This is a genomic window from Pseudomonas sp. FEN, from assembly GCF_904067045.1.
Classification (GTDB): Bacteria; Pseudomonadota; Gammaproteobacteria; order Pseudomonadales; family Pseudomonadaceae; genus Aquipseudomonas.
Map to the genome: position 1 here is coordinate 57,434 of NZ_CAJFDC010000013.1, position 115,343 is coordinate 172,776.

Annotated in this window: 98 protein-coding genes and 1 pseudogene (2 of these 99 running past the window's edge); 59 read left to right on the forward strand and 40 right to left on the reverse strand. The window is 62.3% G+C overall.

What is annotated here, in order from left to right:
• From modB to PFEN_RS14705, 9 genes and pseudogenes are all read left to right on the forward strand, one after another.
• A protein-coding gene (gene modB / locus PFEN_RS14665) for a molybdate ABC transporter permease subunit (RefSeq protein ID WP_191487545.1) crosses the window boundary here: on the forward strand, positions 1–65 show its end. It extends 616 nt beyond the left edge of the window; 65 of the gene's 681 nt are visible here — the last part of the coding sequence; its start codon lies off the left edge, out of view; the stop codon is at positions 63–65.
• A gap of 3 nt (positions 66–68) precedes the next feature.
• The gene (gene modC / locus PFEN_RS14670; protein WP_191487546.1) at positions 69–1,157 is read left to right on the forward strand and encodes a molybdenum ABC transporter ATP-binding protein; all 1,089 of its coding nucleotides are present in this window, start codon (positions 69–71) and stop codon (positions 1,155–1,157) included.
• Positions 1,158–1,282: 125 nt separating this feature from the next.
• Positions 1,283–3,923, forward strand: a pseudogene (locus PFEN_RS14675) (MGH1-like glycoside hydrolase domain-containing protein).
• A 416-nt stretch (positions 3,924–4,339) separates the two neighbouring features.
• Entirely contained in the window at positions 4,340–4,633 is a 294-nt protein-coding gene (locus tag PFEN_RS14680; RefSeq protein ID WP_191487547.1) for a hypothetical protein, read from the forward strand.
• Positions 4,634–4,919: 286 nt separating this feature from the next.
• Entirely contained in the window at positions 4,920–7,631 is a 2,712-nt protein-coding gene (gene mgtA, locus PFEN_RS14685) for a magnesium-translocating P-type ATPase (protein WP_191487548.1), read from the forward strand.
• Between the two features lie 185 nt (positions 7,632–7,816).
• A complete protein-coding gene (locus PFEN_RS14690; RefSeq protein WP_191487549.1) occupies positions 7,817–8,032 on the forward strand; it encodes a hypothetical protein in 216 nt (71 codons plus the stop codon).
• Between the two features lie 23 nt (positions 8,033–8,055).
• Positions 8,056–9,786 carry a Na/Pi cotransporter family protein gene (locus tag PFEN_RS14695; RefSeq protein WP_191487550.1) on the forward strand — a complete coding sequence of 577 codons (1,731 nt, stop codon included), beginning with the start codon at positions 8,056–8,058 and terminating at the stop codon, positions 9,784–9,786.
• Positions 9,774–10,124 (forward strand): DUF2493 domain-containing protein, encoded by a 351-nt coding sequence (locus PFEN_RS14700; protein ID WP_191487551.1) that lies wholly within the window; start codon positions 9,774–9,776, stop codon positions 10,122–10,124. The genes PFEN_RS14695 and PFEN_RS14700 overlap by 13 nt, the downstream gene beginning before the upstream one ends.
• Positions 10,117–10,890, forward strand: coding sequence for a hypothetical protein (locus PFEN_RS14705; RefSeq protein WP_191487552.1), 774 nt, complete (start codon positions 10,117–10,119; stop codon positions 10,888–10,890). Before PFEN_RS14700 ends, PFEN_RS14705 begins: the two co-directional genes overlap by 8 nt.
• Before the next feature lie 45 nt (positions 10,891–10,935).
• Here the strand turns inward: PFEN_RS14705 and PFEN_RS14710 are convergent, their stop codons facing one another.
• A complete protein-coding gene (locus PFEN_RS14710) occupies positions 10,936–11,235 on the reverse strand; it encodes a putative quinol monooxygenase (RefSeq protein ID WP_191487553.1) in 300 nt (99 codons plus the stop codon).
• 164 nt (positions 11,236–11,399) lie between these two features.
• Positions 11,400–11,618, reverse strand: a complete 219-nt coding sequence (locus tag PFEN_RS14715; protein ID WP_191487888.1) for a hypothetical protein — start codon at positions 11,616–11,618, stop codon at positions 11,400–11,402.
• 432 nt (positions 11,619–12,050) lie between these two features.
• On the opposite strand from PFEN_RS14715, the gene PFEN_RS14720 reads away from it, so the two are divergent.
• Together PFEN_RS14720 and PFEN_RS14725 are read left to right on the forward strand one after the other, a co-directional pair.
• The gene (locus PFEN_RS14720; protein ID WP_224770964.1) at positions 12,051–12,836 is read left to right on the forward strand and encodes an EAL domain-containing protein; all 786 of its coding nucleotides are present in this window, start codon (positions 12,051–12,053) and stop codon (positions 12,834–12,836) included.
• Between the two features lie 102 nt (positions 12,837–12,938).
• Complete coding sequence (locus PFEN_RS14725) at positions 12,939–13,589, forward strand: HAD family hydrolase (protein WP_191487554.1); 651 nt, start codon at positions 12,939–12,941, stop codon at positions 13,587–13,589.
• A 9-nt stretch (positions 13,590–13,598) separates the two neighbouring features.
• On the opposite strand, the gene aroA is transcribed toward PFEN_RS14725, so the two are convergent.
• Both aroA and PFEN_RS14735 read right to left on the reverse strand, forming a co-directional pair.
• The gene (aroA, locus tag PFEN_RS14730; protein ID WP_191487555.1) at positions 13,599–14,852 is read right to left on the reverse strand and encodes a 3-phosphoshikimate 1-carboxyvinyltransferase; all 1,254 of its coding nucleotides are present in this window, start codon (positions 14,850–14,852) and stop codon (positions 13,599–13,601) included.
• 86 nt (positions 14,853–14,938) lie between these two features.
• Positions 14,939–15,214: a hypothetical protein gene (locus PFEN_RS14735; protein WP_224770965.1), complete on the reverse strand. Its 276-nt coding sequence runs from the start codon at positions 15,212–15,214 to the stop codon at positions 14,939–14,941.
• Between the two features lie 164 nt (positions 15,215–15,378).
• On the opposite strand from PFEN_RS14735, the gene PFEN_RS14740 reads away from it, so the two are divergent.
• The 12 genes from PFEN_RS14740 (at position 15,379) to PFEN_RS14795 (ending at position 25,634) form a co-directional block, all read left to right on the forward strand.
• Positions 15,379–15,525 (forward strand): hypothetical protein, encoded by a 147-nt coding sequence (locus PFEN_RS14740; protein ID WP_164886179.1) that lies wholly within the window; start codon positions 15,379–15,381, stop codon positions 15,523–15,525.
• A gap of 84 nt (positions 15,526–15,609) precedes the next feature.
• Positions 15,610–15,702 carry a K(+)-transporting ATPase subunit F gene (kdpF, locus tag PFEN_RS14745; protein ID WP_191487556.1) on the forward strand — a complete coding sequence of 31 codons (93 nt, stop codon included), beginning with the start codon at positions 15,610–15,612 and terminating at the stop codon, positions 15,700–15,702.
• A 60-nt stretch (positions 15,703–15,762) separates the two neighbouring features.
• Positions 15,763–17,490 (forward strand): potassium-transporting ATPase subunit KdpA, encoded by a 1,728-nt coding sequence (gene kdpA, locus PFEN_RS14750; RefSeq protein ID WP_191487557.1) that lies wholly within the window; start codon positions 15,763–15,765, stop codon positions 17,488–17,490.
• Positions 17,491–17,506: 16 nt separating this feature from the next.
• The gene (gene kdpB / locus PFEN_RS14755) at positions 17,507–19,597 is read left to right on the forward strand and encodes a potassium-transporting ATPase subunit KdpB (protein WP_191487558.1); all 2,091 of its coding nucleotides are present in this window, start codon (positions 17,507–17,509) and stop codon (positions 19,595–19,597) included.
• A 12-nt stretch (positions 19,598–19,609) separates the two neighbouring features.
• The gene (gene kdpC / locus PFEN_RS14760) at positions 19,610–20,233 is read left to right on the forward strand and encodes a potassium-transporting ATPase subunit KdpC (RefSeq protein ID WP_191487559.1); all 624 of its coding nucleotides are present in this window, start codon (positions 19,610–19,612) and stop codon (positions 20,231–20,233) included.
• 45 nt (positions 20,234–20,278) lie between these two features.
• The gene (locus tag PFEN_RS14765) at positions 20,279–20,563 is read left to right on the forward strand and encodes a hypothetical protein (RefSeq protein WP_191487870.1); all 285 of its coding nucleotides are present in this window, start codon (positions 20,279–20,281) and stop codon (positions 20,561–20,563) included.
• Positions 20,564–20,788: 225 nt separating this feature from the next.
• Positions 20,789–21,379 (forward strand): amino acid synthesis family protein, encoded by a 591-nt coding sequence (locus PFEN_RS14770; RefSeq protein ID WP_191487560.1) that lies wholly within the window; start codon positions 20,789–20,791, stop codon positions 21,377–21,379.
• Positions 21,380–21,404: 25 nt separating this feature from the next.
• Positions 21,405–22,238, forward strand: a complete 834-nt coding sequence (locus PFEN_RS14775) for an alpha/beta fold hydrolase (RefSeq protein ID WP_191487561.1) — start codon at positions 21,405–21,407, stop codon at positions 22,236–22,238.
• Complete coding sequence (locus PFEN_RS14780; protein ID WP_191487562.1) at positions 22,235–23,716, forward strand: aldehyde dehydrogenase; 1,482 nt, start codon at positions 22,235–22,237, stop codon at positions 23,714–23,716. Before PFEN_RS14775 ends, PFEN_RS14780 begins: the two co-directional genes overlap by 4 nt.
• Before the next feature lie 12 nt (positions 23,717–23,728).
• Positions 23,729–24,214 (forward strand): flavin reductase family protein, encoded by a 486-nt coding sequence (locus PFEN_RS14785; protein ID WP_191487563.1) that lies wholly within the window; start codon positions 23,729–23,731, stop codon positions 24,212–24,214.
• 102 nt (positions 24,215–24,316) lie between these two features.
• Entirely contained in the window at positions 24,317–25,069 is a 753-nt protein-coding gene (locus PFEN_RS14790) for a GntR family transcriptional regulator (RefSeq protein ID WP_191487564.1), read from the forward strand.
• 1 nt (position 25,070) lies between these two features.
• Positions 25,071–25,634: an NUDIX hydrolase gene (locus tag PFEN_RS14795; protein WP_191487565.1), complete on the forward strand. Its 564-nt coding sequence runs from the start codon at positions 25,071–25,073 to the stop codon at positions 25,632–25,634.
• Between the two features lie 6 nt (positions 25,635–25,640).
• Here PFEN_RS14795 and PFEN_RS14800 read toward each other — a convergent pair whose 3' ends face one another.
• On the reverse strand, positions 25,641–25,934 hold the full coding sequence (locus tag PFEN_RS14800) for a DUF1330 domain-containing protein (protein ID WP_191487566.1): 294 nt from the start codon (positions 25,932–25,934) through the stop codon (positions 25,641–25,643).
• A 75-nt stretch (positions 25,935–26,009) separates the two neighbouring features.
• Here PFEN_RS14800 and ribBA point away from each other — a divergent pair, with 75 nt between their 5' ends.
• The 6 genes from ribBA (at position 26,010) to PFEN_RS14830 (ending at position 32,006) form a co-directional block, all read left to right on the forward strand.
• Positions 26,010–27,122, forward strand: coding sequence for a bifunctional 3,4-dihydroxy-2-butanone-4-phosphate synthase/GTP cyclohydrolase II (ribBA, locus tag PFEN_RS14805; RefSeq protein WP_191487567.1), 1,113 nt, complete (start codon positions 26,010–26,012; stop codon positions 27,120–27,122).
• 229 nt (positions 27,123–27,351) lie between these two features.
• Entirely contained in the window at positions 27,352–28,377 is a 1,026-nt protein-coding gene (locus PFEN_RS14810; protein ID WP_191487568.1) for a polyamine ABC transporter substrate-binding protein, read from the forward strand.
• On the forward strand, positions 28,374–29,315 hold the full coding sequence (locus PFEN_RS14815; protein WP_191487871.1) for an ABC transporter permease: 942 nt from the start codon (positions 28,374–28,376) through the stop codon (positions 29,313–29,315). Before PFEN_RS14810 ends, PFEN_RS14815 begins: the two co-directional genes overlap by 4 nt.
• Before the next feature lie 6 nt (positions 29,316–29,321).
• Positions 29,322–30,131 carry an ABC transporter permease gene (locus tag PFEN_RS14820; protein ID WP_191487569.1) on the forward strand — a complete coding sequence of 270 codons (810 nt, stop codon included), beginning with the start codon at positions 29,322–29,324 and terminating at the stop codon, positions 30,129–30,131.
• Between the two features lie 17 nt (positions 30,132–30,148).
• Complete coding sequence (locus PFEN_RS14825) at positions 30,149–31,300, forward strand: ABC transporter ATP-binding protein (protein ID WP_191487570.1); 1,152 nt, start codon at positions 30,149–30,151, stop codon at positions 31,298–31,300.
• Between the two features lie 70 nt (positions 31,301–31,370).
• Positions 31,371–32,006, forward strand: a complete 636-nt coding sequence (locus PFEN_RS14830) for an START domain-containing protein (RefSeq protein ID WP_191487571.1) — start codon at positions 31,371–31,373, stop codon at positions 32,004–32,006.
• Here PFEN_RS14830 and PFEN_RS14835 read toward each other — a convergent pair whose 3' ends face one another.
• Complete coding sequence (locus tag PFEN_RS14835) at positions 32,007–33,014, reverse strand: endonuclease (RefSeq protein ID WP_191487572.1); 1,008 nt, start codon at positions 33,012–33,014, stop codon at positions 32,007–32,009.
• A gap of 3 nt (positions 33,015–33,017) precedes the next feature.
• Positions 33,018–35,321 carry an AAA family ATPase gene (locus PFEN_RS30630; RefSeq protein ID WP_224770966.1) on the reverse strand — a complete coding sequence of 768 codons (2,304 nt, stop codon included), beginning with the start codon at positions 35,319–35,321 and terminating at the stop codon, positions 33,018–33,020.
• Positions 35,322–35,539: 218 nt separating this feature from the next.
• On the opposite strand from PFEN_RS30630, the gene PFEN_RS14845 reads away from it, so the two are divergent.
• Together PFEN_RS14845 and PFEN_RS14850 are read left to right on the forward strand one after the other, a co-directional pair.
• The gene (locus PFEN_RS14845) at positions 35,540–36,025 is read left to right on the forward strand and encodes a flavin reductase family protein (protein ID WP_191487573.1); all 486 of its coding nucleotides are present in this window, start codon (positions 35,540–35,542) and stop codon (positions 36,023–36,025) included.
• A gap of 117 nt (positions 36,026–36,142) precedes the next feature.
• On the forward strand, positions 36,143–37,186 hold the full coding sequence (locus PFEN_RS14850; protein ID WP_191487574.1) for an LLM class flavin-dependent oxidoreductase: 1,044 nt from the start codon (positions 36,143–36,145) through the stop codon (positions 37,184–37,186).
• Positions 37,187–37,334: 148 nt separating this feature from the next.
• On the opposite strand, the gene PFEN_RS14855 is transcribed toward PFEN_RS14850, so the two are convergent.
• Genes PFEN_RS14855 through PFEN_RS14865 form a run of 3 tightly spaced genes read right to left on the reverse strand, consistent with a single transcriptional unit; the run spans position 37,335 to position 39,824 of the window.
• On the reverse strand, positions 37,335–38,090 hold the full coding sequence (locus tag PFEN_RS14855) for a PAS domain-containing protein (RefSeq protein ID WP_191487575.1): 756 nt from the start codon (positions 38,088–38,090) through the stop codon (positions 37,335–37,337).
• Between the two features lie 2 nt (positions 38,091–38,092).
• The gene (locus PFEN_RS14860) at positions 38,093–38,752 is read right to left on the reverse strand and encodes a response regulator (RefSeq protein WP_191487576.1); all 660 of its coding nucleotides are present in this window, start codon (positions 38,750–38,752) and stop codon (positions 38,093–38,095) included.
• Positions 38,721–39,824, reverse strand: a complete 1,104-nt coding sequence (locus tag PFEN_RS14865) for an ATP-binding protein (RefSeq protein ID WP_224770967.1) — start codon at positions 39,822–39,824, stop codon at positions 38,721–38,723. The genes PFEN_RS14860 and PFEN_RS14865 overlap by 32 nt, the downstream gene beginning before the upstream one ends.
• Before the next feature lie 220 nt (positions 39,825–40,044).
• Between PFEN_RS14865 and PFEN_RS14870 the strand changes: the two genes are divergently transcribed.
• The 9 genes from PFEN_RS14870 to folD (PFEN_RS14910) all read left to right on the forward strand — a co-directional run bounded on the left by PFEN_RS14870 (position 40,045) and on the right by folD (PFEN_RS14910) (position 51,186).
• Positions 40,045–40,557, forward strand: coding sequence for a dimethylamine monooxygenase subunit DmmA family protein (locus tag PFEN_RS14870; RefSeq protein WP_191487577.1), 513 nt, complete (start codon positions 40,045–40,047; stop codon positions 40,555–40,557).
• Positions 40,554–41,489 carry a PDR/VanB family oxidoreductase gene (locus PFEN_RS14875; protein ID WP_191487578.1) on the forward strand — a complete coding sequence of 312 codons (936 nt, stop codon included), beginning with the start codon at positions 40,554–40,556 and terminating at the stop codon, positions 41,487–41,489. Before PFEN_RS14870 ends, PFEN_RS14875 begins: the two co-directional genes overlap by 4 nt.
• Before the next feature lie 9 nt (positions 41,490–41,498).
• Positions 41,499–42,515 carry a heme-dependent oxidative N-demethylase family protein gene (locus PFEN_RS14880; protein ID WP_191487579.1) on the forward strand — a complete coding sequence of 339 codons (1,017 nt, stop codon included), beginning with the start codon at positions 41,499–41,501 and terminating at the stop codon, positions 42,513–42,515.
• Between the two features lie 37 nt (positions 42,516–42,552).
• Positions 42,553–43,683, forward strand: a complete 1,131-nt coding sequence (locus tag PFEN_RS14885; protein WP_191487580.1) for an aminomethyltransferase family protein — start codon at positions 42,553–42,555, stop codon at positions 43,681–43,683.
• Positions 43,684–43,701: 18 nt separating this feature from the next.
• Complete coding sequence (purU, locus tag PFEN_RS14890; RefSeq protein ID WP_191487581.1) at positions 43,702–44,568, forward strand: formyltetrahydrofolate deformylase; 867 nt, start codon at positions 43,702–43,704, stop codon at positions 44,566–44,568.
• 31 nt (positions 44,569–44,599) lie between these two features.
• Complete coding sequence (locus PFEN_RS14895; protein WP_191487582.1) at positions 44,600–45,967, forward strand: NAD(P)-binding domain-containing protein; 1,368 nt, start codon at positions 44,600–44,602, stop codon at positions 45,965–45,967.
• A 15-nt stretch (positions 45,968–45,982) separates the two neighbouring features.
• On the forward strand, positions 45,983–48,325 hold the full coding sequence (locus tag PFEN_RS14900) for a DUF1989 domain-containing protein (protein ID WP_191487583.1): 2,343 nt from the start codon (positions 45,983–45,985) through the stop codon (positions 48,323–48,325).
• 74 nt (positions 48,326–48,399) lie between these two features.
• The gene (locus PFEN_RS14905) at positions 48,400–50,079 is read left to right on the forward strand and encodes an APC family permease (protein ID WP_191487584.1); all 1,680 of its coding nucleotides are present in this window, start codon (positions 48,400–48,402) and stop codon (positions 50,077–50,079) included.
• Positions 50,080–50,307: 228 nt separating this feature from the next.
• Positions 50,308–51,186: a bifunctional methylenetetrahydrofolate dehydrogenase/methenyltetrahydrofolate cyclohydrolase FolD gene (gene folD / locus PFEN_RS14910; RefSeq protein ID WP_191487585.1), complete on the forward strand. Its 879-nt coding sequence runs from the start codon at positions 50,308–50,310 to the stop codon at positions 51,184–51,186.
• A gap of 201 nt (positions 51,187–51,387) precedes the next feature.
• On the opposite strand, the gene PFEN_RS14915 is transcribed toward folD (PFEN_RS14910), so the two are convergent.
• The 5 genes from PFEN_RS14915 to glnT form a co-directional block, all read right to left on the reverse strand.
• Positions 51,388–52,713 carry an ammonium transporter gene (locus tag PFEN_RS14915; RefSeq protein WP_191487586.1) on the reverse strand — a complete coding sequence of 442 codons (1,326 nt, stop codon included), beginning with the start codon at positions 52,711–52,713 and terminating at the stop codon, positions 51,388–51,390.
• 181 nt (positions 52,714–52,894) lie between these two features.
• Entirely contained in the window at positions 52,895–54,232 is a 1,338-nt protein-coding gene (locus tag PFEN_RS14920; RefSeq protein WP_191487587.1) for an FMN-binding glutamate synthase family protein, read from the reverse strand.
• 20 nt (positions 54,233–54,252) lie between these two features.
• Positions 54,253–54,936, reverse strand: coding sequence for a protein glxC (locus PFEN_RS14925; protein ID WP_191487588.1), 684 nt, complete (start codon positions 54,934–54,936; stop codon positions 54,253–54,255).
• Positions 54,933–55,853: a class II glutamine amidotransferase gene (locus PFEN_RS14930; protein ID WP_191487589.1), complete on the reverse strand. Its 921-nt coding sequence runs from the start codon at positions 55,851–55,853 to the stop codon at positions 54,933–54,935. The genes PFEN_RS14925 and PFEN_RS14930 overlap by 4 nt, the downstream gene beginning before the upstream one ends.
• A 72-nt stretch (positions 55,854–55,925) precedes the next feature.
• The gene (gene glnT, locus PFEN_RS14935) at positions 55,926–57,260 is read right to left on the reverse strand and encodes a type III glutamate--ammonia ligase (RefSeq protein ID WP_191487590.1); all 1,335 of its coding nucleotides are present in this window, start codon (positions 57,258–57,260) and stop codon (positions 55,926–55,928) included.
• Positions 57,261–57,544: 284 nt separating this feature from the next.
• Here glnT and PFEN_RS14940 point away from each other — a divergent pair, with 284 nt between their 5' ends.
• The 7 genes from PFEN_RS14940 to PFEN_RS14970 all read left to right on the forward strand — a co-directional run bounded on the left by PFEN_RS14940 (position 57,545) and on the right by PFEN_RS14970 (position 65,169).
• Positions 57,545–58,150 (forward strand): helix-turn-helix domain-containing protein, encoded by a 606-nt coding sequence (locus PFEN_RS14940; protein WP_191487591.1) that lies wholly within the window; start codon positions 57,545–57,547, stop codon positions 58,148–58,150.
• A gap of 238 nt (positions 58,151–58,388) precedes the next feature.
• Positions 58,389–59,255, forward strand: coding sequence for a formyltetrahydrofolate deformylase (purU, locus tag PFEN_RS14945; RefSeq protein WP_191487592.1), 867 nt, complete (start codon positions 58,389–58,391; stop codon positions 59,253–59,255).
• Positions 59,252–60,157 (forward strand): bifunctional methylenetetrahydrofolate dehydrogenase/methenyltetrahydrofolate cyclohydrolase FolD, encoded by a 906-nt coding sequence (gene folD, locus PFEN_RS14950; protein ID WP_191487593.1) that lies wholly within the window; start codon positions 59,252–59,254, stop codon positions 60,155–60,157. The genes purU (PFEN_RS14945) and folD (PFEN_RS14950) overlap by 4 nt, the downstream gene beginning before the upstream one ends.
• On the forward strand, positions 60,139–61,380 hold the full coding sequence (locus PFEN_RS14955) for an FAD-dependent oxidoreductase (RefSeq protein WP_191487594.1): 1,242 nt from the start codon (positions 60,139–60,141) through the stop codon (positions 61,378–61,380). The genes folD (PFEN_RS14950) and PFEN_RS14955 overlap by 19 nt, the downstream gene beginning before the upstream one ends.
• Before the next feature lie 13 nt (positions 61,381–61,393).
• Positions 61,394–61,699, forward strand: coding sequence for a sarcosine oxidase subunit delta (locus PFEN_RS14960; protein WP_191487595.1), 306 nt, complete (start codon positions 61,394–61,396; stop codon positions 61,697–61,699).
• Positions 61,696–64,599 carry a 2Fe-2S iron-sulfur cluster-binding protein gene (locus PFEN_RS14965; protein ID WP_191487596.1) on the forward strand — a complete coding sequence of 968 codons (2,904 nt, stop codon included), beginning with the start codon at positions 61,696–61,698 and terminating at the stop codon, positions 64,597–64,599. Before PFEN_RS14960 ends, PFEN_RS14965 begins: the two co-directional genes overlap by 4 nt.
• A 3-nt stretch (positions 64,600–64,602) precedes the next feature.
• The gene (locus tag PFEN_RS14970; protein WP_191487597.1) at positions 64,603–65,169 is read left to right on the forward strand and encodes a sarcosine oxidase subunit gamma; all 567 of its coding nucleotides are present in this window, start codon (positions 64,603–64,605) and stop codon (positions 65,167–65,169) included.
• 52 nt (positions 65,170–65,221) lie between these two features.
• Here the strand turns inward: PFEN_RS14970 and PFEN_RS14975 are convergent, their stop codons facing one another.
• Positions 65,222–67,135 carry a PAS domain S-box protein gene (locus PFEN_RS14975; protein WP_224770968.1) on the reverse strand — a complete coding sequence of 638 codons (1,914 nt, stop codon included), beginning with the start codon at positions 67,133–67,135 and terminating at the stop codon, positions 65,222–65,224.
• Positions 67,136–67,370: 235 nt separating this feature from the next.
• Between PFEN_RS14975 and PFEN_RS14980 the strand changes: the two genes are divergently transcribed.
• Complete coding sequence (locus tag PFEN_RS14980; RefSeq protein WP_191487598.1) at positions 67,371–67,913, forward strand: DinB family protein; 543 nt, start codon at positions 67,371–67,373, stop codon at positions 67,911–67,913.
• Here the strand turns inward: PFEN_RS14980 and PFEN_RS14985 are convergent, their stop codons facing one another.
• From PFEN_RS14985 to tssA, 19 genes are all read right to left on the reverse strand, one after another.
• Complete coding sequence (locus PFEN_RS14985) at positions 67,914–68,561, reverse strand: response regulator (RefSeq protein ID WP_191487599.1); 648 nt, start codon at positions 68,559–68,561, stop codon at positions 67,914–67,916. It lies immediately after the preceding gene.
• 16 nt (positions 68,562–68,577) lie between these two features.
• Complete coding sequence (locus PFEN_RS14990) at positions 68,578–71,733, reverse strand: response regulator (RefSeq protein ID WP_191487600.1); 3,156 nt, start codon at positions 71,731–71,733, stop codon at positions 68,578–68,580.
• Complete coding sequence (locus tag PFEN_RS14995) at positions 71,733–75,671, reverse strand: type VI secretion protein IcmF/TssM N-terminal domain-containing protein (RefSeq protein WP_191487601.1); 3,939 nt, start codon at positions 75,669–75,671, stop codon at positions 71,733–71,735. The genes PFEN_RS14990 and PFEN_RS14995 overlap by 1 nt, the downstream gene beginning before the upstream one ends.
• Positions 75,671–76,339, reverse strand: a complete 669-nt coding sequence (locus PFEN_RS15000; RefSeq protein WP_191487602.1) for a DotU family type IV/VI secretion system protein — start codon at positions 76,337–76,339, stop codon at positions 75,671–75,673. The genes PFEN_RS14995 and PFEN_RS15000 overlap by 1 nt, the downstream gene beginning before the upstream one ends.
• On the reverse strand, positions 76,336–77,718 hold the full coding sequence (gene tssK, locus PFEN_RS15005; protein WP_191487603.1) for a type VI secretion system baseplate subunit TssK: 1,383 nt from the start codon (positions 77,716–77,718) through the stop codon (positions 76,336–76,338). Before tssK ends, PFEN_RS15000 begins: the two co-directional genes overlap by 4 nt.
• A 62-nt stretch (positions 77,719–77,780) precedes the next feature.
• A complete protein-coding gene (gene tssJ / locus PFEN_RS15010; protein ID WP_191487604.1) occupies positions 77,781–78,383 on the reverse strand; it encodes a type VI secretion system lipoprotein TssJ in 603 nt (200 codons plus the stop codon).
• 35 nt (positions 78,384–78,418) lie between these two features.
• Entirely contained in the window at positions 78,419–78,823 is a 405-nt protein-coding gene (locus tag PFEN_RS15015; RefSeq protein ID WP_191487605.1) for a DUF4150 domain-containing protein, read from the reverse strand.
• A gap of 8 nt (positions 78,824–78,831) precedes the next feature.
• Complete coding sequence (locus tag PFEN_RS15020) at positions 78,832–79,479, reverse strand: DUF3540 domain-containing protein (protein WP_191487606.1); 648 nt, start codon at positions 79,477–79,479, stop codon at positions 78,832–78,834.
• A complete protein-coding gene (locus PFEN_RS15025) occupies positions 79,476–80,438 on the reverse strand; it encodes a pentapeptide repeat-containing protein (RefSeq protein WP_191487607.1) in 963 nt (320 codons plus the stop codon). The genes PFEN_RS15020 and PFEN_RS15025 overlap by 4 nt, the downstream gene beginning before the upstream one ends.
• Positions 80,431–83,025 carry a DUF2169 domain-containing protein gene (locus tag PFEN_RS15030; RefSeq protein ID WP_191487608.1) on the reverse strand — a complete coding sequence of 865 codons (2,595 nt, stop codon included), beginning with the start codon at positions 83,023–83,025 and terminating at the stop codon, positions 80,431–80,433. The genes PFEN_RS15025 and PFEN_RS15030 overlap by 8 nt, the downstream gene beginning before the upstream one ends.
• 50 nt (positions 83,026–83,075) lie before the next feature.
• The gene (locus PFEN_RS15035) at positions 83,076–85,691 is read right to left on the reverse strand and encodes a type VI secretion system Vgr family protein (protein WP_191487609.1); all 2,616 of its coding nucleotides are present in this window, start codon (positions 85,689–85,691) and stop codon (positions 83,076–83,078) included.
• Positions 85,692–85,727: 36 nt separating this feature from the next.
• The gene (gene tssH, locus PFEN_RS15040) at positions 85,728–88,460 is read right to left on the reverse strand and encodes a type VI secretion system ATPase TssH (RefSeq protein ID WP_191487610.1); all 2,733 of its coding nucleotides are present in this window, start codon (positions 88,458–88,460) and stop codon (positions 85,728–85,730) included.
• Entirely contained in the window at positions 88,461–89,468 is a 1,008-nt protein-coding gene (gene tssG, locus PFEN_RS15045; RefSeq protein WP_191487611.1) for a type VI secretion system baseplate subunit TssG, read from the reverse strand.
• Complete coding sequence (gene tssF, locus PFEN_RS15050; RefSeq protein ID WP_191487612.1) at positions 89,432–91,147, reverse strand: type VI secretion system baseplate subunit TssF; 1,716 nt, start codon at positions 91,145–91,147, stop codon at positions 89,432–89,434. The genes tssG and tssF overlap by 37 nt, the downstream gene beginning before the upstream one ends.
• 3 nt (positions 91,148–91,150) lie before the next feature.
• Complete coding sequence (gene tssE, locus PFEN_RS15055) at positions 91,151–91,570, reverse strand: type VI secretion system baseplate subunit TssE (protein WP_224770969.1); 420 nt, start codon at positions 91,568–91,570, stop codon at positions 91,151–91,153.
• A 68-nt stretch (positions 91,571–91,638) separates the two neighbouring features.
• Positions 91,639–92,127, reverse strand: coding sequence for an Hcp family type VI secretion system effector (locus PFEN_RS15060; protein ID WP_020291465.1), 489 nt, complete (start codon positions 92,125–92,127; stop codon positions 91,639–91,641).
• Positions 92,128–92,286: 159 nt separating this feature from the next.
• Positions 92,287–93,771, reverse strand: a complete 1,485-nt coding sequence (gene tssC, locus PFEN_RS15065; protein ID WP_191487613.1) for a type VI secretion system contractile sheath large subunit — start codon at positions 93,769–93,771, stop codon at positions 92,287–92,289.
• 3 nt (positions 93,772–93,774) lie between these two features.
• Entirely contained in the window at positions 93,775–94,272 is a 498-nt protein-coding gene (gene tssB, locus PFEN_RS15070) for a type VI secretion system contractile sheath small subunit (RefSeq protein ID WP_191487614.1), read from the reverse strand.
• Positions 94,273–94,370: 98 nt separating this feature from the next.
• Positions 94,371–95,927, reverse strand: coding sequence for a type VI secretion system protein TssA (gene tssA, locus PFEN_RS15075; RefSeq protein ID WP_191487615.1), 1,557 nt, complete (start codon positions 95,925–95,927; stop codon positions 94,371–94,373).
• Between the two features lie 613 nt (positions 95,928–96,540).
• Here tssA and PFEN_RS15080 point away from each other — a divergent pair.
• Positions 96,541–97,596, forward strand: coding sequence for a helix-turn-helix domain-containing protein (locus PFEN_RS15080; protein ID WP_191487616.1), 1,056 nt, complete (start codon positions 96,541–96,543; stop codon positions 97,594–97,596).
• On the opposite strand, the gene PFEN_RS15085 is transcribed toward PFEN_RS15080, so the two are convergent.
• The 5 genes from PFEN_RS15085 to PFEN_RS15105 form a co-directional block, all read right to left on the reverse strand.
• Positions 97,590–98,867: an MFS transporter gene (locus PFEN_RS15085; RefSeq protein ID WP_191487617.1), complete on the reverse strand. Its 1,278-nt coding sequence runs from the start codon at positions 98,865–98,867 to the stop codon at positions 97,590–97,592. The genes PFEN_RS15080 and PFEN_RS15085 overlap by 7 nt on opposite strands.
• A gap of 266 nt (positions 98,868–99,133) precedes the next feature.
• Positions 99,134–99,670 (reverse strand): hypothetical protein, encoded by a 537-nt coding sequence (locus tag PFEN_RS15090; RefSeq protein WP_191487618.1) that lies wholly within the window; start codon positions 99,668–99,670, stop codon positions 99,134–99,136.
• Positions 99,671–99,859: 189 nt separating this feature from the next.
• On the reverse strand, positions 99,860–100,339 hold the full coding sequence (locus PFEN_RS15095) for an anti-virulence regulator CigR family protein (protein WP_191487619.1): 480 nt from the start codon (positions 100,337–100,339) through the stop codon (positions 99,860–99,862).
• Between the two features lie 126 nt (positions 100,340–100,465).
• The gene (locus PFEN_RS15100) at positions 100,466–100,903 is read right to left on the reverse strand and encodes a ParB N-terminal domain-containing protein (RefSeq protein ID WP_191487620.1); all 438 of its coding nucleotides are present in this window, start codon (positions 100,901–100,903) and stop codon (positions 100,466–100,468) included.
• 27 nt (positions 100,904–100,930) lie between these two features.
• Positions 100,931–101,821, reverse strand: coding sequence for an HpcH/HpaI aldolase/citrate lyase family protein (locus tag PFEN_RS15105; protein WP_191487621.1), 891 nt, complete (start codon positions 101,819–101,821; stop codon positions 100,931–100,933).
• A gap of 570 nt (positions 101,822–102,391) precedes the next feature.
• Here PFEN_RS15105 and PFEN_RS15110 point away from each other — a divergent pair.
• The 10 genes from PFEN_RS15110 to PFEN_RS15155 form a co-directional block, all read left to right on the forward strand.
• Positions 102,392–103,831: a Y4yA family PLP-dependent enzyme gene (locus PFEN_RS15110; protein ID WP_224770970.1), complete on the forward strand. Its 1,440-nt coding sequence runs from the start codon at positions 102,392–102,394 to the stop codon at positions 103,829–103,831.
• Positions 103,832–103,845: 14 nt separating this feature from the next.
• The gene (locus PFEN_RS15115) at positions 103,846–104,889 is read left to right on the forward strand and encodes a PLP-dependent cysteine synthase family protein (RefSeq protein WP_191487622.1); all 1,044 of its coding nucleotides are present in this window, start codon (positions 103,846–103,848) and stop codon (positions 104,887–104,889) included.
• Between the two features lie 28 nt (positions 104,890–104,917).
• A complete protein-coding gene (locus PFEN_RS15120) occupies positions 104,918–106,066 on the forward strand; it encodes an NAD/NADP-dependent octopine/nopaline dehydrogenase family protein (RefSeq protein WP_191487623.1) in 1,149 nt (382 codons plus the stop codon).
• Between the two features lie 47 nt (positions 106,067–106,113).
• Entirely contained in the window at positions 106,114–107,964 is a 1,851-nt protein-coding gene (locus PFEN_RS15125; RefSeq protein WP_191487624.1) for an IucA/IucC family protein, read from the forward strand.
• A 16-nt stretch (positions 107,965–107,980) separates the two neighbouring features.
• Entirely contained in the window at positions 107,981–109,225 is a 1,245-nt protein-coding gene (locus PFEN_RS15130) for an MFS transporter (RefSeq protein ID WP_191487625.1), read from the forward strand.
• Positions 109,226–109,239: 14 nt separating this feature from the next.
• Positions 109,240–110,424, forward strand: a complete 1,185-nt coding sequence (locus PFEN_RS15135) for an aminotransferase class V-fold PLP-dependent enzyme (RefSeq protein WP_191487626.1) — start codon at positions 109,240–109,242, stop codon at positions 110,422–110,424.
• An 83-nt stretch (positions 110,425–110,507) separates the two neighbouring features.
• Complete coding sequence (locus PFEN_RS15140) at positions 110,508–111,023, forward strand: sigma-70 family RNA polymerase sigma factor (protein ID WP_191487627.1); 516 nt, start codon at positions 110,508–110,510, stop codon at positions 111,021–111,023.
• Positions 111,023–112,000 carry a FecR domain-containing protein gene (locus PFEN_RS15145; RefSeq protein ID WP_191487628.1) on the forward strand — a complete coding sequence of 326 codons (978 nt, stop codon included), beginning with the start codon at positions 111,023–111,025 and terminating at the stop codon, positions 111,998–112,000. The genes PFEN_RS15140 and PFEN_RS15145 overlap by 1 nt, the downstream gene beginning before the upstream one ends.
• A gap of 109 nt (positions 112,001–112,109) precedes the next feature.
• On the forward strand, positions 112,110–114,542 hold the full coding sequence (locus PFEN_RS15150; RefSeq protein ID WP_191487629.1) for a TonB-dependent receptor: 2,433 nt from the start codon (positions 112,110–112,112) through the stop codon (positions 114,540–114,542).
• Between the two features lie 65 nt (positions 114,543–114,607).
• On the forward strand, positions 114,608–115,343 hold the 5' portion of the coding sequence (locus PFEN_RS15155) for an ABC transporter substrate-binding protein (protein ID WP_191487630.1). The gene runs 455 nt beyond the window's last position; the window shows 736 of its 1,191 coding nt (coding positions 1–736); it begins with the start codon at positions 114,608–114,610; the stop codon falls past the right edge of the window.

The following is a 115,343-nucleotide window of genomic DNA, read 5'->3' on the forward strand; positions in this document are numbered from 1 at the left end:
TGTTTTCCTTTCTCGTGTTGCTGGCCCTGTACTCGAGCCGCAAGACCAAAATGGGCTGGAGTTGAGCCATGGCTTCTTCGATACAGGTCCGCCTGCAGTTAAGCTATCCGGACTTTGCCCTGGACCTCGACCTGCAACTGCCCGGCCGTGGCATCAGCGCCCTGTACGGGCACTCGGGCTCGGGCAAGACCACCTGCCTGCGCTGCATCGCCGGCCTGGAAAAAGCCCCCGAGGCGCTGATCCGGATCAACGACCAGGTCTGGCAGGACAGCAGCCGCAAACTGTTCGTCGCCCCGCACAAGCGCGCCCTGGGTTATGTGTTCCAGGAAGCCAGCCTGTTCGCGCACCTGTCGGTACGCGCCAACCTGGAATTCGGCCTGCGTCGCATCCCTCGAGATCAGCGCCGGGTGGACATGGCCCACGCCACCGACCTGCTGGGTATCGGTCATTTGCTCGAACGCCGCCCCGAGCACCTGTCCGGTGGCGAGCGCCAGCGCATCGGCATTGCCCGGGCGCTGCTCACCAGCCCGCGGCTGCTGTTGATGGACGAACCGCTGGCGGCGCTCGACAGCCAGCGCAAGAACGAGATCCTGCCGTATCTGGAACGCCTGCATGACGAACTGGAGATCCCGTTGCTCTATGTCAGTCACGCCCAGGACGAAGTGGCGCGCCTGGCCGACCATATCGTCCTGCTCAGCGCCGGCAAGGCCCTGGCCAGCGGCCCCATTGGCGAAACCCTGGCGCGCCTGGACCTGCCCATGGCCCTGGGCGACGATGCCGGCGTGGTGATAGAGGGCACGGTCAGTTCCTACGATTCCCAGTATCAGTTACTGACCCTGCAATTGCCCAACAGTCTACTGAGCATGCGCGTGGCTCACTCCGCGCTGGCACCGGGCAAGCGCCTGCGTATCAAGATCCAGGCCCGGGATGTCAGCCTCAGCCGGCAACCGGGTGAGCAAAGCAGCATCCTCAATTTGTTGCCCGTGACCATCAGTGGGGAAACCCCCGCCGACAACAGCGCCCATGTGCTGGTCCGACTGGAGGCCGCGGGCACGCCCTTGCTGGCACGGATCACCCGCTACTCCCGCGACCAGCTCAAGCTGGCACCGGGGCAGACGCTCTGGGCGCAGATCAAGGCGGTGGCGGTGCTGGCCTGAAGGCAAGCGCCCGGCCCTCGCCAGCGCTCTCGGGCGAATCCACGCTGAATAAGCGCCACTCCATGCCCGCAACGCGGCCGATGCGTTCTACACTGCGGTTCACTCTCCGAACAACGGAAGACCCGATGACGGCCAAACCCGCAGCGATGCTTCTCGACACCCTTGAAGGTCAGCGCCTGGCAGGTGAGGACGCCGCCGGATGGCGCGAATGGGGACCGTACCTGAGCGAGCGGCAATGGGGCACGGTACGCGAGGACTACAGCGCCGACGGCGATGCCTGGGCTTACTTCCCCCACGATCACGCCCGCAGTCGCGCCTATCGCTGGGGCGAGGATGGCCTCGCGGGGTTTTCCGACAAGTCCCAGCACTGGTGCCTCGGGCTGGCCCTCTGGAACGAGCGTGATCCGATTCTCAAGGAACGCCTGTTTGGCCTGAACAACGCCGAAGGCAATCATGGCGAAGACGTCAAGGAGCTGTACTTCTACCTCGACGGCGTGCCCAGCCACGCGTATATGCGCATGCTCTACAAATACCCGCAGGCGGCCTTTCCCTACAACGACCTGGTCAGCGAAAACGCCCGCCGCAGCCTGGACGATGCCGAGTACGAGATCCTCGATACCGGGGTGTTCGAGGACAACCGCTATTTTGATGTCACCGTCGAGTACGCCAAGCAGGCCCCGAACGACATTGTCATGCGGGTCAGCGTGCAGAACCGTTTTCACCAGGCGGCGCGCCTGCGCGTACTGCCCCATCTCTGGGCTCGCAACGATTGGAGCTGGAGTCCCCACGCACGACGACCGAGCCTGACCTTGCTAGGAGACAAGGTTGCCGCCGAGCATGCCGGCTGCGACCCCATGCACGCCAGCGCCTGGGGCGATGGCGGTTTCGAATGGCTGTTCTGCGAAAACGAAACCAACACCCGGCGCCTGAACGACTCACAGGCCGATGGCCCGTTCAAGGATGGCATCAACGACTACCTGGTCAGCGGCGCCCAGAGCATTCGCCGGGATGCCGGGACGCGGGTGGCGGGTGGCGGCGCATTTTTCCCTGGAACTGCAAGGGGGTGAAACTCGCACGGTCTACCTGCGCTTCGCGCCACCGGAGGCCGAAAAAATCAACGCCCGCCGGCTGTTCGCAAAGCGACGCCAGGAAGCCGATGAGTTCTACGCCACCCTGCAACGCGGCCTCGACGACGCCGACGCCCGCAATGTCCAACGCCAGGCCCTGGCCGGCCTACTGTGGTCCAAGCAACTCTATTACTTCGACGTCAACCAGTGGCTCGACGGTGACCCGGGCCAACCGCAGCCACCGACCGAACGCCAGCATATTCGCAACAGCCACTGGCGGCACCTGTCGAACTTCGACATCGTCGCCATGCCGGACACCTGGGAGTACCCCTGGTACGCCTCCTGGGACCTGGGCTTCCAGGCGGTGGCGTTCGCCCTGATCGATCCAGGCTTTGCCAAGCACCAGTTGCTGCTCCTGGTCAAGGACCGCTTCATGCATCCCAACGGCCAGTTACCCGCCTACGAGTGGCGCTTCGACGACGCCAACCCACCGGTACATGCCTGGGCGTCGTGGCGGGTCTACCAACAGGAAAAAGCACTGGTCGGCACAGGCGACCTGGATTTCCTTGAACGGATTTTCCACAAGCTGCTGCTGAATTTCTCCTGGTGGGTCAATCGCAAGGACGCCGAGGGCCGCAATCTGTTCCAGGGCGGCTTCCTCGGGCTGGACAATATTACCCTGTTCAACCGTTCCGAGGACCTGCCTCCCGGCTATACCCTCGACCAGGCCGACGGCACCGCCTGGGTAGCCGCCTATGCCCTGGACATGATGCGCATCGCCCTGGAACTGGCCAAGCGTAATTCGGTGTATGTCGATATCGCGGTGAAATTCTTCGAGCACTTTCTCTACATCGCCGGAGCAATCAATCGGGTCGACGACAGCGCCGAAGGCCTGTGGGACAAACAGGACGAATTTTTCTATGACGTCCTACAACACCCGGACGGCCGCAGCGAACCGGTGCGCCTGCGCTCCATCGTCGGGCTGTTGCCGCTGTTCGCCGTGCTGGTGCTGGAACAGCGTGAGCACGAGGGCTTGCCCGGCCTGCGCGAGCGCCTGCTGGGGTTCATGCACCACCGCCCGGACCTGGCGGCACTGGTCTCGCGCTGGAATGAACCCGGCGACGGCAACCGCCTGCTGTTGGCGCTGTTGCGCGGTGAACGGACCAAAAATCTGCTCAAGCGCATGCTCGACGAAGCCGAGTTTCTCTCGGACTTCGGTATCCGTTCGCTGTCCCGGGCCTTTGCCGAACAACCGTTGGCAATGCAGCTCGACGGCAAGACCCTGAGCGCCCGCTATCAACCGGCGGAGTCCGACTCACGCCTGTACGGTGGTAACTCCAACTGGCGCGGGCCGTTGTGGATGCCGATCAACTACCTGCTGATCGAATCACTGCGCGAGTTCCACCGTTACTATGACGATCACTTTTCCGTGGAATACCCCAGCGGCTCCGGTTATCTGTCATCGCTGGATCAGGTGGCCGACGGCCTGAGCCAGCGCCTGACGTCCCTATTCTTGCTGGACGAGGACGGACGACGACCGACCATGGCGGCCTACACGCAATTGCAGGCCGATCCGGCAAGTCGCGACCTGATCCTGTTTCATGAGTATTTCCACGGCGACACCGGACGCGGCCTGGGCGCCTCCCACCAGACCGGCTGGAGCGCGCTGGTGGCCTTGTTGCTGCAACCGCGAAAATGATCTGTTGCCCGGCGGAAAACATAAGCCTGGTTGAACGGCCCCATCAATATGTTAGTCGCCCCTGATACATAGGTCCCTTATTGAAAAAACAACTTCAGAACTCAATACTCGAGACTGATTCCCTTCTCGTCAGCTTATATTCAGGTGAATACAACAAAACGCCACATTGGTTGTTGACTTCGAGGACCTCGTTGAGTAAATTCCCCGTGCCTGCTGCTCAGGCCTTTTTTCAACTCACAAAAGAACCCAATGGACACAGTATCTAGACGCTGTCCGGTTCCCGCGAATGCGGCTCACCGGGCGCTTAACCCAGAAAATGACGGGACTCGACGCACAGGTCGGGTGAGCTGCGCCAGGGCTTGATGCTCTCTCCGTAACTCGCCTCTACCGGCGCCAGTCCGGTCGCGAGGTGTGTTATGACTTTCAAATCCTCTGTAATACCCGGCGTTCGCGCCTTTGCTTCGAACATGCGCGTCAAGCTGTCGCGCGAGCCGCTGAAATCGGCCCGCGACGCTGCCCTGTTCGCCGCCCCATCCTACAAGACCTCGCTGCGCGCCTCCGTCAGCTGGCGCATCTGCCCGGCCACCGGCCAGTTGCAACAGCGCTGGAATTTCGATGACAGCCAGGACCCACAGAGTCCCGGGCTTGCGCAGTTGCTGCAGCGCGCCGGCCTGACCCTGAACCTGTCTGTCGAGGCCCGCGCCGCTTAATCGCCTGGCGCCGACAACGACAACTACCGCCACAACATTTCGAACTTCGAAGTGTAGGGTTTAGTTATGTTTTTAATTATTGGAATTCGAGCACTTCATTATGGACGAAGCCAGTAGGCGGTTCGCTGTCCGTTACACTTTCGTGGACGGGCAGCGAACGTTAAAACTTTATACACCCTCTTATCCGAATTCATCGCCCGCGCGTGACTCGGCCTGTATTCGTTCGCCTGTCGAATAGGTGAAACGTCTATATGCCCGGTCACGAAGAAGTGACAGAGGCATAACCATGAATGCAGTCAAAGACCCGATCCGGCCCACCGCAAACCGCGCCAAGGAAGACACCAAGCTGTCGATGCGCGCCGCCCGCGAAGCCCAGCACACCCTCGCCACCACTTTCAGCAACGTCAACGCCAGCCGCGACGGCCTGACCGAACTGGACGCCGCCGGCCGCCTGCAACGCGATGGCTTCAACGAAGTCGCCCACGACAAGCCGCCACACGCGCTGATCCAGTTCCTCCAGGCGCTGAACAACCCGTTTATCTATGTGCTGCTGATCCTCGCCGGCATCAGCTTCTTCACCGACTTCTGGCTGGCCGAACGCGCTGGCGAAGAAGGCGACCTGACCAAGGTCATCATCATCATGACCATGGTGACCCTGAGCAGCACCCTGCGCTTCTGGCAGGAACACCGTTCGGCCAAGTCCGCCGAAGCACTCAAGGCCATGGTCCGCACCACCGCCAGCGTGCTGCGGCGTGAGCAGCCGGGCAACAAACCGGTGCTGCGCGAAGTGCCGATGCGCGATCTGGTGGCCGGCGATATCGTGCAACTGTCGGCCGGCGACATGATCCCGGCGGATATCCGCCTGATCGAGTCCCGTGACCTGTTTATCAGCCAGGCCGTGCTCACCGGCGAAGCCTTGCCGGTGGAAAAGTACGACACCCTCGGCGATGTCGCGGCAAAGTCCGCCGCCACTGGCACCGATCAGAGCAACCTGCTGGACCTGCAGAACATCTGCTTCATGGGCACCAACGTGGTCAGCGGCACCGCCAAGGCGGTGGTGGTCGCCACCGGTGCGCGCACCTACTTCGGCTCGCTGGCCAAGGCGATTGTCGGCTCGCGGGTACAGACGGCCTTCGACCGCGGGGTGAACAGTGTCAGCTGGCTGCTGATCCGCTTCATGCTGGTGATGGTGCCGATCGTGTTCCTGCTCAATGGTTTCTCCAAAGGCGACTGGAGCGATGCCCTGCTCTTCGCCCTGGCGGTGGCGGTGGGCCTGACCCCGGAAATGCTGCCGATGATCGTCAGCGCCAACCTCGCCAAGGGCGCCATGGCCATGGCCCGGCGCAAGGTGGTGGTCAAGCGCCTGAACGCGATCCAGAACTTCGGCTCCATGGATGTGCTGTGCACCGACAAGACCGGCACCCTGACCCAGGACAAGATCATTCTCGAGCACCACGTCGACGCCGCCGGCCAGCGCGATGACGCAGTGCTCGGCCTGGCCTGGCTCAACAGCTATCACCAGAGCGGCATGAAGAACCTGATGGACCAGGCGGTCCTGCGGTTCTCCCGGGAGAATCCCAAGTTCCAGGAGCCGTTCGCCTACAGCAAGGTCGATGAGCTGCCCTTCGATTTCGTCCGTCGGCGCCTGTCGATCATCGTCAAGGACAGCCGCAACGATCACCTGCTGGTGTGCAAGGGCGCGGTCGAGGAAATGCTCGCCATCTCCAGCCACGTCATGGACGGCAACAACGTCGTGGCCCTGGACGAGCAGCGCCGCAAGAGCCTGCTGGCCCTGGCCAACGATTACAACCAAGACGGTTTCCGCGTCCTGCTGCTAGCGACCCGGGACATTCTCCAGCCGCAGACCAAGGCGCAATACAAGACCGCCGATGAGCGTGACCTGGTCATCCGCGGCTTCCTGACCTTCCTCGATCCGCCGAAGGAAACCGCCGGGCCGGCGATTGCCGCCCTGCGCGATATCGGCGTCACGGTCAAGGTGCTGACCGGTGACAACGCCGTGGTCACCTGCAAGATCTGCCGCGAAGTCGGACTGGAACCGGGCCTGCCGCTGCTGGGCCAGGATATCGAGCACATGGACGAGGCGACCCTCCAACTGCGGGTCGAGGAACGCACGGTCTTCGCCAAGTTGACCCCACTGCAGAAATCCCGGGTGCTCAAGGCCCTGCAAGCCAACGGTCACACCGTCGGCTTCCTCGGCGACGGCATCAACGATGCGCCGGCCCTGCGCGATGCCGATGTCGGCATCTCGGTGGACAGCGGCACCGACATCGCCAAGGAATCGGCTGATATCATCCTGCTGGAAAAGAGCCTGATGGTGCTGGAAGAAGGCGTGCTCAAGGGCCGCGAAACCTTCGGCAATATCATGAAGTACCTGAACATGACCGCCAGCTCCAACTTCGGCAATGTGTTCTCGGTGCTGGTGGCCAGTGCGTTCATTCCGTTCCTGCCGATGCTGTCGATCCACCTGCTGCTGCAGAACCTGATCTACGACATCTCGCAACTGGCGCTACCGTGGGACAGGATGGACAAGGAGTTCCTGCGCAAACCGCGCAAGTGGGACGCGAAGAACATCGGCCGCTTCATGCTGTGGATCGGGCCGACCTCGTCGATCTTCGACATGACCACCTTTGCCCTGATGTGGTACGTGTTCGCCGCCAACAGCGTGGAAGCCCAGGCGCTGTTCCAGTCCGGCTGGTTTATCGAAGGCCTGCTGTCGCAGACCCTGGTGGTGCATATGCTGCGGACCCAGAAGATCCCGTTCTTCCAGAGCACCGCGTCGTTGCCGATCATCGTCATGACCTGCCTGGCGGTGTCCATCGGTATCTACCTGCCGTTCTCGCCACTGGGCACGCTGGTCGGCCTGGTGCCGTTGCCGATGGCCTACTTCCCGTGGTTGATCGGCACCCTGTTGGCCTACTGCGTGGTCGCCCAGGGCATGAAGACCTTCTATATCCGCCGCTTCAAGCAGTGGTTCTGACACAGCGGCAAGGATGACACCGAACCTGTAGGAGCAGAGCTTGCTCGCGAAGGGGCCCTTGAGGCCACCAAAAGCTTCGCGGCGGTGCGGCGATCCGACAAGCCCCGCTCCTACAGGGGTCGTGGTGTCCCCCCCTTGTATTCACACACTGGCACCCACCACCCGGCCACGCCCCGGAGCCCAGCATGGAACCACTCAACCAGTTCCTCGCCGTTCTCGACTACAGCTATCGGGCGCTGTCGGTCCTGTTCCTGACCCAAGCGGCAAAAGTGGTCAGGCGGGTCACCGTGAAGCTCTATGTTCGCGGGACGCTGACCGCTATCGAAATGCGCTACCTGCTGGCGTTCTCCAGCACCATCAGTCGTGCTTCGGTGAGGCTGCTGCGCCCACCCAGAAAGTAACAACCAGTACGTGGAGAATCCTCATGTCTGGAACCGCTCTGTTGATCCACCTCGCCGGCGCCATAGCCCTGTTGCTATGGGGCACCCACATGATTTCAAGCGCCCTGCTGCGCGGCTTTGGCACCCAGCTGCGCAATGGCCTGGGCCGCAATCTCGATAAACGCTGGAAGGCCCTGCTCTGCGGCATCGGCATCACCAGCGTGCTGCAAAGCAGCACCGCGGTGAGCCTGATGGCCACCTCGTTCACCGCCGCCGGCACCCTCAGCCTCGCCCCGGCGCTGGCGGTGATGCTCGGGGCCAATATCGGCTCGACCCTGGTCGTGCAACTGCTCAGCTTCGACACCTCGATCGCCGTTCCCCTGGTGCTGCTGGCGGGCTTCGTGGTGTTCCGCCTGCGCGACGACTCGCGCTATGAAAGCGTCGGCTGCGCCCTGATCGGCCTGGGCCTGATGCTGCTCGCCCTGAGCCTGCTCGGTGGCGCCCTCGGGCAGATGGAAAGCACACCGCTGTTCCATGTGATCATGCAAAGCCTCGACGGCGACCTGTTGATCGCCCTGCTGGTGGCGCTGCTGCTGACCTGGATATGCCATTCCAGCGTCGCGGTGATCCTGTTGATCGCCTCCCTGGCCGGTACCGGGTTGATATCACCGGTCACCACCCTGGCCCTGGTGCTCGGGGTCAATCTCGGCGGTGCCCTGCCCTCGCTGATGAATGCCACGACCCCGGTTGCCCGACGCCTGCCCCTGGGCAACCTGCTGGTGCGGCTGTGCGGCGCGCTGCTGGTGTTGCCGTTTGCCACGGTGCTCGGCAAGAGCCTGGCCGACACCGCCATCGCGCCCGCCCATCTGGTGGTCTACCTGCATATCGCCTTCAACCTGCTCCTGGGCCTGGGCTTTATCGGCTTGCTGGATTGGCTCGCCAACGGACTGACACGCCTGCTGCCGACACCGGAGCAGGCTGCCGACCCAGGCATGCCGCAATACCTCGACGAGGCCGGCCTGGAGGTGGCCAATATCGGCCTGTCGAACGCCGTGCGCGAAGCCCTGCGCATCGCCGACATGCTCGCGGTGATGCTCGACCAGGTATTGCTACTGTTCCAGGAACCCGCTGAAGTCTCGGCCGAGGACATCCGCCGCCTCGACCAGTCCCTGGACCTGCTCAGCGCGGCGATCCGTGCCTACCTCGCGGATATCGGCCAGGACGGCCTGAGCGACGAGGATGCCGGCCGCGCCCAGGAAATCCTCTTGTTCGTGATCAACCTGGAGCATGCCGGCGATATCCTCTCCAGCAACCTCGCCCAGTTGGCGGCACGGCGTCGACGCCGTGGCGAAAGCTTCTCCGAGTTCGAACAAGGGCACATCCACCCATTGCACGAGGAACTACGCGAAAGTCTGAGCCTGGCGGTCACGGTGTTCCTGCGCGAAGACATCGTCACGGCGCACCGCCTGGTGGAGCGCAAGGAAGTCATTCGTCGCCTGGAAGCCGGCGCCAGCCGCGAACACTTTCGCAAACTCAGCGCCGACAAGAGCACCTGGGCCGAATCGGGGGATATTTTCCAGCGGGTGCTGCGCGATTACCGGCGCGTGCACCACCACATCGCGGCGCTGGCCTATCCGGTGCTTGAACGCGCGGGAGAACGTGTCCTCGAAGCTCGGCCCGCGGGCGCGAACGAGTCGACGCCAAGGCCGCTGCACAGCCTTGACCGCAACGACGCAACACTGACCGACAAGGATAACTACCCATGCGCGTCCTGATCTGCGCCGGGCGCTATTACCTGGACACCGCCATGTGCCGAAAGGTGCTGGAGGCCTATCACCGGTACCGCGCGATCAGCGTGCTGATCCACGGCGGCAACCAGTTCCTCGGCAGCGAAATCGAGGATTGGGCCCGGGAAAACGGCGCGCACCTGGTGCGCTATCCCTCCAATTGGCAGCTCTTCGGCAAGCAGGCTGAACGCCGGCGCAACCAGTTCATGCTGATGGACAGCGATCCGGAGCTGGTCATTGCCTTTCCCGGCGGCAGCGACACCGAAGAACTGGTGGCCCAGGCCAAAGCCATGAATATCGAAATAAGGAGCATCAACCATGACTGAAAAACCAACGGCTTCCACTTCCCTGCTTAAGCACCTACCCGCCGCCCAGCGTCGCGCCCTGCAGCGCTCGGTGGTCTTTGTCGGTGCCACCTTCGGCAGCTTCCTGCCGCTTTCGCTCTACTCCAAGGCCCATGCGGCCGGCGGCTCGTATGTTGTCGATGACGGCGGGGTCAACGCCCCCGGGCAGTGCAATGTCGACACCTGGTACAAAAGTGGCCGGCACCACGCCGCGAGCGGCGAAACCGTGCTGTCGGCGGACTGCGCGCCGAGCGGCCTGCCCTCCGTGCAACTGGGGGCCGACATCAACCGCAGCCGCGACGACGGCGAGCACAGGACGATGCTCAGCCCGCACCTCAAGGCCTCGATTTTCACTCGCGAAGACCTGGGCCTCGAAGCCGCTGTCCTGGTCCAGGCCCATGTCGCCACGGCTCGCCGGCATGCCTTCGACGGCGCCGACCTCGCGCTGCCACTGACCTACACACCGTTCGAAGCCTTGCGCCTGACCGTCAGCGGCGGCTGGTACCATGCCCACAACGACGGCGCGCCCGGCGAGGGCCTGACCTGGGGCAGCGGTGTGGAATACGACATACTGCCATCGCTGACCCTGGTGGCCGAGCGTTTCGGCCAACAAGATGGCGATCAGGGCTGGCAGGCCGGACCGCGCCTGCATATTGGCAAACACCTCGACATTGACCTGGTAGCCGGTCAACACCTGTCGGGCGACCGTGACCGCTGGCTCACCACCGGGGCGACTGTGCGCTTCTAAACGACCGCTGACGAACCTGGTGCGTGCACGCCTGGTTCATCCGCCTTACTGCCCGGGCACCTCATCCAGCAGCAGGACCTGGCGCTCGCTCAACAAATCGCCGATCGCAGCGGCCATCACCCGATAGTGCGCGGTGTTGCGGTGGTGTTCGATGGCGTCATGGTCGATCCAACGCTCGACGAAGACAAAACGCTCTGGATCGGCCTGATCGACATGCAGGACATACTCACGGCAGCCAGCTTCGGCACGGGACGGGATCACGCAAGCCCTAAGATGGGGCTCCAGCTCCGCGGCCTTGCCCGGCTTGGCATGAAGAATGGCAACGACACGAATTTCATGGTTCATGGGATTTCCTGGAAAAGGGAGATGGAGTCGTCGGCGATCATGAGCCCTTGCACCGGCGCCTTCAAGTCAAGGACGTGCATTCGCCACAGGCGCGGCGTTGATTGGGGAGGGGTTTGCAGCGACGGACGAACAGCACAGCCCGGCTTTGCGCCGGGCCGTGTGTCTCAGGGTTTGAGCGGCAGTTCTTCGTCCAGCTCCGACAGGCTCTTGCCATCGTCGGGGTGTTTCCAGGTTTGCGGCGGCACCGGGTGATCGGTTTCGGTGTTCGGGCTCTCACTGAGCGGCTCTTGATCCTCATCCGGGATCGGCACCTTGCGCCAGGGCATGGCGTGGACGCGTTGATACGCAAACGCCGTGAACGGGGAAGCAGGTTGAGTATCCATACGCACCTCGCATCAGCAGCCCGGACCATCCGGGCTTTCTATTCCAGTGTAGGCAATGCCTGCCGCTCCCTCCACTCTGCGTGAGCGGGCTGCGATTACCTGGCGTCCAGCGCGTGTTTTGCCGCCTGTTCGATCAGCGCGGCCACTTCCTTGGGGTGGGACTCGTAGAGCGTATGGCTGACATCAAAGTAATATCATTGATATCGCCCCGTACGGGTCGGAAAAGTCGAATTTCCCGGACTATGCTCTGCGCAGCAGCAAATAGTGTGCACATTGAGCACACTGAGTGTTGGGGTGCGGTCTCAAGCCGAAGATTCCCGCCCAGCGTTGCTCAACAGCGGCGCTAGCCCCTTGTTACCCGCCCTTCAAGCGGCTGGGCATAGGCGGACACGGACGCGACCCTACTTTTTTCATTAGCACGAGCGAATCGCCATGGATACTCCCCCAGCTTCATCCGGAGGCTGTCTTGCCTGTAAAGAAGGCACCGCTCTCGAATTCGACTTCAGCATGGCATTCCAGCCAATCGTCGATGCCCGCACACGGCAGGTATTTGCATACGAAGCACTGGTCCGCGGACTCGACGGCAGTGGCGCCCAAAGTATTTTGAGCCGGGTTTCTGCAAGCAATCGTTATGCCTTCGATCAGGCATGCCGGGTAAAAGCTGTCGAATTGGCCGCTCGACTCGCCATACCTTGCTATCTCAGTATCAACTTCCTGCCCAATGCGGTGTACCAGCCGGCGGCCTGCATCCGTGCCACGCTGGAGGCGGCAAAACGCTTCAACTTCCCGACCAGCCGAATCATCTTCGAAGTCACCGAAAACGAGTACCTGGTCGATAAGCAGCATATCAAGCAAATTATGCTGGAATACAGGAAACAAGGCTTCAAGACCGCCATTGACGACTTTGGTGCAGGTTATTCCGGGCTCTGTTTTCTCGCCGAGTTTCAACCCGACATCATCAAGCTGGACATGGAGCTTATCCGGAATATCCAGGATAACCGGGTAAGACTGGTCATCGTCGAAAATATCCTGAATATGTGTCGATCTCTCGACATGCGGGTGATTGCCGAGGGCGTCGAAAGCGAAGGGGAGTATCTCCAGCTCCGCCGCCTGGGCGTCGAACTCTTCCAGGGCTACCTGTTCGCCCGCCCGCAGTTCGAAGCCCTGCCCTGCATTACATGGCCAACCGAACCGGCAGGCAACCGCCAGGACGCTTGAACAAGCCGCCGACCTGCTCCGCGCACGGCTAAAAACAATCTAAAAGCCCGTGCTAACATGCTGCTTTTGCCCCGCGACGAGGGCTGACAGCGGAGAACAGAGATGGTTGAAGGTCAGCGATTCGCGGCGTTTCTATTCGATATGGACGGCACCCTGCTCAACTCCATCGCCAGCGCCGAGCGCGTCTGGGCCCACTGGGCAGAGCGCCATGGCCTCGATGTGCAAGCCTTCCTGCAGACCATTCACGGCGTGCGCAGTATCGAGACCGTGCGCCGCCAGAACCTGCCGGGCGTCGATCCCGAGCATGAAGCGGCGGCAATCACCCAGGCCGAAATCGACGACGTCGAAGGGGTGATCGCCATCGAAGGGGCAAAAGCCTTTCTCGCCAGCCTGCCGCCGGAGCGCTGGGCGATTGTCACCTCGGCGCCACGGGCCCTGGCCGAACGCCGGATGGCCGCAGCCGGCCTGGATTTTCCGCCACTGGTGATCACCGCCGAAGACATCGCCCATGGCAAGCCGGCGCCCGACTGCTACCTACTGGCGGCACAGCGCCTGGGCGTGCGGCCACAAGACTGCCTGGTGTTTGAAGATGCCCCGGCGGGCATTAGCGCTGGCGAAGCGGCGCAGGCCCGCGTGGTGGTGATCAGCGCCACCCACGCCTACCCGATGGAAACCCCGCACCGGGTACTGGCCGATTATCGGCAGGTGCTCATCGATATCAACGATCAGGGCCTGGCGCTGGTCCAGGCCTGACCGCAGCCGTCAGACGTAGCGGACGCCCAGCGAAGCCAGGGCCTTCCAGTAATCCGGGTAGGTCTTGGCCACGCAATCGGGGTCCTGGATGCGGATACCCGCAACTTTCAAGCCGGCCAGGGCGAAGCACATGGCAATGCGATGGTCGGAGTGGGTATCGATCAGGGCATCGCAGCGGGTACCGGCCAGGGTCGGATCGGCGGCGACCAGCAGGTCGTCGCCTTCCACGCTCGCCAGCCCCGGACGAATGCCGTTGAGACCATCGAACAGCGCCTGGACCCGATCGCACTCCTTGACCCGCAGGTTCGCCAGCTCGACGAAGCGCACCGGGGTGGTATTGAACGCCGCCAGCACCGCCAGGGTCGGGATGGCGTCCTGCATCTGCGAGCCGTTGATCACCGCCGGCATGCGCGGGAACTGCTGGATCACTTCCAGCGCCTTGGCGTCCGGCTGGGTGAAGTCTTCACCGGCCACGCCCAGGTCGATATGGCCGTCGGTCAGGGCTTGCGCCGCCCACAGGTAGGTGGCGGCCGAGGCGTCCGGCTCGATCCGATAATCACAGGCACGGTAGCCGGTGGCGGCGACCCGCCAGAGGGTCTCGTCCAGCACCTCGACCTGGGCCCCAAAGGCCTGCATGCAGGCAATGGTCAGGTCGACGTAGCCACGGGCACCGATGTCCTTGCCGGTCAACGCCACTTCGATCGGCGCCTCGCCGCAGGCCGCCAGCATCAGCAGGGCCGACACGTACTGGCTGGACAGGCCGCCGTCGATCTCGAAACGCTTGGCCTGCACGCCGCCGCGACCGTTCACGATCACCGGCGGGCAACCGGTCTCGCTGGCGACGTCCAGGCCACCGCGCTGCAGGGCTTCGAGCAACGGACCGATCGGACGCTTGCGCATATAGTGGTCGCCATCCAGCACCACCCGGCCATTCACCGTGGTCACCGCCGCGGTCAGGAAGCGCACCGCGGTCCCGGCATTGCCGAGGAGCAGCGCTTGTTCCGGCACTTGCAGCTTGCCATTGCCGGTGACCACGAAGGTGGTCTCGTCCGGTTCGTCGATCTGCACGCCCATCTGCCGCAGGGCGGTGGACATATGGCGGGTGTCATCGCTTTTCAGTGCACCGGACAGGCGGCTGGTACCCTTGGCCAGGGCGGCGAGCAACAAGGCCCGGTTAGTGATCGACTTCGAACCGGGCGGCGTCACCTTTCCGTTCAGGGACGCGTTCGGCGGGATCACGGTGAGGGTTTGCTGCACAGCCATTCATCAACTCTCCAGGCTCGAAAGATAAGCGCACAAGCTTGTGCACCTCGACAGTCCACCATGATGCCATTAATGCGCCCACTCGATCATCCGTTTCCGTCGTCGGCGGCAATGGCTTTCAGGTAGTTGTAAAGCGTCGCCCGGGAAATCTCGAAGTACTCCGCGAAATAATCGACGAAATTGCGGACATCCAGCAGCCCGCCGGCCTTGGCCCCGATCAGCGCCAGGCGGATTTCCCCACGGCCGAAATCGCTTCGGCGCACGCATTGGCGGACCGAGATCGCCTCGACGATATCGTTGAGTTTCTCCCGCCAGAATGCGTTGTTTACAGCCTTGATGTCCGTCAGGACCTCAAGTATCAATTCGCCAAGTTTTTTTACGGAAAATTGATAGCACCATTCACTAAAAAGACGCAGGCCTTATCGGGGCCTGATAACCCTCTACTTATACTGGAAGCGTACCCACCAAGATCGGTCACGCCGATTGAAAGTGCCCACTAACGCCACAGGTATCGAGGACTAACGTCATGTTACTCAGCGCACTCCTGTTTGCAGCGATCATCGGTTTCTATCTGTTGTGCGGGCTGGTCGTCTACTTTGCCGACAACGTCATCACGCCCTCGAAAGCCCCGGATATCAAGCCCGTCCTGCCGAACCGACACAGCCGCAACTGATTCTGGAAACGGCTCGCCGATAGAGTTCAAACAATCCAGCGGGAGTTCTTCGCCCGCCATCCCGCTCAAGTACCCCGAGAAGGAATGCCCGACATGGCCATTGATCTGTTACTGGCGCTGGTGGTCGGCGTAGTGATCTATCTGTTCTACGCCGTTATCAACCCGGAAAAGTTCTGACTGCCTGTTTCTACTCAATCGCGCACGCCAGAAAAGTCCGCTGATTCAGGAGTTAATGCAATGTCACACCTCTGGCTACAAATCATCATTACCTTGATCGCCACACTAGCCCTGAGCCTGGTGGCGGGACGTTATCTGGCTAGGGTGGTGACTGATCAGAAAACCCTGCTCGACCGGCTGATCGATCCGCTGGACAGCCTGCTCTACCGGCTGATCGGCAAACAGGCCTGCAGCCAGGCGATGAACTGGAAAAGTTACACCCTGCACATGCTGGCGACCAACCTGGTGATGGCCCTGCTCATCTACCTGGTGCTGATCTTCCAGAATGTCCTGCCGCTCAACCCGCAGCATTTCGCCGGCATGGAACCGATGCAGGCGTTCAACACCGCCATCAGCTTCATAACCAACACCAACTGGCAGAGTTATGGCGGCGAAAGCACCCTGTCCAACTTCAGCCAGATGGCGGCCATCACCTTTCCGATGTTCACCTCGGCGGCGACCGGTTTCGTGGTGGCGATTGCCTTTATCCGTGCCTTGCTGGTCACCGACGGCGGCGCCAATCTCGGCAACTTCTATCGCGACCTGATCCGCTTCACCACCCGGGTGCTGCTGCCGGTGGTGCTGGTGCTGAGCCTGTTCCTGATCTGGCAAGGCGTACCGCAGACCCTGGATGCCAGCGTGGTGACCGACACCCTCCAGGGTGGCCACCAGACCCTGACCCTGGGCCCGGTCGCGGCCCAGGAAGCGATTGAAAACCTCGGCACCAACGGCGGCGGTTTCTTCAACGTCAATGCCGCGCATCCGTTCCAGAACCCCAGCGCCCTGAGCAACTTCGTACTGATCCTGTTGATGGCCAGCCTGCCCGCCGCGCTGGTGGTGATGTTCGGTCATATGATCAAGAACCACCGCCAGAGCGCGGTGATCTACAGCGTCATGGCCTTGATGCTGGTGGGTTTCCTGTTGCTCTGCGTGATTCCCGAGCAGGCCGGTACACCATTGCTCAGCCAGTTGGGTATCGATGCCCATGCCAGCGCCCTGCAGGCCGGCGGCAATATGGAAGGCAAGGAAGTACGCTTCGGCATCGCCCAGAGCGGACTGTACGCCGCCTACACCACGGCGTTCACCACCGGCTCGATCAACTCGATGCACGACAGCTTCACCCCGCTGGGCGGTCTCTCGACCCTGGTACAGATGATGCTGCAATGCGTCTTCGGCGGTAAGGGCGTGGGCTTCCTGAACTTCCTGATCTACGGCCTGATCGGGATCTTCGTCGCCGGCCTGATGGTCGGGCGCACCCCGGAATTCCTCGGCAAGAAGATCGAGAAACGCGAAATCATCCTGATCTCGCTGGCCATGCTGATTCACCCGCTGGTGATCCTTGCGCCGTCGGCCTGGTCCATGGTCATGCCCTATGGCGTAGCCTCGCTGGGCAACGCCGGGGCGCATGGCTATTCGGAAGTGCTCTACGCCTTCAGCTCCGCCGCGGCCAACAACGGCTCGGCCTTTGGCGGTCTGAACGCCAATACACCCTGGTACAACATCGCCATTGCCTGCGTGATCATGATCGGTCGTTATCCCTCGATCATCTTCCTGATGGCGGTCGCCGGCTCGCTGGCCGCCAAACCGACTCAACAACCCAACATAGGCACCCTGCGCACCGATACCCCGATGTTCGGCATCTGGTGGCTGGCGACGATCGTCATCGTCGGCGCACTGACCTTCCTGCCGGCGCTGGTCCTGGGACCGATCGCCGAGTTTTTCGCCATGAACAAGCACTTGCTGTTCTAAGGGTGAGGAGACTGAGATGAAAGTTGAAAAAGCATTGCCACTGGCCCCGCTGCCGACCCCGGTCGCGACCCGCAAGACGCCGCGCACGGACAACCGGCAGGAGCGCCTGCGGCTGATCCTGGTCGAACCGCTGAAAAAGCTCGACCCACGGGTGCAGATCAAGAACCCGGTCATGTTCGTGGTCTGGATCGGCACCCTGGTGACCGCCGCGCTGACCCTCAACCCACAGCTGTTCGGGCCGTCGAATGCCACCTCGCTGTACAACGGCGTGGTGACCTTCATCCTGTTCATCACGGTGTGGTTCGCCAACCTCGCCGAAGCCATGGCCGAGGGCCGAGGCAAGGCCAAGGCCGCGTCGTTGCGCCAGACCACCACGCAGCTCAATGCCACGCGGCTGCTCGCCGACGGCCACCTGGAAGTGGTGTCCGCCGCTTCGCTGCGCAAGGATGACCTGGTCAAGGTCGACCGTGGCGAACTGATTCCCATGGACGGCGAAGTGGTGGAGGGCGCGGCCTATGTCGACGAGTCGATGATCACCGGCGAATCCGCGCCAGTGATCAAGGAGTCCGGCTCGGACGTCAACTCCACCGTCACCGGTGGTACCAAGGTGATCTCCGACTCACTGGTGATCCTGGTCACCGCCTCGCCCGGCAACACCTTTCTCGACCGCATGATCAGCCTGGTGGAAGGCGCCAAACGGCAGAAGACCCCGAACGAGATCGCCCTCACGGTGCTGCTCTCGGTGCTGACCCTGATCTTCGTCATCGTGGTCAGCGCCATCGCCCCGGTGGCGAGCTACCTCAATGCGCAGATCAACGTCGCCGACCTGGTGGCCCTGATCGTCGCACTGATCCCCACCACCATCGGCGCCCTGCTCTCGGCCATCGGCATTGCCGGCATCGACCGCACGCTGCGCTTCAATATGCTGGCGATGTCCGGCAAGGCGGTGGAAGCCGCCGGTGACGTCAACACCCTGCTGCTGGACAAGACCGGGACCATCACCATCGGCAACCGCCAGGCCACCGAACTGCTGCCGGTCAAGGGGGTCACCCGCCAGGAACTGCAACAGGCGGCCTACCTCGCCTCGCTGTTCGACAGCACCCCGGAAGGCAAGTCCACCACCGCCTATGCCAAGAGCCTGGGCATCCAGGACGAAAGCCGGCTGGAAGACGCTGTGGGCATGGACTTCTCGGCGCAAACCCGCATGAGCGGTTCCGATCTGGCCGACGGCCGCATGGTGCGCAAGGGCGCGGTGGACTCGCTGGTGAGCTACGTCAGGGAGAGCTACGCCAGCGAGATTCCCGCCGACCTCGAACGCCTTGCTCTCGGCGTCAGCCAGCAAGGCGCGACGCCCCTGGCGGTGGCCATCGACGGGCGGATCCTGGGCATCATCAATCTATCCGACGTGCTCAAGCCGGGGATCCGCGAGCGGGCCGCGCAACTGCGCGCCATGGGCATCCGCACGGTGATGGTCACCGGCGACAACCCGACCACCGCCAGCGTGATCGCCGCCCAGGCCGGGCTCGACGATTTCGTCGCCCAGGCCACCCCCGAGGACAAGCTCAAGCTGATCCGTAGCGAGCAGGCGGCCGGGCACCTGGTGGCGATGACCGGCGACGGCACCAACGACGCCCCGGCCCTGGCCCAGGCGGATGTCGGCTTGGCCATGTACACCGGGACCATGCCGGCCAAGGAGGCAGCGAATATCATCGACCTGGACTCCGACCCGACCAAGTTGCTGGACCTGGTCACCATCGGCAAGCGCATGCTGATCACCCGCGGGGCGCTGACGACCTTTTCCATCGCCAACGACGTGGCCAAGTACTTCGCCATCCTGCCGGCGCTGTTCATGGTTGCCCTGCCGGGCTTGGCGGCGTTGAACCTGATGCACCTGGCCACACCGCAAAGCGCGATCCTCTCGGCGCTGATCTTCAACGCGCTGATCATTCCGGCGCTGATTCCCCTGGCCCTGCGCGGCGTCAACTTCATGCCCAAAAGCGCGGAAACCATGTTCTACCGCAACTTGCTGGTCTACGGCGTCGGCGGGCTGATCGCGCCCTTTATCGGCATCAAACTGATCGACCTGTGCCTGGCCCCGTTCCTGTAGGAGGATCTGCTCATGATCAAGTTCTTGTCACCGGCCCTGCGTGTCACCGCCGTCACCTTCGTGCTCTGCGGCCTGGCCTACCCCTTTGCCGTCACCGGGATCGGACAACTGCTGTTTCCCGCCCAGGCCAACGGCAGCCTGGTGAAAAACCCCGGGGGCCAGGTCATAGGTTCAGCGCTGATCGGCCAGCAATGGGATGCGCCGCAGTGGTTCCACGGGCGGCCATCGGCCACCACCGACACCGATCCCAAGGATCCGCTGAAAACCGTGCCGTCGCCCTATAACGCCGCCAGTTCCTCGGGTTCCAACCTCGGGCCGACCAGCCAGGCCCTGGGCGATCGGCTCAGCGCCGACCGGCATGCCCTGGAACAGGCCCAGCCGGAACTGGCCGGCCAGACCCTGCCCGCCGATATGCTGACCACCTCGGCCTCCGGCCTGGACCCGGACATCAGCCCGGCGAATGCCGCCTTGCAGGCCACCCGCGTGGCGCAACAACGCGGCGCACCACTGGATAATGTGCTGGCGCTGGTCCAGGCCAATACCCAGGCCCCGGCGCTTGGGCTGTTCGGCGAATCGCGGGTCAACGTGCTGGCCCTGAACCAGGCTCTGCAACGGGACTATCCGGCGCATCAATAAGGCGGGACAATAGGCATGATCTGGCCTGCAACTGTGACAATTGATATGAACGCACAAATTCCACGAAACATCCCAATCCTGTCCTGCCTGCTGATGCTGGCGCTCGGTTTTTCGCTGATCGCCGGCTGTTCGGGAAGGCGCTCGCAAACCCCAGTGGAAGGTTATGCCTGTTACGCCAAGGCGCTGCCGACGCAGGGGGATGGCGGATTGGCCTGGGGACCGAGCGTAAAAACCGCCAGCGTCAAAGCGATGGGTAACTGCCAGCGCTACGCCGCTGAATCGGGTGGAACACCCTCGACCTGCCAGGTCACCCTGACCGGCTGCCGATAAGCATCACTACCCCACCCCGTAGGAGCCAGCTTGCTGGCGATGGCGTCCCTGAAGTCAATACAAGACTGACAGGCCTCATCGCCGGCAAGCTGGCTCCTGGTTTTTCGGCACTTTCAAGATCCGATGCAGAGACAGGACTTACAAACTTGCACAAGGGGCTTGCACGCCGAATATTATGGTATACCATCATACCATATGTTCATCGTGCACCTCAGGAGCCCCTTTATGAGTTTCGAAATCCGCAAGATCGTCAGCTACTCCGAACAGACCCTGATCGAAGGTGGCAAGGCCTCGGACAAACCGGTGACCATGATCGGCCTCGCCGTGGTGATGAAAAACCCCTGGCTCGGTCGGGGTTTCGTCGAAGACCTGAAACCGGAAATCCGCGCCAACTGCTCCGACCTCGGCGCCATGATGGTCGAGCGCCTGGTGGCCGCCATCGGCGGCGCCGAACGCATCGAAGCCTACGGCAAGGCCGCGGTGGTCGGCGCCGACGGTGAAATCGAACACGCCTCGGCGGTGATCCACACCCTGCGCTTTGGCAACCACTACCGCGAAGCGGTCCAGGCCAAGAGCTACCTGAGCTTCACCAACAAGCGCGGCGGTCCCGGCACCTCGATCCAGATCCCGATGATGCACAAGGACGACGAAGGCCTGCGCTCACACTACATCACCCTGGAAATGCGCATCGAAGACGCCCCGCGCGCCGACGAAATCGTTGTCGTCCTGGGCTGCGCCGACGGTGGCCGCCTGCACCCGCGCATCGGCAACCGTTATATCGACCTGGAAGAACTGGCCGCCGAGAAAGCCCGATAATCAATAAGAAAGGCAGGAGCGCTCCATGATTCGGCTCACCGCTGAACGCACCCCGGCTGGCACCAGTTACCTGGCGACCGGCCAAGGCCAGCCTGTGGTCTTGATCCACGGCGTGGGCCTGAATAAAGAAATGTGGGGCGGCCAGATCGTTGGCCTGGCCACGCAGTACCGAGTGATCACCTACGACATGCTCGGCCATGGCGCCAGTCCGCGCCCGGCCAGCGGCACCGCCCTGCTCGGCTATGCCGACCAGTTGCTGGAGCTGCTCGACCACCTGCAATTGCCCCAGGCAAGCGTGATCGGCTTTTCCATGGGCGGGCTGGTCGCGCGGGCGTTTGCCTTGCATTACCCGCAACGTCTGCAAGCCCTGGTGGTACTCAACAGCGTGTTCAATCGCAGCGCCGAACAGCGTGCCGGCGTCATCGCCCGTACCGCCCAGGCCGCCGAGCACGGACCGGACGCCAACGCCGAAGCCGCGCTGTCGCGCTGGTTCAGCCGCGAATACCAGGCGGCCAATCCGGCGCAGATCGCGGCCTTGCGCCAGACTTTGGCGGACAATGACCCACAAGGTTACCTGACCACCTACGAGCTGTTCGCCACCCAGGACATGTACCGCGCCGAGGATCTGGGCGGCATAACGGTGCCGACCTTGATCGCCACGGGTGAGCTGGACCCGGGGTCGACCCCGGAAATGGCCCGTCAATTGGCCGAGCGAATTCCCGGCGCCAGCGTTGCCGTGCTCGCCGAGCAGCGGCATATGATGTCCATGGAGTCGCCGCGCCTGGTCAACCAGATGCTGCTGGATTTCCTCGCCAAGGCCCACGCCCGGCAAAACCAGATAAAGGGGATCGTTGCATGACACTCGCCCGCTTCCAGATGTGCATCGACGGTGAATGGGTCGATGCCCTGTCCGGCAAGACCTTCGACAGCCTCGACCCGGCCCTCGCCGAGCCTTGGGCCCGCTTGCCCGACGCCGACGCAGCCGATGTCGAGCGTGCGGTCCAGGCCGCGCAACGGGCTTTCGACAACCCGGCCTGGCGAGGCCTCAGCGCCACCGCCCGGGGCAAGTTGTTGCGCCGCCTCGGCGACCTGATCGCGGAAAACAAGGAACGCCTGGCCCAGTTGGAAAGCCGCGACAACGGCAAGCTGATCCGCGAAACCCGTGGCCAGGTCGGCTACCTGCCGGAATTCTTCCACTACACCGCGGGCCTGGCCGACAAGCTCGAAGGCGGTACCCTGCCGCTGGACAAGCCGGACCTGTTCGCCTACACCGTGCATGAGCCGATGGGCGTGGTCGCCGGGATCATTCCCTGGAACAGTCCGCTCTACCTGACCGCCATCAAGCTGGCACCGGCCCTCGCGGCGGGCAACACCATCGTGCTCAAGCCTTCCGAACACGCCTCGGCCACCGTCCTGGAACTCGCGCGCCTGGCCCTGGAAGCCGGCATTCCAGCCGGCGTGGTCAATGTCATCACCGGTTACGGCGCCAGCACCGGCGCGGCCCTGACCCGCCATCCGCTGGTGCGCAAGATCGCCTTCACCGGCGGCGCCGCCACCGCCCGCCACGTGGTACGCAGCAGCGCCGAGAACTTCGCCAAGCTGTCCCTGGAACTGGGCGGCAAGTCGCCGAACATCATCTTTGCCGATGCCGACCTGGACAGCGCGATCAACGGCGCCATCGCCGGGATCTACGCGGCCTCCGGGCAAAGCTGCGTCTCCGGTTCACGGCTGCTGGTGCAGGACGAGATCTACGACGAGTTCGTCGAGCGCCTGGTGGCACGCGCCCAGCGCATTCGCATCGGCAACCCGCAGGACGACAGTAGCGAGATGGGCCCGATGGCCACCGCGCAACAACTGGCCGTGGTCGAGGGCCTGGTGGCCGACGCCCTGGCCGAAGGCGCGCGCCTGCGCCTGGGCGGCAAACGTCCAGCGAATCTGGGCGCGGGCTGGTTCTACGAGCCGACCCTGTTCGAATGCGACCGCAACTCGATGAAGATCATGCAGGAAGAAGTCTTCGGCCCGGTGGCCTCGGTGATCCGCTTCAAGGACGAGGCCGAGGCCCTGGCCATCGCCAACGACTCGCAGTTCGGCCTCGCCGCCGGCATCTGGACCCGCGACCTCGGCCGCGCCCATCGCCTGGCCCGGGACATCCGCTCCGGGATCATCTGGGTCAACACCTACCGCGCGGTCTCGGCCATGGCGCCGATCGGTGGTTTCAAGAACAGCGGCTACGGTCGCGAGAGCGGTATCGATTCGGTGTTGGCCTATACCGAACTGAAAACGGTGTGGATCAACCTCTCGTCGGCACCGATGCCCGACCCCTTCGTAATGCGCTAGGAGACCGACGCGATGATCGAACCCGGTATCTACAAAGAAGTCATGGGCTCCTTCCCTTCGGGTGTCACGGTGGTCACCACCCTGGACCCCGAGGGGGGCATCGTCGGCATCACCGCCAGTGCCTTCAGCGCTCTGTCCATCGACCCGGCGCTGGTCCTGTTCTGCCCCAACTACGCCTCCGACACCTACCCGATCCTGCGCAACAGCAAGCAGTTCGCGATTCATCTGCTGTCCGCCGACCAGACCGCCGAAGCCTACGCGTTCGCCGGTAAAGGCAAGGACAAGGCCAAGGGCATTGCCTGGCACCTGAGCGCCCTGGGCAACCCGTTGCTGGACAAGGCCACGGCGATCATCGAGTGCGAGCTGTGGCGCGAATACGACGGCGGCGACCATGCCATTATCGTCGGCGCGGTGAAGAACCTGATCCTGCCCGACCGGCCGGTGACGCCGATGATCTACCACCGGGGCAAGCTCGGCCCGTTGCCTGCGCTGGCCTGAGCCTTTTGCCACGGCGCGAGCCGACGCGGATGAACGCCGCATGATAAGCTTGCCGATGATTTCGGCCCTCGATCGGCCCCACGAACTTTTAGAGCGGATCCCATGAAACGCCTGCCACTCGACGACAGCTTCAAGGTCAATCGCAATCCCGTTACCCTGCGCGAAATCGTGCTGGATAAGCTGCGAAGCGCCATCATGAACTTCCAGCTCATGCCCGGGGACCGCCTGGTCGAGCGCGATCTCTGCGAACGCCTCGGCGTCAGCCGTACCTCGGTGCGCGAAGCCCTGCGCCACCTGGAGTCCGAAGGCCTGGTGGCCTTCGCCGACGCCAAGGGCCCGAGCGTTGCCATCATCACCCTGGAAGATGCGGTCGATATCTACGAACTGCGTTGCGTGCTCGAAGGCCTGATCGTCCAGCTGTTCACCCTGCGGGCCAAGGCCAAGGACATCAAGGCCCTGGAAAAAGCCCTGGAGGTCAATCGCAAGACCCTCAAGGACGGCGAGCTGCAACAGGTGATCGACTCGGTGCAAGGCTTCTACGACGTGCTGCTCGAAGGCTCGGGCAACCATGTCGCCGCCACCCAGCTGCGCCAGTTGCAGGCGCGGATCAGCTACCTGCGGGCCACCTCGGTGTCCCAGGAAAACCGCCGCGGCGCCAGCAACCAGGAAATGGAACGCATCGTCGAGGCGATCAAGAGCGGCGACCCGCTGGCCGCCCACCAGGCCTCGGTCGACCACGTGCGCGCGGCGGCCAAGGTGGCGCTGGAGTACCTCAAGCGCAAGCAGGACGAAACCGGCCCGGCCCCCGAGATCACCGCGCCCATCGCCCTCAAAGAACCGCGCATGAGCCACTGACATGAGCAGCCCGCGCTTCTGCCCGCATTGCGGCGGCGCCGACCTCGCCCGGCAGGTGCCGCCGGGCGATACCCATGAACGCCTGATGTGCCGGGGCTGCGGCTACATTCACTACGTCAATCCGAAAATCATCGCCGGCTGCATCATCGAGCGCGACGGCCAGTACCTGCTGTGCCAACGCGCGATCCCGCCACGGCCCGGCACCTGGACCCTGCCGGCGGGCTTCATGGAGGCCGGCGAGACCACCGAGCAGGCGGCACTGCGCGAAGTCTGGGAAGAGAGCGGCGTGCGCGCGGAAATCCTCTCGCCCTACTCGATCTTCAGCGTGCCGAAAATCAGCGAGGTGTACATCATCTTCCGCGCCATCGCGCTGGAGATCACCGGCCAGTACGGCGCGGAAACCCTGGACTGCAAATTCTTCGCCCCCGAGGACATCCCCTGGGACAGCATCTACTACCCGGCGATCCGGCAGATCCTCGAACGCTATATCGAGGAACGCCAGGCCGGGGTCTACGGTATCTACATCGGCAACGACGACAGCGGCAAGATTCACTTTATCCGCTGAGCACCTTCAGGGCGCCATGCCCTCGACAATGATCACTTCAGCCCGCGCCGCGCCTTCGCGGTGCCCACGCGCCTCCTGATATTCCGCCGAACGATAGCAGGCCAGCGCCTGGTCGTAGGAATCGAACTCGATCACCACATTGCGCTGTGGCGTTTCCCGGCCCTCCAGCGCCTCGGCGCGCCCGCCCCGAGCCAACAGGCGTCCGCCGTAGCGGGCAAATACCGCTGGGGCGCGGCGGCTGTACTCGGTGTACTGCTCGGGGTCCGTGACATCCACATGGGCAATCCAGTAAGCCTTCATCGATGACCTCATTGCTGGTTGATTTTGTATTATGGTATACCATAAATCACATTTTCATACAGAGCGAGAGCCGGCATGGCCTTTGACCGTATCCAGGACATCATCGACGACTACCGCCAGGGCAAGATGGTCCTGCTGGTGGACGACGAAGATCGCGAAAACGAAGGCGACCTGCTGATCGCCGCCGACTGCTGCAACGCCCAGGCCATCAGCTTCATGGCCCGTGAGGCGCGCGGGCTGATCTGCCTGACCCTGACCGACGAGCACTGCCGGCGCCTGGGCCTGGAACAGATGGTACCGAGCAACGGCAGCGCGTTCAGCACCGCTTTCACCGTGTCCATCGAGGCCGCCCACGGCGTGACCACCGGGATTTCCGCCGCCGACCGCGCGCGCACCGTCGAAGCCGCGGTGGCCGCCGATGCCCGCGCCGAAGACCTGGTGCAGCCCGGGCACATCTTCCCCCTGCGCGCCCGGGAAGGTGGCGTGCTGACCCGCGCCGGGCACACCGAAGCCGGTTGCGACCTGGCACGCCTGGCCGGCCTGACCCCGGCCTCGGTGATCGTCGAAGTGATGAATGACGACGGCAGCATGGCTCGCCGCCCGGATCTGGAAGTATTCGCACGCAAGCATGGGATCCGGATCGGCAGCATTGCCGACCTGATCCACTACCGCCTCAGCACCGAGCACACCGTGGTGCGCATCGGCGAACGGGAACTGCCGACGGTGCACGGCACGTTCCGCCTGATCACCTTCGAGGACCGCATCGAAGGCGGCGTGCACATGGCCATGGTCATGGGTGATATCCGCCGCGACGAGCCGACGCTGGCCCGGGTTCATGTCATCGATCCGTTGCGCGACCTGGTCGGCGCCGAGTACCACGGGCCGAGCAACTGGACGTTGTGGGCCGCATTGCAACGGGTCGCCGAGGAAGGCCGCGGCGTCGTCGTGGTGCTGGCCAACCACGAATCGTCCCAGGCGCTGCTGGAACGCGTCCCCCAGTTGACCCGGCCACCGCGCCAGTACAGCCGCTCGCAATCGCGGATCTATTCGGAGATCGGTACCGGGGCACAGATACTGCAGGACCTCGGTGTCGGCAAACTGCGCCACCTGGGACCACCACTCAAATATGCCGGATTGACCGGCTACGATCTGCAGGTGGTGGAAAACATCCCCTTCCCGCAACCCTGAAAAAAAGCACCCGGGCCGGATCACCGGTAAGGCAAAGTGCTTGCAGAAAGCTTGGAATACCATAATATGATATTCCGTAGACCGGAGAAATTTGCCAAGTGCCCCCGACAGGGAAAGCCCCAACAACAGCCCTTGGCACGGTCGCCTTGAAAGGCCCCGATGGACCTACTGCTCCCGATAGGCGGGCATCAACAACCCGCTCAAAAACACAACAAATGAGGGCGTGAAAATGGTGTTGAACAAAGGTGCAACCGCAGTACTGGCCGCAAGCTTGCTGACCCTGGCCTGCAACATCGCCATGGCGGCCGAGAGCGTCAACTTCGTCAGTTGGGGTGGCAGCACCCAGGACGCGCAGAAACAGGCCTGGGCCGATCCGTTCAGCAAGGCCAGCGGCATCACCGTGGTCCAGGACGGCCCGACCGACTATGGCAAACTCAAGGCCATGGTCGAAAGCGGTAACGTGCAGTGGGACGTGGTCGACGTCGAAGCCGACTTCGCCCTGCGCGCCGCCACCGAAGGCCTGCTCGAGCCGTTGGACTTCAGCCAGATCCAGCGCGACAAGATCGACCCGCGCTTCGTCTCCGACCACGGCGTCGGCTCGTTCTACTTCTCCTTCGTGCTCGGTTACAACGAAGGCAAGCTGGGTGCCGGCAAACCGCAGGACTGGAGCGCCCTGTTCGATACCAAGACCTACCCCGGCAAACGCGCCCTCTACAAATGGCCGAGCCCCGGCGTGCTGGAGCTGGCCCTGCTGGCCGACGGCGTACCATCCGACAAGCTCTACCCACTGGACCTGGACCGCGCCTTCAAGAAACTCGACACCATCAAGAAAGACATCGTCTGGTGGGGCGGCGGCGCGCAATCCCAGCAGTTGCTGGCCTCCGGCGAAGCCAGCCTCGGCCAGTTCTGGAACGGTCGGATCTACGCCCTGCAGCAGGACGGGGCCCCGGTCGGCGTGAGCTGGAAACAGAACCTGGTCATGGCCGATATCCTGGTCATCCCGAAGGGTTCGAAAAACAAGTCGGCCGCCATGAAATTCCTGGCCAGCGCCAGCAGCGCCAAAGGCCAGGCCGACTTCTCCAACCTGACCGCCTATGCCCCGGTCAACGTCGACAGCGTCGCGCGCCTGGACTCGGTACTGGCACCGAACCTGCCGACTGCCTACGCTAAGGATCAGATCACCCTCGACTTCGCATACTGGGCCAAGAACGGTCCGGCCATTGCGACACGGTGGAACGAATGGCTGGTCAAATGAAGATGGCGGCCACGCTTTCCCCTGACACCCGTCCGACCGGCAGCGCCCCTGGCGCTGCCGGCCTGGCCAGCAGCAAGGCGGCGGTCATGCAGCAGTCCTCGTATGCGCAACGCTGGCGGGGGGCCGGCAACCTGTTACCGGCCCTGCTGTTCCTCGGCCTGTTTTTCTTCGCACCGCTGATCGGCCTGTTGCTGCGCGGCGTGCTGGAGCCTACCCCGGGATTGGAGAACTATCAGCAGCTGTTCGCCAACTCGGCCTATGCGCGGGTGTTGCTCAACACCTTTTCGGTGGCCGGGCTGGTCACGCTGTTCAGCCTGCTGCTGGGCTTTCCCCTGGCCTGGGTGATTACCCTGGTACCGCGTGGCTGGGGCCGCTGGTTGCTGAGCATCGTGCTGCTGTCGATGTGGACCAGCCTGTTGGCCCGGACCTATTCGTGGCTGGTGCTGCTGCAGGCCTCCGGGGTGATCAACAAGGCCTTGATGGCCATGGGCATCATCGACCAGCCGCTGGAGATGGTGCACAACCTGACCGGCGTGGTGATTGGCATGAGCTACATCATGGTCCCGTTCATCGTCCTGCCGTTGCAGGCGACCATGCAGGCCATCGACCCGATGATCCTGCAGGCCGGCGCGATCTGCGGGGCCAGTCCCTGGCGCAACTTCCTGCGGGTGTTCCTGCCGTTATGCCGGCCGGGGCTGTTTTCCGGCGGACTGATGGTCTTCGTCATGTCCCTGGGCTATTACGTCACCCCGGCCCTGCTCGGCGGGGCGCAGAACATGATGTTGCCGGAGTTCATCATTCAACAGGTGCAGTCGTTCCTCAACTGGGGCCTGGCCAGCGCCGGTGCCGCCCTGCTGATCCTGATCACCCTGGTGTTGTTCTACTTCTACCTGAAGCTCCAGCCGGAATCCCCGGTCGGCGCCAGTAACGCGAGGTAAGCCAGCATGCTCCTGACCCCGAATGCCATGAGCCGGCGCCTGCGCCTGGGCCTCTACCTCACCACCGGGCTGATCGCCTTGTTCCTGCTGCTGCCGATCGTGTTCATCGTCCTGCTGTCGTTCGGCTCCTCGCAGTGGCTGGTGTTTCCGCCACCGGGCTGGACGCTGAAATGGTATGGCCAGTTCTTTTCCAACCCGGACTGGATGAACGCCGCGCTGGCCAGTTTGAAGGTGGCGATCCTGACCACCTTCTGCGCGGTCGCCCTCGGCCTGCCGACCGCCTTCGCCCTGGTGCGCGGGCGTTTCCCCGGCCGCGAACTGCTCTACGGCCTGTTCACCCTGCCGATGATCGTGCCGCTGGTGATCATCGCCGTGGCGGTGTATGCGCTGTTTCTCAAGCTCGGCTACACCGGGACGCTGTTCGCCTTCGTGGTCAGCCACGTGATCGTCGCGCTGCCCTTCACCATTATCTCGATCATCAACTCGTTGAAGCTGTTCGACCAGTCGATCGAGGATGCCGCGGTGATCTGCGGGGCCTCGCGCTTGCAGGCGGTGTACAAGGTGACCTTCCCGGCGATTCGCCCCGGCATGGTTGCCGGGGCGCTGTTCGCCTTCCTGGTGTCGTGGGATGAAGTGGTGCTGAGCGTGATGATGGCCAGCCCGACCCTGCAAACCTTGCCCGTGAAAATGTGGACCACCCTGCGCCAGGACCTGACCCCGGTAATCGCCGTCGCCTCGACGCTGCTGATCGCCCTGTCGGTGCTGGTGATGGTGCTCGCCGCCGCCCTGCGCCGGCGCAATGAACTGCGCGCCTGAGCGCCCTGGAGTAGAACATGAGTGCCGTGATCAAAGACCCCGCGCAGCACGACCGCCCCCTGGTCAGCCTGCGCAACCTGAACAAGCACTATGGCGACTTTGCCGCCGTGGACAATATTTCCCTGGATATCCAGGACGGTGAATTCCTCACCTTCCTCGGCTCCAGCGGCTCGGGCAAAAGCACCACCCTGTCGATGCTGGCCGGTTTCGAGACACCCAGCAGCGGCGAGATCCTGGTGGGCGGACAGTCCCTGGTCAAGGTACCGCCGCACAAACGCGATATCGGCATGGTGTTCCAGCGCTACTCGCTGTTTCCGCACCTGTCGGTGCGCGACAACATCGCCTTCCCGCTGACCCTGCGCAAGCTCGGCAACGAGGAACGCTCGCGCCGGGTCGACGCCATGCTCAAGCTGGTGCAGCTCGAAACCTTTGCCCATCGCCGTCCTTCGCAACTTTCCGGCGGCCAGCAACAGCGCGTGGCAATTGCCCGGGCGCTGGTCTACGAACCGCGCATCCTGCTGATGGACGAACCCCTCGGGGCCCTGGACAAGAAGCTGCGCGAAGACTTGCAGGACGAACTGCGCCAACTGCATCGCCGGCTGGGTATCACCATCGTCTACGTGACCCATGACCAGGAAGAAGCCATGCGCCTGTCGCAACGCATCGCGATTTTCAGCCACGGCAAGATCGTCGGCCTGGGCAGCGGCTACGACCTCTACCAGAATCCACCGAATGCCTTTGTCGCCTCGTTCCTCGGCAACTCGAACTTCCTCAAGCTCAAGGCCCACGGCAATGCCGCGGGGCACTTCGAGGGACAGGCCCTGACGATCCGGCCAACCGCCGGGGTTGCCAGTGACCAACCGCTATTGCTGATGGTGCGTCCGGAGAAGGCCCTGGCACTGAGCCCCGCACAGGCCGCCAGCGAACCGTTGCCGGCGGGCTGGAACGAAGTGACGGCCAAGGTCGGCGAAATGCTGTTCCTGGGGGAAAGCCAGACGTGCAGCGTGGTCACCGATGGCGGCACGACAATGACGGTCAAGGCGTTATCGGCCACCGGCATGCCGCTCAAGGCCGGCGATCCGGTGCGGGTACGCTGGGCCAGCGCCGATGCCTGCGTCTATACCCAATGGAGCGAAGGCGATCTGAACAAGGCCGCCGGTGCCCATTGAATAAAACCCGGAGTAGGGGTGTTATATCCGGGTAGCCAGGCACTATCGGCCGTGCAACCCGGAGATCCGAATGAACATCCTGTTATCCGCGCCAGCGCTGGCCAGTGCCCTCCTCTGCACGGCCAGCCTGGCCGCGCCCCCGGACTGGCAACTGGCCAAGGACGAAGACGGCATTCGGGTCTACCTGAGCCAGGTCCCGGGCTCGCGCTACCAGAGTTTTCGCGGCGAGGTGCGGATCAAAGCCGATGTCGGCACTCTGAGCAACCTGCAGGAAAACCTCAGGGTCGCCTGCAAGTGGCTGTACGCCTGCGCCGACATGCGCCTGCTGAAAAATGACGGCGACGACACCTGGGTCTATCTCACCACCGCCTTGCCATGGCCGGCGCAAACCCGCGACATGGTGATCCATGTGCACAGCGAGCGCGCCGACGATGGCAGCCTGACCCGGCGTCTGGAGGCGGTTCCCGGCTTCGTGCCCGTCACCCCGGGGCAGATCCGTGTGCGCCAGTTGAAAGGCACCTGGACCATGCGCCCGGAAAGCGACACGCAAACCCACGTGACCTATGAAATGCAAGCCGAGCCGGCCGGCGACATCCCCTCCTGGATGGCCAATCAGTTCGTGGTCGATGCGCCCATGGTCAGCCTCAAGACCTTGCGCGCGGTGGCCGAGCACCAGGGCTTGCACAACGTCGAAACGGCCCCGTAGTCAGGCCTGGAGCCGTATCTTGAAGTCTTCGATCCAAGCCCGGACCATGGCCGAATAAGGCGCCTCGGGCCGGGCCATGCGTTTCATTTCCCCGAGGATCCGGTCCTGGAGGAAGTACAGGCGCTTGGCAATACTGGCAACCGTGGCGGAAGGCGCCGCCGTGGGATCAGGCAAAAGCTCGTCCGCCATCGCCCCCACTTCCAGCGCCAGCACCTCCAGGAACTCCAGCTGCCGCAACAGGCGCGTGCGCTCCTGTACCAGACCCAGCCGGTTCAAACCGTAGACATGAATCGAGACGCTGCCCTTGAGGCTCAGGCCCGCCGCCAGGGCTTCCTCGAGGTGGCTGTCCAGCGCGATACCGGGCGCCGTTCCGACCAAGGGCGGAAGATCGGCACCCGAGTGGGATTTGGGCAGCACCAGGCCGATCAGGTTGGCCCGGTCGATATGAAACTTCAGGTGTTCGTCGGGGTTGTCGCGGCACGGGTCGAGCAGCAGCGGGTACTCATCGGCAAAATCCGCCGCCTCGGACATGGCTCGCTGGCCGAGGATCGGGAAGCTGTCCTTCTTGCCGGAAAGCAGCAGGCTGCCCTGGTTGAAACCCTGGCGGTCGTCCCGCAGGGTCAGCAACCTGGCCGACAACCTGGGCGTGACCTGCTTACGCTTGCGGTTGCAGTCGATGCAACTGGGCAACAGGTTGTCCCAGTCCATGGCCACCCACCAGTAGCCGGGGTGGCTGGCATCTTCGGAGACCGCGCCCTTGGGCCGGTAATGCTCGACATCCACCGGTGCCGTCGAGGCGAAGACGCTTTCACAATAGGCGCATTTGCCATGAAACAGTTCATCCAGCTGCTGCTTGACACTGTCGGCCTTGTACACCGCAAAAGCCGGTGGTCTGCCGCTGGGCGCGGCGAACCAGGCCTTGAGCTTGCGCAGTTCCCTGGTGGCGGGCGAATCGGCCCCGGACAGAACCTCCGGGGCCTTGGCAGTCTTGCGAATGACGGCGCGCATGTTTCAGATCCCCTCCAGGACAGCGAGGATCCGTTGTTTGGATGTTTCACGCAGCTCGTCGAGCTTGAGCGCACTGGCCTGTCGACGGTTTTGCAGGTACTCGACCACCGCCTCCTGCACCAATCGCTGGACTTCGGTGGCGCCCACCGGCAGGGCATCGCTGATATCCCGTTCGAAACGACGCCAGGCCTGCTGCTGGGCATCGCTCAGGGGCCGGCCCTGCTCCCGGGCGGCCAGCAGGTCGGCGAACAGCGCCAGCTCGCGCTCGGTGTCCGGCTGGTCGGTGGAGGTGAGGCTGAAAAAGTCCGAGGTCAGCAGTTGCTCGATGGTCAGCTGGCTGACGTTGGGCAGGCGGATCACCTGCTCGACCATGACGGGCCAGTCGCTGTCGGGATTGTCCTCGCTGGCGACCCGCTGCATGACGATCACCTCGCCGTCCCGCATGCCGCGCAGGCACAGCGGATCGTGGGTGGTGGCGATAAAGGTCACGTTCGGCAGAGCGCCGCGCAGCGCGCCCATGATCTGGATTTTCCAGCGCGGGTGCAGATGAGCCTCGACCTCGTCGATCAGCACCACCGCCTGGGCAGTTTCCAGGCTCTCGAAGTAGGGATTGACGCGTCGGTTCATCAGGCCCTGGATGATGTCGCAGACCATCGCCAGCACCGAGCGATAGCCCGAGGACGCCAGGCTCAGCGGGGTCCGGCACAGGGCCCGACTACCGGCAGCCGCCGTGACGATCAGGCAGCGCTGTTTTTCAAAATCACGCTCTATAACCTCGAACTTGCCCTCTATGGAAAGGACCTCCCGCAGGGCTCGCACCACATTGCCGAAATCGACCGGTTTGAGGCTGAGCAACCACTTTTCCGGATTGGACAACAGCGCTGTCGAGTCGAAGAGGTTGATGATCGACCGGCCTGAACTGTAGCGTCGCACCCTTTTCTGATATTGCCGGAAGGCTCCATAGGCAAAGACCGGAGGCACGATAGAGGTGCCTCCATGCCAATAAATACTCTCGGCAATGGTCAACTCCCGCTGGCTGGCGTCATGGAAGGTGGCGATTACTGACGCCGAACTGCATTGAGGCTGCGGCCCCGCGCCCAGCAAAGCGGGATCGAGGGGCAGCGAGGCGAAGTCGACCGGTAGTTGCTCGCAGACTTTTTCGCTACAGAGCGCCAGCGCGGTAGCCTCGAGGATGGAGCTTTTCCCAGCCGCATTTTCACCGAGTATCAGCAGAGCGGGTCGGACGGGCTTCGCACTCGGAGCCTGCGCAGACTGAACAACCGGCATCCGCAATTCGAGTTGCTCGATACCCTTGAAATTGTTGAAGCGGATCGATTTCAACAGCGGGTAGTCACGCGGCAACGATCGCGGCTTTTCCGAGGTCTGGGCGAGTTGCCCTACAACAGGTCGCGCGAGATAAGCCTCAAGATTTCCATACCAATCCACGACGCTGATACTTTGATGGAGTGTTCGTAACGTCTCCTCCACGCGCTCCGGGATAAGCGCTAGCGGCGCGACCCTGGTCGTTGACAGCGCCACCGCGATACGCCGACACAGCAAGTACCAGAGGCCGCCAAAATCCAGTGCGGCAAAATCGAAGAGTCCGGGGACCGGCCTGTCCTCCTCCAACGGGAAAAACCAGTTGTTGATCAGCTCTTCGAAATAGGCCTTCAGTTTTTTTCTACGCAACTTGCGCAACTGAATGCGATTGAGCTTGAAATGGGCGATCGTTTCACCTGCGCGCTCACTCAGGGCATAGAGTTCGCCCGAGAGATCGACTGACAGGTGACGTGTCAGGTCAATTCGCTCGCAAGGATCGAGCAGCACATGGCGCTCCTTGAGCGGGTAGTCGCGCCATAGTCCCAGGTTATCCAACACATAAGCTTCAAGCTGCCGCTCCGAGGGCAAGGGCGAGCGCTTGCCCCGGACCGGGAAATAGTCCGGTCGGTCAGGCTCACAGCCCTTGCAGATGGGATATAGATTTTCCCAGGCGCCACTCAGCCAGGCGTAATACAGGTGGGCATCTGACGTCCGCTCGAGGGGACTGGCCACGGCATCCGGACGAAATCGGTAAGTGGACGTGGGGACCACCCGCTCACAGAACGCACATTTACCGTGAAACAACCGGCTCAGGCCGACACGAATGGAAGCGTCATCCAGGTCAAGCCCCGATTGCGGAGCCCGACTCTGTTCCCTCTTTGTCATGTCAGTCAGAAAGTAATCAGCCAGCGCCTCTCTACCGGCGCCGGCCTCCGGCCCCTGCAACAAACTCGGCGGCGGCACGGAACTGCGATCAAACCCTTGCATGACTCTCTTCCCTAAGCAGTCAGGGGAAAGCCTGTCGCCCTCCCCTCAAAAAACACAGACTCTAAACGGCACGTCAGGAAAAGTGGAGCCGTTTCAGGTCAGCGGACTGTATCGAGCCGATACACCGACAAAAAAAGCCCTTGCAAGGACGATATTACGGTATACCATAATACCTGAAAATCAATAAAATCCGCTTCAGCCCCCCCGAGGACCGTCCAATGATCGATGCCGCCATCTACAAACAAGTCATGGGCTCGTTCCCGTCCGGGGTCACCGTGATCACCACCCTGGATGACGACGGCCAGGTGGTGGGGCTCACCGCCAGCGCCTTCAGCTCCCTGTCCATGGAGCCGGCCCTGGTGCTGTTCTGTCCCAACTACAGCTCCGACTCCTATCCGGTGCTGATCAGGAACAAGCGCTTCGCCATCCATGTGCTGTCCGGCGGCCAGCAGCACGAGGCCTATGCCTTCGCCCGCAAAGGCAAGGACAAGGCTCAGGGCATCCAGTGGACCTTGAGCGAACTGGGCAACCCGCTGTTAGCCAATGCCAGCGCGATCATCGAGTGCGAACTGTGGCGCGAGTATGAAGGTGGCGACCACGCGATCATGGTCGGCGCGGTAAAGAACCTGATCGTGCCCCGCCAGGAGGCCGGCCCGATGATCTACTGCCACGGCAAGATGGGCGCCCTGCCCGCGCTCGCCTGAGCCCGCACACCAAACCGCGGATGGTCCTTGCTTAACGGCAATAATCAGTATTATGGTATACCAAAAGCTCAGCAGACAGACCTGCCGGCCAACAACAAAAGACCCGAGGTAAGCGTCATGAAATTTTCCCTCTTCATCCATATGGAGCGTTGGGACGAAAGCATCAGTCACCGCCAGTTGTTCGAAGACCTCGGCGAACTGACCCTGCTTGCCGAGGCCGGCGGCTTCAGCACCGTCTGGATCGGCGAGCACCACGCCATGGAATACACCATCTCGCCGAGTCCGATGCCGCTGCTGGCTTATCTCGCCGCCAAAACCACGACCATTCACCTCGGCGCCGGCACCATCATCGCGCCGTTCTGGCACCCGCTGCGGGTCGCCGGGGAATGCGCGCTGCTGGATGTGATCAGCAATGGCCGGATGGAAGTCGGCCTGGCCCGTGGCGCCTACCAGGTGGAATTCGACCGCATGGCCGGCGGCATGCCGGCCTCCTCCGGCGGCCAGGCGCTGCGGGAAATGGTTCCGGTGGTGCGCGCCCTGTGGCAAGGCGACTATGCCCATGACGGCGAAATCTGGAAATTCCCCACCTCCACCAGCGTGCCCAAGCCGATCCAGAAACCCCACCCGCCGATGTGGATCGCCGCCCGCGACCCGGACTCGCACAACTTCGCCGTGGCCAATGGCTGCAACGTGATGGTCACGCCGCTGATGAAGGGCGACGAAGAAGTGCTGGACCTGAAGAACAAGTTCCAGACCGCGCTGGACAACAACCCCGAGGTTGCGCGTCCGCAATTGATGGTGCTGCGCCATACCCACGTGCATGCGGTCGACGATCCCGACGGCTGGAAAGTCGGCGCCAGCGCCATCTCGAAATTCTATCGGACCTTCGATGCCTGGTTCGGCAACAAGCAGGTGCCGGTCAACGGCTTCCTGGCGCCCAGCCCGGAAGAAAAATTCGCCGAGCGGCCGGAGTTCGCCCTGGAGAATATCCGCAAGAACACCATGATCGGTACGCCACAGGAGGTGATCGAGCGGATCCGCTATTACCAGGAACTGGGTGTCGACGAATACAGCTTCTGGTGCGACAACAGCCTGCCCCATGCGGAAAAGAAAAAGTCCCTGGAACTGTTTATCCAGCACGTGGTACCGGCTTTTCGCTGAGCCCTGGTCTCGTCCGCGGCTATAGGAGCAGGTGGCCGGGATTCGATTGCTCGCGGTGAAGGTGACGATGCAATGGCGGTCAGGCAGCCCGCGTTATCGTCGACGACCATCGCGAGCAATCGCGCATCGACCGCCTGCGCCTACGGGATCATGGCGCCTTGCGTTCGAAGATCGCCCCCTCGATCCCCAGCACCTCGCGATTATCGGAATAGATCCCCACGCCCTTCTCCCACACCGTCTTGATCGAACGGTCGGCGCAGCGAATCCGATAGTTGAGTTCGAACGCCTCCTGCCGCGACAAGGCGTATTGCACTTCGCGCCAGACGTAATCGGCATCCTGCGGATGTATCAGGCTGTTGTAGGTGAAGTCATGGTTGTCCACCAGGCGCTGCGCCGGATAACCGGTCAATTGCAGGCAGCCGGCACTGACAAACTCCATGGTCCAGTCGCGATTGTTGCGCCCGCGGTAAATCAGCCCGGGCATGCTGTCCAGCAGGCTCTGGGTGCTGCGCTGGCTGGCCTGCAGGGCAATTTCCCGGCGCTTGTGCACGGTGACATCAGCGACCGCCAGGTAAAAACCGTCGGCGCCACGCTTGAGATTGACCTCGAACCAGCGCAACTCACCCGAAGGATGGACGAAACGCAGGCGCTGATTGAAGGCGGTCTCGGGGCGCCGGCGCAATTCCTGGAGCGCCTGGCGCCATAACGGTCGGTCTTCCTGATGCACATAGTCGATCAGCGCGCGCTGAGTGTCCGGCGCGTCCATCAAGGCGACCCAGGCGCTATTGAAGCGGGCGATCCGCGCATCGTCGCCGAGTTCCAGCAGCGCCACCGGGAAATGCTCCAGCAACGCCTCGGTCGGTTCGTTCAACAACGATTCGAGCAGTGATCCGCGCGTATCCATGGCTAATGCTGCTCCTCTTGTCGTCCGCCACCGGCGTTGTGTACCCAGGCCGCCAGTTCCAGGCGCGAGTGTTGGTTCAACTTCTGCAGGAGATTCTTCACGTAGATCTTCACCGTGCCGTCGCTGATCCCCAACTCCCGGGCGATCTGCTTGTTGCTCATGCCGGCGGCGATCAGCGCCAGTGTCTGCCCTTCGCGCTCGGTCAGGCCGCCGGGGTCCGGTCGCTGCGGCGCCGGGGTCGGCTCGGTGTGTCCGGCCAGCAACGCGACCAGGGTGTCGTCCAGCACAATCGCACCCTTGTTGCAGTTGCGCATGTAGGCCAGCAGCGCATCCGGCTCGGTCTCCTTGAGCACATAACCATTGGCGCCCAGGCGTAGCGCGGCCAGCAATTCGCTCCGGTCCATCGACGCGGTCAACACCACGATCTGGCAGCCGAGGCGCAACTGGCGCAACTCATCGAGCACCTGCAAGCCGCTGAGACCGGGCATGTGCAAATCCAGCAGGACCTGCTGCGGCGCCAGGCTCAGCGCCAGGTTGATGCCCTCGCGGCCACTGGCGGCCTGGCCAACCACTTCGAAATCGTCACTGGCGGCGAACAACTGCGCCAGCCCTTTGCGGAACAGCGGATGGTCATCGATCAGCAATAAGGTCGTGCAGTCCATGGGGACTCCCCTGGGGCTCGTCTGGATGGCGGGAAAAGCCAAGGTGGACGCGCACGCCATGGGGCCGGATCGGCTCGATGGACAGTCGCGCGCCAATGCTGCTGGCCCGTTCACGAATGATTTCCAGGCCGAAATGGTTGTCTTCGCCACAGGCCTGGCTCAGCCCGATGCCATCATCCTCCACCGCGACCGAGACCTCGCCCGCCTGGGTCTGGCGCAATTCGATGCGCACGTGCCGCGCATGGGAATGGCGTACCGCGTTGGCCAGGGCCTCGCGGATGATCTGCAGAATCTGTAACTCGGTTTCCGGGTTCAGGGCATCGTCGGCCAGACGGTTGTCCAGTTCGAAGACGATGATGCAACGCCGGGAAAACTCCGCCACCGAATCGGCCAGGGCCTGGCGCAGCGAGCGCCCGTCCATGGTCAGCCGGGCACTGGTGATCAGCTCGCGGACCTGGCGCTGCAACTGGCTCAGGCCGCTACGTAGTTCGCCCAGCGTCGCATCCACCTGTGCCGGCTCCCCCACGCACGACTGCATCAGGCGCGCCTGGAACGACAGGTACCCCAACTGCTGGGCCACCGAGTCGTGCAGCTCCCGGGCCAGGGCGCCGTGCTGGGAGGTGGCGTGCTTGCGTTGTTGCTCACGCTTGTGCCGCAGCAGTTGCACCGTGATCCCGACCGCCCGCGCCGTTTCCTCCAGCAACTGGCAGGCGATCCGCCCCACCGGGGTCGGCGCATCGAGCAACAACAGGCCACGCTGCGTACCGCCGGCGTCCGGCAAGGCACAGAGCAGGCGATGCGTGCCGTTGCGCCGACACGCCGTGCAAGGCCGCGGCGACTCGCTCACGGCCCCGGCGCGCCAGGGACAGTGCGCCTCGCCCTGGCACAGACTGGTCAATGGCTTGCGGGCCGGCCCCAGGTCCTCGTCACCGAGCATCAGGTTCAACCGGTAACCGGGCAACAGTGCTTCGAAACGGTCCGGCAAACGCGACCAGGCACCGTCAGCGTGCATCAGGCACAGCGGCAACTCGGCCAGCAGCCCGCGCACCTGACGGATTTGCCCGGCACTCACGCGCTGAAACCAGCGTGCCCACCACCGCGGTCGTGTTCGCACTGTCGATGACTCCCCGTCCGTTGCCCAACCCTGGCTGCAAGCGAGCAACTTCCATGCCCCACAGCCCCCAGGACGGCGGGCTATCTCCAAAGAGGTACTGCTTCTTTCGGATTGAGCAGAATTTCCTTATGGGAAACTATCTTCCCCAGCAAGAAACAAATCAGCCAGGAATATCACCATGATGGATAGACCCAGCACTGCCCCCGACCGGCTTCACAGCCTCCCCGTCTACCGGGAACCGATGCCCCGCGAGATGGCACAACGGCACATTGTCGTCATGCAATCGGCGGCGCACGGCGCGGCCTTTGTCGAAGGGCTCGGCCAAGCGTTGCTGCTGAATGCCGAAGGCCGGGATTTCCCCTCGCGTCTCACGCGCCTGCTGGCCGACGCCAGGGTCGGCAGTCACCTGTACATCCTCGGCGACGAAGCCTTCATCTGGCTGGTGCATGACCAAGCCCGTAGCGCCGGGCTGCTCGACGACGAAATCGACATGACGCTCTCGGCCCCCGGCAGCCGGCGGGTCTATTGCGTGCACTGCGGGCTGACCCAGGCCGCTGGCGCGGCGAACCGCTTCAACTGCATTGGCTGCCAGGTGCAACTGGCGGTCCGTGCACACTTTTCCAAACGCCTGGGCGCCTACCTCGGGGTCTGCGACGACGCCGACCACCCTTACGCCGGAGCGCAGTCATGAGCACGCCGTTACAGGTCCGGGTGAGCACGGCGCGCCTGCTCACGCCACTGGTCCGCGAACTCACCCTGGTGCCTTGCACCGGCAGCTTGCCGGGCTTTTCTTCGGGCAGCCATATACAGGTTCATCTGCCGCTGGGCGAGCGGACCCTGCGCAATGCCTACTCGCTGACCGGCGATCCAGCCGATAGCCACCAGTACCGTATCGCCGTGCGCCTGCAGCAAGCCTCGCGGGGTGGCTCGCGCTATCTGCACCAGCAGGTCGCCGTCGGCGACACCCTGGCGATCTCACCGCCGGCCAACCTGTTCGCCCCGCGCTCGACGGCGCGGTTGCACATCCTGATTGCCGGTGGCATCGGCATCACCCCGTTCATGGCCTATCTCAAGGCCCTGCAACGGCAGCAGGCGAATGTCGAGCTGCACTACTTCTACCGGCCGGGTCTGACCGATGCCTATCTCGACGAGTTGCAGGAACGCCTGGGCCCGCGCCTGCATCGTTATGCCGCCGGGACACCCTGCGACCTAGCGGCGATCCTGCGCGAGCGGCCGCTGGGCAGCCATGTCTACACCTGCGGCCCGCAGCGTCTGCTCGACGCGGTGCGGGACACCGCGAGCACGCTGGGCTGGCCCGCCAGCCGCGTGCATTGGGAGGCATTCAGCGCCGCGCGGCCCGGCCAGCCTTTCGAACTGGAGCTGGCCCGCAGCGGCCAGCGGCTCCAGGTCAGCGCCGGGCAAAGCCTGCTCGAAGCCCTGGAAGCCGCCGGCGTTGCGCCACCCAGCCTGTGTCGCGGCGGGGTCTGCGGCCAGTGCATGACCCGCCATCTGCACGGCGAAATCGAACACCGCGACCATTTCCTGAGCCGCGCCGAACAGGCCGAGTTCCTCATGCCCTGTGTGTCGCGCGGTTGCGGCCCGCGCGTTCTGCTAGACCTCTAGGAGTCGACCATGTCCGTTCAATTCAGCCCACTGCAGAGCTACCGGGAGCCCTTCAACTTCCGCAACAGTCCCAAGGCCATCCAGCGCTTTCCCTTCCCCTTCAGCGAGGACAGCTACCTCTACTCGGTGAACATCGAACCGGCAAACGCCAAGGACCCCGGCTCGGTCTACGAGCACTGGTTCGACATCGACGAACACTACCGCTCGGAAATGGCCGAACGGGCCCTGGTCCTGGACAAGGACCCGCGCCGTTACCTGGTGCTGCCGCATATGCGCGAAGCCGCCTGGGACGCGTTGCAGATGCTGATGGAGAAGCTCGCCGCGGATTATCCGCAGTGGTTCGAACTCGACTGCGACGGCCAGCGCTGGCACTGGCGCAACAAGGCCCTGGAGATCGATCAGCGCTTCATCTTCGGCGACGCCACGACCCTGCCGTGCGAACCGCTGGAGTTCATCACCCGCCAGGTCCAGGGCGATTTCGCCCTACTCGACCAGCGCGACGGCGACCTGTTCATGGACGCCGGCATGGTCACCAACCCGGCGGACTGGTCACTGGCCTTCGACGCCGGCATGAGCTTCAAGCAGTGGCACGCCCCGGTGCCCATGGCCCACCAGATGGGTATCTTCGACCGGGCCTTGAAATACCTGCTCAACCTGCCGGTGGGCCAGCCGGTACGGCGCCTGAACTGGACGCTGACGATCAACCCGCGCCTGGACTCCTCGCCGGAAACCTTCCACCAATGGGGCGCCGACCGGGGCCTGGTCACGGCCGCGAACGTCGGGCGCCTGGTGCACCTGCGGGTCGAACTGCAACTGATGGCGCGCCTGCCACGCAGCAACGGCCTGATGTTCAGCATCCGCACCTACCTGATCAGCCTCGACGAACTGGTCAGTCAGCCCGCCTGGGGTTGTCGCTTGCACCGCGTGCTGCGCGACCTGCCCGAGCCGATCGCCGACTACAAGGGCATGACCCGTTACCGCCAGGTCCTGGTGGAGTGGCTGAGCCGCTTCGATCCCGACGCCTGACCTCTTCCCTCATTTTTTGACCGACAAGGACCTGCATATGGCTCATTCATGGCGTATTTCCGCACTCGCCGAGCGCCACCGCGCGCTCGGCTCGAACCTGGAAGACTGGAACGGCATGGGCACCGCCTGGACCTACGCCAGCGACCTCGCCGATCATCACGAGGCAATCCGCACCCGGGCCGGGCTGATGGACGTTTCCGGGCTGAAAAAGGTCCACTACGTCGGCCCGCACGCCGAAAGCCTGCTGCAATGGGCGACCACCCGTGACATCAGCAAGCTGTATCCAGGCAAATCGGTGTACGCCTCGATGCTTGACGAGGACGGCAAGTTTGTCGACGACTGCATCGTCTATCGCACCGGACCCAACGCTTTCATGGTGGTGCACGGCGCCGGCAGCGGCCATGAAATGCTGGTGCGTTCGGCGCAAGGCCGGCAGGTCGCGGTGCTGTTCGACGACGACCTCCACGACCTGTCGCTGCAAGGCCCACTGGCGGTGGACTTTCTCGCCGAGCACGTGCCCGGCATTCGTCAGTTGCCGTACTTCCATCACCTGCAAACCCGTCTGTTCGAGCGCCCGGTAATGATCTCGCGCACCGGCTACACCGGCGAACGCGGCTACGAGATCTTCTGCAAGGCCGCCGATGCGCCCTTCCTCTGGGACCAGATCCTCGAACAGGGCACGGGCCTGGGCATCATCCCCTGTGCCTTTACCGCCCTGGACTGGTTGCGGGTGGAAAGCTCGCTGATGTTCTTCCCCTACGACAACTCGCAGATGTACCCCTTCGCCAATGAGAAGCCCGGCGACACGCTCTGGGAAATGGGCCTGGAATTCACCGTCTCGCCGGAAAAACGCGACTTTCGCGGTGCCGAGGAACACCGCCGTCTGCAAGGCCGCGAGCGCTTCAAGATCACTGGCCTGCTGCTTGATGGCGTACGCGCCGCCGAGGCCGGCGACAGCCTCTGGCAAGGCGACCAGCAAGTCGGCGTGGTCACCTGCGGCATGTATTCGCGCTTGAGCAAACGCTCCATGGCAATCGCGCGCATGAACGTCGCCTGTTCCGTGCCGGGGATCGCCGTGCAGGTGCGCGGCAGCCTCGAGACCGGCGCCGTGAGCCATGCGCTGCCCTTCGACGATCCGCAAAAAACCAAACGCACCGCCAAGGGCTGAGCCACCCCAGGAGTTTCCATGGACCATCCAGAGCCACACTACATTCTCAAGATCACCTGTCCGGCCACCTCCGGCATCGTCGCGGCGATCACCGCGTGCCTGGCCAGGCAGAACTGCTACATCAGCGAGTTGGCGCAGTTCGACGATGAATTCACCGGACGCTTCTTCATGCGTGCGGTGTTCCGCTTCAACCAGGGCGCGCGCGCTGACATCGGCGCGCTGCGCGAAGGCCTCGGCGGCCTGGCCGGCGGCTTCGACATGCAGTGGGAGCTGTTCAGCGGCGCCGAGCCGATGCGGGTGCTGCTGATGGTCAGCAAGTTCGACCATTGCCTGACCGACCTGCTCTATCGCCACCGCAAGGGCGAGATGGACATGCGCATCACCGCCGTGGTCTCCAACCACCTGGACCTGCGGCCGATGGCCGAGCGCGAAGGCATCCGCTTCATCTACCTGCCGGTGACCAGGGACAGCAAGGCCGGGCAGGAAGCCGAGCTGCTGCGTATCGTCGAGGAAACCCGTACCGACCTGGTGGTCCTCGCCCGCTACATGCAGATCCTCTCCGACGACCTGTGCCGCCAGCTGTCGGGCCGGGCGATCAACATCCACCACTCGTTCCTGCCCGGCTTCAAGGGCGCCAAACCCTATCACCAGGCCTACGAGCGCGGCGTGAAACTGATCGGCGCCACCGCCCACTACGTCACCAGCGACCTCGACGAAGGCCCGATCATCGAGCAGGAAATCCAGCGAGTCGACCACACCCACCGGCCCGACTCGCTGGTCGCCATCGGCCGCGACATCGAAACCGTCGCACTTTCCAAGGCCCTGAAATACCACCTGGAACACCGGGTCTTCATCAACCAGGACAAGACAGTGATCTTTCGCTGAGCGCCGACTCCATCATCTACGAGGCATGATCATGACTTTACGCGTGGCAATCATCGGTGCCGGCCCTTGTGGCATGGCGCAACTCCGAGCCTTCCAATCCGCCCGTGACCAAGGCGCCGAAATCCCCGAACTGGTCTGCTACGAGAAGCAGAGCGACTGGGGCGGCATGTGGAATTACACCTGGCGCACCGGCCTGGACGAGCACGGCGAGCCGGTGCACGGCAGCATGTACCGCTACCTGTGGTCGAACGGACCGAAGGAGTGCCTGGAGTTCGCCGACTACACCTTCGAAGAACATTTCGGCCGCCCCATCGCCTCCTACCCGCCTCGGGAGGTGCTCTGGGACTACATCAAGGGCCGCGTGGAAAAAGCCGGGGTGCGCCCGTACATCCGCTTCAACAACGTGGTGCGCCAGGTCAGCTTCGACGCCGCCAGCGGCCGCTTCAGCGTCCGCGCCCATGACTACGACCAGGACTTGCAGACCGAGGAGAGCTTCGACTACGTGATCAACGCCTGCGGCCATTTCTCCACGCCCAAGGTGCCGTACTTCGAGGGGTTCGAGCAGTTCGCCGGACGCATCCTGCACGCCCATGACTTTCGCGAAGCGCTGGAATTCAAGGGCAAGGACCTGCTGATCGTCGGCAGCAGCTACTCGGCCGAGGACATCGGCTCGCAGTGCTACAAATACGGCGCGCGCAGCATCACCAGTTGCTACCGCAGCGCGCCGATGGGCTACCAATGGCCGGCCAACTGGGAGGAAAAGCCGCTGCTGCAACGCCTGGAAAACAACCGCGCCTATTTTGTCGACGGCAGCAGCAAGCACATCGACGCGGTGATCCTCTGCACCGGCTACCAGCACCACTTCCCGTTCCTGCCCGACGAACTGAGGCTCAAGACCGACAATCGGCTGTGGCCGATGAACCTGTACAAGGGCGTGTTCTGGGAACCCAACCCTCGCATGATCTACCTCGGCATGCAGGACCAGTGGTACTCCTTCAACATGTTCGACGCCCAGGCCTGGTACGTCCGCGACGTCATCCTCGGGCGTATTGCGCTGCCGTCCCGGGCCGAGATGAGTGCCGACAGCCAACACTGGCATGAACGCGAGCAGACCCTGGAAACCAACCAGCAGATGTTCGAATACCAGGGCGCCTATATCCAGCAACTGGTGGACGCCACCGACTACCCCTCCTTCGACATCGCCGCAGTCAACGACACCTTCCTGCACTGGAAGCACGACAAGGCCGAAGACATCATGGGCTATCGCGACAAGTCCTACCGCTCGCTGATGACCGGCACCCAGTCACCCCCCCATCACACGCCCTGGCTGCACGCGCTGGACGACTCCATGGCCGCCTACCTCGGCGAACCGCCCACCTCGATCCAGTCGGTTGGCTGACACGGGAGCCGCAGCATGAACGCACCACGTGTTTCGCGTCCCCGGGAGCCCGGGCTGTTTGCCCGGGCGCCAGCGCTGGAGCGTTACCGGGTGGCCGCCGGCGGCGTGAGCCTGGTGGCCCTGGCGCCCGGCGACACCCTGCAGGTGATCGACGTCGAAGGCCTGCAGCCCTGCGAGTTGCTGGCCGTGACCGACACTGGCCACAGCGCCCTGGCCCAGTGGGCGCTGGCCGGTACCGCGGGCGGCGAGTTCATCGCCGCGCGACTGGCCGAGCCGAGCGCGCACAGCCGGCGCATCCTCCAGGCCCTGTACAAGCGCGGCATCGACCTGCGGCAATTGCCACGCGCCGCCTCACTCTGGGGCGAAGACAGCGAAGCCGGTCACAGCCGGCGTTTTGTCGCCAGCGACCCATTGCTGGTGCTGGTCGCCGCTCCCGCCGGGTCCCAGGCCGTCGACCGGCAATACCGGCCCAGCGAACTGCGCCTGATCGTCGAACGCGCCACCTCGTCGCCACTGTGGCTGCCCGAGCTGCCCGAGCCGCTCGGCGAACTGCTGGACGAGTTCACCGTGCACGCCGGCAGTGCCCAGGCCTACCGCGTCGCCAAAGGCCAATATATCCAGGTGCTGGACGTCGCCGGCCGGCAGTGTTCGGACTTCGTCGCCTTCGACCGCCGGGCACTGGATGACGGGCTGGAACTGGACCTCGACCAGACCGTCACCCGCACCCTGAACGGCAGCGCCTACCCGGCGCCAGGGCTGTTCTCGAAGTTCTTCGACCGGCGGATGCGGCCCATGCTCGAAGTGGTCCGCGACACCGTCGGCCGGCACGACGCCTTCGCCCTGGCCTGCAGCGCCCGCTATTACGAAAGCCAGGGCTATTTCGGGCACGACAACTGCAGCGACAACCTCAGCCGCGCCCTCGCCCCCCATGGCGTGCAGGCGCGCAGCGGGTGGCCGGCGATCAATTTTTTCTTCAACACCGCGATCGACGCCCACCAGCAGATGACCCTGGACGAACCCTGGTCGCGTCCCGGCGACTACGTGCTGCTCAAGGCCACGACCGATCTGCTCTGCGGCAGTTCCTCGTGCCCCGACGACATCGACCCGGCCAATGGCTGGAACCCGACCGATATCCATATCCGCGTCTACAGCGAAAAGGAGCGTTTTTCCCTCGCCATGAGCACTCGAACCACGGCCGACGCCGACCCGATCCTGACCCGTGAGTCGGGCTTTCATACCCGCACCCGTGCGCTCACCGGCAGCTTCATCGATTACCGCAACTGGTGGCTGCCCCTGCGCTACGACGGTTTCGGCGCCATCGACGAATACCTCGGCTGTCGCGAGCGTGTCGCGGTAATGGACCTGACTGCCCTGCGCAAGTTCGAGATCCTCGGCCCGGACGCCGAAGCGCTCCTGCAGTACTGCCTGACCCGCGATGTGCGGCGCCTGGCGGTCGGCCAGGTGGTCTATTCGGCAATGTGCCATGAGCACGGTGGCATGCTCGACGACGGCACCCTGCTGCGCCTGGGCGCGGACAATTTCCGCTGGATCTGCGGCGAGGACTATGCCGGCGTCTGGCTGCGCGAGCAGGCGGCGAAGCTGGGCATGAAAGTCTGGGTCAAGTCGGCCAGCGAGCAGATCCACAACCTCTCGGTACAGGGCCCGCTGAGTCGTGAACTGCTCAAGCAGATGGTCTGGACAGCGCCGACCCAAGCGAGCCTGGAAAGCCTCGGCTGGTTCCGCTTCCTGGTCGGCCGCCTGGACGGCTACGACGGTTGCCCGCTGATGATTTCCCGCACCGGCTACACCGGCGAGCTGGGCTATGAAGTCTGGTGCCAGCCGCAGGACGCCGAGCGGGTCTGGGACCGGATCTGGCAGTTGGGCCAACCGCTGGGCATCGTCCCGTTGGGCCTGGAAGCGCTGGACATGCTGCGCATCGAAGCCGGGCTGATCTTTGCCGGCTACGAGTTCAGCGACCAGACCGATCCCTTTGAAGCGGGAATCGGTTTCAGCGTGCCGTTGAAGAGCAAGACCGATGACTTCATCGGTCGCGAAGCGCTGCTACGACGCAGTGCCCACCCCAGCCACAAGCTGGTCGGCCTGCAACTGAGCGGCAACGAAGGAGCCCACCATGGCGATCCGGTCTATCGCGGCCGGGCCCAGGTCGGCGTGATCACCAGCGCCTGTCGCTCGCCCCTGCTGGGCAGCAATATCGCCCTCTGTCGGGTGGACGTGGCCTGCGCCGAGATCGGCATGGAGCTTGAGGTCGGCAAGGTCGATGGCCTGCAGAAGCGCATCAGCGCCACGGTCACGCCAGCGATCTTCCATGACCCGGACAAGAGCCGGGTACGCGGTTGATCGGAATAACGAGCAAGTACGCCAACTGACTTTGACTGCCCAATGCCCCTCCACTCAGACATGGGAATACAAAAATGGAAGCGACGACGTTCGAGACCATACCGCAGGCCTGCGCCGCGGTCGGCAGCCTGCACCGCAAGATCGATTGGCGCGGCGCCTTCTGGGTCGCCAGCGGCGTGCCCGCGCTGGTGCTGTTCAGCATTGGCGCGATTGCCGCCACCGTCGGTAAACCGGCATGGATCGTCTGGATCGTGTCGATCCTGTTCGGTTTTATCCAGGCCTTCACCTATGCCGAAATCGCCGGGCTGTTCCCGCACAAGTCTGGCGGGGCCTCGGTCTACGGGGCCATCGCCTGGGTCCGCTACAGCAAGCTGATCGCGCCGGTGTCGGTGTGGTGCAACTGGCTGGCCTGGTCGCCGGTGCTGGCCATCGGTTCCGGCCTGGCCGCCGGCTACATCCTTACCGCACTGTTTCCGGCGGACGCGCTGATCAACACCTGGCAGTTCACCCTGCTCGACCTGGGCTGGGTCAAGAGCGGTCTGTCACTGCGTATCAACGCCACCTTCGGCATCGGCCTGCTGATCCTGCTGGGGGTGTTCGCCGTGCAGCACGGCGGTATCCTCCGTTCGGCGCGGCTGACCCTGGTGCTCGGCGCGACCTCGTTGATTCCACTGTTGCTGGTGGGCGTGGTACCGCTGCTGAGCGGCGACGCGGCGCGGATCAACTTCCTGCCGCTGTTTCCGTTGGCCCATGACGCCGCCGGACAAGTGATCGACGGGCCCTGGGATATCTCCGGCTGGTCGCTGATGGCCGGCGGGCTGTTCATGGCGGCCTGGTCGACCTACGGCTTCGAGACCGCCGTGTGCTACACCCGGGAATTCAAGGACCCCAAGCGCGACACCTTCAAGGCGATCTTCTACGCCGGCCTGCTCTGCATCCTGGTATTCACCCTGGTGCCGCTGGCCTTCCAGGGCAGCCTCGGGCTCGGCCAACTGGTGACCCCGGCGGTGCTCGATGCCAGCGGCGCCGTGGTCACCCCCGCGGTCTACAGCGGCCTGCTGTCGCCGGCGATCTACAGCGGCATGGGCGTCGGCCAGGTCATGGCCGACAGCATCGGCGGCGGCAAGCTGGTGGCCAATATCGTACTGATCATGCTGATACTCGCCACGCTGCTGGCGATCATGACCTCGATGTCCGGTTCCTCGCGCACCCTGTACCAGGCCTCGGTGGACGGCTGGTTGCCCAAGTACCTGGGGCGGACCAATGAACACGGCGCGCCGACGGCGGCGATGTGGACCGACTTGACCTTCAACATGCTGTTGTTGCTGATGTCCGACTATGTGTTCGTCCTCGCGGCGTCCAATGTCAGCTATATCATCTTCAACTTCCTCAACCTCAACGCCGGCTGGATTCACCGCCTGGACCGGCCGGACTGGGCCCGTCCGTACAAGGCGCCGACCTTGCTGCTGGCGGCCGGCGCGCTGTTGAGCTTCGTCAACCTGGCGTGCATGGGGATGGGCGCGGATATCTGGGGGGCGGGGACACTGTTCACCGGCTTGCTGCTGGCACTGCTGATCATTCCGGTATTTGTCGTGCGCCATTACTGGCAGGACAAAGGCCGTTTCCCGGAAGCGATGCTGACCGACCTGCATATCCAGGCCGATGCCGGACTCAAACGCGCCGGTGTCTTGCCTTATGTCACACTGGTCGCTGGCGTGCTGGTGGTATATTTCTGCCACCGCCTGGTGGCCTGATCGAACTGAAGGACAAACCTGTCCTGGCTGGCGCTACCGGCCAGTCCAGGATGAACTCGATCCCTGCAGGAGCCAGCTTGCTGGCGATGGCGATGTCACATTCACTATCGCTATCGCTATCGCCAGCAAGCTGGCTCCTGCAGGTTTGGCGGCGTCTTCAGGATCCCTATTGGGGCAAAGGCGCTTGGCCCCACTCTTTCCTCTATCCAGACCATGGTGACGCATTCGATGAATTCTTCCCTTGCACCGGCCCGCGACATCGACGGCAAGGCCATCGCCGCCCAGGTGCTCAATGAAGTCCGCGATGAAGTCGCGGACCTGGCCCGGCAAGCCATTTTCCCGGCGCTGGCGGTGATTCTGGTAGGCGACGACCCGGCCAGCCAGGTTTATGTGCGCAACAAATTGCTGCGTGCCGAAGAAGTCGGCATCCGCTCGCTGGAACATCGCCTGCCGGCGAGTGCCAGCCAGGCCGAACTGCTGCAACTGATTGCCGGGTTGAATGCCGATCCGACGGTGAACGGCATCCTGGTACAACTGCCGTTACCCGCGCATATCGAAGAGCATGCGGTGATCCAGGCCATTGACCCGCTCAAGGATGTCGACGGCTTTCACCGGGAAAACGTCGGCGGCCTGGTCCACGGCGCCGAAGTTCTGACACCCTGCACCCCCAGTGGCTGCATGCGTTTGCTGCAGGAGACCTGTGGCGATCTGCGCGGCAAGCACGCGGTGGTCATCGGCCGCTCGAATATCGTCGGCAAACCGATGGCGACCCTGCTGCTGCAGGCCGATTGCTCGGTCAGCGTGGTGCACTCGCGCAGTGTTGACGCGCCGGCGTTGTGCCGGCTGGCGGATATCGTGGTCGCGGCCGTGGGCCGCCCGCGGTTGATCGACGCCAGCTGGCTCAAGCCGGGGGCGGTGGTGATCGATGTGGGGATCAATCGGATTGAAACCGAGACCGGCACCCGCCTGGTCGGGGATGTCGATTATGCCAGCGCCCGGCTGGTGGCCAGCGCCATCACCCCGGTACCGGGCGGGGTCGGACCGATGACCATTGCCTATCTGCTGAAGAACACCGTGATCGCCACGCAGTTGCAGCAATCCCGGTAGGCACAGGCTGTTGCGCGGTCCTCGCGGAAGTCATCGCCGCGATGCGGCGTCCCGCCAAGCCGGCTCCCACAGGATTTATGTCGTACACAAATAGGTAGTCGACACTGATCCCCTGTAGGGACCGGCTTGCCGGCGATCTGATTTCAGCCGTTACACCGTTTCACCGACAGCCGGCCATCGACCGGCACAGCGGGTCCAGGCTCAATGGTTGTAAGCCCGCTCATTGTGCTCGGCCAGGTCCAGCCCCATCTCTTCCACCGATTCATCGGCACGCAAGCCGATCAACGCCTTGATCACCTTGAGAATCACCCAGCTGACGACAAAGCAGTAGGCCGTGGTCAGCGCCACTCCCTTGAGCTGCGCCAGGACCTGCCCGCCCAGGGTCACGCCTTCCACCAGACCGCCCATCGACGGCACGCAGAACACTCCGGTCAACACCGCGCCGATCATGCCGCCGATGCCGTGCAGGCCGAATACATCGAGGCTGTCGTCATAGCCGAAACGTCGTTTCAGCACAGTCACGCTCAGGTAGCAGAACACCCCGCACAGCAGGCCGATGGCCAGGGCACCGCCGACGCCGACATAGGCGCAGGCCGGGGTAATCCCCACCAAACCGGCCAAGGCACCGCTGGCCAGGCCCAGGGCACTGGGTTTGCCGACCTTGAACCATTCGGTGAACATCCAGCCGAGAATGCCGGCACAAGCGCCCAACTGGGTATTGAGCATGACGATCCCCGAAAGCCCGTTGAGACCGCCGCCGGAACCGATATTGAAACCGAACCAGCCGACCCAGAGCATCGCCGCGCCGGCCATGGTCAGGCTCAGGTTGTGCGCCGGCATCGGTTCGTTCTGGTAACCCTTGCGCTTGCCGAGGATCAGACACGCGGCCAGGGCGGCGACCCCGGCATTGATGTGCACCGCGGTGCCGCCGGCAAAGTCGAGTACGCCCCAGTTATGCATCAGGGCTCCGGAACCGCCCCAGACCATATGCGCAACCGGCGCATAGACCAGGGTGAACCAGACCGCCATGAACAACAGCGCCGCCGAGAACTTCATGCGTTCAGCAAAGGCCCCGGCTATCAGCGCCGGAGTGATGATGGCGAAGGTCATCTGGAAGGTCACGAACACCCCTTCCGGGATATCGCCCACCAGGCTGTCGGGCTTCATCCCCGCCAGAAAGGCCCGGCTCAGGCCACCGACAAAGCTGTTGAAGGTCACCTGGCCCTCGACCATGCCAGTGGTGTCGACCACCATGCTGTAGCCATAGATCACCCATAGCACGCCGACCAGCCCGGCCACGCCGAAGCACTGGGTGAACAGCGAAAGCATGTTTTTCGCCCGGACCAGGCCGCCATAGAACAGCGCCAGGCCCGGCAGGCACATGAACAGCACCAGTACCGCCGCGGTGATCATCCAGGCGCTGCTGCCGGTATTGAGGGTCGGGGCATCGGCAGCCTGCGCCAGAGGCGCTATTGCACCGAGGGCCAGCAGCGATAACAGGGACTTGCCAGGTAGACGATTGACCATTGTTGAAGCTCCTGCAAAGGGAATGGAAAGTGTCTGGCAGCGAGCAATGTGAGAGTGGACGGGCCTTGGGGGCCTCTTCGAATAAAAAACGGACAAACAGCGCGCTCCTACAGGGTTTGCGCCCTGTTCAAAATCCTATGGATGGCGGCCCGGCGGGGCCGCGTCGCCCCGCCGGAACGGCTCAGTACCCCGAACCCGGAATCCACGAGGTACCGGCCAACGGCACCCGGGCCATGGCCGCCGATTCCACGGTCAAGGCCACCAGGTCCTCCGGGTCGAGGTTATGCAGGTGCGACTTGCCACAGGCCCGCGCCATGGTCTGCGCCTCCAGCACCAGCACCCGCAGGTAGTTGGCCAGGCGCCGCCCGCCCTCCACCGGATCGAGGCGCTTGGACAGCTCCGGGTCCTGGGTGGTGATCCCCGCCGGGTCACGGCCATTCTGCCAGTCATCGTAGAAGCCGGCCGCCGAACCGATCTTCTTCAACTCTGCGTCCAGCCGCGGATGGTTGTCGCCCAGGGCAATCAACGCCGCCGTGCCGATCGCCACCGCGTCGGCGCCCAGCGCCATGGCCTTGGCCACATCGGCACCATTGCGAATCCCACCCGAGACGATCAACTGCACCTTGCGATGCATGCCCATCTCCTGCAGCGCCTGGACCGCCTGGGGAATCGCCGGCAGGATCGGAATGCCCACGTGTTCGATAAACACTTCCTGGGTCGCCGCCGTGCCGCCTTGCATGCCATCGAGCACAATCACATCGGCACCGGCCTTGACCGCCAGCTTGACGTCGTAATACGGCCGACTGGCACCGATCTTCACGTAGATCGGCTTTTCCCAATCGGTGATTTCGCGCAACTCGGCAATCTTGATCGCCAAATCATCCGGGCCGGTCCAGTCCGGGTGCCGGCAGGCACTGCGCTGGTCGACTCCGATCGGCAGCGTGCGCATCCCGGCCACGCGCTCGGTGACCTTCATGCCCAGCAGCATGCCGCCACCGCCCGGCTTGGCGCCCTGGCCGAGGACGATCTCGATGGCGTCGGCCTTGCGCAGGTCGTCCGGGTTCATGCCGTAGCGCGACGGCAGGTATTGATAGACCAGATGCTGCGATTGCCCGCGCTCTTCCGGGGTCATGCCGCCGTCACCGGTGGTGGTGCTGGTCCCGGCAATGGTCGCGCCACGGCCAAGGGCCTCCTTGGCATTGGCCGACAGCGCGCCGAAGCTCATGCCGGCGATGGTCACCGGGATCTTCAGGTGAAGCGGCTTCTTGGCGAAGCGGTTGCCAAGAATCACGTCGGTCCCGCACTTCTCCCGATAGCCTTCCAGCGGGTAGCGCGACACGCTGGCGCCGAGCAACAGCAAGTCATCGAAGTGCGGCAGCTTGCGCTTGGTGCCGCCACCGCGGATGTCATAGATGCCGGTTTCCGCGGCACGCTGGATTTCCTGGATGGTCAGGCGGTCGAAGGTGGCGGACTCACGCAGCACCGGAGTAGCGGCTTTTGGGTTAACAGGGTCGCTCATGGCAGTTCTCCTCGCGCGGATCAGTACGCGGACGCGTTATCGACTTTGAAGTTGTACAACTGACGGGCCGAGCCATAGCGCTTGAAGCTCGCGGGCGACTCATCGAAACCGGCGCGGTTGAGCAGCTCCCGCAGTTCCTCCAGGTGCTCGGCGCGCATCTCTTTCTCGACGCAGTCCGAGCCCAGCGACTGCACGCGGCCTTTGACGTAGATACGGGTTTCGTAGAGCGAATCGCCGAGGGCATCGCCGGCATCGCCGCACACCACCAGGCGCCCGGCCTGGCCCATGAAGCAGCTCATATGGCCGATGCTGCCGCCGACCACGATGTCGACTCCCTTCATCGAGATCCCGCAACGGGCCCCGGCGTCGCCCTCGATCACCAGCAAGCCGCCATGGGCGGTGGCGCCGGCCGCCTGGGAGGCGCTGCCCTTGATCCGGACCATGCCGGACATCATGTTCTCGGCGACCCCGACCCCGGCATTGCCATGCACGGTGATGCTCGCCTTCTGGTTCATGCCGGCGCAGTAGTAACCGGCATGCCCCTGGATATCGATGGACACGGCCTGGTTCACACCCACCGCGAGGTTGTGCTTGCCATTGGAATGGGTCACCCGCCACTCGCGGTCTTCGACCTGATGGGCCTGGTCATGCAGTGCCTGGTTGAGTTCACGCACGCTGGCAGTGGAAAGATCGATAGTTTTCATAGGTGCGCTCCTTGAGCTGACTCGCGTTCCCAGATGTACATAGTGGCCGGTGCTGGCTCCCAGACCCTGGCGTGTTCGATGCCCGGAAGGCTCGACAACGCCTGATATTCGGAGGCCATGGCCACATAGTCGTCGGTCTCGGCGAGGATCGCCGGCTTGCAGGCGATCGGGTCGCGGATCACGGCGAAACCGTTGCGGGTGCCGATGGCGAACGTGAAGAAGCCGTCCAGATCCTCCAGAGAATGATCCAGCGCTTCTTTCAGCGAGTCGCCCTGCTGCAAGCGCCAGGTCAGGTAGCCGGCGGCCACTTCGGTATCGTTGTCGGTCTCGAAGTGAATGCCTTCGCGCTTGAGTTCCTGACGCAGGCGGAAGTGGTTGGACAGCGAGCCGTTGTGCACCAGGCACAGGTCGGCGCCGGTGGAGAACGGGTGGCTACCTTCCATGGTCACCGCGCTTTCGGTGGCCATCCGGGTGTGGCCAATAATGTGGCTGCCCTTCATGCCGGCGAGGCCAAAACGTTGGGAAATCTCCTCGGGCAAGCCCATGCCCTTGAGGATTTCGATGCTCTGCCCGGCGCTCATGATCCGCACGCTCGGCGCCAGTTCGGCGAGGGCCAGACGTACCGGGGCTTCCTCGGCGTGGATTTTGAGCACGGCGGCGCTGGCATTCTGGAACCAGTCCAGCGAGCAGCCGAGACGCCCCTCCAGCTCGCCCATCAGGGTTTTCCAGGCAAAGCCTTCGGTGGTCGCCTGCAGGGTCAGCTTGACCCAGCCGTCCGCTACTTCATCGCCGTAAATGGCGAAGCCCGCACTGTCCGGGCCACGATCGGTCATGGCCTGCAACATCGGTTCGAAGAGCTTGCCGAGCTGGGATTCCAGCTGCGGATTTTTCAGATAAAGACCTACGATCCCACACATATCAAGTCTCCTTCGGAGGCAGTGAACACCCGGTGCCGTAGCGGGGGCCCGAATGGTTGTCAAAACACACAGTCAGAAAAATTCGGTGTAGCGCTGGATTTCCCAGTCGGAGACATGGCGGCTGTATTCCACCCACTCCATGCGCTTGAGCTTGATGAACTCGCCGACGATTTCCGCGCCCATCACCTCGGCGAACAGCGGGTCTGCTTCCAGGGCGTCACAGGCTTCCTTGAGCGATTGCGGCAAGGTCTTGATGCCCCGCGCGGCGATCTGTTCCAGGCTCAGGCTGTAGAGGTTTTCATTGCAGACGTCATCGATTTCCAGCTGGCGATCGATGCCATCCAGACCGGCGGCGATGATCGCCGCACTGACCAGGTAGGGGTTGCAGCCGGCATCCGGCAGACGGAACTCGAGGCGGCCGTAAGGCACGCGGACCATCGCCGAACGGTTATTCGCGCCGAAGGCGATAAAGGCCGGGGCCCAGGTCGCGCCGGACAGCGAGTTGCCCACTACCAGGCGCTTGTAGGAGTTGACCGTCGGCGCGGCGAAGGCGCACAGCGCCGGGCCATGAGCGAGCAGGCCAGCGGCAAAGTGATAGGCCAGTTTCGACAGGCCCATGCCGCTCGGGTCGCTGGCGTCATGGAACAGGTTCTTGTTCTCGGCGCTGGCGATCGACAGGTGAAAGTGCATGCCGTTGCCGGCGCGCTTCGGATCGGGCTTGGGCATGAACGAACAGATCAGGCCCAGGTCGTTGGCGATCTCGCCGGCAGCCATGCGGAAAAAGGTGAAGCGGTCGGCCGAGGTCAGGGCATCGCTGTAGGTGTAGTTGATCTCGAACTGGCCGTTGGCGTCTTCATGGTCGATCTGATAGACCTCGAAATCCACCGCCTGCAACGCTTCGGTCAGGTGCTCGAGAAACACCCGGGAGCGCGACAGGCCCTTGTAGTCATAGCAAGGCTTGTCGAGATTGTCACTGGCATCGACCGCCTGCAATTTGCCCTCCGCATCCCGGCGGAACAGGCTGAACTCAGGTTCCAGGCCGGTGTTGAGGGTCCAGCCCTTGTCCCGCAGACGCCGGACCTGTTGTTGCAGGACATAGCGGCTGTCATAGGGATGCGGCTGACCGTCGACATGCCCGACACAGACCACACGACCGTACCCCGGCTGCCAGGGCACCGGGGTCAGGGTCGACAGATCGCCACGGGCCATGAAGTCCGGACCGTGAGGCTGCATGCCCATGCCGCAGATGGCGAAACCGGCAAATCCGGCCCCTTCTTCCGCCACCGTCTTGAGCCCACACACGGGCACCGATTTGGTTTTCGCCGCGCCATGGATATCGACAAATTGCGCAAGCACGTACTTGATCCCGTACTTGTCGATGAGACGCTGGGTTTCTGCTGGCAACATAGGGTCTTCACTCCTCGTGAAAAGGCAAAGCGCTAGGGATGGAGTTGACGCTCTCAACCTTCTTTATTCTGCACAAGAAAGTTAATTTCCCATTAGGAATGCAAAGCCCTTGCCAAGTTCACCCATGAGCCGATGCGGCATCAGCAACCGCGCATTTGTGCTGTATATATGGGAAAATTGTTTTCCCTGTGGGAATACAAGCCGCCGGCGAGCCGCGTAGGCGGTCGCCTTGCACTTTCCCAGTGCGAAACTAATATTATTGAACAGAAACCGTGCAGGTCCCGATGAATATGCCGAACGAGCTCGAACCCCGCCTCAAGCTGGAGCAGTACCTGGGCATGCAGATCAAGCGCCAGCGCCTGGCGCAGGATCTGAAACTGTCCGATGTGGCGAAGATCGCCGGTATCAGCCAGGGTATGTTGAGCAAGATCGAGAACGCCCAGGTGTCCACCAGTCTCGATACCCTGAGCCGCCTGTGCGACGTGCTCGGACTGCCGATGTCGAAGTTGTTCAGCCAGTACGACCAGCAGGGCGGCAGTGCCCTGCTGGTCAAGGCCGACCAGGGCATGGAGGTGGTGCGCCGGGGCACGGAGAAAGGCCACACCTATCACCTGCTCAACCACACCCGTGGGCCGAAGAAGAGCTTCGAGGCCTATATGGTCAGCATGGATGACGCCAGCGAGGAGTTTCCGACCTTCTCCCATCCCGGCACCGAATTCCTGCACTTGCTCGAGGGCGAACTGATCTACCGCCACGGCAATCAGCTGTACCGCATGGAGGCCGGCGACAGCCTGACCTTCGAAGGTGAAGTCCCCCACGGTCCCGAGCAATTGGTACAGGTGCCGATCCGCCTGCTGTCGATCATGAACTACGGCAACGACCGCGAATAACCCCTCCCCTGATCCCTCTCCGCGCACGACCGCCTGAAGCGGCGTCGTGCCCGCTGCTATTTCCTGCCAGTTAAAAAACTTTCAGAAACCTCTGGACGTCCCCCGCGAATTTCCCCTATAAAGTCGTAACCAAGAATATTTTATTCTCCATAAGAAAACAGCTTCAGGGATGAAGTCCGCTTCAACGTTGTTTTTATCGCCCTGCGATGAGCTGCCGCCACCCTCCCGAGGACGCGTCATGCAACACGACAAGAACCATTTCATCATCAAGATCAGCTGTCCGGCGGTGTCCGGGATCGTCGCCGCCGTCACCACTTACCTGGCGGACAACGGTTGCTACATCGGGGAGATGGCGCAATTCGACGACGAGTTCAGCGGCAAGTTTTTCATGCGCGCGGTGTTCCGTTTCAACGACGGCCTGCCCGCCGCCATCGAACCGCTCAAGGCCGGCTTCGCCGACGTGGCCAAGGCTTTCGACATGGCCTGGGAGCTGCACGACACCCGCCAGCCGATGCGTGTGCTGCTGATGGTCAGCAAGTTCGACCATTGCCTCACTGACCTGCTCTACCGCTACCACAAGGGCGAGATGGACATGACCATCACCGCCATCGTCTCCAATCACCTGGACCTGCGGCCAATGGCCGAGCGCGAGGGTATCCGCTTCATTTACCTACCAGTGACCCAGGACAGCAAGGCCCGCCAGGAAGCCGAACTGATGACGATCATCGACGACACCCGCACCGACCTGGTGGTCCTGGCCCGCTACATGCAGATCCTCTCCGACGACCTGTGCCGCCAGCTCTCGGGCCGGGCGATCAATATCCACCACTCGTTCCTGCCCGGCTTCAAGGGTGCCAAGCCCTATCACCAGGCCTACCAGCGCGGGGTCAAACTGATTGGCGCCACCGCCCACTACGTCACCAGCGACCTGGATGAAGGGCCGATCATCGAGCAGGAGGTGCAACGGGTCGACCACGTGTACCGCCCCGATGACCTGGTCGCGACCGGGCGCGATACCGAAACCGTGGCCCTGTCCAAGGCGGTCAAGTACCACCTGGAGCACCGGGTTTTCCTCAACCAGGACAGAACGGTGATCTTCCGGTGAACAGCCCCAGACTGATAGATGGCAAGGCCGCCTCGGCGCGGGTCCTGGAACAGGTGCGCGAAGAGGTCGACGACCTGCTCGAACAGGCGATCCAACCGGCGCTGGCGGTGATCCTGGTGGGCAACGACCCGGCCAGCCAGGTCTATGTGCGCAACAAGATCCTGCGCGCCGAGGAAGTCGGCATTCGCTCCCTGGAGCAGCGCCTGCCCAGCGATACCAGCACCGAACAACTGCTGAACCTGATCAAGAGCCTGAACGACGACCGCTCGATCAACGGCATCCTCCTGCAACTCCCGTTGCCGGCACAGATCGACGAATTGCGCGCCCTGGAAGCCATCGACCCGCGCAAGGACGTGGACGGTTTTCACAGTGAAAACGTCGGCGGCCTCAGCCAGGGTCGCGATGTCCTCGCGCCCTGTACCCCCAGCGGTTGCCTGCACCTGCTGGAACAAACCTGTGGCGATCTGCGCGGCAAGCATGCGGTGGTGGTCGGCCGCTCGAACATTGTCGGCAAGCCCATGGCCGCCCTGCTGCTCAAGGCCGATTGCTCGGTTACCGTGCTCCACTCGCGTAGCCGCGAGGCCCAGGCGCTGTGCCGCCAGGCCGATATCGTGATCGCCGCCGTCGGCCGTGCCGGGCTGATCGATGCCAGTTGGCTGAAACCGGGGGCGGTGGTGATCGACGTCGGCATCAATCGCATCAACCTCGACGGCCACAGCCGTCTGGTCGGCGACGTCGATTTCGCCAGCGCCCTGCCCCAGGTCTCGGCGATCACCCCGGTGCCGGGTGGTGTCGGCCCGATGACCATCGCCTTCCTGATGAAAAACACCGTGATCGCCGCCCGCCGGCAACACCAGGCGCAACGCAGCCAATCGGAGGCCGTATGCCATTCAATCTATTGAAATACGGACTGAGCGCCGAATATCCGGTGGAGGTCGACCTACCGCCACCACGGGAACTCAAGCCATCCTATGACGTGGTGATCATCGGCGCCGGCGGCCATGGCCTGGCCACCGCGTACTACCTGTCGCGCTACCACGGCATCCACAATATCGCCGTGCTGGAAAAGGCCTACCTGGGGGGCGGCAACACCGCGCGCAATACCGCGGTGATCCGCTCCAACTACCTCACCAGCGAGGGCGTGCGCTTCTATGCCGAGTCGGTGAAGCTGTTCCAGAACCTCTCCAACGAATTCGACTTCAACATCATGTACTCCGAGCGCGGCCAACTGACCCTGGCCCACACCGATGCGACGGTGCGCTCGTTCCGCCAACGGGCCGAGGTCAACAAGCATTTCGGCGGCCGCACGGAAATGATCGACCGCCAGCAGATTCGCGAACTGGTGCCCAGCCTCAATCTCGACCCTGGCCACCTGCCGGTGATCGCCGGGCTCTGGCATATCGACGGCGCCACCGCGCGCCATGACGCCGTGGCCTGGGGCTACGCCAAGCAGGCGGCCAAGCGCGGGGTGGAGATCCATCAGCTCACCGAGGTCCAGGACCTGGTGATCGAGAACGGTCGGATCCGCGCGCTGAAAACCAATCGCGGCACGGTGCAGTGCGGCTGCGTGGTCCAGGCCATCGCCGGACACAGTTCGCTGCTGATGGCCAAGGCCGGGATCCGCTCGCCGATCCAGACCTTTCCCTTGCAAGCCATGGTCACCCAGCCGTTCAAGCCATTCCTCGACCCGTTGGTGAGCTCCTCGGCGCTGCATTGCTACGTGCAGCAGACCAGCCGTGGCGAAGTGGTGTTCGGTGGCGGTTCCGATCCCTACCCGTTGTTCAACAGCCGTTCGACCCTGGACCTGAAGGAAAGCCTGCTGGCCCACGCCATCGAGATGTTCCCGTTCCTGGCCAATGCCAAGCTGATGCGCCAGTGGGCCGGGATCACCGACATGACCCCGGACTACAGCCCGATCATGGGTCTGTCGCCGGTGGAGAACTACTACCTGGATGCCGGCTGGGGCACCTGGGGCTTCAAGGCCACGCCGATCTGCGGCAAGACCATGGCCGAGCTGGTGGCCAGCGGCGGCCAGGTGCCTGAATTGATCAAGCCATTCGCCCTCGAACGCTTCAGTACCTTCCAGCAAGTCAACGAAATGGGCGCCACGGCGGCCAGCCACTAACGGAGCGCTGACAATGAAAATCCTCAATTGCCCGCTCAACGGGCCGCGCAATATCACCGAGTTCACCTACGGCGGCGAGTTCAAGCCGATGCCGGACCCGGGCACCTGCGGCGATGCCGAGTGGGCGGACTATGTCTTCAACTGCGAAAACCGCGCCGGCGTGGTCCGCGAGTGGTGGATGCACACGCCCTCCAGCTACTGGTTCCTGGCCGAACGCCATACCGTCAGCGACGAGATCATCCGCACCTTCGACGCCAAGGAACTGTTCGCCGCGCGGCTCGACTTCAGCTCACCTCAGTCCCGGGAGATTGCCGGATGAACGCCTCCAACCGCTTGCCCGCCCCCATGGGGCTGCTGATCGATCGCGACCAGCCGCTGGACTTCAGCTTTGATGGCAAGGCCTACCAGGGTCTCAAGGGCGACAGCATCGCCAGCGCCCTGCTCGCCAACGGTCGCTTCCTGCTTTCGCGCTCCTTCAAGTACCACCGTCCCCGTGGCCCGCTGACCATGGCCGGGCAGGATGCCAACAGCCTGGTGCAACTGCCCCGCGAACCCAATGTGCTGGCCGATGCCCATCCCCTGCAGGCCGGCCTGGAGGTCCAGGGGCAGAATTTCAACGGTTCCCTGGACAACGACCGCGATGCCTACCTCGGCAAGTTTTCCAGGTTCATGCCCGTGGGCTTCTATTACCGCTCGTTCTACAAGCCCAAGGGCATGTGGAAAGTCTGGGAACCGATCATTCGCAAGAAAGCCGGCCTGGGCGTGCTCGACCTGAGCTTCCAGCCCGAGTACTACGACAAGGCCTACCTGTTCACCGACCTGGCGGTGATCGGCGCCGGTCCCGCCGGCTTGCAAGCGGCTTTGACTGCCGCCAACCGCGGGGCCCAGGTGCTGCTGATCGAACAGCAACCGCTGCTCGGTGGTGCCCTCGCCTATGCGCGCTTCGATATCGCCGGCAAGCGGGCCGAGCACCTGCGCCGGGAACTGCTCGCCGCGGTGCACGGCCACGCCAATATCCGCGTGCTGAGCGAAGCCACCTGCAACGCCTGGTTCACTGACAATTACCTGCCGGTGATTCAGGGCAAGCGGATGTACAAGGTCCGCGCCCGCCAGTGCCTGGTGTGCAGCGGCTCGTTCGATCAGCCGGTGATTTTCCGCAACAACGACCTGCCCGGCGTGATGCTGTGCAGCGCCGCGCAACGCCTGATGAAGCTCTATGCGGTCAAGCCGGGCAAGCGCGCGGTGGTGTTGACCGGCAACGATGACGGCTACTACACCGCCCTCGACTTGCACGACCAGGGCGTCGAAGTGGCCGCGCTGGTGGACCTGCGCGGTGTCGCCGCCCCGGCCCTGTCCCAGGCCCTGGCGCAACGCAAGATTCGCCATCTGACCGCCAGCACGGTCTATGAAGCCTTGCACGAAAAGGGCCTGCGCCACGTCAACGGCGTGGAGATCCGCAGCATCACCGCTCAAGGCCAGGTCAGCGACAGCGGCCTGCGCCTGGACTGCGACCTGCTCTGCATGTCCGCTGGCTACATGCCGGTGTACCAGTTGCTCTGCCAGGCCGGCGGCAAGCTGGCCTACGACGAGCAGAAGGCCGAGTTCAACCTCAGCGGCCTGCCGGCCAACCTGGCCGTCGCCGGCTCGGCCAATGGTCGCCATGACCTGGACAATGTCCTGGCCGACGGTACCAACGCCGGGCTCGACGCGGCCAGGGCCCTGGGACTGAGCGTTGGCGCCGAGCGCGCGAGCTACGAACGTGAACCCCAGGTGAACTTCGCCTGGCCGATTTTCCCGCACCCCAAGGGCAAGGACTTCGTCGACTTCGACGAGGACCTGCAAGTGCGCGATATCATCAACGCGACGCGCATTGGCTATCGCGATGTGCAGTTGGTCAAGCGCTACTCGACCGTGGGCATGGGCCCGTCCCAGGGCCGCCATTCGGCCTTGCCCACCGCCCGCCTGGTGGCTGCCTCGACCCAGCGCAATATCAGCGAAACCGGCGTGACCACGGCCCGCCCGCCCTTCGTCGCGGAGAAGCTGGCCCATGTCGCCGGCCGCGCCTTCGATCCCTACCGGCAGACGCCGATGCACCAGCGTCACCTGCAAGCCGGCGCGAAAATGATGCCGGCGGGCATCTGGCAACGCCCGGCGTTCTACGGCAAGGCCGAAGACCGCGAGCGCTGCATGCAGGAGGAAGCCCGGCACGTGCGCAACAAGGTCGGCCTGATCGACGTCTCGACCCTCGGCGGCCTCGATATCCGTGGACCGGATGCCGCCGAGCTGCTGAACCGGATGTACACCTTCGCCTTTCTCAAGCAACCGGTGGGGCGCTCGCGTTATGCACTGATGACCAACGAACAGGGCGTGGTGATCGACGACGGCGTCTGCGCGCGTTTCGCCGAGCAGCACTTCTACGTCACCGCCACCACCAGCGGTGTCGACCGGATCTACCAGCAGATGCTCAAGTGGAATGCCCAGTGGCGTCTGGACGTGGATATCACCAACGTCACCGCGGCTCTCTGCGCGGTCAACGTCGCCGGGCCCGACTCGCGCAAGGTCCTGGAACAGCTGTGTCCGGACCTCGACCTGAGCGCCGACGGTTTTCCCTACCTGGCGGTACGCCAGGGCACGGTCGCGGGAATCAAGGCACGGCTGCTGCGGGTCGGTTTCGTCGGTGAGCTGGGCTATGAGATCCACGTTCCGGCCCGTCATGGCCTGGCGCTGTGGGATGCCCTGGTCAGGGCCGGCCAGGCCCACGACATTCGTCCCTTCGGGGTCGAGACCCAGCGTCTGCTGCGCCTGGAAAAGGGCCACGTGATCATCAGCCAGGACACCGACGGCATGACCCACCCGGCGGAGATCGACATGGGTTGGGCGGTCAGTCGCGGCAAGCCGTTCTTCGTCGGTCGGCGCTCGCTGGACATCCTCGAAGCCCAGCCGCTCAAGCGCAAGCTGGTCGGCTTCAGCCTGCCCAAGGGCAGCCCACAACCGTTGGAAGGCCACCTGGTCCTCGACGGCGCGGACATCAGCGGCAACGTCACCTCCTGCGAGTACTCGGCCAGCCTGGACCGGATCATCGGCCTGGCCTATGCCGGGGCCCACCAGAGCGAGCCGGGGCACCAGATTCCGATCCGCGTCGAAGGCGCGATCGTGGTCATGGCCACGGTAGTGAAACTGCCTTTCTTCGATCCCGAAAACCTGCGTCAGGGGCTTTGACTCATGTCCATTTTCGCTACCCACGAGTCCATCGTGACTGCCTTGCCCAGCCACACGCTGAGCGATTTGACCGACCTGCCGCGGGTCGGCTTTCGCGGCCGCGACAGCGCCCGCTATCTACAGGCGCGCGGCTTCAGCCTGCCGGAGCGTCCCAACTGTTGCGTCAGCCAGGAAGATGGCAGCCAGGTCATCAGCTTGTCGGCCAGTGAATACCTGTTGCTCGGCAGCCCCCGGGACCAGGGCCGGCGCATCGCCGCCGAGGAGGCCCGCTGGGAACTCGACGCTCACGCCAACTACCTGCTGCCGCGCCAGGACAGCCATGCCTGGTTGCAGCTGAGTGGCGAGAGGATTGCCGAGGTGATGGCCAAGCTCTGCGGGGTCGACCTGCGGCCCCAGGCCTTCGGACCCGGGGCGGTGGCGCAGACAGCGGCGGCGCGAATCAATGTCATCGTGATCAATCCCCCGGCGACCGAGCTGGCGACATTCCATATCCTCTTCGATCGGGCATCGCTCAGCTATTTCCGCGACGCGCTGCTCGACGCCCTGGAGGAGTTCGGGATGCCGGCCTAAGGGGATGCGGGCGGGACGCGGCGGACACATGGAAAAACCTCACCGCAGCCATTCAAAGCTGCTGTGAGGCAAAGCGGCCCTTTCCCGCCTGCTTGGCTTCATACATTCGGCTGTCCGCCTCGCGCAACAGTTGCGTCGCGGTTCTCAGGTCGTCGCGCATGAACACCGCAATCCCGATGCTCACCCCCACCCGCACGCTGTCCGAACCGATCAGGACCGGCTCATTGATCAGTTGAATCAGCTTGCGCGCCAATTGCTCGGCATCCTCGGCCCCTCCGAACTGGCCCTCGACCACGGCGGTGAACTCATCGCCCGCCAGCCGGAACACCGCATCCGTCTCCCGCAGGCCGGTCTTCAGCCGGTCGGCCACGACCCGCAGCAATACGTCGCCGACTTCATGACCGAAGGAATCGTTGACCGCCTTGAAACCATCCAGGTCAAGAAACAGCACCGCCAGGGGCACACCGATCCGGCGCGCCCGGGCCATCGCATTGGGCAGGTATTCGAGCAGGGAGCGGCGGTTGGGCAAGCCGGTCAGGGTATCGGTCAAGGCTTCTTTCTCGCGGCGTTCGGCCATGGCCTTGCGTTCGGTGATGTCGTGCAGGAAAACACTGAAAAATCGTTGCCCATCGATTTCGACCGGACTGACACGCACCTCGACGGGGAAAATCATGCCGTCGCGACGCAGCGCCGAGATTTCCAGGCGCTGGCGCAAGGGCCAGTCATCGCCAGTGGCGAGATATTCTCGCCACCCCGCCAGATAGGCGTCCCGCATCGCCTCGGGAATCACCAGCTGTTCGAATGACTGGCCCAGCGCTTCATCGCGGGACCAGCCGAAGGTGGTCTCGGCCATTCTGTTCCAGGCCCGCACCGACCCGGACTCATCGACACTCACATAGGCATCGCTGGCGTGCTCCAGCACCGCCGACAACTCCGCCTCGCGCTGTCTGAGTTCGCGGTCGGCCAGCAGCCGTTGAATCATGGTGTGGGAAAGCATCTCGTTGGTCCGCAACAATTCGGCGGTGCGCTCCTCGACACGCTGCTCCAGGCTATGGCGCAACGCCAGCAGGGAAGCCTCGGTTTCCTTTCGCCGCTGAATGTTCTGGACCGTCGCGATGTAGTACTCCAGATCACCCCTCACCGACAGCAGCCGGGTCACATGCAGGTCTACCCAGACAGAGGAGCCGTCCTTGTGCCGATACCTTTTCTCGAGCTGGTAACGATCGATCTCGCCGTTATTCAACTGACGCAACAGATTCAAATCACTGTCCAGGTCATCGGGATGAGTGATGTCCTGGAAGGTCAACGCCATGAGCTCGTCGAGGTCGTAACCGATGATCGAGCAGAACGCACTGTTGATGCTGAGGAAGCGCCCGTTGCCCGCGACCGCCGCGAGCCCTATGGGGGCCAGGGCAAACGCGGTTTTCAGGCGCGCCTCGCTGGCCGCGACGGCGGCCAAGGATTGGCTGGCATGTGAGCGGGACAGCAGCGCGGCCTCGCGTATCTGGAATTCGCGACTGACAAGCCCGGCAAAATCTTCCAGCACCTGCCGTTGCTCAGCGGTGAACGTCCGCGCCTTGCAATCCATCGCACAGAGCGTTCCCAGTGCATAGCCGTCGATGGAACGGATCGGCGTTCCCGCGTAGAAACGGATATAGGGGCTGCTGGTGACCAGCGGACTGGATGAAAACCGTGGATCGTTCAGCGCATCGGAAATCACCGTCGTCTGCTCTTGCTCTATGGCGACCGTGCAGAAGGAGATATCCCGAGGGGTCTGCTTGACGGCCATGCCGACCTTGGACTTGAACCACTGGCGGTCGCTGTCGACCAGCGAGATCAGCGCAATGGGCACTTCAAGGGTAGTGGCCAGCAACCGGGTGAGGCGATCAAAAACCGGCTCTGCCTCGGTGTCGAGCACCTCCAGAGCATGCAACAGCTTTAAACGTCCAACTTCAGTGTGGGACAAAATCGACGACCTCTCTCAGCGGGTTCGACTGCGTCCTCTGCGTGGTATCGACAGATCCCGAAGACTGTTCGCAGCGACTCGCTCTGGGCGTGTAGTGGAGCCGCGGCACACGCTGGGCACGGCTTGTTGGTAACAGCATATGCCAATCTGGGTGGGCTTCAACAAGCCGATGGTATTAGACTGCGCGGGGTGATGACGCGTGGATCACCTGGCCAACGATCAAAGGACGAGCACGATGAGCCGCACCAGCCATATTTGCCTGATGGCGAACTATAACGAGTGGATGAACGCCAAGCTCTATGAATCGGCCAAAAGCTTGTCCGAAGAAGAACTGGCCACCGACAGAAAAGCCTTCTTTGGCTCGATTCTCGGGACGTTGAACCATCTGACGGCCGGAGACACCGTATGGCTGCAGCGATTCGCCCGGCACCCGGCGCAATACCGGGCCCTGGAGCCGATTCGGGCACTGCCCGCCCCCAAGCGCCTCGACCAGTTACTGTTTCCCGGGTTCCAGGAGCTTGCGGCACATCGGCTCTGGCTCGACCAGATCATCGTCGAATGGTCGCGTTCAGTGACGGAAACGGAGCTGGATCAGCCCCTCCACTACGCAAGCATGCAAGGAATAGCGGCGGACAGGAATTTTTATGGCCTGGTCATGCATTTCTTCAACCACCAGACCCATCACCGCGGCCAAGTCACCACCTTGCTGTCGCAAGCGGGCATCGACGTTGGTGCGACGGATCTGCTGGTACTCATTCCCGACGAGTCCCAGGCTTAGTCAGAAAGCCGAGCCAAGCAGGCCGAGCCGATAAGCCCATTGGGTCATATCGGCGGCATTGTGTGCGTCCAGCTTTTTCATCAGATTCAGTCGATGGGTTTCCACGGTTTTGAGGCTTATACACAAGATCTCGGCAACGTCTCGATTCCGCGAGCCTTCGGCAACCAGCTTCAGGACCTGCCGTTCTCGCTCGGTCAGGGTGACACCGCTGACCGCCCGCCCACCGCTGCGCAGCGCCATGACTTGAGCGGCATCGAGGCCGGCATCGACATGGATTTTCCCCGCCCGCACCTGGGCGATGGCCTGGAGCAGATCCTCCCGTCGGCTGCGCTTGAGCACATAGCCGACCGCGCCAGCCTCCAGCGCCAGCGCGGCGTTATGTTCGGAGACCGTGGAAGTCAGCGCGATGATCAGGATGTCGGGCCAGCGCCTGGCGATCAAGGTCAGGGCCGAGACACCATCGAGCAACGGCATGTTCAGGTCCATCAGCACCAGATCGGGTTGCAAGGCGCGGCACATGGCAATGGCTTGCCGTCCGTCTTCGGCCTCCCCCGCCAGGCTCAATTCCGGCACATCGGCCAGCAGGGCGCGCAACCCTTCGCGAATCATTGCGTGATCATCCACCAGCAGCAAACGGCACTCAGGCATCTTCAGGTCTTCCAGTTTATTCAGAGGGGCCGGGCTGACGCGCAGCGAGGGTCGAACCCTGCACTTCCAGTTGCAACAGCGCGGCGATCATAGTGGCGACATCCGATTCCAAGGCGGCCCGCTCCATCAGCGCGGCCGCGGCCTCCAATGCCGCTTCACCGAATTGCCCGGCGCTGCCCTTGAGGCTATGGGCGATACGCGCGGACTCGGCATGATCGGTCTGCAGGACCGCCGCCTTGAGCCGGACCAGCAAGGCCTGGCAGTCCGCCATGAACAAGCGTTGCAGACGCGGAGCACGCAGCGGGTCCTGCTCCTCGATTGAGGCAAGAGCCGACACGGAGCTCGCCGGAGTCGGCGACAATGGCACCGCGCCACGCAACTCCATCCCCCGTGCCTGCTGTCGCACGATCACTCGCGTGATCGCATCGAACAGCTGCATCGGTAACACTGGCTTGGCGAGATAGTCATTGGCACCGGCTTCAATGAAGCGTTCACGGTCACCGCTCATGGCGTTGGCGGTCAAGGCGATGACATAAACGTCGTCATCGAGCACCGCGCATTGCCCCGAGCGCAACTGACGAACAGCTTCCATGCCATCCATTCGCGGCATTTGCCCGTCCATCAAAACCGCATCGAAAATCTTCCGACCGAGTATTTCCAGGGCCTCGAGACCATCGCGGGCGAGAACGACACGATGGCCGAAACGCTCCAGGAACAACTGGGTGATCTCCCGATTGGTGGCGATGTCATCCACCACCAGAACATCCAGGCTGCACTGATGCCGCTCCAGACTGCGCAAAGGCGACGGTATTTCATTGAGCGTCGGCGTAGCGCCGCTCTGCACCTCGCACAAGGTCCGATAGAAATGCTCGCGGCGCAGCGGCCTGACAACGCACGCGGCCAGGCCATGGGCACGCAGTTCATCGGCAGACGGCAACGACTCCACCTGCGAGGCCATCAGCACGATACGCGCGGTGGCCAACGACGGGGCTGCGCGACACAGCTCGGCGAACTCGACGCCATCGACCAAAGGCAGGCGCCAGTTGACCAATACCAGATCGAACATGACCCCCAACCGCGCCTGCTCATGCATCACCCTCAACGCATCGTCGGCCGACGCCACCCCCTGGCAGAGCATCTGCCACTGGCCGAGGATCACCATCAACGCCTCGCGCTCATCGGCGTGCTCATCCACCACCAGGGTGCGCAGGCCCCACAATCTTGGGGCGTCGGCCGCACGCGCCGGGCATTGCGGCAAGGGCAGGGTCAGGCTGAAGGTAGAGCCCACATCCGGCTGGCTCTGCAACTCGATACCGCCGCCCATCAGCCTGGCCAGGCGCAGGCTGATGGACAAGCCCAAGCCGGTGCCGCCGTAGTTTCGGGTGGTGGATGCATCCGCCTGCAAAAAGGCATCAAACACCGAGCGCTGTGCGGACGGTGCGATACCGATGCCGGTATCGATCACCTGAAATCCGAGCAGGTCGCCGTCTGCCCGCCAGACCACCAGGCGAATCGAGCCGCTGGCGGTGAACTTGACCGCATTACTCAGGAGATTGAGCAGAATCTGCCGCAGTCGCCAGGGGTCGCCCATCACCTGCCCCGGTACGTTGGTGGCAATATGGCAGATCATGCGCACGCCCTTTTCCGCCGCACGCGGTGCCAACAGCTCGGTGACATCTTCCAGCACCTCGGTCAGATCGAACTCGACCCGCTCGATATTCAAGTTGCCCGATTCGATCTTGGAGAAATCCAGGATATCGCTGATCAGCGCCAGCAAGGCTTCGGAGTTCTCGCGGATCGCCGTGACGAAATGTTGCTGTTGAGGCGTGAGCGGCGTATCCGCCAGCAAGTGGTTCATGCCGATGACCGCGTTCATCGGCGTGCGGATTTCGTGGCTCATATTGGCCAGGAACTGCCCCTTGAGCTGGTTGGCCTGGTTGGCGATATCCCGGGCGCCCTGCAGTTCCTGGGTACGGACTTCCACCAGCTTTTCCAGGCCGGCCTGCTGGGCCTGCAAGGCATCGAGCAAGTGATTGTAGGCCCTGGCGAAGCGCCCCAGTTCATCGGCGCGAGCCTCGGGCAAACGGCGCGACAGATCGTCGCCACGAGCGGTCTCTTCGATTTCCCGGGCAAACCGGGCCAGCGGCTGCGCCAGCTCGCGACGCAATACCCAGAGTAAACCGAAGGCCAACAGGATAAAGCCGACAATCGCAAAAGGCGCCTCGGCAAGAATCAGGCTCAAGGCGCCCGCGCGCAGTTGCGCTTGCGGGTAAAGCGTCAACAGATACCAGTCCGGCTGCGGCAGGTGAGCGACGACCATCGGCGTATCGACGTCGAAGCGACCGATCTGCGGAAAATCGGCCGCGGCAGGCAACTGCGCGATCAGTTGCTTGAGCCGGTCGCGGGAAACCGTCGCCAGCGTATTGCCGGACAGATCGGCAACGCGCTGGCCTTGTGCATCCAGCAACAGGCTGGGATAGCCCTTGAGCAACTGTCCGATACGGGTCAAACGCTCATCAAGCTTCAGTTCATAGCCCGTCATGTACAACGGCTTGCCCGATACATCCCTGGCGACCACTGCAACGCTGATCAGTTGACGGCCCAACGACGGCTCGTTATACGGCCCGTCCCAGATGACCTGGCGATCGTTCGCAGGCAGTGCCTCGAACAGGGCCCGCAAGTGAGTCGCACGGGCCTGGGCAAAGCCCGAAGGAATATCGACTGCCGTGGAAAAAGCCGCCCCGGCGTCGGGGAAATAGAAAAACGTATCGACCGTCATCGCCTGGCCGGCAGTACCGAACGCTTCCGCGGCGGAAGCGGCACGGGCCAACCTATCCGTGGCGACGGCGTTGTCCACGGTACCTTGCCCGGGCTGGTTGAGTACCCAATGCAGGGTGCTGCGCTGGAAAATACTGCTGCCAAACTCTTTTGCCGCACCACTGTTCCAGCGCGTCATCAGTCGCCTGGCGCCTTCTTCCGCGTCACGAAAGTCGTCGTTGTCCACACTGGACAGCAGCCGTAGGCGCTGACTGAGATCGTCCAGCGCCTTGCCTTGCAGTTGCTCATAAGTACGCCAGGCACTGAGCCCGGCAGCCACGCACCAACTCAACGCCAGAACCAGTGCGAGGACACAGGTAATGCGCAACGCCAGGGAGGCGCGCCAGCCCCTCATTACAACCCAACCTTGCCGGAGGCACTGTCGAGCGTCGCGCCAACCCCCATTTTGCTCACAATGTCGCGAATCGCCCGTTGCGCGGCCGCGTCGTCGCGCAGCGCCACCACCAGCAAGCGTGTCACCTTGTCACCGGTTACCGTCTGCGTGGATTCCCGCCGGCTGGTAAATCCCAAGGTCCGCAACTGCGCCTCAAGGTTCTTCAAGCGCGTCTCGTTGCCATAGGTGCCAAGATCCAACCGCACTCCTTCACCAGCCGACAGCCCCGTTTCCACGGGCCGGGGAGTCCAGCACCAGGCTATCTGGGCCGGCGGTTGAATGCTCGCGACACCCTGTTCGGTGGGCGAGCCGAGGGCGGCCAGACGGACATTCGAGGCGGCAGCCTGGGCATCCATCGCCGCCAACTGTTCGGCAATGCCGTTCAAGTGTGCATCGATGACGTTGGCCTGAAGCTGCAACTGGTCGGCTTGGCCATATTTATCCAGCAACACCTGTTCGCCTTCCTGGCGGTAGGTCAGTTGAATGCCGACCAGGTTCTCACTCCCCATCAAATTACGCTGGTTCGGAAAATCATCGGCGCTGAAGGTATGTTGGCCGCCATTGAACAAGCGCAGGAAGTCCACGAACGCCCGGTCCCCGCTCCAGTGCCGGGTCAGCTTGAAGTCGGCGAAACTGATTTCCAGGGCAACATCGGCACAGGCCCCCGGCGCCCAGACGAAGCTGGCGCTGGTGGGGAAGTTGAAGTTATCCAGCACCGTCGAACGACCGCTGCACTGCAGCGTCAGCCGCGTCTGCCGGGGCAGTGAACGGGCGCCGAGATTGACCTGCGAGGGCGCGGCGGACAATTCCACCACCGCCGCGGTGGCTTGCAGTGTGGCGATGCTCTGCTTGAGCTCCGCCCGTTGCGCCACAAGGCCTTTCTGCTCGGCTTCCAGCGCCTGCCTGCCTTGCTGCTCCGTGGCCTGCTGGGCCTGGCTCTGGCGCTGGGCACCGAGCAGATCGTTGCGCGCATGCTGCATGCGACTGACATAGGCGTAGAACGCGCCCGTCAACGGCACTTGAACGCCCAGCGCTTCACGCCCGCTGTAGTGCTGCACATCGCGCTGCACGAAGGTCTTCACCGCCCCGTTCATAAAGGCCGGCAACTGACCGCGATCGCCGTACAGCAGCTCGTTGAGCATGACCGGGTCCTGCACGCCCTGAATCGAGCTGAGCAACTGCCCGCTCCAGTCACTTTGCAGGCGACAGGCCGCCACTTCGGAAACGTAACGCGAGGAGAAATCCAGCTGGCCGGTTGCCAACGACCAGACCACATCTTCACGCGGATCGGGCCCCTTCAGCGCCTGGATCAAGGCACTGCGCACGCTGTCCGCGTCCCAGAGCGGCGCGGACTTCACCGTCGGATCGGCACCGAAGCCCCAGGTATCCAAGGCGACCTGAAATGCTTGCGCATCGCTTTTCTGCAGATCGGCCACCACACCTTTCATCAACTGCTGGAATCTGGCCAAGGCACGGGCCTGGGTCAACTCATCGCGCAAACCGTTGACCCCGCTCTCGATCGAACCACCATTGGCCATGCCCTTGAGCACATCGCCGCCCAGTGCATTGGTGATTTTCAGGTTGCCCAGTGCTCCCGCGCCGGCATGCAGATCATTGTTACTGGCCAGCTCAAGCAACCGATCCAGCGACACCGCCCGGCTCGCCCAAGGCGCCCGTCGCTCGAGCGGGATCAAGGCAAACCGTTCGGCACTGCGATGCAGCAGCTTGAGGAACGGATCGTTGGGCGTACCGATGACACTCAGGGCCAACTGCCAGTCACTGCGGTTTTTCAAGCGTGTCTGGGCACTGAGCAGGCTGCCCTGGATAAACCGATACCAGGCATCCTGGGTATCGCTCTGGTACTGATCGAGGAATTTCACCCGCTGGGTCTTCCACAAGGCCCCGTCACGGCTGGCACGGCCGAGCTCATCGATAAAAGCAAAAATCGCACTGTGCCCTTGCGAGGTATAGGCACCGGAAAGACTCAGGCCCGGGTTGTCACTATCGCTCCAGTATTCAGCCAGCCGGATCGGCTGCAGATTGCCCTGCAGATCCGCCCAGGCTTTCAGCCACGTCAGCGGACGCCCTTCCAGCCCCATGCTTTCCAGTTGGCCGAGCAGGGCCGCCCGCTGGCCCTGCATCTGCGCCATATCGGTTTGCCACTCCAGGTAGGAGCGATAACTGGTCCCCAGGGTGACCAGTTGCCCGGCGCTGGTCATCTCCTTGGAGCCGTAGGTCAAGTTCAGAAAACCGACCTCGGAACCGGGCAGCGGCAAGTCATCCATCGACTGATTGTTCAGACGGGCATCGAGCAGGTTGATCCGCCGCACCAGGAATTCGGCATAAGCGGCAATCAGCCGTGGATCGCCGCTATTCGATGCGCCGCGCAGGTTTTGCGAAATGAAACCATCAAATACCGGCGTGCGTATTTCGCGATCGAACAACATCACGTAGTCAGCGCGATAGTGCTCCTGGACTTCTTCGATATGGCGTGAGAACGGCAGCAAGCCATGCCATCCGCCCTGCTGCCGGGCAGACAGGCTGATCAGTGCCTGGCGGAAGCGACGCAGCGCATCCAGGTCGGTCTCCAGTCCACCGTCGAAGTCCTCGGCCACGGGCGGTTCGTCGAGCGCTTCGGTGAGCACGGCCCGGGTGTGCTGGTCGGCATAAACCAGCAAGGCGCCAAATCCGCCACACAGGCCCAGCCAGCCAAGCACCGCGGCATGGGCCAGCAGTCGCCGCCAGCGATGCCAGCTATCGATGGGTTGATAAGCGTGGCGTTGCGCTGGCAGCAACTGTCCCAGCAGTTCATGACTGAACCAGCCTTCGCTCCCGCCGTCGGCCTCCTGCCCTTGCGCCGTCAGGAACAACCCGCGGAGCAGCGGCAACTCACTGTAGGGATTGGCGTCGAACGCCGGCAACAGCAGATGCCCGAGACGCGCGCGTAAATCAACGATGCGCTCCGGCAGGCTGAAGGCTGCTTCATCAGGCAGGCCACGCACCCCCAACTCGATGCGCAGATCGAACAAGCGCTGGACAATTGCGCCAAACACCTCATCGAGAAACACCTGCGCCGCCCCCGTGCGCTGCTGGCTGAGCAGGCCAAATGGCTGGTCGCGCTGCGGTGGCGTGAGGGCGGCCGCCCATTGGGTGAACCCTGGCAAGGCTTCGGCGCCGGTGATAATGAAATACACCGGCAAACGGGCACCAAAGACCTTCACCAAATCATCAAGACGGCGGCGCAGATTGTGTCCCTGCTCGGCCAGACGCGCATCGGTATCGCTCAACAAGCGCTGGCAGTCGATCACCAGCAGTACACCGTTGAGGGGTTCGCGGCGCCGCGAACGCAACAGCCAGTAGAGCAACCGCCGCCATTCCGGGCCCGCGTCGCTGTTGCCCTCGGCCATGCGCCCGGCGGGATCAATGATCACGCCACGCTCCAGGAACCACCAATCCAAGGTCCCGGTCGAGGCGGCCGGCTTGCCACCGCGGGTCGAGCGCAATGCCGAGGTCAGTCCGCTGTTGCCCAACAGACGACTGGCGCCGCTGTCACTTTCGCCCAGCATCAGGAACCAGGGCAGCACATACAAGGGTGAACCCAATCGACTCAGACGCGACTGGCGCAACATCTGCACACCGCTGTTCCAGTCCTGATCAAGAGCGGGCGCCTCATCGCGACGACTCTGGGGCAACTCGCTGTTCATCCGGGCCCGCAGGCGCCAGGCATGCCAGCGCCGTCCGATCCCACGCAGGCAAAAGACCACCAGCAGCGTACCGATGAACATCACCGGCACGTACCACAATGGCCAGTTCTCGTAGAGCGCCAGGCCCCAGAGCAACAGCGCGAAGCCTGCCAGCAGCAGCACCCAGAGCAAGAACACGCCGGTTTTCTTCAACATCAGCGCATCTCCAGCAGTTGGCTGACTTGTCGACCCAGCGAGAGATCGAAACTGATGTACAGCACGGTCAACACAATCAAGGGCACCCCGATCAACAGCAACAGTGAAATACCGGGCAAGCCCCGGCGCACCACACGGAGCCGTTTTGGCAGGTGGTCTTCGGGTTGTTCGAAAAGATGGCTGGTGGCGTCCAGCGGCACGATCTGCCGATCGAGCAGGATTCGCTCCAGGCAGAGCCGACGGTATTGCATCAGTTCACCCCCCGGACGGGTCGCATAGCGCCCCTGGAAGCCGCCGAGCAAGGCCAGGCCGAAGACCTCGCGGGCACCGACCGCCGCCTCGGGCAAAGCCTCAAGACGCAGGAAGAACTCGACACCGGCACGACTGGTGGAGAAGTAGTGGCGTTGCAACGGTGCCCGCCGCCATTGTGCCGCCCCGGGCCATTCGCCGGACATGGCCGCCTCATCGATCCAGGCGACCACCGCGAACAGCGCCTCACGGACTTCGGCTTCGGCGAAGTGCAATTCGCGGGCTCGATTGGCAGCGCTATCGAGCAGCACTATGAGCACCGGCGCGAGCGTCTCATAGGACTGCGTCGAATCGATGAAGCCGCGCTTGGCGGCCTCGAAACTCGGCATCCAGCAGTCAGCCAGGCGGGGATTGATCATGTGCGTACCACCACCAGATCGATACTCAGGTCAGTGGGCGGCTGGGGCAGGAAGAACGCGGCCTGACGCTCCTGCTGTAGCGTTTCCCAGCCATCGCTCAGTGTTTCCAGACGGAAGTACAACGCCCCTGCCACACGCGGCAGCCCTTGTGGCGGAACCTGCAGATAGATCAACTCGACGCCGGGCAAGGCGCGGTTGACCAGGCCTTGCAGGACACTGAACGCCCCCAGCTTGCCATCCAGCGGCAGGCTCTCGGCCAGCCACACGGGGTCGGCCACGCTGCGAGCCATCAGAAAGTAACGATGTCGTGGACCGAAAAAGGCGTCCGGCAGCGGGGCCTGGTAGAAACCTTCCTGCAGTTGCAGGTGCACCAACAACTCGGAGCCGATGCTGATTTCATTGAGCTGCTGGCCGACCAGGGCGACCAGTGCAACAGTCGCGGCCCCCGCGTCCTCATGCTTGTAAGGCGGCACCAGCAGACGGCCATCCGGGGTTTCGCCGAGCATGTCGCAGACATCGGAAAACAGGCTCAACTCACCGACAAGTTGGCGCAGGGTACCGTACAGCTGCCACGGCGAAACCTGTGGTGTTTCCAGCAGATGGGTCAGCAACGGACCATAACGATTCAGTACCGCCAGGGCCATCATATGGTTGACCTGGGCAGCGTCAAGATCGCCGCGCCGCGACTCCCCCGGCTGCTTGTACACCGACAACTGTCGCGCCCGGCCGACCAGTTCGTCGCGCACCTCGCGCAAGGTTTGCAGGAGCATCGGCGATGCCGCCAGATTGACCGACGGCGGCACGTAGCGCTGGGCCGGTCGGACGCGATCACCGTCCAGTTCAAGACGGGCAATCGGCAGCAACTCGTAGGTGCTCAAATGCTCCAGCTCGTCTTCCCAGAACAGCCGCAACACATAGGACATCGGGCGCACTCGTGCTTCCGGGGAGTTGCCGAGACGGTCGCCGATCACTTCCGGGTCAGCGGCCACGACAAAGCGCGCTTGCGCCCGGGAACCCTCGGACAGGGTCTCGAATACCTGCGCGTTGGAGTCGCCCGGCAGCAAGCGACGCAACCCTACAAACAGCGTGCGACCACCACTGAACTCGCCCAGGTCAAGGGGGCGCGACTCCAGCACCGCATTCCCCGGATATTCCGCCAAGGTGCCTTCGGCGAAACGCACCGACAATTGATCCAACAGGCACTGCTTGGCAACCAGCGCGGACTCGTTGATCTTCAAGGAGATCAAGCCCCACGGGTAAGGGTGATTCAACGCCGTGGTGCGGGTCAGACGATGCTCGATACGGGCATCGTTCTGTTGAAAATGCTGAGGCTGGAGAAACAAGCCCTGGTGCCAATACAACAACTGATCGATATTCATAGGGCTCGGATTCAGGCAGAAAATTGAAAAGCGTGGCCGCTGCAACGCTCACGACAAGCAGGTCAGTCCTGTGCGCCCGGCAGGCTCACCTCGCCCTCTCGGGGCTGCACGGGCTTGGGCAGCGCCAGACGACTTTCCTTGCCACGCAGCAGAGCCTCGGGCCCGACGAGCAGGTCAATGGCGATGGGGCGCGGTGTGGCGGTCCAGGTCTTGCTGAAGAAACCGCTGGAGGTCACGTCGACGCCGATCTGATACAGCTTGACGCTACGCGTCGGGTCCAGATGCGCGTAACCGGCGGCGACTCCGACCATCTTCGTGCCCTCGAGTCGCGGCAGGCTCAACTGCCGGGTCTGGCCCGGCTCGATAAACAGCCGCGTAAGACCGATCATCCCGGTCGGCGCACTGTTCATCAGCAACAGACTGCTCAGTTGCTGGGAGTTGCCGGTGTAGGCGGAAAACGCACTGACCTGATCGAACTGCGTGACCACCACCAACAGGTTATGTGCCTGGCCGTCGTACTGATTGAGGTCTTTATCGGCGGTGAAGCTCAGCTCGATGGCGTTCTCGGTGTAGTCCCATTTGAGCTCGGTGAGGGCCTGTTGCTCGGGGGTGAGTTCCTGGCTGCTGCAGGCGGAGAGCAGGATGCAAAGGGCGAGCCCGCCCATGAAAAACTTGATTGAGGGCGCACGCCCCGCGACGCTCACGCCATCACCAGGACGGCGGTCTGGCTCGGCTGCGAAACCGTACCCATGGTGTTATTGGCGTTGTGCATGGTCTGGCAGGTGACCCGCACGGCGGGCTTACCAGCGACCATCACTTTGCTGCTGCCATCGATGAAGATCATTTCACCCTTGACCTTGCCGCTGGTGACGCCACCGGCCACACCCGCTTCATCGCCACTGGTCATCAACACTTTGCTCGACATATTCATCGCTGGCATGCCGCCCACCAGCACTTCCATCACCAACCCTCCCGGGTCTGCGGCGCTGGTATCAGCTGTATTGGGATAAGGCAAAGGCACCGGCCCGGCTGGCGGGACCGGTGTCTTGCAGATATCGGGCACCGTGGACATTGCCATCGCACCGCCGTTATTAAGCATGTACATAATCGATTTCACCCCAGCTTGATGCTGTCACCATCAATGGCAACACTACGTTGTGCATTCAGGTCCAACGTGTCGGCCTGCACGCTCCAGTCATCGCGCACGCGCTGGCGCAACGAGCCGGAATGAAGTTCTTCATGGCCTTCGACGCGACGGCGGCTGTCAGCAAAATCCGCCTCGTGGCGCACGGCTTTTTCGCGGTGATAAACGCTGTTGTCGTGGCGCTCGAGCCAATGGTTCTCTAGGTGCTCGCCACTCATGGCCAAGGTCCCGACATTCAGATTGGCACGCTGCATCTGCACACTGCCCTGCTCGGCGCACACCCGTAATGCGCTACCGGCGTCAAGGCTCACGCCGTCGCGAGCCTGAATGCTCAGCGCGCCGGCGGGCAGGCTCAACTGCAGGTCGCCATCCAGATGCATACGTGCTGGTTGAGCGATGGCGCGTTCCAGCACGCCAAGGATGTACCCCCCCTGCGCGTCCAGGCTGACCAACACCTTGTCCCCCACTGCTGGACGCACCAGGCACCCGAATGCGGGTTTTAGCCAATAGCGGCGGCCATCGCTGCTGACCACGCCGAAACGCTCGCCATCCAGTGCGTTGACCTGTGCATGACGCAATTGAGCAGCGGCATCGCAATACTGCGGGGCTTCATTCATCTCGATTTTCCTAAAGAGGCGGGCCGCCATTGCTCGGCGGCGAGGCGTTCGGTATCAACGGGCTGGATGGTTTGAGGGTTGCTCTGCTGCCAGTCGGCCTGGGTGAAATCAGCGGCATGGGCATTCATGCCGGTCACGTCGGCGGCGGCGAACGAGGCCCGCGGGGCAAACAACGCGGTGCAATCGGCATAACGCAACAGTGCGCGGTCAAAGCGCGCGCCTGGCATCTGGGCGTCTATCAGGATGGCCATCTCCAGAACGGCATCACTGAAATCGACCGAGTCAAAATGGCTGGCATTGAACAGAGCGCCCTTGAGATTGGCACCGACAAACATCGGCGCGGCTCCCTTGCTGCGGTAGAACGACGCGCCCTCGGCCTGCACGGCATGAAAATCGGCGCCACTCAACGACGATTCATCGAAGGCACACTGCTGCAACGACGCCAGACCAAAGCGCGCCTGATCGAGTTGGCAATCGATCAGCCGTGCCTTCGCAAAATGCGCCGACTGGGCATCAAGGCCCGTCAGATCGCAGCGGTTCCATTGGGATTTGCTCAACTGGGCGGCTGCCAGTCTGATACCCGGTACGCGGCACTCCGAGAGCGTAAAAGCCTGTAGCTGCGCCCCCGAGAGATTCAGATCCTCGCCGCGGCATCGCGCCCAGTAGGTCTTGTTCCAACGCACATTCTTGAACAAGGACCCCTGCATTGAACACGCGTCCATGTGTAATGAGTCTGCGGTACTGTCGGAGAAATTGGCGCCGTCCAGGCGGCAGTCTTTCCAGTAGCTTTGGGTCAGAATGGCTCCATTGAATTGCGCGCCACGCGCATCAACTTCTTCCAGCCTCGCGTTGCTCAAATCAACACCGCGATAGTCGCCACCGGCCAGATTCAACGCGCGCAAGGGCTGCCAATCAGCCAGCAATGCCCTTAGACGCTCGACACTTAATACCTCAAGCATGAGTCAGGCTCTCCTTGAGTCGGCAACGCGTCATCAATGCCTGCTCCAGGCGCACGCCGCTGCCATATACAGCGTCACTGGCCAAGCCATGCAAGTTGCTGCCACTGAGGTTGGTCTGCTCCAGGCATACCTTGCGCAAGCGGCCGTCAAGCAGGTTGGCGCCAGACCAATCAGCGCGACTCAAGTCACATACGGACAGGTAGGCACCTTGCGCGACCAGCCCGACACCGTCGGAATCACTCAGGTCGCAACCGGTCAGCAGCGCGTCGTTAAACCGTGCGCCGCGCAGGCTGGCGTGATTCAGATCGGCATCTTGAAAACTGGCAGCGGTCAGGTCGGCATCGTCCAGGCGCACACCCGGCAAAACGCAGTGAGCGGCCAGCCGCAGGTTCTGCAGGTTGCACTCGCGCAAGTCCAGATCACGGCCCACAACCTTGGCGAAATCGGCTTTGCTGAGATTGGTGCGGCGCATGTCTGTCGCGTTCAGTGTGCAATCGTAGAGCTTGGCTTTGTGGAGGTTGCCGTCGGTGAGTATTGCGCCGCTCAGGTCGCATTTATTGAGGCGTAGTTTGCTTAGATTGGCGTTGCTCAGTTGCGCCTTGTCGAGGCTGCATTCGTTGAGTTGGGCTTGCTGTAGGTTGGCCTCGGTGAAATCAGCAGTGGAGAAATCACTTTTACTGGCTCGGATAGCCAAAAGGTTAGCGCCCTTGAATGATGCGCCTTGGCATAGAACCCGTTCAAAGACCGTTTCTTGCAAGGACGCTTTGTCCAAACTCACAGCACTCAAATCACAACCGATAAAGTGACTCTGGCTCAGGTCCGTATTTGCCAGACAAGCACCTTTGAGCTGGCAGTTTTCAAACAGGGTTTTTTTCAGGTCTGCTTGACCCAGATCGATCCCTGAAAGATCAAGGCCATTGAGGCTGAGGTTCTGCAACGATTTACCCGCCAGGTGCAAGGCTTGCAGCGATTCACGGGTCAGATTGCAGTATTCGGCAGGCGTGGGTGCGGGGCCGAATTTGATTCGATCAGCCGCCAGTGCCTTTTCGACAGCAGCGAGTTGCTGATCGATGGAGGCCTCCATCGCTTGTGAACGGGAAAACCCCGCTGCCACTTTTTCAACCATATCCGCCTGCTGTGCTTGAGGCAGGTCCAATCGGGCCAGCAAATCCATGAGGTCAACTTCGGGTACTGGTTGCTTTGCCAGCGCCAAGGTCTTCTCGACATCCATATCCAATCGAGTGATCGCACTCCGGGCATGGCGCATGCTATCGGCCTTGGCTTTAGCAAGTTCCGTCTCGATTTCGGCTCGTAGTGCCCCTGGATCGAAGGGCTTGGCAGGCGGCCGTGGCTCTCGCATGAGCGCCGCAAAATCCAGTTTGGCCAACGGCGGATAATCTGCACGGTTGAAAGGCACATCCATGCCTGTCGCCATGTCCTGGGCGATCTGAAGACTCTGCTCATGCGCCACGGATAGTTCGGCGTGTATTGCGTCCGCGGCAGCCTGCAAACTGGCAATCATGGGCCCGGTGTCGAACACTTGCGGCTCGGTGGGCGGTATCTCGACCGGTTCGACCGGAGGACGCGGCCAAAGCCGATCAATCCATGTCTGCTTGTCCCGCTCGGCATCCCCGACACGCTCAAGGGCCATCGCCAGTGTGGCGATATCCTGCGCATCGATATCGAGTACAGACACCTCTGCTCGGTATAGCAAAAGCACACTCTGCGCTTCGGGGAACAGCCATACCGTATCGAGATCCATTGGCGCTTCGGTGATAGCAAGGTGCTTATCAGTGCGCTCGACAAAAAGTCGTGGCCGCAGGCCAGGCAGGCGCCCGGACACTTGCGCCTGGGCTGGGTGCATCCCCGTCGCCGACCAGGTTTCGTCTCCCCGCCAAAATTCAGTATTGCACTGGTCCTGCGCCACTTCGTCGAACCAGCGGGCATCGGTATCGGTCGGCAAGAACGGTGCGCGATAGGCGGTCCAGTCCTCATCAAGGGTGCCCATAAAGGCACTGCGCGCAGCGCTTTGCGGGGGTAATGGCATGAAGCTGGCAGTTACCGGGCGATCCTTAGGATCGCAAACACTCAGGTTCGCGACTTCCAGTTGCGCGAGTGCAGTTCCGCCTGCGGTGTCTGTATCAGCACAATAACCTTTGCCCACTGGGTTATCCGCCCACAGGGAACCACCGTAGGCGTTTTCCAGGCTCAAAGGCAGGCAATCGATCTGTCCGGTTGTAACAGGCATCCAACCCAAGAGGCCCTTGTTCCATTGACGGGGTGGAAACACATGCAGTGTTTTCTCAAGCGTTCCCAGACGCGCCCGCACTGCCATTCCGGCGCGCTGTGCGTCGGTCAGGGCATAGGCTTGCCCCTGCACCGCGAAGGTGCCACGGCTTTTTTTCAAACCGCTGTCCAGCGTCTGCTTGCCCATGCGCTCGGCGAGCCAGCTCCAGGTTTGCCCGGCGGGCATGATCTTGCCTTCGGCATCCACTAACAGGCCGAAAGTAACCACCAGGACATGGGTATCCCGCAGCTTGGAAGTGGCAAGCAATACAAGGCTGGCGTGTTCACATTTGAGTTGCATCAGGCTCTCCGCACAGGGTGTAAACCAACAGTCCCCTTGAAACGTAAACGTCAGGGAGCGGCGGGCGCGCCACCAGCTGCGCCAGCGGCCTCGAGTGGAGCCACTATGGCGTCACCTGCCGCCACCGCAACTTCTACACTGGCCCGACTGGAGGCCCTTTCGATGGCGATTGCTTTCAGTTCTATCGGAGCTCGAATTTTTAATTCCTCGATCGACACATTCGGAATATTCGGGACCCCCTCGCCAATTACACTATCTCTAACCCGATTACTTATCATGGCGGAATCATCCACATAGAGACACTTGCTAACAGATAGGCTGCCGCCAACCAGGACCTCTCCGGTAACATGTAAATCAGCATCAATATGAACGATACCGTCCGATTTAATAATCACTCCATTCCTAGTCAATAAAATAGTATTGCCACCCACACAAATTTCGTGAGCCATCGTGGAAAAATACATAGCATAGGCAGATTTTTCCAATTTAACCTCATAACTTCCACGATGAGCGACAATCGAATTCTTCTCATAAAACAGCTTTTCATTCTTCACCTTATTTAGACTCTTAACATATTCTCCGTTTTTATATTGCGTAGGACACAATACATATTCATACGAAGCGAGCCCCAGCTTGACATTAACATCCAAGGCATTAAGTCCAAGACTAACACTCAAGCCACTCGCTGAAACAGCGGCCTTAGCCAATGATACGTTTGCCGAAAGATCAACGCCTGCAAATGCAAGTTTTGTCACATAACTGCCCCTTGTATAAGTATGAAGAGCAGAAGCAGAAGTAGGAGCACTATTATCAGCAGGAGGAGGAGTATTATCAGGAGGAGTATTACCAGCAGGATCCTGAGGTTTACGGTTGAATTTGTTGGCCAATTTACCTTCATCAGAGCCTGCCGATAATGCCTTAGGTGGCTCCCCGCCATCGATGGAAAATTTATATACGCCTGGCACCTCATGCTTATATGAACTGGACGCCAGTTGCATATGTTTGTCCGTGCGCAAATGCGCCCCACTGACATCGCCCTCGCCCAGGGTAAAACTACAACCGGTAGAAGCGCCCATCTTCATCATCGGCCCCGACGGGCTGTCTTCCATCGCAAACAAATGCCCACCAGGAGTGCTCAAGCCGCTTTGGGCCGCGTTATCGCCGGTGACCACATTGGGATTCTCGGAGTTGGGCACGCTGCCGGTAATCACCGGGCGATCGGGGTCGCCGCCCAAGAACGAAACCAGCACTTCCGTGCCTTTCAGCAGCGGGAAATTCATGCCGTGGCTCGAACCACTGGACAGCGTGGCCATACGCAACCAGGCCGAACCACGCGTCGCGTTCTTCTCGCCGCGAATGAACGGGAAACTCACCTTGTAGCAACCATGCTCATTGAGCAGCGGCCGACCGGTATCTTCATCACCGTCCACTACCGCACTGAGCACGCCCTGCACATAGGGCCGAGGCGTTACACAGGGGGCGCGGAACTGCACGTCGCCGGGCAAGGCGATAAAACGCGTGTTGATACCCTGCCCCGGTCCTTCCCCCTCCGCCCCCAGGCCCGGCAACGGCTGATAACCCTCATGGTGAACTTCAATCACCTGATAACCGGCATTGAACAGCGGACGCGGATGGCCCACCAACAGCATCGGATAACCCGCGCGCAAGCCCGTCGCTCGACCGGCACCATGAAACTCCCGTTGACGACAACCGATGGCCTGGGCACGGCGATTGGCCAACCATTGCCCCTGTTCGAGCGAACCGAAGTGCTCGCCATACAGCCCTTGCCCACCGACAAATACAGGCGAACTCGAGACGGCCTCTTGTTGTTCGGTCGAGGCCTCTGCGCCGAGACTGGCAGTCGCCACCGAGGCGTTGACCTCCAACTTCAACTGCGCGTTGCTCGCGGAAAAGTCCTGTAGCGTGACCCCGGCTGCTTGACGGACCAGCTTGCGCTCGAAGGTACGGGCTACCGCCAGGACCCGGCCGACATCCAGTTCCGAATCTTGACGACGATAGGTCAGAAGACTGGGGAGTTGCGGCTGGTAGCGTCTGTCGCCACAGAGCACCAGCGCCTCTCCGTCAGGCCCCTGTTCAAAGAAGTAATACACACCGAAATATTCAAGAAGACGTGAAATAAAGGCGAAACTGGTTTCTTCGAACTGGCAGGTAAAAGTTGCCTGAGTCAGCGGATCATCAGCCAGCGGCAGGCGAATATCGAAGTCATAAGCCGAACCGGGCACACCGTTGATACCCGGCCCTTCGACATCAAGGTCAGCCAGCTTGAGGACGTCACGAATCAGCTCCGGCAGGCTTTTGTCCAACCAGATTTCGGAAAAGCGGAAATGACGCAACTGCACGAAGCGCGGTTCCAGCACCACGCGGTAGTAGTAATAAAGGGAGTCGGCGTCGAGATAATCCACCTCCGTTACCATGCCCTGATAGGGATGCGGCTGCCCCAACGCATCGCTCAGGGTCAATACCGCGCGGTTGCCAAGCAGTGCTTCGTCGTCGAACAACGGATTGATCGTCGCCAGCCGAACCTCGAAGCGATACGGCTGAGAGAGCTGTTCCTCGCCCTGCCACTGCTGCACCCACAATGTTTCGAGCACAAGCGAGGGTGCCAGGCTGGCGAAAGTACAGAGCGCGTGATCATTGAGAGCCATCAATCAATCCTTGTTCTTCGGTAGGTAAACGAGCGGTCACTCTAGGGTTTCAAGCAGCGCTTCACGCTCGGGTAAAGACCTGATCGCATCGGCTTCCAGAGTGGTAATGATCCACTCGCCGCTCGCATCCACTGCCACATGCAACCCGACCAGCGAACGCTGATCGGCAATCGCCCCCAGCAGTACGTCAGACAGGCGCGGCGTCAGGCTTTTACGCAAAATGAAGTCGATATTGCGCGCCCCGCTCTCCACTTCCGTGCAACGCGCGGCGATGGCGTCGGCGACTTCCTCCGAAAACGTCAGGCGTACTTTCGACGAGGCCAGCAGACGCTCGCTGAGCCGGCCCAGCTTGAGGCGCACGATGCTCGCCAGTTGCTCGCCACCCAGGGTGAAGAACGGCACGATAGTCATGCGCGCCAGCAGCGCCGGTTTGAAATGCCGGGACAGAGTCGGACGGATCTTTTCCGCCAGGGTGTCCGGATCGGGCCGCCCGTCGACACACAGGCTCTGGATTTCGTCGGTGGCCAGGTTGCTGGTCAACAACACCACGGTGTTGGAGAAGTCGATCTGCCGCCCTTCGCCGTCGGACAGGCTGCCCTTGTCGAAGACCTGATAGAAAATGTTCACCACATCCAGGTGGGCTTTCTCCACTTCATCGAGCAGCACCACCGAATACGGACGCTTGCGCACCGCCTCGGTCAGCATGCCGCCCTCGCCGAAGCCGACATAACCGGCGGGCGAGCCCACCAGACGGCTGACGGTGTGCTTCTCCTGGTACTCGCTCATGTTCACCGAGATCATCGCCTGCTCGCCGCCGAACAAGTGTTCGGCCACGGCCAGGGCGGTTTCGGTCTTGCCGACACCCGATGGCCCGACCAACAGGAACACGCCCAACGGCTGTTGCGGATCGCGCAGGCCGGATTGCGCGGCCTTGAGGATTTCCGCGATCTGCTCGACCGCCGTGTCCTGACCGCGAATGCGCAGCTTGATGTTGTCGGCCAGGGCCAGTACCCCACCCGCCGCGTCGCGCAGGACCTTGCCCAGCGGCACGCCGGTCCAGTCGGAAACGACCTGGGCAATCGCATCCGGACTGACCTCGGTGAACAGCAGCGGCTCGTCACCTTGCAGCGCGGCCAGCGTTTCGCGAGCCTGATCCAGCTCGGCCTGACGGTCTGCCAGCGATGCCAGTACCAGGGCAACCTCGCCTTCGGCTGGTACCGGCAGGTCCTGTTCTTCCAGGGTCAGCTGCTTGCGTGCGGCAAGGACCCGCAGCGCCGCGTCACGCTCGGCCAGCCAGCGGACTTCCAGCGCAACCCGACGCTCGTCAATCTCAGCCTGCTCGTCGGCGATATCCGTCAGGCGCTGGTCTTCCACCGGGAAACCATTGGCACGATCGCGTTCCAGTGCGTTCAGTTCACGCGCCAGACCGGACAACTGGCGCTCCATGCGCTCCAACTCGGCAGGCTTGATGCCCAGGCCGATCCGTACCCGGGCGCTGGCGGTGTCGAGCAAGTCCACGGCCTTGTCCGGCAGCAAGCGCCCGGTGATGTAGCGATCCGACAATTGAGCGGCGGCAACGATAGCGTCATCACGCACACTGACGCCGTGGACCTTTTCATAATGCCCCTTGAGACCGCGCAAGATCAGCACCGCGGTCTTGACGCTCGGCTCGTCCAGTTTGACCAGCTGGAAACGGCGCGCCAGCGCCGGGTCTTTCTCGAAGTACTTCTTGTACTCCGACCAGGTCGTGGCGGCGATGGTGCGCAGCTCGCCACGGGCCAACGCGGGTTTGAGCAGGTTGGCCGCATCCGAGCCGCCCGCCGCGCCGCCGGCACCGATCAGCATGTGCGCTTCATCGATGAACAGGATCACCGGCGTGGTGGAGGCCTTGATCTCTTCGATAACACCACGCAGGCGGTTTTCGAACTCGCCCTTGACGCTGGCGCCCGCTTCCAACGCACCGAGATCGAGGCTGAGCAGGCGCGTGTTCTTAAGGAAGTCCGGGACTTCATTCTGGCTGATCAACAACGCCAGGCCCTCGACCACGGCGGACTTGCCCACACCCGGTTCGCCCACGGCGATGGGGTTGTTTTTACGCCGCCGGGCGAGGATGTCGATCATCTGACGAATCTCATCGTCACGTCCGAAAATCGGGTCGATGCGCCCCGCCACTGCCTTGGCGGTCAGGTCTTCGCAAAAGCGCGCGATATTGTCTTCGGCGGCGGGCGCGATACCGCCGGCGCTGGCCAGCGAAGCGGAGACCGAGCCGGTCTGCAGGCTGTCCAGCGGCCCTTCGCTGGAGCCGCCCAACAACTGAGCGAACTCCGCCGTCAGGGCATCGGTGGAAATCGGCTTGAGCAGTTCGCCGTAACGGGTGCCGGCGGTGTAGTAACCCAGCCGGGAGACCAGCGCCAGCAGCAGCGAGCCGCCACGAATCCGCCCGCTGCCGACCACCAGCGAGGCAATCAGCCAGGCGTCCTGAATCCACTCAGTGAGCAGACTGGCGAACACCGGGCGTCCTGGATTGCCATTCTTCAGCTGTGTCAGGCCGTCATCCAGCAACGCACGCAGGCGCATCGGATCAATTTCAAATCGGACGAGAACGCGCGTCACATCGGCATTCGGCTCTTCCAGCAACTGACGCAACAGGTGCTCCAGGGAGATCTCGTAATGAGTGCGCGCCAGGGTCAGGCCCGCCGCGTTCTCCAGGGCCTTGGTGCTGTAAACATTGAGCCGTGCGAACAGCGGTTTGAGTTCTACCTGAATCATTTAGCGAGCCCTCTCTTCGAGCATTGGTCCGTGTTCGGCCGTCAGCATGAATACAACGTCGTCCTGTGTGTTGCCGTCCCCCAGCCAGGTATCCAGACCGAGCCGCTGCCAGCCGCCGCCCAGCGAAGCGCATTGCTGCTCATCGGTCGCCAGACGCATGACCAACCGGCTACGTAGCGGTGTCTGCAGGTACAACGCCACCAATCGCTCGAGCTTTTGATAAAGCGCCTGCCCTGGCAGCAAGCCGTGAAAACGCTCGGCACGCAGTGAGTCCAGGCGGATATCAAGCGTGCCGCCGCGATCCATGACCTCACGACCGAGCAAGCTGTTTTCGCCCAGTACCCCACACTGCATGCCCAGGTAAGTGCGCGCCGGACGATCGATCCGCAGACGCGTCTCGACACAGGGCACGACTTCCACCGACACATCCTTGAGCACCGCCTTGACCAACTGCTGCAGCCCCATGGCCGAGCGTGGGTGCTGATTGAATAAACCGGCATAGCGCAGCAAATCGATGGATTGATCCCGTTGCTCGGGACGCGCATCGGCAACGCCGATCAACGCCTGTAGCTGGCGCAGGCTCTTGACGTCACGGCGCTCGGTAATATCGATCCAGATCCGGTGCTTTTCCCAGGCCCGAAACAGCAGTGGATAGAGGGAGGCATGCAGGATGTCGAGAAAGTCCCGCCCCGCTGAATGGCCCAGCAGTTGCTCGTCGATCAGGTCTTCGGTGTAAAACGTCGGCAACGGCGAGGTGACGCCATACAGCCCAAAAAAGTTGGCTTCGATCCGATAGCGGCCGTCTTCGCCTTGCTCGATCCGCTCGATATCCCGCTGGGGAAATCCAAGCCCTAGCCGCGGTCGAACCCGCACGTTCTCGACGAAGTCTTTTTCGCTCGGGAAACGCAGTCGCAACAGGCGCAAGGCCTGGAAAAAACCATAGTCGCCGCCGTCATCGAGCAGCGGATCGATCACAGCAGGCGTTGGTGCCCGATCTTCGCTGGCCATTTCAAGGTCTCGTGGTTGACGCTGTCGAACAGCGTGAAAGCGGTAAAGCTGTTGACTGCCGTACAGCCGGCGAAAAACTCATCGAGCACACAACCGAACAGGTAGAAATTGCCGGGACTGAGGAAATGGTCGCCCCGGCACTCGACCCGGACCTCACTGCCTTCGATCGGCAGCCCACGAATAAACCGCCGCTCGTGGCTGACCGTGACTTTTTCGATGGCATCGATGCGCCGCTGGTTGGCGTCCTGGGCGCCCTCGCCGACACTCGGCAGATAGAGCGACAACAGGCCGCGCAGGTAGTCACGGTCGGCCAGGCGGAAGTGATTGGCATTGAGCTGCGAGAGCATGCGCCACAGCAACTTGTCGTCGAACTTGGGCGGCTGGCACGGTGTGATGCCACGAATGCTTTTGAACTCGACCCTGGGCGGCGTGTTGTCGGTGGGCTGGTTCAAATCACCCAGGCGCAGGCTTTCCGGCAACTTGCCATTGGTGCAGAGCAAACCAATGGACAAGGTCATCTCACCCGGCACTTTGCCTTCGCCGTAGGGCAGGCTCAGATAATGGTCATAGCCTTGCGCATCGATGCTCGATGGGCGGATGCGCAGGTTATAGGTGTCGCGCTGCGAGAAGGTATTGAACGGTTCCAGCCGCCGCTCGCCGCCTGCCGCGGAGTAAGCGCTGACCTTGAGCACCGAATGAATCCGCATGCTCATGCGCTGGCCATGATCGGCGGGCTGGATGCGATAGTCGACTTGCTTGTGGTCGATGCGCAGCGGGTGCGCTTCCTGGGCGAACAGATTGATCGCCGGGGTCACCCCCAGCATGAAGCTGTTGGCCGACAGACTCGGTGTCCAGTCCGGCAGATTCTCGAACATCAGGCGAACGCTGAAGCGCCCATCCGAACCTCTCGCTCGCCATTGTTTGAACCCGCAAAGTTCGATAAACAGAAACTTCTCGGGCAGCGCGAAGTATTCCTGCAGGCAACGATAGGCCGGATGCGCGGTGTCGGGAAACGGTAGCAAGGTATTGCTCGCATCGAATCCCAGGCCACGCAAATGACTGGCCGGCAGTACGGTCAAGGGTTGCTCTTGCGCACCAATACGAATCTCACGCAGGTTGAGCTGCAGCAGGCGCAACAGCTTGGAGCCATCCACCAGACCATCACCCAGATAGAAACGCAGGCTGTCCGCCGGCCAACTATTCGGATCGGCGGTGGTAAAAACGAAGTCCAGGACCAGACTGCGCTCTTCACCGGCGCCGCCGTCCCAGCGAGTAGCGACCAGTTGCAGCGGTTCCAGATCGACCGCAGCGGTGCTGCTAAACCGTACCCGCTGGCCGTCGACCGGTACCGAGGCAATTTCGCATCCGCTCTCGATACGCGAGACCTCTTGCAAGGCCGCGCGCGACTGGAACTGCAGAAGCGTCAGGCAGGGCAAGGGTTGCAGGTAATGGGGATAGAGCAGCTGCGCCAACTCTTGAATGAATTCGGGAAACTCGTCATCCAACCGTTGGCGAACCATCCCGGTAAGAAACGCCACGCCTTCGAGCAAGCGCTCGACATCCGGGTCATTGGCCGAGTCCACCCCCAGCAGCGGCGCCAGGGCCGGGTTGCCGCGGGCGAACTCATCGGCCAGGCGCCGCAGTTGGTTGAGTTCACTTTGATAATGGCTGTTGAGCATGACTTAGTGCATCGCCAGGGACACGCGGCCGTCCGAAGACACCCGCGTTGCCAGATGAATGGGAATGTCCCGATCATCGATCGAGACCACGCCTTCAAGGCTGAAACTCAGCGACAACACTTCCTGGGTGCCTTCGGCGACCAGAATGCGCGGCGACTTCAACCGAGGCTCATAGCGGGCGATCATGCGAGTCATGTTCTCGATTATTTGCGTGGTCTCGCCGGTCGCAAACGAACCGGCCAGATTGGTGAAATCGGGTACGCCAAACTCGGCGTCGATAGGCACGCTGCCGCGCCGGGTATTCAAGATGCGTTGCAGATGCTGGACGATCGACTGCGTCAACACTTCAGCCTGGGTCAGGTGCGTACGCCCGGTTTCGACCTGTAGGCTTGTGATGCGCTCCAGCAATCGCTTTTCTCTCAACGCCGTGTACCTTCTGCGATAAAGAACACCGCCCCGGACCAGGGCGGCATTGAACAGCCGAGCCAGGCTTACGCTTTTGGCGCCAACCACGAATCTTCGGCTTCGATACCGTCCGGAACCCAGGTCCAGACGATTTTTTCGTAGGTGATGCCGATGTCTTCCATATGGCCCATTTGCTTGAACTCAGGGTTCAATACGTTCGGCACCCAGGTGTGGGCCGAAACGAGCACGGCATTGCTCAGGGTGATGGTGTAGTACTTTTCCTCGGTGCCTTTAGGCGAGATCCGATAGAACTCCAGCACAACGGACTTGAGCTGTTCGCCGGAAGTCAGGGCTTGCAGCAGCTTTGGAGAAGACTTGTCGATTTCCTTGGTCAGGGTCATGCCCTGGTGAACACGCTTGCCGGCCGGCAGGCCGGTCTGCGGATTCTTGGGAATATCGATCAGGTGTTCGACAGCCTGAACCAGGATCATTCCTTCATGGCCGGTAACGGTGCTGGAACCTTCGATCTTGCCCTGGTTCTGGCCTTCGATACTCAAGTAGCATGGCATTGGCATAACGTGTACTCCGGGTTTAATCAGTTAGTTTTCAGGCATCGATCAGAACATCTGGCCCTGTCTCGCTGCGTTGAATCCATCTTATGGAAGCCCCGAGGCAATGACCCTCGGGTGAACACCTGAATGGGCAACGAATACGTTGCCCATTCGCTCGGCCAATCAGCTCTTGTCGAGCTTGCCCACCAGCGACAGCGTGAAAGAAGCGCCCATGTACTTGAAGTGCGGGCGAACTTTCAGACCGACGCGGTACCAGCCCGGATCGCCCTCGACGTCGCTGACGGTAATCTCCGCCTGACGCAGGGGACGACGGCTGCGTACACCGGCGGCGGGGTTATCCATGTCGGCTACGTACTGGCGAATCCAGATGTTGAGTTCCGACTCCAGGTCGCCACGCTCTTTCCAGGTGCCAATGTTTTCGCGCTGGATGACCTTGATGTAATGGGCCAGGCGACTGACCACAAAGATGTACGGCAGTTGGGTGCCGAGCTTGAAATTGAGCTCTGCTTCCTTGCCCTCTTTGTCATTGCCGAAAAACTTGGGCTTCTGGCACGAGTTGGCGGAGAAGAACGCCGCGTTATCGGTGTTCTTGCGCATGGTCAGCGCGATAAAACCCTGCTCGGCCAGCTCGAACTCGCGGCGCTCGGAAATAAGCACTTCGGTCGGGATCTTGGTCTGGGTTTCACCCATGGCTTCGTAGTTGTAGATCGGCAAATCACCGACGGTGCCGCCCCCCTGTGGGCCAATGACGTTGGCGCACCAGCGGTACTGGGCAAAGCTGTCGGACAGGCGACTGGCAAAGGCAAACGCGGCATTGCCCCACAGGAAGTCCTGGTTACCGCCGCCAACGTTTTCGTTGTAGCGAAAGGTCTTGGCGGGAATCGTGTCTTCGCCATAGGGGGTGCGCAGCAGGAAGTGCGGCAGGGTCAGGCCAACGAAGCGCGCGTCGTCGCTTTCGCGAAAGGCGTTCCACTTGGTGAACTGCGGTCCCTCGAAGACCGCTTGCAGATCCTTGAGATTGGGCAGGTCGGCAAAGCTGTCGATGCCGAAGAACTGCGGTCCGGCCGAGGCAATGAACGGTGTATGGGACATCGCCGAAATGGCCGCGACCGATTGCAGCAACTTCATGTCCTGCGGGCCCGGGTTGAACTCGTAGTTACCGATGATCGAGCCGAACGGCTGGCCACCGAACTGGCCGAACTCCGCGGTGTACACCGCCTTGTACAGACCCGAACGGGTGATCTCCGGGGCATCCTCGAAATCTTCGAGCAACTTCTCTTTGGAAACGCTGAGAATTTCCAGCTTGTTGTTCTCGCGAAAATCCGTGCGATCGACCAGGAACTTCAGCGAGCGCCAGGATGACTCCAGCTTTTGAAACTGCTGGTGGTGAATGATCGCATCGACCTGCCGGCACAGCTTGGCATCCAGCGTGGCGATCATGTCGTCGATCAGCCCGGCGCTGACCTTCTCGGTCTGCCGGGCCGGCTCGAGCAACTCGGTGACAAAGGCTTCGAGGCCCTGACGGGTGACGGCATAGGCCTCGTCGCCCGGCTTGACGCGAGTCGCTTCCACCAACTGATCCAGCAGGGAACCCGACTCGAGCGCCTGGCCGCTCGTGTTCGCTGCCTGACTCTTTTCTTCGCTCATGGGTTATTCCTTGTCCTTTACGCCGAGTTCCGAGAGCAAACGCTCGCGGGCACCGTCATCGTTCATCAGGGCCTGAAGCTGCTTGCGAAACTCCGGCAAATTGCCCATCGGCCCTTTCAACGCCTTGAGCGAATCACGCAGGGCGATCAGTTGCTGCAACTCGGGAACCTGGGCCACGATGGCATCCGGCTCAAAATCGCGAATGGACTGGAAAGTCAGCGATACCGGGATCTGCTCGTCCTCTGGCGCGTTTTCCGCCAGACGATTGGGCACCACCAACTGCAGGCTCAGGTTCTGGCCCTTGAGCACATCGGTGAAATTGTCTTTGTCGACGCGGATCGGCTTGAGGTCTTCAACCGGCGTATCGTCTTCACGCAAGGTGAAATCGCCGATCACCAGTTGCTTGAGCGGCAGCTCGACCTGCTCCTGGGCACCACCGGTGTCAGAGCTGTAAACAATATTGACGCGCTCTTTAGGCGCGACCGAACCTTCACTAGCCATTAACTCTCACTCCTGTTTACCGGACTCGCTCAACGCAGCCGTTAGAAAACTCATGGTATGGATATGCACACGCCTGCCAGGTCTTGCCTGTTGCCCATTCAACTTGCCTGCGGGCCGGCCAAACGCCAGAAAGCCGGCAAATCCATTGCAGCCAACTGTTGCGCCCACAACGCGCTCGAACCGCCGTCGTCATGGGCCAGCGCCAACTCCAACAACGGCCGGACCAGATCCGGCTCCCAACGATCCAGGCCCTGCTCCGTCGCTTCCTGGAGCAATACATCCAAGGCAACGCGCAACTGGGCGTGGGGGTCGAAACGCTGTAGCAAGTGGCATTGGGCGGCGCGCAGGCGAAATCGCTCGCGACCGCCGCCGGCCTCGCGCAAACCGGCCTGCAGTCGGGCCAGCGCCTCGTTCAAACGGCCTTCGGCGGCGTCACGTCCGGCCTCATCGATCAGCTTCTGCCGCGTATCCGCAGCGCCGCTGCTGGCCGCCGGTGCCAAGCCTTCGAGCCAACTACGGGTTGCGCCATCGGCGAAGGGCTGGCCGTCGGCGAAGGTCAGTTCAGCCAGCGACGGCAGACGCGCCAGGAAATGGCGGGTTTCCAACGCCAGACTGGCGACGCCGGCCATCGCTCCCGAACCCAGTCGCGAGAGCGCGGCATGACTGGCCCGATTGAGGTCCAGCCAGAATGGATAGCTGGTCAACCGCCCCTCGCAAAAACGCACGATGTCCAGTGGCTCGCCAACGCTCTGCAAGCGGCTGAAGCCCTCAAGCTCCGCATCCGAGGGCGGCGGAATACGCGTCGTGTAGCCTTGCGCGGGTGGCACCTGCTCCAGGGTCGTCCAAGCCAACTGGCGGTTCAGGCGAAACAGCAACGGCAAGGTCGCTCGCGACTCCAGACAAAAACCCAGCAGCGGCGCCAACGAGGCGAACACCGTATTGACCGCGTTCTCGATGGCCTCGTCGCTCTCAAGACCGCCCAGTGGCTGAGCCGGAGCGAGGACAAGGGGCGGCGCAGGGACCGAGGATGTGTGCACAACTGGCGTCGGGATCGCCGTAGCCACATCGAGTGCCGGTAGAATCGCCTCCGACGGCACGGATATCGGCTCGACACTTGCCTGCACGGGTAACTGCGATAGACGACGGCGCAATGCAAAGAAGCTCGGACCGTCGGCGTCCCGATCCCGCCAATGGTTATCGATGGCGTCCCAGTCTTCGAGCAAGCCCGCCAATTGCTCGCCGGGCACCGACTCGAAGTCCCCTTCGAGCTTCGCCGCGAGCCACTCAAGCATCCACTCGGCCTGGTTGCGCCGGGCACGCAATCGAGCCGGCGGCGGGGTCAGGTCATCCCAATACAACTCAAGCATTTCGCGCAATATGTGTACGCCGTTGACCAGACCGCCAACACCTTGCAAGGTGGTCCAGGCACATAACAGCCAGACCGCGGCATTAAAATCCTTGCCCTCTTCACGAAGCACTTTTACGCAGGCGTCAGCCACTTTCCGCCAATCCACACCGGACTCGGCATGGATATTGTTCAATTTATCCACTTCGATTTGCGCAAGCGAAAAGGCCGCCCCTTCCCGAGGATTGGCGCCAGCAGGATGGGTCAAACTGATCGCAAACGAACCCAATTCCCGGTCAAGACAACTCATCCGTTACTCCTGCTACTTCAATGGGTTGTTCAATACACCGTCGCTGCGCAAAAACTGCCTGCCAATGCCCGGATAACTTCTGCGTCAATCACCACTTCCATGGATTGATCCAGGCCATACACATTCAGCCAGGTAGTGCTGCAACCCTCGAAAAGAGCGGGAGTCGCTCACTCAACCGCCAGACAAGCATGTGTCAGACAAGACATCGGGGACATCAGGTGAACACCTGAAGTACTCGCCCGTAGAAAGTGCTCTTGCAGAGCGCCGCACGGAAAACGGCAAACCAGACGCCGCCAGGACTTTATTTGAAAAAAAGTGTGCGTTTTCAAACGTGAAAGCGCACTGACGTTGTGAAATTCGAATCTGCATGAATCTATCAGGCGCCTTGCGGATGACTTGACCCTGCGTTGCAATTTTTCAAATATTTTCAGCTCCCCGTCCCGGGCTCTCCAGCACCTGGCCCACCGCAGGTTGGAATCTAAAAAGGATTGTCATTACTTTCTTGGAAAAACCGGCTATAAGACGATCAATAAAGAACTCTGACTGGCTGCTGGTAGGGAGCACGGGCATACATCGGGTCGATCAATAGAGTTTTCCGGTCTGTAGTGAGTTCATGAGCAAACCCGTTTCAGTCATACAATCGCCTGACCACTTCGGCGCCCTGCACGCCCATGATCGCTTTGACGTCAGTAGCGAGCCCGTCGCCAACCAACTACTGGCCTGGCGTGACCGGGTCGGACACGTCATTGACGTGCTGCCTTCATCCCGTGCAACCACCTCGCTTTTCAGCGCTTGCATAGACCGCTACAAATTGGGTGATCGCGTCTTTACCGACTGTTCAAGTGACGCCCTGTTGCTGGAGCGTTCGATCGCCCGCATCTCCACCGACACGGTCCGGGACTATGTTTTTCAGGTATTCACCCAGGGCGCGATGGAGTCCATTCGAGGCCGGGGACAGGAAAACAGCACGCCCGCCATGGCGAGCATCGTTGCCATGGACATGAACCAGCCGATAAGAATGAGTCGGGGGCGTTGCCGCGTATTGACCTTCTTTGTCTCGCGCGCGGTCGTGGAGGCGGCACTGCCGCATGCAGAGTCGATCCACGGGCGGGTCTTCGAGAATACGACACCGGTTACCCAACTGATGATCGACCATGTCGCGACACTTTCAAGAAAACTGCCCGGCATGACCGCGACCGAGGCCACGGCGACATTCGATACCGCCGTGCAACTCATGCTCGCGGCATTCTCGAAACAGGCCAAGCTGGGTGGACACGTTCGGGCGGCGGCGCGTAGCGCGATGTTCGATAAAGCCAGGCGGTATGTGCAAAACAACCTGTATCAGCCCTGGTTGACGCCGGAATACGTGCTGATGGCAATGCAGCTGCCTCGCGCCACGCTCTACCGCCTGTTCCAGCATGAGGGTGGCTTGGGCCGCTATATCCTCAACTGCCGGCTGCGCGAAGCGGCGGACGAACTGGTGCGCTATCCGGACCGCCAGGTGATCGAGATTGCCTACAGCCTCGGGTTTAACAGCGCATCGGCCTTTACCCGGGCGTTTCGTCGCGGCTATGACCTATCCCCGCAGGACCACCGCCTGATGGCGGCACAGCGAATGGAGAAGGCCGCGGCGGACAACCGTAAAATCAGCGGTCGAGTCGGTCAATGAGTCGACCGCTGGGTGGGAAACCTGGCTAATGCGAACAGGCTGATCAATAGCGCTCCCAGCAGATACCAGGAAGGCGCCATCGAGTTATGGGTAATACCGATCAGCCAAGTCACAAAAAACGGACAGAATGCCCCAAAGATGGTTACGCCGAAGCTATAGACCATCGACATCCCGGTGGCACGATGATGCACCGGGAAGGCCTCCATGATCATGACCGTGGTGACACCGTTGTTACCCATCGAGACAACCGAATAGACGCCGATGATCAGCAAGGAGGCCAACTCGCCAACACCATGGGTCAGGGCGAGAAATACCGGGTAGAGCAACAGGATGCTGGCGGTCATCGTCACATATTGCGTGGGTTTGCGTCGTGGGAGCCGATCGGCGAACCGGGCAAACAATGGCGCGGCGATGAACAGCATCGCGCTGGACAAGCACGCCGAGAGCAAACTCATGCTCGGTGACAGGCCCAGAGTACGGACCAGATAGGTCGGCATATAGAGCACCATCAGGTAGATGCTCGCAGTGGGTGTCGCCATCATCAGAACTCCCAACAATAGCGGGGAACGATGGTTTTTCAGCAAGACACGCAGCGACGGTCGCGGGGTACCAGGCAGTCTTGTCTCCAGCATATCGCGACGGATGAACCACCCGACCGGGGCAATCAACAGCCCAAGCAGAAAAGGAATACGCCAGCCCCAGGCCAGCAACTGCTCGGGCGTCAGCAACGAAGTCGTTACGGTCCCGACGACAGCCCCCACCAACGCCGCGGCAGCCTGACTGGCCGAGCGCCAGCTGACCAGATAACAGCGTTGATTATTGGCCGCCAGTTCCATCAGCACCACCGACGACACACCGATCTCCCCTCCGGTTGCGAATCCCTGCAGCAACCGCGAGAGCACCAGCAATACCGTTGCGGTGACGCCAATGGAGGCATGGGTCGGCACGAAAGCGATCAGCGCGGTGCCTGCCGCCATCAATAAATTGGTGACATTCAGCCCCGCCTTTCGTCCTTTACGGTCAGCAAGGTTGCCAATCACGATGGCACCCAGCGGGCGCATCACGAAACCGATGCCAAACGTCAGCAACGCCATCAGTAACGAGGTGAATGAGCTGTTCGATGGGAAAAAAAGCTGGCCTATGATCACGGCGGAAAAGCTGTACACCGTGAAGTCGTAGATGACCAGGCCGTTGCCAACAACCGTCGCCAGGATCACCTTCTTCGATTGCCTGAAGGTCACCGGAACGCCGCCAGATTCCAGATTCGACATTTCAGCTCAGACCCCGTCGAATAAATCAAAGCGCGCTTGGCAGCGAACACGTAGGTAAAAAACGCCCCTCCTGGACACGCATGGCGCTAACAGCCAGACAGGCTGTCCATCGGTTGAATACGTTTGTAAGGCGCCGTCCTGGCGAATGCATCCTACGGAACAAAGTCCGGCTTGTATGTAGCCCATTTACAACGCAAGCAACCGGGCATCCCCGGTTGCGTGACAGCATTGTTTTCTCCAGCGGCCCGGTGAATCACCCAGCGCCCTTATTTGATGGTTGAGGTAGCCGCCTGGCCCAACCCTTTGTCGTTGTGATCGCCCGGTGTGGTGTCCGAGATCGCCGTGGCTTTCGACAGTCCTTTCGTTGTCTTGGCGTGGGCGACACTCGAGGTTGCAACGCCGTGGCCACGATCGGTTTTGTGCGCGCGCCCCAGGTGAGTGCCACTCACGCCATGATCCCGCACGGCCTTGCCGTCATGATCGGTCTTGTGGGCAGTCCCAAGGTGCGCGCCACTCACACCATGATCCCGAACAGCCTTGCCGTCATGATCGCTTTCCTGACCTTCGGCGAGACCGCCAGCACGGCCACCGCTCTTGGCACCGGCCGAGTGACCACCGCTCTCTCCGCCATGCCCACCGTTGCCACCGTTGCCGCCGTTACCACCAGCGCCACCGCCACCACCGCCCCCCTCTTTGGCATAGGCGGAGGCCATGATGGACAACTCGGCCGGCAATAATGGCGCGGCCGCCAGCATCATCACGCAGGACATGGCGGCAACGAGGGTTTTCTTTTTAATACGCATAATGACTTCCGTATAAAGTGGGTCTTTGCAGCAAATCAGACACAATCAGTTACAAGTCGTTCAAGGACTCGCGACAGACGGAAGCCGCAACGCTGTCTTATAAAGTGAATACGAACCCCTCTCTTTGACGACTCATTGAATGATCAGGAAAGAGCCGGCAATACCCGCGTGGCTCGGTGCAAGAACCGACTAATTCAAGGCGCCATTCAACACTTCGTAGATGATCCCGCTGGCGATCGCCACCAGGATCAAATCGGTCCCGGCCTGCTGCCACTCATACCCTTCGTAGTACGGAAGCTGGCCTAACAGTCGACCATCGAGTTTTTTCGCGATACCGGGAGGAAGTGGTTTCCCCCGCGCCAGTCTCTTCTGGATACCCGGTGGCAATGCTGGCCCCGCGCGCCAGTAATCCCGGTGCCCGCCCAGTACTCCGAGGACGCGTCCTCGATCGATACTCGGACCCTGGGACCAATCACCGCCCGCGGACTTTTTACCGTGGCCGTTGCCGTGGCCGCCTTGATTACCCGGGCCCTGGAAGTCGTCCGAAAAACCCTTGCCGTTGCCCTGCCCCTGGCCCCTCCCGTTCCCAGGATCAGCCAGGGCGGTAGCAGAACCCGTTACCAGGGCCAGGCAAGTCACTACTGCAATAAACGAGCGAGATCTGAACATAGCGGTTTTCTCAGAAAGAGGCCTATCCTCACTGCAATGTAGACGACATCGAGTAAAGAAGTTCCAGACCGCCCTGTGCTTGCGCACAGCAACTGGCATCAGGCCCTGTAGGACACTCGTGTCTACTCAGCCATACAAATTATCCAACGCAATGGCGACCACTGGCAGCGCCGGGTCGAACGCATGCCGGGTGGTCTTGTAGGGAAATATTTCGCCACGTGCAATCGTCGTGAAGATTCGCGCCACTTCAAATGCCTGCCCGGTCCGCCAATGCCTGACACATACCCGCGGGTCAGCGTAATCGAGCTCAATGCAGGGCACGCGCTTCAAGCCCAGTTGCAATGCCGCGTTGAATCGGTGATTGCCGTCCATCACGATCCCCCTGGAACGTTCGACAATAATCGGCTCAAGCCAGCGGCCGGTACGCAGGATCGCTTCACGAAGCTTGCGCACATTGTCGGGGTCGACCTGCTCTGACTGCCGCACATCGCACAACGGCCGCAACACGATGTCGTAAGCATGCGCCGAATCCGCGTCGCCGAAACAAGGCTGCTGGTTTTCCATGGTCCATCTCCTGAATTGACGATCGGTTCAGCAGGCATCGACTTTGGCGGCGAGCGAATAGCGGTTGGCCACCTCACGCAGACGCTGCGCCTGTTCGATCAGCGGCAGGTCGACCATCTCGCCATCCACTTGCACCGCGTGACTGCCTCCGGCCACCGCGCTCAGCACCCGATCGGCCCAGGCCAGTTGCCGGGCATCGGGCAAGAAGGCCTGCCGCACGCTGGGCAACTGCGCGGGGTGAATGCACAGCTTCGCGCCAAACCCCAGGGCCCGGGCGTAATGCGAGTCCCGCGCCACCCGCATCAGATCGCTGATCGCCGGCGTCACGCCATCGATCGGCGCCGGGAGATCAGCCGTGCGCGAAGCCAGCACAATTCGATTGCGGGCAAACAGAAAGGCTTCGGGGACCTGGCCGCAATCAATGTCCAGGGAGAAATCCAGCGAGCCGAACGCCAGGCGCGCAAGCCCCGGGATCCCGGCAATGGCTTCGACCTGTTGCAGGCCTTTGGCGGTCTCGATGATCGCGACAATCCGCAAGGCGGAATTCCAGGCCAGCAACCGCTCGACCACTCTCGACAAGGTCTCGGGACATTCAGCCTTGGGCAGGAAAATACCTGCGCAGCGCTCCGGATAGCGCATGTCGCCAAGCCAGGTCATGTCCTGCTTGAAAAAGGAGCTGTCGACACTGTTCAAACGAATGTAACGCTGGCACCGGGTGACTGGGGTTTGCTCCTGCCAGACCCAGATCGCCGCGCGGGCAGCGGGCTTGTAGTCGGGATGAACGGCGTCCTCGAGGTCCAGGATTATCGCATCGGACCCGGCGTCGGCCGCCTTGGCAAAACGCTCGGGACAATTGCCCGGGACGAACAGGTAGCTGATGGGAAGCGTCGCGGCGGTGCTGAGACGATCAGTAGTCATTGAATCTCTCCTTGGCATGCATCAGTCGAAAGTCTTCGAGCGTTTCTGGCACCTTGAGCATTCGCCTATCGGCGCCGAGTAACGAATTGTTTCATCAAGCCTCAACGCCTTATTTATCAAGGCATGCCGGGCTTCTTGCAGTTTTATTGCCTGGTAATAAGTGCGTGAACACCGCGGTGCCCCGCACGTTTGCGATGGGGTGACCGCAAAATATTTGAAAATCCTACTTGATAATCATTCACATTAGCAATATCGTTCTCATCAATTCGTAGGTTTCGCCCTACAAACCCAACAGAGCCACCCTGTCCAAGAGGAGTGTTGTGCAGAGATGCCATTCAGATATCAGGCACCAGCACTTTAGAAAGACTGCCGCGCTCCCCCTAAGTTAATGGCCAAAGGCTATTTCCCCATAAACCACATGGAATGAGGTTGTCATGCAATTGCTTTGTAAATCGATAACGGCCGGCCGCACTGTTTCCCCGCCCGCCAGTGCTGTTTGGCACCCGCCGCCAACGGTTTGAATGCTCGTCTCTGACGAGAGGCAACAGCACATCTGTCGACAGCATTTACTTGTCGAAATATGAATGGCGACGTTTTCGATGCCAGAGGTCAACTATGCCTAATGCAATTGCGCCAGCATTCAAAGAGTTCACTGAAGTTCATGACCCTGAACTTCTAAAACCATTGCTTGATCCGGTTATTTCACACTTGATCTACAACGCGCCAGAAACACTTGTGGGTTTGCTGAAACAACACGGCTCGCCCTTGAACCTGGTGTGGCCGCACGCCTTTCAAGCCAATGCAACGGCGTTGCAAGCGTTGTTGAATCAGTTCGGCATACGCCATGCCATCTTCTACGGCGCCAAGGCCAACAAGTCGCAAAGCCTGCTCGCTGCCGCCGCCTCGGCGGGTTTCGGGGTCGATGTTTCCAGCGTCCACGAACTGGACGCGGCGCGGCGTGCCGGAACCCCGGCGGAGCATCTGTGCGCCACGGGGCCGGCCAAGACGAGCGCCTTTCATCGAGCGCTGGTCCGTGAGGGCTCGCTGATTTGCGTCGACTCCATGGAAGAGTTCGATCACCTGAAGAGCCTCGTCGAATCCCTGCCGCCCCCCGTAAAAGCCAGGGTTCTACTGCGTTACAGGCCGCTGGACTGCCCGTCGAGCCGCTTTGGCATGAGTGCGAACGACTTGTTGCTCTGCCTGCAACGCCTGGCCGAACTCAAGGACATGTTCCACTTCGAAGGCTTTCATTTTCATCTGGGCGGGTATGCCTTCGAAACCCGGGTCCAAGCCTTTCGCGAACTCGGCGGCTTCGTCGACGCGGCGCGAGAAATGTCCTTGGAGCCGAAGATGATCGACATCGGTGGTGGCTTGCCGATGCGCTACATCGACCCCCAGGCCTATGCCAGTTTTCTACAGAACAACAATCAACCCAGCCATTACCACAACCAGAAAGTGCCCGAGTCTTTTTATCCTTATGGCAGTCCCCTGAGCGCCTGCCAGTGGCTGGCAATGTTTCTCGAGGCACCCCATTCGCCAGGCCAGTCCATCGCCACTTACTTGAAAGAACAGAATATTACCCTGGCACTGGAGCCCGGTCGGAGCCTGGTCGACCAGGCGGCGATTTCGATATTTCGAGTAACGCGAAGCAAACAGCTGGCCAATAACAAAACCGTCATCTTTATCGAAGGCAGTAGTTTCAGCGCCTGCGAAACCTGGTTTTCATCGGAATACCTTGTCGATCCGATTCTTATCAGCACCCAAGAATCCGCACCTACGCCCATGCGCGCCTATATTGCCGGGCATAGTTGCCTGGATGACGACGTCATCACTCATCGCTTGATTCACTTCAGTACAACACCGCAACCCGGCGACTTGTTGATTTACGCCAACACCGCCGGTTACCAGATGGACCTTCTGGAGAACCAGTTTCATCGTCATCCCCTGCCCCAACGGTTGACGGCAACTTGTTGCACGCAAGGCCATTACGCGTTTTCACCTGACTACTAAAGGGAACACTGCAAATGATACTGAGTAAAGTTTCTGATCTTATTGGTAATACGCCGATGTTGGCCATTGCTGTTCCAGATACGAATGCCCGACTGCTGCTCAAGATTGAGAAGAACAACCCCGGCGGTAGTATCAAGGACCGGATGGCGCGCAATATGGTGCTGGCCGCGCTCAAGTCCGGGCGTTTGAAAACCGGCGGCGTGGTGGTCGAATCCTCTTCCGGCAATACCGGTATCGGCCTGGCCATGGCGGCCGTCGAATTTGGCCTGCATTTCATTGCCGTGGTCGATCACCACGCCGCCCAGGACAAGATCGCCGTGATGAAGGCACTGGGTGCCGAAGTCCGCTATGTCGCCGGCACCTACCGGGAAGATGAAGTCGCGGTGGTCGAGCGCCAGCGCCTGGCGGCCGAACTGGCCGAGCAGATTCCGGGCGCCGTGTTCATGAACCAGTCCGACAATGCCGCCAACGCCGGCGGCTACAGCGATTTCGTGCGGGAAACCATCGCCCAGGCCGAAGGCAGCATCGGGGCTTACGTCGGTTGCGTCGGCACCGGCGGCTCGATGACCGGCATCGCCCGGGGTCTGAAGTTGCACAACCCCGATACGCTGACCGTGGCCGTCGAGCCTGCCGGGTCCATCGTCTTCGGCCACCCCGGTTACCCGTATTACCAGTCAGGTACCGGCACCCCCGCCGGTGACACCGTGGGTCTGGTGCTCGACTACAGCTGCATCGACCTCGGCGTCCAGGTCACCGATTCCCAAGCCTTCGAAACCGCGCGTTATGTCGCCCGACATATGGCGCTGCTGGTCGGCGGGTCGACCGGAGGCACGATTTTCAAGGCGCTGGAGCTGATTCACAAAGGCGTGCTCAGCGGCAATGTGGTGGTGCCGATCGCCGATGGCGGTGAAAAGTACCTGCACACCGTATTCGACGAACAATGGCTCGGCGAACGCGACTTGCTGGACCCAGGCGTTGCCACCCAACTGGATATCTGGCTGGGCAAGAGCCAATGGCTGGAATCCACCTCCACACCGCTGCAACTGAGCGTCGCATGACCGTTCTTCGACACAGGACCTCCTCTCAATGAAACCGCTGAAAGTCGCCATCTGTGGCGGTGGCCGGACCGGACACCTCAACGCCATTCTGTTCAAGCAACTGCCCGATGTGCAGGTCTCGATGCTCACCGGCAATCCGCGGGTTGTCGATCAACACACCCGTGGCAAGCCGATGCAAGCGCTGTTACCGGACGGTTCGACACTCAGTGCCCACCTGGACTGCTTGACCACCCAGGCCAGGCTCGCCGTCGAGGATGCCGACATCGTCATCATCACGGTGCCGGCCCACGCCCGGGCGCAAACCCTGCAAGCCATCGCGCCACACCTGAGCACCGATAAACCGGTGTACATCGGTGCCATTCCAGGCTTCTGCGGCTTCGACTGGCTGGCCGAATCGCTGCTGGCCGAGCAGCCGAACCTGGTGATCTGGGGCATGAAGGATGTCCCGCACACCGCGTTCGATTTGAAGCCCGGATGCTCGATCAAAATGGGCGGCGGCAAGCAACAGCTCTATGTCGCCACCCACGCCCGAGAATCCGCGGCTTCGCGCCAACAGCTGCAGCAACTGCTGAGCCGGCTATACGGCCCGTGCGTGACGCTGCTGGACAACTACCTGGAAATCACCCTGACCCCGGGCAATCCGATCATGCACAGCTCGGTGATCTACGGCCTGATCGGCCCATACGGCCAATGGCACCGGAAAATCTTTCCACAACCCCTGTGCTGGTGGACCGAGTGCCCCGAATTGGGCGCGTACTTCCTCGAACGCATGGATCAGGAAAGCCAGGATCTCTGTGCGGTGATCAGTCAACGATTGGGCATCGACCTGTCTTCGGTGAAATCCCTGAAACAGGAAATCATCGAGGCCTACGGCGAGCAGATCCGCGACCGGAGCAGCATGCTCTCCATCCTGCGCACCAACCAAGCCTACAACGACATCCTCGCGCCCATGGTGCCGGCAGCGGACAACCGTGCCGGCTACGTGATCGAACGGGAAAGTCGCGCCTTCAACGAGGACGTTGCCTACGGCCTGGTGCTGCTGGTGGAAATGGCCAAGCGCTTTGACCTGAAAGTGCCCTACATCGAGGAAGTCCTCAACTGGAGCGTTTCCTACATGCAAGGGCTACGGGATTCGGCGCTGGACTACTTCCCCAACCACTGGCCGCGCACGGCATGAGCCGGCAACGCCCTGTTCTTTTACCTCTCGACGAGCAGATAGCTGAAATGGATGACCTCAAGACACTCATCGCCTACTCCCGCAAAAATGCGCTGCGCCGCTTGATTCGCTGCCTGTTTGCGGAAAATATTCTCGACCGTTCGGCCCTGAGCTTTGGCGCCGAAGGCAACCAGGCCACATTCGCGCTGAAAGGCGCCCGCGCGCGGCTGTTTTTCTCCGATATCGCCCTCGGGCCAGCCGATACCCTGGTCAGTGACGGCGACGTGGTATTGCTGACCGAGGATGGCCTGCGCCAACCGATCCACAGTCATCAGGACCTGCTCGACGTGCTGCGTGACAGCTTCGATTTCGAGCCCTCGGATGACGGTGTCGCCGGGCTCAAGTCGGACATGGAAAACAGCCTGATGAACGATGCCCATGCGCGCCAGTATCGCCAGCAGTGGAACGCGCGACTGACCGGAGCCAGCAGAAGTCATGGCGTCGAAAGCTTCACCGACTACCTTCGCCAGCACGCCAGCACCAAGGACGCGGCCATCCTGCTCGATCAATGGGGTTCGCTGGAAGGCCACCCCTACTATCCGACCTGGAAATCCCGTCCGGGCCTGACCGATGCCGAAGTCGCGCAACTGTCCCCCGAGTTCAACGCCCAGGTCCCGCTGCGCATTGCCGCGTTGCGCGCCGACATGGCAAAAAGCGAAAGCATGCCCCATGTGGGCGACTATCGCAGCTGGTTCGCCAGCCACTTCCCGGCGCAATGGGAGGCATGGAAAACCTCGTTGCGGGCCAAGGGCCTGGACGAAACCCAGTGGTTGCCCCTGCCGATTCACGCCTGGCACTTGCAGGCCTACGTGCTCAAGACCTTTGCCGCGGAAATCGAGGAAGGCATCCTGATCACCGATGGCCCCGATCTCCCGACGCTGCCGACCATGTCCTACCGGACGATGATGCCGCTGCAGGAAGACAGCGCACCGCTGATCAAATTGCCCATCGCCCTGTGGATGACCAGCGAGCTACGCAGCCTGCAGGCCAAATCGATTCACATGGGGCCACGCATCAGCACGGTGATCAGCCAGATCCTCGCCGCCGAGAACGGTTTCGATCGACGTCTGGAAATCTTTCCCGAAGAAATCGGCGTGCGTTACAAGAACGCGATCACTCAGGACGATGCGCCGGGGCGACACCTGTCGGTGGTCTATCGCGCCAGCCAGCAAGCCTTCGAGCGCAACGACCAGTGCCTGCCGATCACCGTGGCTTCGCTGTTCACCCGCTTGCCCGGCAATGGCCGACCACTGTTCACCGATCTGATCGAGCGTGACGGTGTACGGGCGAGTGCCGCCGGTGTCGAAACCTGGTTCCGCCAATACGCCAAGGTGGTCACGCAACCGGTGGTGGCGATCTATCTGTTGTATGGCATCGGACTCGAGGCCCACCAGCAGAACACCATGCTGCTGTTTTCCCCCGACGGCACCGCCAGTAGCCTGCTGATCCGCGATTTTGGCGATGGCCGGACCTATGCTCCACTGCTGGAGGAACGCGGCTACACCTTACAACCGCATGTCCAGCCTGGCATCCTGCCGACGGTTTTCGTCGACGATATCGAACCGGTACGCATGTTTGTGCTGGATGCGGCGTTCCTGACCCACCTGCACGAAATGGCCCTATGGCTGACCAAGGAGTACGGGTTGGGCAACACGCGACTGTGGCAGGTGTTGCGCGAAGAAACCGAACTGGCCTTCGCCGCCGTGCGCGAGCGGGTATCGCCAGCGCTGTGGGAAGTCGAGCGCAAGGCGTTCATCGAAGATCCCTGGCCAACCCGATCGTTGCTGCGCATGCACTTGATGCAGTATTCCAACTATCGACTGCAGCACACCTTGAGCAATCCGCTTAACGCCGTTTAACCACCGAGGTTGATTCATGTCCCATGCAGGTGCCATCCAGGGTTCATCCGTAAGAATCCTGATCTATCTTCTGTTCGCCATCCAACTGATCTCCATGGGGGCGATGGAAATGAGCGGGCCGTTCTGGCCTGTCCACCTGCGTGGGCTGACCTCGTCGGAGTCGCTATTCAGCTTCGCCAGCATCGCCGTCTATGTCGGGCCGATGCTGGGCATTATTCTGACCAGCGCCTTCTGGGGTCGTATCGGCGACCGCTACGGCCACAAGTTGATGATGATCCGGGCCTTGGCCGGTTTATCCTTGACCCAGCTCGGGCTGGCATTGTTCAGTGATATCTGGGTGATCCTGCTGCTGCGCTTCCTGCAAGGCGCCTTCGCCGGCTACATTGCCCCGGCCCAGGCCTATGGGGTCAGCATCGAGGCACCTTCGCGGCGGGCCCGCCTGTTTGCCATCCTGCAGATCTCGACCAACGTCGGCTCGTTGCTCGGCGCGGTGGTTGGTGGGTTGATTCTCGACCACGCCACCTTCTTCTGGATCAATCTGATTGCCGCGGCACTCTGCGCGGTCTGTACCGTCGTGGCGGCCGTGACCCTACCGAATGTAGCGCCGGTGAAGAAACCCGCGGCGCCGCAAAGCACCACGCCAAACCAGCGCGCCCCTGGCCTCTGGCAAGGTACGCCGCTGCTGTCGCTACTGGGCGTCATGGGCATTCTGCTGCTGGCGCGGATGCTGCCGCAGACCTCGTTTTCGCTATATGTCAGCTCGGTGTTCGAGGTCAGCAACTCGGTGGTCGGCCTGTGCTACGGCCTGCTGGCCCTGGGATTCATCCTCTCGGCGACACGCTGGTCACGGTATTTCGAACACCGTACCCAGCAAGACACCCTGCAGCGCATCACCTTCGTGGTCATCGGCTGTATCGGCCTGACCGCCGTCGCCGGCCTCACACGCAATCCCGTGGTGTTTGTCGTCGCCTACTTCATCTGGGGCGTGCTGCTGGGCGCGACGACACCGGTGCTCATGGCCCTGGTCTCGAAGACCGCCGACAGCTCGCGGCAGGGTCATGTACTGGGGATCGCGCAAAGCACCGCGCAATTCGCCTCGATTGCCGGGATCTCGGCCGGCGGTTTGCTGAGCCAGGTCTATGGCCTGCAATACACCTATCTGTTCGTATGCCTGGCCTATGGGGTGGCCCTGGTGCCCATTGTCGCCCTGCGTTACCGGGCGCTGGTCATGCCGCCAAGCCAGCCCAGCCACGGCGACTGAACAAGGAGAGTTTTTTGAACATTGAACAACTGCGGGCCGACACCCCGGCCGTCGAACGGCTGATCCACTTCAACAATGCCGGTGCCGCGCTGATGCCGGACCCGGTGATCCAGGCGGTCACCGCTCACCTCGAACTCGAGGCGCGCCTCGGCGGATACGAAGCCGCCGCCGAACGCTCGGTCGAGCTGGAAAATGTCTACGCCTCCATCGCTCGACTGATCAATGCCCGGCCTGACGAAATTGCAGTGATCGAGAACGCCACCCGCGCCTGGGACATGGCCTTCTATTCGCTGCCGCTGGGCCCCGGGGATGTGCTGCTGACCTCGACCACCGAGTACGCCGGCAACTACATTCCCTACCTGCAACTGCAGCAACGACGTGGTATCGAAATCCGCATCATCCCCAACGATGAACACGGCCAGGTATCGCTGGCGGCCTTGCAAGACATGCTCGGCGATGATCGCGTGGCCCTGGTGTCGCTGCCGATGATCGCCACCAACGGCGGCCCGGTCCAACCGATTGAACAGATCGGCGCGCTGGCCCGGGCGGCGGGCGTGCTGTTTTTGCTCGATGCCTGCCAGGCGGTCGGACAGATACCAATCGACGTAGCCAAAATCGGCTGTCACCTGCTCACGGCGACCAGCCGCAAATACCTGCGCGGGCCTCGGGGCATGGGCTTTCTCTACGTTGAAAGAGACCTGTGCCAGACTCTGCAGCCGGCCTTTCTCGACCTCCACGCCGCCACGCTGTCGACCGCGCAAACCTTCCAGGTGCGCGCCGATGCCCGACGCTTTGAAAACTGGGAATGCAATGTCGCGGCGAAACTGGGCCTGGGGGCGGCGGCGGATTACGCCCTGGCCCAAGGCATCGAGCCGATGTGGCAGCGTATCCAGCAGTTGGCGGACCATCTGCGCCATCGACTGGGCGAAGTTCCCGGCATCACCCCTCAGGATCTGGGGGCGCTCAAGTCCGGCATCGTCACCTTTACCCGCCAAGGCAGCAGTGCCCCACAGGTGCAGCAGTGGCTGGCGGCACAGGCCAGACGGATCAACATCAGCACCTCGACGGTCCGCTCGACCCTGCTGGATATGCAGCAACGGGGGTTGCACGAGGTCAGTCGTGCTTCGGTGCATGCCTACAACAGCAAAAGCGAAATCGACACACTGATCGAGGCGCTCCTGCGCATGCCCCCGGGGTGAACCGGGCAACTACCCCTTGCATCGCGGGCACGCGGCAATCTAGTATTACGAATACCTCTCAATCGCAAAAAAACCATTCAACCATGAGCGATACCCTCTCCGCACCCGCCAATCATCACCTGCACACGCTTGAGGCCTTGTACAGCGGGCATCACGGCTGGCTGTACGCCACGCTGCGCAAGAAACTGGGTAACGCCATGGATGCGGCCGACCTGGCGCAGGACACCTTCACCCGCATTCTCGCCGCCAAGGTGGCGGTGATCGAACAGCCCCGGGCCTACCTCAGTTGCGTGGCCAAGGGCATTCTCGTCAACTGGTATCAGCGCAAGGCGCTTGAGCGCGCCTACCTGGATGCACTGACGCTGCTACCGGCTCCCGAAGTGCCCGCGCCCGAGTTGCGCTTGATGGTGCTGGAGACCCTGCATGACATCGACGCCATGCTCGATGCCCTGCCGCCCCTGGTCAGACGCTGCTTCCTGCTGTCGCAGATCGGCGGCCTGAAATACCAGGACATCGCCGGACAACTCGGCGTCTCGCTGATCACCGTAAAGCGCTACATGAAGCAAGCCTTCGTGCAGTGCCTGATGCTGGCGGACTGATGCCGACGCAGCGCAATGACGCCCAGATCGATCCCCAGGCCCTGGAGGAAGCCGCCGAGTGGCTGATGCGCCTGGGCGAAGGCGATTTCAGCGCCAGCCAACGGGCCGAACTGGAGCGCTGGAGCGCCAGCAGCCCCGAGCGCCATCGCGCCTGGGCCCGGGCGCAGGTCCTGCAAGGCAAGCTCGGCACCCTGCCGCGCTCATTGGCGATGTCGGCGCTGGATCGCCCAAGCAACCCTTCCCGGCGCATCGCACTGGCCAAACTGGCAACGATCCTAGCGCTGCTGCCGGTCGGCTGGGGCAGTTGGAAACTGCTGGAGGCGCAGCCATGGACCGCCGACTACCGCACCAGCGTCGGCCAGCGCCGTGAATTGACCCTGGACGACGGCTCGCGGATCACCCTGAACACCGACACCGCCATCGATGTCCTGTTTGACGCCCAACAGCGCCTGATCCGACTGCGCGAAGGCGAAATCCTGGTGCAGACCGCGCCGGACAACTTGCCGCAGCCACGGCCGTTTCTGGTCAGCACCCGCCAGGGACGGATACAGGCACTGGGTACGCGTTTTACCGTCCGTGAATGGCAGCCCCACACGCGCCTCGCGGTATTGGACGGTGCCGTCAGGATCGAACTGCCGCCCGAGAGTGGCGTCGCCCCACGAATAGTCAATGCCGGGCAACGGACCGATTTTTCGTCCCATGCCTTTGGTCAACAGGTCGCGGCGGACGACTCCGTCAGCGCCTGGACCCAAGGCATGTTGATGGCCGACAACATGCGCCTGGCCGACTTCGTGGCCGAATTGGCGCGCTATCGAAAAGGCTTCGTGCGTTGCGATCCGGCGGTGGCCGACCTGCGCATCTCCGGCGCCTTCCCTATCAGTGACAGCCAACGCACCCTCAAGATGTTGGTGCAAACCTACCCGCTCATCGCAACCGGGCATTTGAGCGGTTACTGGATAACGCTCTCCCCAGCCTGAGCGGCAAAAAGAGCTCGGTAAAAAAATGCCCCGCAGGTGATACTTTTTTTGACCTCGGCTGGCTAGATAAGGAAATACTTCTCATTATCGCCTAAAGGGTCACCACTCCATGTCTGTCGCACGATCTCCGCGTTCGGATCGCTCCTTGAAACTGGCGGTGCGCAGCGCGCTCCTCAGCCTTGCCCTGACCAGCGTCGCCACGCCTATCGCCGTGGCGGCCACGCCGGCACAGTTGGATTCGGTCGCGGTCCGCACCTTCAACATTGCTCCTGGCCCCCTGGGCACGACCTTGTCGCGGTTCGCCGTGGAGACCGGTATTGCCCTGTCGTTTCAACCGGCGATGACCGAAGGGCTGAGCAGTCCCGGCTTGTCGGGGTCCTATACGACCCAGCAAGCCATGGACCGGCTACTGGCCGGCAGCGGCCTGGAGATGGTTGCACGCAGTGACGGCAGCTACACCCTGGCAACCCGCGCGAGCGATGGCACGGGCGGCCTGACCCTCTCCGAAACCACGGTCAAGGCCGCCGAGGCGCGCCCGGACGATTTGCCGCCGGTCTACGCCGGCGGCCAGGTGGCCCGGGGCGGTCGACTCGGACTGATGGGTAACAAGGACCTGATGGACGCGCCCTTCAGCGTCAGCAACTACACCTCGACCCTGATCAAGGATCAACAGGCCACCACCGTGGCCGACGTACTGGAACGCGACTCTTCGGTACGCTCCACCGGCCAGACCGGCGGCGTGGTCGACTCGTTTTTCATTCGCGGTTTCCCGGTGGGCGAAGGCAACCTGGGGGAACTGGCTTTCGACGGCGTGTATGGCGTGGCCCCCAACTACCGGGTGTTCACCGAGTACGCCGAGCGCATCGAAGTGATCAAGGGCCCGGGCGCCCTGCTGTATGGCATGTCACCCAACAGTGGGGTCGGCGGGGTGATCAACGTGGTCCCGAAACGCTCCCTCGATGAGGACCTGACCCGCTTCACCGCCAGCTACGGCCTGAACACCCAGGCCGGCGGACATATCGATCTCAGCCGCCGCTTCGGCGCGGAACGCCAGTTCGGTATCCGTATCAACGGCAGTACCCAGCAAGGCGACACGGCCATCGACAACCAGTCGCGGGACGTGAACATCGGCGCCATTTCCCTCGATTACCAGGGCGAGCGCTTGCGCACGACCCTGGACCTGATCAGCCAGGAAGAAGAGTTCGACGCGCCCTCGCGGCCCTTCCTGATCGCCTCCGGCGTGAAGGTGCCCTCCGCCGCCGATGGTCGGATCAATGTCACCCAGGACTGGGGGTGGGCGAAAACCCGCGACAAGGCTGCGTTGCTCGGCGCCGAATACGACGTCAATGATGCCCTCACGGTATTCGCCCATGCCGGCGGCGGTAAGTCGGATGTGGCGCGCCTGTCCGATCAGACCCCGACCATTCTCAATGCCGCCGGGGACACCTCTTCGACGCCCGGCTATTACAAATTCGAAGTCGAACGCTACACCGTGGATGCCGGCGCCCGCCTGCGCTTCGACACCGGCCCGATCAGCCACAGCACCACGTTCCAAGTGACCCACTACCAGGACGAGCTGTCGCGGGGGATCAACTCCGGCCCGGCGCTGCTGTCGAACATCTACCATCCGATCGACCGCCCGCAACCCTTCATACCCACGCCGGATGTGCGCAAAGTCTCCGAAACGGAACTGTCCGGCGCGGCCCTGGCCGACACCCTGTCGATGATGGACGAGCGCTTGCAGGTCACCTTTGGCCTGCGCCAGCAAAACATCAAATCCGATAACTACAGTACCAGCGGCGTCATCACCAGCTCTTATGACAAGAGCAAAACCACGCCGTTGTTCGGCGTGGTGGTCAAACCCTGGGAGCATGTGTCGTTCTACTACAACTACATCGAAGGCCTGAGCAAAGGCGATGTCGCCCCGGCCACGGCCTCGAACTCGGGTGAGATCTTTGCACCCTACATCTCTCGCCAGCAGGAAGTCGGGGTCAAGGTCGACTACGGTACCTTCACCTCGACCCTCAGCCTGTTCCAGATCAAGAAACCCAGTGGCGAACTGGCCTCGGGGGTGTTCGCGGTGCAAGGCGAACAACGCAACCGTGGCGTGGAGCTGAATGTGTTCGGCGAGATCGCCGAGGGCACCCGCCTGCTCGGCGGCGTCACCCTGCTCGATGCCGAACTGACCAAGACCAGTACCGTCGCCAATCGCGGCAACACCCCGGTGGGCGTCCCCGAGGTGCAGGCCAATCTCTGGGCCGAATGGGATACCCCCTGGATCGAAGGCCTGACCCTGACCAGCGGCGCGATCTACACCGGCAGCCAGTATGTGGACCAGGCCAACACGCAAAAACTCGATCCGTGGACCCGCTTCGATGTCGGCGCCCGTTACAGCACCCGGATCGCCGAGCGTCCGACCACATTCCGGGCCACGGTGCAGAACGTGTTCGATCGCGAGTACTGGTCCGGCGTCGCGTCCTACGGGGCCTTCTCCCAAGGATCGCCACGCACCCTGCAACTGTCAGCCACCGTCGATTTCTGAAACCTTCGGCCTCGGGCCACGGCCACCGCCGTGGCCCGAGGCTGAGCTCTGCAAAGGCTTTCACCATGGCATCTGTTCAACGACCCGGCCCCGCCCTCGCCGCCCTGTTCCTGGCGGGCCTGCTGGGTATGACGCTGTTTTCTTCACTGGCCCCGCGCAACGCCGTCGCCGCCGTGCAGGACCCTGCCGCGGTCACGGTGACCGATCTGCTGGGACGCCAGGTCAAGGTGCATATTCCGGTACGACGCGTGATCCTCGGCGAAGGCCGTCAGCTGTACCTGGTGGCGGCCCTGGATACCCATAACCCGCTCGAACGCATTGTGAGTTGGCGCAAGGACCTGATTCAGTCCGATCCAGACACCTACGGCGCCTACCTGCGCAAATTCCCCGCCATCGCCAATATCCCGACTTTTGGCGGCTTCGAGAGCGGCACCTTCGACATCGAACAGGCGATCGCCCTGCAACCGGACGTGATCATCCTCAATAGCGAAGCCCAGCACGCCACCGAGGACGCCCGTTACATCGAGAAGCTCAACGCCGTGGGCATTCCGGTGGTGTACGTCGACTTTCGCAACAACCCGATGGAAAACACCGAACCGACGATGCGCCTGTTCGGCAAGTTGTTTGGCAAGGAAGCGCGGGCCGAAGCCTTTATCGACTTTCGCAAGCAGCAGATCCGCCGCGTCACCGATGTGATCGAGGCGCGCCAACCCGCGCGGCCGAATGTGTTTATCGAGCGCATCGGCGGTTATACCGAAGATTGCTGCCTGAGTTTCGGCAATGAGAACTTCGGCCGCTTCG

What these genes read in the sequence shown, in the direction of transcription:
- modC (WP_191487546.1), top strand. Translation starts at nt 69, where the DNA reads ATGGCTTCTTCGATACAGGTCCGCCTGCAGTTAAGCTATCCGGACTTT.
- PFEN_RS14680 (WP_191487547.1), top strand. Translation starts at nt 4,340, where the DNA reads ATGACTTTCAAATCCTCTGTAATACCCGGCGTTCGCGCCTTTGCTTCG.
- mgtA (WP_191487548.1), top strand. Translation starts at nt 4,920, where the DNA reads ATGAATGCAGTCAAAGACCCGATCCGGCCCACCGCAAACCGCGCCAAG.
- PFEN_RS14690 (WP_191487549.1), top strand. Translation starts at nt 7,817, where the DNA reads ATGGAACCACTCAACCAGTTCCTCGCCGTTCTCGACTACAGCTATCGG.
- PFEN_RS14695 (WP_191487550.1), top strand. Translation starts at nt 8,056, where the DNA reads ATGTCTGGAACCGCTCTGTTGATCCACCTCGCCGGCGCCATAGCCCTG.
- PFEN_RS14700 (WP_191487551.1), top strand. Translation starts at nt 9,774, where the DNA reads ATGCGCGTCCTGATCTGCGCCGGGCGCTATTACCTGGACACCGCCATG.
- PFEN_RS14705 (WP_191487552.1), top strand. Translation starts at nt 10,117, where the DNA reads ATGACTGAAAAACCAACGGCTTCCACTTCCCTGCTTAAGCACCTACCC.
- PFEN_RS14710 (WP_191487553.1), bottom strand. Translation starts at nt 11,235, where the DNA reads ATGAACCATGAAATTCGTGTCGTTGCCATTCTTCATGCCAAGCCGGGC.
- PFEN_RS14715 (WP_191487888.1), bottom strand. Translation starts at nt 11,618, where the DNA reads ATGGATACTCAACCTGCTTCCCCGTTCACGGCGTTTGCGTATCAACGC.
- PFEN_RS14720 (WP_224770964.1), top strand. Translation starts at nt 12,051, where the DNA reads ATGGATACTCCCCCAGCTTCATCCGGAGGCTGTCTTGCCTGTAAAGAA.
- PFEN_RS14725 (WP_191487554.1), top strand. Translation starts at nt 12,939, where the DNA reads ATGGTTGAAGGTCAGCGATTCGCGGCGTTTCTATTCGATATGGACGGC.
- aroA (WP_191487555.1), bottom strand. Translation starts at nt 14,852, where the DNA reads ATGGCTGTGCAGCAAACCCTCACCGTGATCCCGCCGAACGCGTCCCTG.
- PFEN_RS14740 (WP_164886179.1), top strand. Translation starts at nt 15,379, where the DNA reads ATGTTACTCAGCGCACTCCTGTTTGCAGCGATCATCGGTTTCTATCTG.
- kdpF (WP_191487556.1), top strand. Translation starts at nt 15,610, where the DNA reads ATGCCCGACATGGCCATTGATCTGTTACTGGCGCTGGTGGTCGGCGTA.
- kdpA (WP_191487557.1), top strand. Translation starts at nt 15,763, where the DNA reads ATGTCACACCTCTGGCTACAAATCATCATTACCTTGATCGCCACACTA.
- kdpB (WP_191487558.1), top strand. Translation starts at nt 17,507, where the DNA reads ATGAAAGTTGAAAAAGCATTGCCACTGGCCCCGCTGCCGACCCCGGTC.
- kdpC (WP_191487559.1), top strand. Translation starts at nt 19,610, where the DNA reads ATGATCAAGTTCTTGTCACCGGCCCTGCGTGTCACCGCCGTCACCTTC.
- PFEN_RS14765 (WP_191487870.1), top strand. Translation starts at nt 20,279, where the DNA reads ATGAACGCACAAATTCCACGAAACATCCCAATCCTGTCCTGCCTGCTG.
- PFEN_RS14770 (WP_191487560.1), top strand. Translation starts at nt 20,789, where the DNA reads ATGAGTTTCGAAATCCGCAAGATCGTCAGCTACTCCGAACAGACCCTG.
- PFEN_RS14775 (WP_191487561.1), top strand. Translation starts at nt 21,405, where the DNA reads ATGATTCGGCTCACCGCTGAACGCACCCCGGCTGGCACCAGTTACCTG.
- PFEN_RS14780 (WP_191487562.1), top strand. Translation starts at nt 22,235, where the DNA reads ATGACACTCGCCCGCTTCCAGATGTGCATCGACGGTGAATGGGTCGAT.
- PFEN_RS14785 (WP_191487563.1), top strand. Translation starts at nt 23,729, where the DNA reads ATGATCGAACCCGGTATCTACAAAGAAGTCATGGGCTCCTTCCCTTCG.
- PFEN_RS14790 (WP_191487564.1), top strand. Translation starts at nt 24,317, where the DNA reads ATGAAACGCCTGCCACTCGACGACAGCTTCAAGGTCAATCGCAATCCC.
- PFEN_RS14795 (WP_191487565.1), top strand. Translation starts at nt 25,071, where the DNA reads ATGAGCAGCCCGCGCTTCTGCCCGCATTGCGGCGGCGCCGACCTCGCC.
- PFEN_RS14800 (WP_191487566.1), bottom strand. Translation starts at nt 25,934, where the DNA reads ATGAAGGCTTACTGGATTGCCCATGTGGATGTCACGGACCCCGAGCAG.
- ribBA (WP_191487567.1), top strand. Translation starts at nt 26,010, where the DNA reads ATGGCCTTTGACCGTATCCAGGACATCATCGACGACTACCGCCAGGGC.
- PFEN_RS14810 (WP_191487568.1), top strand. Translation starts at nt 27,352, where the DNA reads ATGGTGTTGAACAAAGGTGCAACCGCAGTACTGGCCGCAAGCTTGCTG.
- PFEN_RS14815 (WP_191487871.1), top strand. Translation starts at nt 28,374, where the DNA reads ATGAAGATGGCGGCCACGCTTTCCCCTGACACCCGTCCGACCGGCAGC.
- PFEN_RS14820 (WP_191487569.1), top strand. Translation starts at nt 29,322, where the DNA reads ATGCTCCTGACCCCGAATGCCATGAGCCGGCGCCTGCGCCTGGGCCTC.
- PFEN_RS14825 (WP_191487570.1), top strand. Translation starts at nt 30,149, where the DNA reads ATGAGTGCCGTGATCAAAGACCCCGCGCAGCACGACCGCCCCCTGGTC.
- PFEN_RS14830 (WP_191487571.1), top strand. Translation starts at nt 31,371, where the DNA reads ATGAACATCCTGTTATCCGCGCCAGCGCTGGCCAGTGCCCTCCTCTGC.
- PFEN_RS14835 (WP_191487572.1), bottom strand. Translation starts at nt 33,014, where the DNA reads ATGCGCGCCGTCATTCGCAAGACTGCCAAGGCCCCGGAGGTTCTGTCC.
- PFEN_RS30630 (WP_224770966.1), bottom strand. Translation starts at nt 35,321, where the DNA reads ATGCAAGGGTTTGATCGCAGTTCCGTGCCGCCGCCGAGTTTGTTGCAG.
- PFEN_RS14845 (WP_191487573.1), top strand. Translation starts at nt 35,540, where the DNA reads ATGATCGATGCCGCCATCTACAAACAAGTCATGGGCTCGTTCCCGTCC.
- PFEN_RS14850 (WP_191487574.1), top strand. Translation starts at nt 36,143, where the DNA reads ATGAAATTTTCCCTCTTCATCCATATGGAGCGTTGGGACGAAAGCATC.
- PFEN_RS14855 (WP_191487575.1), bottom strand. Translation starts at nt 38,090, where the DNA reads ATGGATACGCGCGGATCACTGCTCGAATCGTTGTTGAACGAACCGACC.
- PFEN_RS14860 (WP_191487576.1), bottom strand. Translation starts at nt 38,752, where the DNA reads ATGGACTGCACGACCTTATTGCTGATCGATGACCATCCGCTGTTCCGC.
- PFEN_RS14870 (WP_191487577.1), top strand. Translation starts at nt 40,045, where the DNA reads ATGATGGATAGACCCAGCACTGCCCCCGACCGGCTTCACAGCCTCCCC.
- PFEN_RS14875 (WP_191487578.1), top strand. Translation starts at nt 40,554, where the DNA reads ATGAGCACGCCGTTACAGGTCCGGGTGAGCACGGCGCGCCTGCTCACG.
- PFEN_RS14880 (WP_191487579.1), top strand. Translation starts at nt 41,499, where the DNA reads ATGTCCGTTCAATTCAGCCCACTGCAGAGCTACCGGGAGCCCTTCAAC.
- PFEN_RS14885 (WP_191487580.1), top strand. Translation starts at nt 42,553, where the DNA reads ATGGCTCATTCATGGCGTATTTCCGCACTCGCCGAGCGCCACCGCGCG.
- purU (WP_191487581.1), top strand. Translation starts at nt 43,702, where the DNA reads ATGGACCATCCAGAGCCACACTACATTCTCAAGATCACCTGTCCGGCC.
- PFEN_RS14895 (WP_191487582.1), top strand. Translation starts at nt 44,600, where the DNA reads ATGACTTTACGCGTGGCAATCATCGGTGCCGGCCCTTGTGGCATGGCG.
- PFEN_RS14900 (WP_191487583.1), top strand. Translation starts at nt 45,983, where the DNA reads ATGAACGCACCACGTGTTTCGCGTCCCCGGGAGCCCGGGCTGTTTGCC.
- PFEN_RS14905 (WP_191487584.1), top strand. Translation starts at nt 48,400, where the DNA reads ATGGAAGCGACGACGTTCGAGACCATACCGCAGGCCTGCGCCGCGGTC.
- folD (WP_191487585.1), top strand. Translation starts at nt 50,308, where the DNA reads ATGAATTCTTCCCTTGCACCGGCCCGCGACATCGACGGCAAGGCCATC.
- PFEN_RS14915 (WP_191487586.1), bottom strand. Translation starts at nt 52,713, where the DNA reads ATGGTCAATCGTCTACCTGGCAAGTCCCTGTTATCGCTGCTGGCCCTC.
- PFEN_RS14920 (WP_191487587.1), bottom strand. Translation starts at nt 54,232, where the DNA reads ATGAGCGACCCTGTTAACCCAAAAGCCGCTACTCCGGTGCTGCGTGAG.
- PFEN_RS14925 (WP_191487588.1), bottom strand. Translation starts at nt 54,936, where the DNA reads ATGAAAACTATCGATCTTTCCACTGCCAGCGTGCGTGAACTCAACCAG.
- PFEN_RS14930 (WP_191487589.1), bottom strand. Translation starts at nt 55,853, where the DNA reads ATGTGTGGGATCGTAGGTCTTTATCTGAAAAATCCGCAGCTGGAATCC.
- glnT (WP_191487590.1), bottom strand. Translation starts at nt 57,260, where the DNA reads ATGTTGCCAGCAGAAACCCAGCGTCTCATCGACAAGTACGGGATCAAG.
- PFEN_RS14940 (WP_191487591.1), top strand. Translation starts at nt 57,545, where the DNA reads ATGAATATGCCGAACGAGCTCGAACCCCGCCTCAAGCTGGAGCAGTAC.
- purU (WP_191487592.1), top strand. Translation starts at nt 58,389, where the DNA reads ATGCAACACGACAAGAACCATTTCATCATCAAGATCAGCTGTCCGGCG.
- PFEN_RS14955 (WP_191487594.1), top strand. Translation starts at nt 60,139, where the DNA reads ATGCCATTCAATCTATTGAAATACGGACTGAGCGCCGAATATCCGGTG.
- PFEN_RS14960 (WP_191487595.1), top strand. Translation starts at nt 61,394, where the DNA reads ATGAAAATCCTCAATTGCCCGCTCAACGGGCCGCGCAATATCACCGAG.
- PFEN_RS14965 (WP_191487596.1), top strand. Translation starts at nt 61,696, where the DNA reads ATGAACGCCTCCAACCGCTTGCCCGCCCCCATGGGGCTGCTGATCGAT.
- PFEN_RS14970 (WP_191487597.1), top strand. Translation starts at nt 64,603, where the DNA reads ATGTCCATTTTCGCTACCCACGAGTCCATCGTGACTGCCTTGCCCAGC.
- PFEN_RS14980 (WP_191487598.1), top strand. Translation starts at nt 67,371, where the DNA reads ATGAGCCGCACCAGCCATATTTGCCTGATGGCGAACTATAACGAGTGG.
- PFEN_RS14985 (WP_191487599.1), bottom strand. Translation starts at nt 68,561, where the DNA reads ATGCCTGAGTGCCGTTTGCTGCTGGTGGATGATCACGCAATGATTCGC.
- PFEN_RS14990 (WP_191487600.1), bottom strand. Translation starts at nt 71,733, where the DNA reads ATGAGGGGCTGGCGCGCCTCCCTGGCGTTGCGCATTACCTGTGTCCTC.
- PFEN_RS14995 (WP_191487601.1), bottom strand. Translation starts at nt 75,671, where the DNA reads ATGTTGAAGAAAACCGGCGTGTTCTTGCTCTGGGTGCTGCTGCTGGCA.
- PFEN_RS15000 (WP_191487602.1), bottom strand. Translation starts at nt 76,339, where the DNA reads ATGATCAATCCCCGCCTGGCTGACTGCTGGATGCCGAGTTTCGAGGCC.
- tssK (WP_191487603.1), bottom strand. Translation starts at nt 77,718, where the DNA reads ATGAATATCGATCAGTTGTTGTATTGGCACCAGGGCTTGTTTCTCCAG.
- tssJ (WP_191487604.1), bottom strand. Translation starts at nt 78,383, where the DNA reads ATGGGCGGGCTCGCCCTTTGCATCCTGCTCTCCGCCTGCAGCAGCCAG.
- PFEN_RS15015 (WP_191487605.1), bottom strand. Translation starts at nt 78,823, where the DNA reads ATGTACATGCTTAATAACGGCGGTGCGATGGCAATGTCCACGGTGCCC.
- PFEN_RS15020 (WP_191487606.1), bottom strand. Translation starts at nt 79,479, where the DNA reads ATGAATGAAGCCCCGCAGTATTGCGATGCCGCTGCTCAATTGCGTCAT.
- PFEN_RS15025 (WP_191487607.1), bottom strand. Translation starts at nt 80,438, where the DNA reads ATGCTTGAGGTATTAAGTGTCGAGCGTCTAAGGGCATTGCTGGCTGAT.
- PFEN_RS15030 (WP_191487608.1), bottom strand. Translation starts at nt 83,025, where the DNA reads ATGCAACTCAAATGTGAACACGCCAGCCTTGTATTGCTTGCCACTTCC.
- PFEN_RS15035 (WP_191487609.1), bottom strand. Translation starts at nt 85,691, where the DNA reads ATGGCTCTCAATGATCACGCGCTCTGTACTTTCGCCAGCCTGGCACCC.
- tssH (WP_191487610.1), bottom strand. Translation starts at nt 88,460, where the DNA reads ATGATTCAGGTAGAACTCAAACCGCTGTTCGCACGGCTCAATGTTTAC.
- tssG (WP_191487611.1), bottom strand. Translation starts at nt 89,468, where the DNA reads ATGGCCAGCGAAGATCGGGCACCAACGCCTGCTGTGATCGATCCGCTG.
- tssF (WP_191487612.1), bottom strand. Translation starts at nt 91,147, where the DNA reads ATGCTCAACAGCCATTATCAAAGTGAACTCAACCAACTGCGGCGCCTG.
- PFEN_RS15060 (WP_020291465.1), bottom strand. Translation starts at nt 92,127, where the DNA reads ATGCCAATGCCATGCTACTTGAGTATCGAAGGCCAGAACCAGGGCAAG.
- tssC (WP_191487613.1), bottom strand. Translation starts at nt 93,771, where the DNA reads ATGAGCGAAGAAAAGAGTCAGGCAGCGAACACGAGCGGCCAGGCGCTC.
- tssB (WP_191487614.1), bottom strand. Translation starts at nt 94,272, where the DNA reads ATGGCTAGTGAAGGTTCGGTCGCGCCTAAAGAGCGCGTCAATATTGTT.
- tssA (WP_191487615.1), bottom strand. Translation starts at nt 95,927, where the DNA reads ATGAGTTGTCTTGACCGGGAATTGGGTTCGTTTGCGATCAGTTTGACC.
- PFEN_RS15080 (WP_191487616.1), top strand. Translation starts at nt 96,541, where the DNA reads ATGAGCAAACCCGTTTCAGTCATACAATCGCCTGACCACTTCGGCGCC.
- PFEN_RS15085 (WP_191487617.1), bottom strand. Translation starts at nt 98,867, where the DNA reads ATGTCGAATCTGGAATCTGGCGGCGTTCCGGTGACCTTCAGGCAATCG.
- PFEN_RS15090 (WP_191487618.1), bottom strand. Translation starts at nt 99,670, where the DNA reads ATGCGTATTAAAAAGAAAACCCTCGTTGCCGCCATGTCCTGCGTGATG.
- PFEN_RS15095 (WP_191487619.1), bottom strand. Translation starts at nt 100,339, where the DNA reads ATGTTCAGATCTCGCTCGTTTATTGCAGTAGTGACTTGCCTGGCCCTG.
- PFEN_RS15100 (WP_191487620.1), bottom strand. Translation starts at nt 100,903, where the DNA reads ATGGAAAACCAGCAGCCTTGTTTCGGCGACGCGGATTCGGCGCATGCT.
- PFEN_RS15105 (WP_191487621.1), bottom strand. Translation starts at nt 101,821, where the DNA reads ATGACTACTGATCGTCTCAGCACCGCCGCGACGCTTCCCATCAGCTAC.
- PFEN_RS15115 (WP_191487622.1), top strand. Translation starts at nt 103,846, where the DNA reads ATGATACTGAGTAAAGTTTCTGATCTTATTGGTAATACGCCGATGTTG.
- PFEN_RS15120 (WP_191487623.1), top strand. Translation starts at nt 104,918, where the DNA reads ATGAAACCGCTGAAAGTCGCCATCTGTGGCGGTGGCCGGACCGGACAC.
- PFEN_RS15125 (WP_191487624.1), top strand. Translation starts at nt 106,114, where the DNA reads ATGGATGACCTCAAGACACTCATCGCCTACTCCCGCAAAAATGCGCTG.
- PFEN_RS15130 (WP_191487625.1), top strand. Translation starts at nt 107,981, where the DNA reads ATGTCCCATGCAGGTGCCATCCAGGGTTCATCCGTAAGAATCCTGATC.
- PFEN_RS15140 (WP_191487627.1), top strand. Translation starts at nt 110,508, where the DNA reads ATGAGCGATACCCTCTCCGCACCCGCCAATCATCACCTGCACACGCTT.
- PFEN_RS15145 (WP_191487628.1), top strand. Translation starts at nt 111,023, where the DNA reads ATGCCGACGCAGCGCAATGACGCCCAGATCGATCCCCAGGCCCTGGAG.
- PFEN_RS15150 (WP_191487629.1), top strand. Translation starts at nt 112,110, where the DNA reads ATGTCTGTCGCACGATCTCCGCGTTCGGATCGCTCCTTGAAACTGGCG.